Source organism: Bernardetia sp. MNP-M8, assembly GCF_037126285.1.
Lineage (GTDB): Bacteria > Bacteroidota > Bacteroidia > Cytophagales > Bernardetiaceae > Bernardetia.
Map to the genome: position 1 here is coordinate 5,183,015 of NZ_CP147012.1, position 115,343 is coordinate 5,298,357.

Here is a 115,343-nt window from a genome sequence, read left to right on the forward strand (position 1 = left end):
GCATACGAACTACAACATCAGCATTTTGCCCCCAACGATAATGCGATTTAGCTAAATTATTAATGATTTGATTGAATCCACAGGTAACAAAATCGGCAAACTGCATTTCCATGACGGCTTTCCAACCACGAATAGAAAGTCCCAAACTTGCTCCTACAATAGCAGACTCACAAAGAGGTGTATTTCTGACACGTTGCTTTCCAAACTGCTCAACAAAACCATCTGTAATTTTGAAAACTCCTCCATAATCAGCTACATCTTGCCCCATAATTGTCATTTTTGGATAGCGTTCCATACTCTGACGCAATGAATCCGAAATAGCATCGATTAAGCGTTTTTGAGTTTGGCTACTACTGATTGGTGCAATAAGTTCCTGTTCGTGAGGTGCATACATATCTGCTACTTCATCTTCAGTATTTGGAACAACTTTAGGCAATTCTAAGGCTGTATCTAATGCATTTTTTATATTTTCAAAAAATTCTTCTCTTATTTCTTTTGTATTTTCTTCTGTCAGAATATTATTTTCTACTAAGAATTTTTCATAATTGGTAACTGGGTCTTTTTTCTCCCAAACTTCAAAAAGTTCTTTAGGAACATATTTTGTTCCTGATGCTTCTTCGTGTCCACGCATACGGAAAGTTATCATTTCTAATAAAACTGGATGTGGATTTTCACGCATCTCTTTAGCTAATGCCCTTACTGTTGAATAAACTTCTAAAATATTATTTCCATCTACCTGAACAGCTTTCATTCCATACCCAATTCCTTTATCGATAAATTGCTTACAACGAAACTGCTCATGACTTGGTGTAGAGAGTCCATACCCATTATTCTCTACAACAAAAATGGTAGGCAAATCCCAAACGGCTGCTACATTTAGAGCTTCATGAAAATCTCCTTGCGAAGTACCACCATCACCTGTAAAAGTAACTGTAATACGCTTTTTGTTTTCCAAAACATCAGCTAAAGCAATTCCATTGGCAACTGTCAATTGAGGACCTAAATGCGAAATCATTCCGACAATATGATGTTCATTTGTTCCAAAATGGAAAGACCTATCTCTCCCTTTGGTAAAACCTTCTTTTTTTCCTTGAAACTGAGCAAAAAGTTTTTCTAGTTCTATTTTACGAGACGTAAAAAGACCTAAATTTCTGTGAAGTGGTAACAAATATTCATCTGTTTGTATGGCTTCTGCAATCCCTACAGAAATGGCTTCTTGTCCATACCCTGAAAACCATTTTGAAATTTTGCCTTGGCGAAGCGCAATTAGCATTCTATCCTCAATCAAACGAGGTTTTAAGAGGGCTTTATAAATATGAATAAGCTGCTCATCAGAAATATCTGTTCTATCAAAAATCATTTCTTCTTCTGAATATGATTTTCTGATTTCTGTTTTTTCGTCTTGAGAAACAGTAGATTTTTCTTCTTCAATTTCTTGTTCGAAAATGGCTTCTGTTTTGATTTGTTCTTTGGTATCATTTACTGAATCTGTCAGTAACTCTACCTCAATTTCTTTTTTGTTTGTTGTGTGTTGTGGCGTTTGCATGTCTTCCTTTTCTATTGAATCTTGGTTTGAATCCTTTAAATAAGTATTTTCCAACAACTCAGTTTCCATTTCTAATTCTTGTTGAATAGAACTGATTTTGTCTTCTAAGGACAAAGATATATCATTTAATTCTGTTTCGCTTGTAGTTTTTGGACTTCGTTCTTTTTCTTTATTTTCTTCCAAATTATTTTTTTCTTTTTTAGCGAATCCATTCAAGTGAGTTTTTGGCTTTGGCAAATCTTCTGAAAACTCTATATTTTTGAAAAAGTCTGTTTCTGTATCTTCTAATTCAATTTCTAGTTCTATTTCTTCTTTTATTTGTTTTATTTTTTCTTCTTTTGGCTCATTTTGTTTGTGCAGATTTTCCAACTCTTCTCTAAGAGCATTCATTTCATCTTCTGAAAAAGCATCATTTCTATCTAAAGGACTAGCAAAATCATTTGAATTTTTCTTGTTTTTTATTTCCTCTTGTTTTTCTTCTTTTGGCTCTTCTTCTTCAAGAATCATATCCAAAGGATTATTTGCCTTTTTGGTAGGAGTAGTGTTGTGAGTTTCTATGATTTTGTTTTCTTTGTTTTCTTCCACCTTTTTTTCTGCTTTATTTTCTTCTACTTTATTTTCGTCAAAAAGCATATCTAAAGGACTAGATGTTTTTTTCTGAACAGTAGTTTTTTCTGTCTTAATTTCTTCTTCTTTTGGCTCTTCTTCTTCCAAAACCATATCCAAAGGGCTAAATGCTTTTTTCACAACAACTTTTTGATTCTCTTCTTGCTTTGCATCATTATCTTTATCTTTTTTTTCTTGCTCTTTTTTAGCTTTTGCTTCCTGTTCGGCTTTTAGTGCTAGTTCTAGTGGATTCATAGTCAGTTTTATTGAAAAGTGAGTTATTTGCTTGTGTTTCTTAGGACGGAAAAATAATTGACAATTTTATAAATTGACAATACATATTTTTTTTGGATACAATATTCATAGACAAAATTAAGTATAAAGTCACTCTAAATTTCAATGAATTTGTAGTCTATATTCTAAAATACGGATTTTTTTTGAAAAAAGTGTTTTGAAGGAGATAGATTTTCGATAAATATGCTTTAATACTATCTTTGATGGAATATTACAACGATAAAATTACAATCAAAATTTATTATTCTGATGTAAACTCGGAATTGAAAGCAACCTTTTTATTTGTTTATAGTCACTTTAAAAATGAACATTACTTAAATTAACCGTGATAACCTTTAATATTCCTTATTATTTACAAAAATGCCGTTGAGAGTATCGAAGGCAATCAAATAATAATCAAAGACAAGAAAATAGCAATCAGTAGAAAAAGACACAAGAAATTATTAATGAAGTAACTCAAAATAGTTTTTTGAAAAAGTAAAAATAAGGAAACTATTGGCTTTCAAGTACACTAAAAGCGAATCAAGATAGATTAAAATTTATTGAATTATTTTTCCGATACTTAATTCTTGGTCATTAGGTATTTTGTATTCTTTACATTTTTGCTTTATATTTTCGTATTCTTGAATAGAAATATCTATCCAATTTTGTGTTCCCAATAAATCATTAAAATAACGTTTATCTATATTTTTCAAGAAAAATGCTTTTACTTCAAAATAAGAGCCATAGAGTGTATCTTGAGTAATTGTATCTATAGTTTGGGTTTGTATAAACTGTTTTTCAAAATAGTGCATATAAATTGTATCCTTGCAAAAGATAATATGTTTAGGCTCTTGGTCTTTTTTACCCTTCCATATTATTTCATCCTCTTTTAGATTGATTTTATATTTAAAGCTTTGAGTTGTGCCATAATTATGTTTTGTAAGCAAACCTATATGAGTAGTTTCTTTATCTGTCTTCTCTACTTCTAAGTATTTCCCGTTGTCTAAGGTTGTGCTTTCTACTTTTATGCTTTCTTCAGAACGCTGCTCACAACTTACCAAAAATATAGCAACCATTATAAAAACTATACTACTTTTCATTTTCAGAAATTTATTTTTGCCATTAAACTCAAAATACAAATTTAATCAAAAATAGCCTTAGAATTACTTTTTGTAATACTAAAGGCTATTTTGATAGAATGAATGTAGTTTTTGAAATACAAAACCACAGCTAAAAGCCAACTACATATTTTAATTTAGATTGGTAAGCTAAAGCAAGGATTAAATTTAAGACGTAATTATTTATACCATTTGATGGTAATACTTATTCTTTTTTTGTTCTATAATACAAATTCCAAGTTCCAGAATTTGATTCTACAATATCTGGAAGTCCATCATTATTTACATCTCCTATTTCAATATTGTAAGTGTCTTCTTTTAAATCTTCTCTCAAACCAATTTCTATAAATGTTCCATCTTTCTGTCCTAAATAAACATAGTTTCGTTCTTCTGAATTTCCCTCCACAATATCCAAATATCCATCTTGGTTCAAATCAGCTACTTTAATTGATGAAGTCAAATGTTCAGGTGTAAAATCAAAAACTCTATTAAAACTTAACTCTTTATTACCAAAATAAATACTATTTTTCAAACCTAAATTTCCTGTTACAATATCCAAAAAGCCATCTTTATCAAAATCACCAATATCAATAGAACGAGTTTCCTCTTCAGTAGTGCCAAACTCTATTATTTTTGCAAAATTCTGTTTCCCATCATTTAGGAAAATTTTGTTTTTTGACCCTCTCTCAGCAGTAATAATATCCCAAAATCCGTCTTTGTTTATATCAACTATTTTTGTTTGGATGGTTTGGTCAGATGAATCACCAAACGTTATTATTTTTGCAAAATTCCCTTTTCCATCATTAAGGCAAATTTCATTTTCAGATTTTCTATTTGATAGAATTAGATCAAAATCTCCATCCTTGTCAATATCCACTACTTCAAGGTTTCTTGAGGGAGATATTGAACCAAATGTGGCTTCTTTATCAAAGTTTTGATTTGCTGAACCAAAATATATTTTATTGGCAACATTATCATTGGCAACAGCAATATCCATAAATCCATCATTGTTGAAATCAGCACTTTTTACAGAATAAGAAGCATCAAGAAACCTTCCAATAGGTTGAGCTACTTTAAACCCACCACGTCCGTCATTATAGTAAATATAATTTTGTTCTGCCCAGTGTCTTCCATTGGCTACAAGTGCATCTAAATCTCCATCCTTGTCAATATCAAACAAAGTTATTGAAGCTGTTCGCTGTGATTGTGTACCGATTGAAAAAAATCCGTCACCATTAAAAAATGAGACATCTTGAGCAAGTCCGTTGAATGAGATTGCCAAAAAAGCAAGCACTAGTATATGGATTGATTTATTTTTCATAATTGTAGATAACAGTTTTAGAGATGTAAGTAACTGAACAAATAAAAAATATGTAAAAAAGAATTAAAAAGTGGAATTTTAAATTGTCAAGAAACTTTTGAAGTATCAGACAAATTGCATTTGCATATAAAGAATTCTGATTAGTTCCTTATCTAAATTAAAACTCATAAAGTTTACAGTAAAATAGAAGATTAATAAATTTTTAAAGGGTTTTCTTATAAAAACTGGTTGTTATTGTTGGTGTCGCTGTGGTCGTTGGTGGGACACCAACAACGGCAAGTATCACAAATGTAATTATTTTTAGAATTGTTCTTTAGTAATCCTAAGATTATTTTGGTACAATGAATTTAAAAATACAAAATCACACTAGAAGCCTAATATATTTCTAAATCGGTTTGAACTGAGCTAGAACTGGAGAGAAAATAAGTGTATTTATAAATTTTCATTCTTTGATAGAACTTCAATAATTTCTTTTACAGTATGACGAGCTGTTTTGCCAACACCATAAATTGTTGCAGAAGCAAACCCTGTCCAATTTCCATAGCCAATAAGCCATAAATTAGGTTCTTTTACCGAGCGAGTATTTTTTGTTTCTATTCTTTTGTCTTCAAAAATATTTAAAGATTCTAAGTGTTTTAAATTAGACCTAAAACCTGTACACCAAATCACAACATCAAACTCTTCTTTTGTTCCATCTTCCCAAATAACTCCATTTTCATAAAATTCTTTGAAAGGTCGGACGGCATTTAACACATTTCTATCTCGTGCTTCTCTTACGCTTTCAATCATCACAATATTGGACAAAGAAATACTAAAACCTCCAGTAGATTTTTCATCTGAATTGCCTAAAAATTTTTGGGTTGCTTCATTAAAAAGATAACGACCATCAATATCATCAGGAAGAAATTGAGGTTCTTTTAAAGTAACCCATTTTGTATGTGCCACTTTAGAAACTTCAGCTAAAACCTGCGCTCCAGAGTTTCCACCTCCAACAATAAGCACATTTTTATTTTTTAAATCACCTGAATTTTTATAATTCACAGAGTGAATTTGCTCTCCCAAAAAACTATTTTGATTTGGATATTCTGGAATAAATGGATTACCAGCCGTTCCTGTTGCACTTACTAAAGTCTTGGAATAAAAAGTATCTTTGTTTGTTTCTATCTTGAAAAGTTCGTTTTCTTTTACCACTTTCAAAACTTCAGTTTGTCTTTCTATTGCAAAATCATAACGTTTTTCATAAGCAGATAAGTAACTTATAAACTCGGTTTTGGTAGGATATTCCTCTTCCGTTTTGGGCATTCCCCAACCTGACAAAGAACTGAACTCGGAAGGCGAGAATAATTTTAAACTATCCCAAGTCTGTAACCAAGAACCTCCTGTTTGTTCTTGATTATCTAAAATTAAATAGTCTAATTTACTTCTTCTTAAAAAATAGGCTATAGACAACCCTGCTTGTCCACCTCCAATTATTAGTACATCATATATTTTCATAGTGTTTTTTTTAGTTTCACTAAGGTACAAAAAAAATAGCCAGAAGTTCCCAGAGGCAAAAAACACAAAGTATGAAGTTAAAGTACATCAATAAATTTTTAGTGGGACACTAATTAAAAGAAGTTTATATACACTCAAACTTGATAAAGCCATATTTTTTATAAAAAACCCTTCTATAATTTTCATTATAAATTCTTTTTTGTACATTTAAAACTTACAAATAGATTATTGAATTTGTGAGAGTGTTTTTTTTCACATATTAAATAAAAAACATTCTTATATTATATTTTTTCACATAAAAAATCACCACCATGAAAAAAAAGTTTTTATTTGCTATCTTCTTTATTCTAGGAGCTAGTACTTTCGTCAAAGCACAGAGTGTTACAGTTAAAGCCCATGATAGATTTAGCCTTTCCTATAATCTAAATGAAAAAGCTGGTAATAAAAATTATAGTGATGTGCAAGGTAGTCCTTATACAACTATAGAATTTCAAGAAGCTACTTGCTCAGAAATAGATGAAGTAATATTTGTGCGTTATGATGCCTATAAACAGATTCTTCTGTTTAAAGATCAAAATGGGAATTTGAAAGCTATGAGTCCACTAAGCAAATATCGTATTGATTTGACGGGTAAAGATTATTCTTATGTTGTAGCAAACTTTCCTGAAGATGGATTAGGTTATGGATTATTACTATGGGAAAATAGTAATGGTATGCGTTTAATAAAAAAACAAGTTATTAAGTACAATGAAGGTCAAGAGACTGATGGAGGTTACACAGCAGCCATTCCAGCTTCATTTGGAAATGTAGTTGAAACATTCTTTATTCAATTGAAGGAAAATGGTCCTATAGTAGAAGTACCTTCTCAAAAAAAGAAGGCTTTTAAGCTTTTAGGTAATGATTTCGAAAATAATGCAAAGAAAAATAAGCTAAATATAAAAGACGAAGAAGAATTTATAAAATTACTTAAACTAACATTTAGCGATTCAAAATAAGTTGAATCAACCTCGTTTTAAAGTTGAAGATAGTTGTATTTCAGTTTACTATAAAAGAAAAAATAGCCTTTAGTATTACAAAGATTAATCGTAAGGCTATTTTGATAAAAGAAAATAATATGAATTTTCAATTTTAGTAAATCGTTTGAGACTGATTCATTGGACGGTTATTTAGACTTATAAACACTATCTGTTACTGACTCCATCCAATCTACAATACCCTTTTCTGTATTGGGAACAATGTAAAGTTGTTGTAAACCTTCGTCAGGACTTGCCCCGTGCCAGTGCCTGACATTTGGGGGACACTTTATAACATCTCCTTTTTTTATGGTTTTGATAGGTTGCCCTTCAATTTGGTGGTAACCAACTCCATCTGTAATAATCAGTATTTGACCAGATGGGTGTGAGTGCCAATTGCTTCTTGCACTAGGTTCAAAATAAACGTTTCCAACTGCTGTATTGTAAATAGAATTCGCATTTACCAAACCTATATTAAAAGCATTTCCTGTAAAGTATTCCTCTGAGCCTTTTTCACCTTTTGGAAAAATGGCATTCAATTCAGTTTTATCTGTCTTCATATTTTTTTGTTTTTCAATTTTTGTATTGCAGCTTGCAACAAGTATTGTTGCAATTAAAAAAGTAGTTATTTGTTTTATAATAATCATTTAAGCTTTTACATTTTGTAAATTATATTATTTTTTTTAATTAAATTGTGGTAGCGTCAATTACATAACGGTAGCGTGCTTCTTTATTAACTACTTTATCCCAAGCAGTATTGATTTCTTTTGCTTTAATGATTTCAATTTGAGGATAAATTTTATTTTTAGCACAATAGTCCATTACTTCTTGGGTTTTGGGTATTCCACCAATTAAAGACCCATTAAAGTTAACACGGTTAAATATCATATTAAAATTATTAATCTCTAGTTGACCATTAATTGGTTGTCCTACTTGGGTAAAAGAACCATAAGGCTTAACACAATCAATGTAAGGTGACATGTCGTAAGCATAAGGAACAGTAGAAATCATATAATCTAGCTTACCTTTCATAGGCTTTAAATCTTCTGAAGATTTCACAACTATTACTTCTTTTGCACCAAAACCTTTAATATCTTGAATTTTGGAAGCAGAAGTTGTGAAGGCATATACTTCAGCTCCTTTAGAAACAGCTATCTTTACTGCCATGTGTCCCAATCCACCAATGCCAACTACTCCAATTTTATCACCTTTTTTGAAGTTTACCCTCATCATTGGTGAATAGGTTGTGATACCAGCACAAAGCAATGGAGCTGCAAATTTCAAATCGATACTTTCTGGAATTTTAATCGCAAAATGTTCAGTAACCACAATGTTGTTTGAATAACCACCTTGAGTTATTCCTGTAGGTGATGTTTTTTCAGGTGATCCATATGTTCCCGTCATTCCTGTAGTTTCACAATGATGTTCTTCGCCATTTTTACAGCTATCACATTTCATGCAACTATTTACCATACATCCAACGCCAGCTTTATCACCCACTTTAAATTTGGTTACATTTTTTCCGACTGCTGCGACAATCCCTGCAATTTCGTGTCCTGGGACTTGTGGGTATTTTTGTGTTCCCCAATGCCCCTTGATGGTATGAATATCAGAATGGCATATTCCTGAAAATTTAATATCAATTAAAATATCGTTTTCTCCTACGGCTCTACGCTCAAAGTTCCAAGAAACTAAAGTTCTTTTTTCATCTTTTCCTGCATATCCTTTTGATGCTATATTCTTACTCATAATAGACTGTTTTTGATTTGTTTGTGAAAAAATTTGAATTGGGTTTGTTAGTACAATTCCTGTAGCTGCTAGGGAAACTTTCTGAATGAACTCCCTTCTTGATTTATTTGTATTTGACTTTTTCATAGTTTCTTTATTTTAAGTTGAGTATGGATTGATTAATAACACTCTTTATTCTAATTCAAATTTTACAGTTACAGTAGCTAAACCCAACGCATCAGTTAACCCTTGTGTGTCATTTATTTTTCCGATTTTGGTGTAGTTATATGAAGTTGAAAATGTTTTATAAAATAGTACCAAAGTATTTGAGCCATACAGCATCAAATCGCCGTTTTGTATAGTTGTAGGGTTAGAAGCATTAGTGGGCAAATTTTCTGCTAAATCAGTATATTTTTCGTTATTGTTCAACTCCGTCATAGTGAGAGTCAAAGGCAACCGTTCGATAAAAGCTCTTGCTGTGGCATTGTCTTGGAGTGTAGCTAAAAAAGAAGATGTTCCAATAATAATTTTTAGTTTCATCGTATCTATATTTTCGGTTTCACTTTGATTTTTAATAGGTTGAATAGTATTCTCCTGTATACAAGCAAATAATTGTAAGCAAAAAAGGCTCGTTAAAAGAAATATTATAGTTTTTATTATGTTGTTCATTCTTATATTGTTTTAATGACTTTTGCAGGAATTCCACCAACAACTGTGTTATTAGGCACATCTTTAGAAACTATTGCACCTGCTGCCACTACAGAGTTTTCACCAATTGTTACGCCTTGTAAAATGGTAGCATTTGCGCCTATCCAAACATTACTTTTAATATGAATTTTGCCTGTTGTTAGTGTTTGCCTGTCTTTAGCTGAAATGGGATGTCCTTCAGAAAGTAAACTGACTTTTGGAGCAAACATTACATTATCTTCAATGCTTATTCCACCTAAATCCAAAAAGGTGCAATCAAAATTGATGAATACGTTTTTACCTATTTTGGTGTTCTTTCCATAATTGATTTGAAAGGGTGGAAAAATGGTTGTAGTTTCACTTATTTGGGCACTTGTTATTTCGCTTAGAAATGCTCTCACATTATTTAAATCGCTTTCGTTGTTCAGTTTTACGAGCAATTGACGTGTATGACCACAAGCCTCTATAATTTTGAAATATTCTGGGTCATTGAATGGAATAGGCTCTCCATTTAATAGTCTCTGAAATATCGTTGTTTCTTTCATCTTGTTTGTTGTTTTTGTTTGAGATTACAAACTTATGGAAATAATTAATTACATTTGTTACACTATCTACGGGTATAATGTCAAATATTACTTATATTATAAAAATAGGTTTCAATGAATGGAAAAGAAGAAAAGTATCCACGTATTATTATATTGGAATTGTCAAACAAACAGGATTTTCCGAACAACTTTCAATTAAACTATCATACACATCTATTTTGCCATTGTGGTAGTCTCTCTTTTTTGTTCAACGACACAAAACTAAAATGTAAGAGCAATGAATTTGTATTTTGGTTTGCTAATAGTAAAGTAGAAGATTTAGAATTTTCAAAAGGCTTTAGAGCAACAGTTCTGCTCGTAGAAAATCAATTTTTGAATGATAATATACCTGACCAAAATTGGGGAATTGACGCTACATTGCATTCTCGCCAATATCCCTTAAAAAAGATAAATGATAAAAATGACAAGCAAAGAATACTATCAAACTTTCAACTGTTATATGACAAATTTCAGGACAAGGAACATCGTTTCTATAAAGAAGCTTTAAAATTGCAAATGCGACTTTTTATTCTTGAAATGTGGCATATATTTGCGAATGAGTATGAACGTAGAAAACGCACCTTGCAAATCGGAACGTTATACGAAAGGTTTATACATCTAGTTCAAGAATATTGTATGAAAGAACGTGAAGTACAGTTTTATGGCAATAAACTTAATATTACTGCTAAATATTTGAATTCCATTTGCAAACAAAATTCAGGTATTACTGCTTCGGAATGGATTCAGCGAAATACAAAAGAACGTATTGTACTACTTTTAGAAAACCCAAATTTGAATATAGCAGAAATTGCCGATGAAATGGAATTTTCAAGTCGGTCATTTTTTACTCGTTACACAAAAAAAGTTTTAGGTGTTACACCAAGTGAATATCGCAATCGGATGAAGTAGAAAAGGCAAAATTTATCTCTAAAACTTCCTTTTATTGGTCATCGTAACGGCTGTCAAAAGTAAAGACTCAACAACAGCAGTTTGAATGTTCAAAAATTAGAAGACAATACTTAAAACAAAAAAAATAAATGTGCTGATTTGTAAAACAAAAAACTACTTACCTCACATCACTTTAGAAACGGACAAGAGCCTATAAAAATAACCAATAAAAAAAGGAAAAACATAAATTGAGCAGTTACGATTTAAAATGTTTTTCTAAAAACTGGAGTGCATTCGAACTCATTACTCTTGAAATAACTTCACTAGGTAGTATCTTATTTTCTTTATCTAACGAACAGTTAGGATTTTTAAAATAGTTTTCAGCATGTCTTTCAAGATAACTAGCCAGCAAATCCATTTCTGAGGCTGTCCAAAAACCATTTAGAGGATCTATAATGCCATCATAATCACTACCTATAGCTATACTATTCCAAGCAGGAAGATTATGTTTGTCAAGAACTTCTGCTATATGTTGTATTTGATTCCACACAATTTCTGAACGATAATGTAATAGCATGTGTCTTCGGATAGACCGTTTTACATTTTTAAGTGCTTCTCTACTTATTAATCTTCTTTCATCCATCTGTAAACCCATAATTCCACCACTCTGTGCTACCTCTACCATTTCACTATCATAAAAGTTAATATCTTCCTTATAAAAAAGTCTTCCTGTTTTGATAGAGGATAAGCTAGGATTAGTAGGTGAAGTCAGTCCATTCATTGCTCCATGACTAATAATAATAGGAATATTTTCTGAAGCATATTCTTCCTTTAAGATTTGATAATATTCTTCTCTAGCCTTAACACTCATGTGTTTTATATCTATCAGAATACGTTTTCCATTCTTATTTTCCAATAATTGATGCAGGATTATTTTTCCTTTTTCTGTAAATCCTTCTCCTATTCCGTATTCTTGATTCGTGACACAATCAGCTATTCCGACTAGGCTTTTAGCGTGTCCACACAACTCATTCCAAAAATGATGTGCAAGGGTTACAAAGAAAGGAGAATGCTGCCAATTTTTGATTTTGTCTGTATTCTCTTTCAACAAATTAATATCTGAGTTGCTATTAGCTCCATACAATCCACAATCTAATACATGCATACCTTCAATACTTAGGAGAAGACATATAGTAATTACATCACTATCTGGGTTTGTATCTACATACGATAAAATTTCATCGTAACTTCTTACTATTTTATAACGAACTTTATGCTGATTATCTACCTTTACTACAACTCCATCTAATTGTTGATAAAATTGATACTCTTCTTCTAAATCTTTAAAATAACTATCCAAATTTTGAAGATAATCAATTCTTTTATCTCCAATACCTGTTAGAAGATTCAGAGGTATATCTGAAATCATATTCTGACCTAACTTATTTTTAACAAAACCTTTCTCAAGAGGATATAAAGAGGCACAAACCACATGTACTCCACCTTTAAAAAGAGTAGTACAATCCGATTGTGTAAACTTTGTCAAAGAGCCTAATGTATTAATAATTTTCTTGAAAATATTGGGAGTTTGCTGATGCCAAATACTGCTTTTATCACTAAGTTTTGTGCTATTTTCCCTATTTGTTTTATTAAAGCTTTTTCCAAAAGGCTTCATAGCTGGATGACAATGCAAATCGACATAAAAATCATATTGACTCATACTTAAAAATATTTAGCTAATTCTTTATTTGATGGATTATGACCTAAGATACAAAAAAAATAGCCTTAGAATTACTTTTTGTAATGATAAGGCTATTTTCGATAGAAAGGAAAGCAAACTATTACTTTGTCCAATTTAGAATTTCTAAGCCATCAATATTTTCATAATCTTTTTCATTATTGGTACAAATAGCTAAATTGTTTGCCATTGCAATCGCTGCATTGAGGACATCAAAATTTCCACTATGTCGTCCTTTTTTGTACAGCTCTGCAAAAATAGAACTTGCTAGTTGAGCAACCTCTTTTGAAGTATCTAAAATTTGAAAAGATGAAATAAAATTTTCAAAAAACTCTAATTGCTTAGAAGCTGATTTTACTTTCAATCCTCCCATAATTTCTATCACTGTAATACGACTAATAAAAACTTGATGATGTTCTGCTAAATAGTTTTCAAAATTTGCAACTACAACAGGATTTTTCTTTAAATAATACGATAAAATATCTGTATCTAACAGCACTTTTTTAGTTCCCATAAATAATTATTCGTTTATAAAATTATCCATTCGCTTAAAAAACTGTTGATTGTCTTCTTTTCTACGTTTCATAATTTCATCAGATAACTCTTCCCAATCAAAAGTTTCTGCATCTTCTTTTACCTCACTTGCATCAGAAGGTAAGTTTTGACGAAAAGCTTGAACAACACCAAAAACAACTTTCAAATATTCTTTTGGAATTTGCTCTAATTCTTGTAAAATACTCAAAAACAACTGTTTTTCTTGTTGATTTATATTCTCATTTTCCATAGTTCAATTATTTATTTTTCTAGCTTTTTAAAATCATACTACTAAGATACAAAAATCATGGCTGGAAGCCGAATGCATAGTCCTAACATTACGTATAGCTATTGTTAGTGGTTCTTTGTTTATTTCATTTCTTTTTTGTCAACCACCCCATATAAATTGACGATTGAAAAAAGCGAAGTGGTGGTTCAAATCCTGCTTCTTGCAATAATTCTGACAACCTTTCTTCCGAAACTGCAAAAAGTTTGTTTTCTATTCTGTTCAGCCGATTATTTATTTCTTCTTTATCTATACTGTTTGGTAAAAGAAGTTTGAGAACTTGTAGGTTTTGTCTGATTTGGTTTTTGTCTCCTGTTATGTCCAACATTACAAATGTTGCACCCGAAACCAATCTGTCGGCAATGTCTTTCAGTAAGTTTAGTTTGTCGCCATTGTCGTTCAAAAAGTGCAAAACCAACAAAAGTGTTGCAGAACTATATTTTTTCTCAATGTCAAGGTCAGCTACTAAACCGTCAATTAAAGTTACGTTATCATAATTTTGAAGTTTTTCACTTGCCTGTTTAATCATTTCAGACGAAGGGTCAATGCCTGTTATTGTCCAATGTTCAGGTGCTTGGACAAATCTTTCTATTTCGTTTCCTGTTCCACAACCAACTACCAACAATTCTTTTGAGTTTGTTTCACTTAATAGTTTTGGCAAACGGTCTAAAAAATAGTGATAGTTTGGTATCCAAGTTTCTACAAACTGATTGTAGCCTGTCGCTCTTTCATTTTCAAATATTTCTACGTTGTTCATTTCGTTTTTCATTTGTGCGATGTTTCTTTTCAATAATCACCAACTTGTTTATAAACACAACTACGTTCAATTATTTTAAATAGTTTCGTTTATATTCGTTCTATCTGAATTAGGTTTTCCCAACATAATAAAGTTATCAGCTCTAATTTCAGTAACATATTTTTTGTTTCCATCTTTATCCTCGTACCTATGTGTTTTGATTTTACCCTTCAAATAAATTGAGCCGAATACACAGTCCTAACTCGGTTTGAACCGAGCCTTTAGGTTTGTAGTAGATAAAATAGATGTAATTTCTTATCTTGTATTTAAGAATTCATCTAGTAGGAAGAGAACCTATAGCCGAGCCTTTAGGTTTGTAGTAGATAAAATAGATGTAATTTCTTATCTTGTATTTAAGAATTCATCTAGTAGGAAGAGAACCTATAGCCGAGCCAGACTATAAAAATCTATCTCTCGAAACAGCCTCTTCCTACCTTTATTCAATCTCAAACTCAAATAGTTTTCGGAGTATTTTTATTGACCTAAAAATAAACTCATTAGATAAGGTTTTAAGTCTGATTGAATACGATGAATCACTTTTTAAATTAGGTAACTCTAAATTAACTTATTTATGCAAACTTACCAAAATTTTATAGGCATTGATGTGAGCAAAGAACATTTAGATATTGCTATTCTTCAAGAAGGAGAAGTAGTAAATCATAAACGCATTGAGAACAATTTGAACGCAATACAGACCTATCTTTTTTCTTTTCAAGACCTTTATGAGCTAGAGAAAAGTTTGTTTTGTATGGAACATACAGGAATGTATATCAACTGGCTTGTCATTGCTTTGATGGAATTTAATTGTGCCATTTGGGTAGAAAATGCCATTCAAATTAAACGTTCTATGGGTGTCAAAAAGCTTAAAAATGACAAAGCTGATGCTGAAAATATCGGAGCTTATGCCTTTCGTTTTCAAGACAAAGCGAACTTATATATTCCTCCTACTCAAGAACTAGAAACCCTAAAAACCTTGCAGACACTACGAAAAAAGCTAGTTACTCACAGACAGGAGCTAGAAACTTACGTTGGTGAGCAGAGCCAATTTAGCAAAGCGTCTATTCAGCAGCTTCTAGAGGAAAGCTCTAAAACAACGTTGGAACACTTTAGCCTTCGCATAGAAGAAATAGAAAAGCAGATGCATCAAATTATTCAAGAGGATGCTGAATTGAAAGAACTCTATCGGCTCACCACTTCTGTAGTAGGTGTTGGAAAAGTAACAGCGATTCAGTTACTGGTAGCTACTGATGGTTTTACCAAATTTGATACTGCCAAACAACTCGCTTCTTATTGTGGTGTTGTGCCTTTTGAAAACTCTTCTGGGAAATTTAAAGGCAGGGCAAGAGTATCAAAAATGGCTAATAAAACCCTCAAAACAGCCTTGCACATGTGCGCTTTATCTGCTATGAAAGTAGAGGGGGAGATGAGAGAGTATTACCTAAGAAAAGTAGCAGAAGGCAAGAATAAAATGAGTGTTATTAATGCCTTACGAAATAAAATTATACAACGCATTTTTGCCTGTGTAAAAAACAAAACGCTATACGATAGAAACGGAATAAATTTTAACAATTTTTCTAAAGGATAGGCTTGGTTTTACCATAGTTTTCTAGAGCTGTGTATTACATATTAGCTACACTTATAAAAGAAGAAATATTTGGGTAAGTACTTTCTTTAGTCTTCAACAACTGGAATATTTCTAATACAACTTCGTCAGTTGCATTAATAGCTTCTTCTGTCTGAATATAATCAGGAACTAATCCACCATGTATAATACTATTTCGTATTTTATAACACTTACTATACCATCTACCTATTTTACAATCTTCATCTTTAATTTTCCATTGTCCACCTAATCGTTCATGAAATTGACTTTTTAATACTCCTATAAATCCTTTTGCATCATAAATCTCATCAGCCTCTTCTGAAGTTTTATTCTCTGCTTTATATAATTCTGTAAGAAGTGTTCTCAAAAATACTTCAAAAGAAGTTTGAATATTTATAATAGCTTCCTTATAAAATCCTTCTACATAATTTCTTTGTGCATCTAATATTAATTCTTGAGAAAGTATAAACGGATTTAAGTTATTACCTATAACATTTGCATAATGGAAGACTTTATCACTATCTAAATTAGTTAAAGGTTTCTTTTCATATTGTACGTTTGTATGAGTAATACAAGCTCCCATTTGTTCTATCCAAGTTTCTGTATCTACTATCCTAAACAGTGGAATAGCTTCAAGCATTTTTAGATTTACTTGATGTGTAAGTTTATCTTTTGTCATTATTCTATAACTCCTAATAAACAAATTCAATCTTTCTAAGCAAATGTCAAATAAATTCGATATCAAGTCTTCACCATCTTCCATACATTTTTTATCATAGGCATCCTGCTCAAAAACTAAACTTAACTCTACTATTGTTTTGTAATTTTCAAATACTAATTCTTCTGTACTTACTACCCCAGCTCTATAACCATTTTTACTTGAAAGAGTATTAAAAGTAGCTGTAAATGCTATTTTATCTTCTACAAACATTGTTACACTTGTTCCTCCATTAAAAGGCAAGTGAAAAGGTAATGTAAAAGAAGTTTGAAAAACTTTATTAGGATTTATACCAAATTGCTTGTAAATAGGAAGAAAATCATTTTTAAATGATTTTTTATTTAGAGAGAATAATTCTTTGTTTTCCACTTGTTATATAGTTTTGTTTATTAAAAGAGTAATAACTATTTCTAATTCAAAAAGATTCATCAATAAGAAAATTTTATCCTAATAAATCATAGCTGAACTGAGGAATAATATTTAATAGTCAATAAACTTATCTGAGATACTTACATGTTTGAATTCACATATTCCTAACCATTCAAAAACATTTTTTGCTATTTCAAATGCTTCATTTGCTCCTTTTTTATCGATATTTATTTGTTTATTTAGATTATCAGGTCTTCCTAAATGAGCAATTTTATTTCTTGTAGTGTATAAACGCATAGCAGCTTCGTATAATATCTGCTTGTCTGTAGCAATAGACTTATTCCAAACATATAAGCTTCTTTCTCGTAATAATATTTTAAAACTATTCATATTAGTTAGATGCTCATACAGGTAATCTTTCTCTACTCTACCATCCTTTGTTATTACAGAGTTAATTATGTAGTTTTTCTCATTGACTTTACTTTTATAGTCTTCATCTAATTTAGTAGCTAATGCAATTTCCATAGCCATAGCCGAATATAATATTGCTTTTCTATATTTTTCGTTTAACAAATCCTCCAGACCATCAACTAGTATTTCTGTATAAATAGGTGTTTTTATTCCTTTGGCTACTTTATTATCTGCTTCAAAAAACATTTCCATAGTAATTAAAGTGGAGTATATATATTCTCTCATATAGGCAATACCATTTATCTTATTACAGTTTGATATTTCTAAATTTAGATTTTTAAGTCCATGAATAGAAGAGCATTTTGGTTTGAATGTAGTTTGTTTACTCACTTCTCTAACAGATAAAATTATTTTATCAAAATAATCTGATAAGTCTTGTGGTTTTAAATTAATTCCTTTTTCTACTTTGAATACAATCACATTGGTTGTAACAAAATAAAAATCATTCTTTTCACTACTATCACTAAAAAAATGCCTATCATTTAATTCTTCATAATTTACATATAAAGGATTTATAAATGATAAGTATTTATGACTTTTTAGTTTGTATAGTTTAGGGGAGTTTTTAGCAATTTTCCATTGTAATGCTTCACAACCAAATAAGAGATATTCTGCTTCTTCTAGCATTTTTTACTATGATTAAGTCAATAATATTATTTTCTATTTCATTTCTAGAAACACTTGTAGATTAAAAAAAATTCCCTCAAAAGTAAAAAGCTTTTAAGTTGTAGAGTTTAAAATTGCCGTATTTTGCTGAATATCAACTCTGTACGGCAATTATATTTTGCAAAAGTCCTATATTTGTTTTTACCACAAAATAAATAATTAGATTTTGTAAAATACACTACAATGATAAAAAAAAATAGCCACAAAAATAGTTTCTTTGACAAAAAAATATTTTGAACAGGAATTTTCAGCTACTTCTACTCTTTTTCAGAACTCTTTTTCAGAATTAGATATTTCTAATGTAGATGAATCTGATACATTACTTTTTGAAAAAATGCAAACTGTATTTTTTCTAGGTCAGTTACTAGGTTTGCCTACCTTGAAAAGTATTTTAGTCAAATTTGGTATCACAAGTAGTCAAGTATCCATCAATTACAAAAAGTTGTATAAAAAACTGACAATCAACAAAATACGTGTACTTTATGAATATGTATTTAAAACTCAAGTGGTTCATTTATTGAAAGAAATGGCTTCAAAAGATAGTAGTATTTGGTCAAAAAAAAGAGTTACGGCAGTTTTAGATGACAGTATTTTTCGTCAATGGCTCTCTGAGTTAGGTAGAGAAAATGATTATTTTGGAAGTTTCTTTAGTGGACAGTATCGTGCTACTACTCTAGGCTTTAAAGTGGTTTGTTTCGGATTATATATTGAAGATGTTTTTTATCCTTTATTTTTTGATTTTGTTAGAAAAAAAGGAAAAGCTGATAAAAAAGAACCTATTCAAATAGCTAAAAAATTAGTGAATCGTTGGGGAAAGTTACAAGAAAAATTAGCTAAAGAAAATAGTGTATTACCTTCTATTCATTTTAGTTGTGATAGTGGCTATAGTGATGTTTCATTGAGTGAAGAATGTACCAACCAATCAACAAGTTTGATTTATATTAGTGTACCTAAAAAAAATCATATTATTATAGTAAATAATAAAAAAACAAACTCAAAAGAATATATAGATCGTGTTTTTTTAGAAAAAGAAAAAAAACATCAAGAAGCGCAAAGACATCTCAAGGAAGAAGAAAAAACACCTTTTACTTTACGTCTAAAAGCGTTCTATCAATGCCAAAAAAGAGAAGTTGTTTTATTATTTTTTAGGTTAAATGGCTCAAAAAAAGTAAGTGTTATATATACCCCAAATTTGACCGTTTTTGCAAAAACATTACGAAGACATTGGTTCAATAGAACCTATATAGAACAGTTTTTCAAAACACTCAAACATGTATTAAAAATTAGTGAACCTAGAACAAAAAATAAAGAAGAATTTGAAAATAAACTTTTAAAATTTGCATTTTTGGCGATTGAAGTTCAAAAAATAGTCCGATTTATTAGAAGAAAATGTAAACAATTTAAACAAAAAGGATTTATTTCTTTACAAAGGATACTCTGCTCTAACAAAGAAATACTAGACCTTTTGCAAAAGCAAATCAATATAAAAACTTGATAATCAAAATAGTAAACTAAAATCAAACTCTACAATTTAAGGGAATTTTCAGTATCAAAATATAAGATTTGTAATTTCAATCTTTTAAAGTCATTTTTGCGTTAGAGAGTTTATAAAAACCAAAAAACTAAATTTCACGTTTAGTAAAAAAGTTTTCAATCTAAAAAATAATAGTATGATAGCAATAGAAAATCAAATCCGTAATTTAATTTATGAACTTTCATATTACCAAAAAGCAGATTTATTGCGTTTTTTGGAAAGTATGCTTTATGTTCCTGCAAAAACAAATGATTTACTTCAATTTGCTGGTGCGATTGACTTAGAAGATGCCGAACAAATGGAAAGAGTTATTGAAGAAGGAAACAAAATAGATGAAGATAGATAAACTTTGTCAGTAGTTTGCCTAAGCAAACTCTGAAAATAGTTTAAGCACATTCTACAACTATTGTCAAAGTCTGATTACAGACTATTGACAAAGTTTTAACCAATAAAAACGCCCTCAAAAGCAAAAAGCCTTTAAGGGAATTTTCAGCATAAAAAAGCTACGTAATTAATTTATCACTAATCACTTACAACTTATCACTATTTCGTTACTTCCAACATTTCTTTTACAGCTCCTTCAAGCTGCTCATCTTTTCCTTCACTTTGTGGCGTAGGATTATTTTTGATTTCAATATCTGGAATAAGCTCTGTATTTTCCATATATTTTCCGTCAGTACGAATAATTCCTACTTGTGGAATACCAAAAACAATCGTTGGGTCAATCAAACGCTCCCACCAAACAGCCGTTCCTGTTCCTGCAACTGGCATACCGATAAGTTTACCAATTTGAAGGTGTTGATAGACATAAGGAAAAATATTAGCATCCGAATAATTGCCTTCATTCATCAAAACAGTAGAAGGTTTGTTCCATTTATACATCGGTTCTGTACCTATTTTTTCTCCTCTTGGCACGATTTCAAAATACTGTTTTCCACTAAGGAAAGTAGCCAAGTCGTCGTGTAACCAACCACCACCATTAAAACGAGTATCTACAATCAAGGCTTTTTTGTTGCCATGACGGCCCAAAGCCTCCGAAAATAGCTCTCTGAAACTATCGCTATTCATTCCTCTAACGTGAACATAACCGACTTTTCCATCAGATATTTTTTCGGTTTCTTCTCTACGAGTGTTTACCCAACGCTCATACAAAAGCTGACGTTCTTCCCAAGTTTGGATAGGCAAAACAATGACTTCTTTTGTAGCATTTGTTTTTGCATCCAAAATAGTAAGAAGTGTTCTTTCATCTGCTTTACGGTTCAGAAGAGAATGATAATTCATTGTAGGCGTGATTTCTACACCGTCAATTTTTTGAATAATATCACCTGCTGCAATATCTTTATTTGCTTTTTGCAATGGACTTTTATTCAAAACTTCAGCTATTTTCAATCCATTTCCTTTGTACGAATCATCATAAAAAGCACCTAAAACGGCTGTCATATCTCCATTTGGGTCAGAATGACGGTAACGAGTTCCTGTGTGTGAAGCATTGAGTTCTCCCAAAAGTTCGCTTCCCATTTCTGCAAAATCATAATTATTGTTGATATGAGGTAAGAAACGAGCGTATTCTTTTTTATAAAAATCCCAATCTACACCATGAATATCTGTAACATAGAATTTTTCACGTACTTGTCTCCACATGTGTTCAAACATATATTCACGCTCTGCTGCTGCATTGAGTTGCATTTTGGCATCAATAGAAACTGGTTTTGGTGTGTTGGTAGCCAAATCTATTTTCTGAATGCTTCCATTGGCTAATAAAAACAAGTTTTTACCTTCTTTATCCATTGTTAGACTTCCACCTCTTACGCCTAGTTTTAAGACAAGTTTTGTTTCTTTTTCTCTCAAATCTTCTACCCAAAGGTCTGCGCCTTTTTCGAAAGAAGTCAGATAATACAATTTGTCACCTTTTGGACTTAAAGCAGCATCACTCATTTGTGAAGCGTGGCTAGTTAGGCGTTCTTTTCGGTCTTCAAAACCTGCCCAATCAAAAGTCAAAGGTTCTACTTTTTCGTCTTTCTTGTCTTTTTCGTCTTTATCATCTTCTTTCTTGTCTTCGTCCTTTTTGTCTTTGTCTTTTCCGTTTAATTCTTCCCAAAGCGTATATTCTTCTTTTGACATCGTGAATTTTTTCCACTCATCTTCTTCAAAAAACTGAATATAGGCATCGTATTCAGAACCCCAACTTCCATGAGAGCGCAAACCTTCTTTATCAGATAACCAATAAAAAGCCTTACCATTCATTGCAAAACGAGGAGCAGCATCATTATAACCACTTTGAGTAAGATTTTTGATAGCCTCTTTTCCTGTTGCAGCAATTAAACCCACTTGAGGAATCCACGCTTTATTTGGTTCATACGTAATCAAAAACCACTTTGAATCTGGAGACCACGCATAATATTGGTCGCCATCAGCATACGAATACGAAAGTTTGTCAGTAACAGTACGCACTTCTTTTGAAGCCAAATTAATTACTTTCAATGCTTTACGGTCTTCTATATAAGCAACTTCTTTTCCGTCAGGAGAAAATAAAGGCTGAAAAGATTCATTTTTATTGTTGGTAAGTTGTGTTTCATTCAAAACTGTACTTGCATAAAAATATTTCTCTTCTTCTCTTCCTAATTTAGCTTGATAAACATTCCAGCTTCCATTTCTTTCTGCCGAATAAATCAACGATTTTCCATCAGGAGAAAAATCTACATTGCGTTCTTGTTCTGCTGTATTTGTGATTTGTTTGGTATAACCATTTTCTACTGCTGTTACGAAAACTTCGCCACGCACAATAAAAGCGATTTCTTTTCCAGTGCTAGAAACTGCCATATCTGTAATTCCACCTTTCAAGTTTTTATATTCGATAGCATTGTAACGATTATCTTGAGCAATTTGAATAGCAATTTTTTTAGGCTCTGAACCATCTTTCATCGTATAAATCTCGCCATTATAGCCAAAACACAACGTTTTATCATTTGATGAAGAAAGAAAACGAACAGGATGATTTTCTAAGTTTGTAACCTTTGTTTGTACACTTGGATTAGCAGCAGACATTTTAAAGATATTCATAGAAACTTTATCATTATCAACGCCTCCTTTTTCACTCAAAAAATAAACATCATCACCTACCCAAACAGGATTACGGTCTTCTTCTAAATTTCTTGTAAGTTGAGTATGTTTTTTAGTAGCCATATCATAGACCCAAATATCTCTTGCAACGCTTGAAACGTGGTGTTTTCTCCATTCATTTTCATAGCCTTTACGGTCTTCATAAACGAGTTTGTTACCTGCTGCATTCAGATTTCCTTTTTGAGTAACTTCATTGATAACCATTTCTGGACGTGTTTTTCCATCAATAGCTACTTTATAAAGCTGTTCGAAACCCCCAAACGGAAAAGCGACATCACTTTTTGTAGGCATACGGTACGCATTGAAATAAACAAATTTTCCATCAGGTGAAAAAGCCACAGGCGTATCATCAGAAGAATGAATTGTAAGTCGTTTTGGCTCTCCTCCGTCTGCACTCATCAAGAAAATATCTTTATTTCCGAAACGGTCAGAAGCAAATGCCATCATTTTGCCATCTGGCGACCAAACAGGATTTACATCATAGGCTTCATGCAAAGTAAGCAAAGAAGCACGTCCTCCATTTGCATCTACTTTATAAATATCACCTTTGTAGCAAAAAGCAATATTTTGTCCGTTGGGAGAAATAGCTGAATAACGCATCCAAAGTGGATTCTCATTATCTGTTGTTGTTTGCGTATTCTGTGTGTCAGTCTGTGCCAAAACAGGAAAAGTCAGCAGCAAAGCAAAAGCTGCCAAAATCCATTTTGACGACTTGGTAAGTGTGTTCATAAAAAAATAAATTGTGTGTATGAAATATTAGATCCTAATAGTTTTTAAAATCCTTAGGGTCTAAAGTATAAAAACAGTAAGTAACAAATATACTTTCAGACTTACAAATTGTGCTTTATTAAGATAGAAATTAACTTTTTTTGTGTAACAATTTTAAATCCGTTTGAATGTTCTTTTCCCCCATTCGTTTTTTATACAAATAATAAACCTTATTACGGTTTATATTAAGGTAGTTAAGACTTCCAGTCTGAACATCAAAAACAGTATTTTATCAAATTCAACAGTCTTCCAAAACTTTGAGTTACTAAACAAAATACACAATGAGCTATTTTAGATAGTACAATTTGTTAGCTAACATAGAGGTTGCGACTTTTTTTAATGCAATTTATTTTTAAAACTAAAAAAGATAAAAATTAGATATAATTAAAAATAGGACTTTAGTAATTAACATTTTATCAATAATGTAGTGCAATTTTTACCTACAGTTTTTGTTTTTGATATTTTTCTACTTAAAAAAGTAGTGAAAATATTATTCATTTATCATAAACAACTGTTAATCAGTAAATAAATAATTTTATTTTCTTTTGAAATTATTTTTTCAAAAATTCAAACAAAGTACACCCAAATTTCATTTTACTTCAATATTTGAGTATATTTAATACAAACTCTCTCCTTTGCTGTTTTTTATAAATAGTTGTTTTTCATTTTTTTTACAATTAACTTTTTTCTAACTATGTTACGACATTTAACAAAAATCAAATCAATATCTTCAAAAAGTCCTTTTAAATACTTAAAATGGAAAGTTCTAAGTGTAATAATCCTCTTATTTTTTAGTTCAACAGCCATTTTTGCCCAAAACCGTTATGTAGCCACTACAGGTAGTAATGCAGGTGCTAATGATTGTACAACACTTGGTTCTCCCTGTCAGACAATTGCTTATGCAATAACTCAAGCAAATACTGGTGATCAAATAAATGTCGCAGCAGGAACATATACAGCAAATAATACCATTATTACTAAAGAAGTTTCTATAGTAGGCACAGGAAATGGAACAAATCCTGCCATAGATGTAATCATTGATCCTGCTAATAATTCAAGTACTGGTTTTAATGTACAAGCCTCTAATGTAACCATTCGCAATATGCGTATTCAAGGTGCAGGCTATGGAATACAAATAAGTGATGTAACTGTAAGCGATATTCTTTTAGAAGATTTAGCTGTTACTAATCATAATAACATCGGGATTTTTGTTCAATCCCAAGCTACTGGTGGAATAGGTATTGATAATGTAACAATAAATAACTCTACTTTTTCAGCAAATGGAACAGGAGATCCAGGAAATGGAGATATTTCTTTCTTTAAATTTAATAGAAATGCTAGTCTTTCTAATATCACAGTAACTGATGGAACAGGACATATAGGACTTCAAATAAGAGGTTGGGACAATGGAAGTGCAAACCCTATTTTGCGTTACGCAAGTTTTTTACCTGCTGGAGTTGTTGCACTAAATAATGTCAGTATAGAAGGAAGTTATAAACGACTTTCTTCTCCTACAACAATTGCTGGAGCTCCTATGTATATTTCAGGTTATTCTTCTGATTTGGACAATATCTCCTTCACAGATGTAGAACTTACTTCAGTAGCTTCAGATAATACCTATTTAAGAGCCTGTCTGTATGTTTCAGAGATGATTGCAACACAAAATCTTAATTTAGGAAATACTAAATTTACTTTAAAAGGGATTACACCATTTGCTCCTACTACCAATAATGGATATATATTTAATAACACTCAAGTAATTTATATTAATGCCACAGCTTCTCCTTTTTATTTTGAACTTCTTTTATTAAATAAAAATGATTTTGCTCAAGCTTTTTTTATAGAAGATTATATTCTTCATGGAACAGATGCAAATTATATAACTGATGCAAACCCATTTTCTTCTTTGGGTGGTTTTGTAGAGTTTAATACAGGACATGCATATACTACTCTTAATTCTTTTGCTATAGGACTAAATACTGAACCAAATATTGGTCGTGCTGTTGAGTGTGTTCAAGATGGTTTTACTATTGTAATTCAAAAAAATGGACTCAATGCTCTAGGAAATCCATACGATGAATATGCACTTCCTTTTACTGTAAACAAAACACTTACTTTTCAAACAGATGCAGCCAATTATAAAGAAACAACTATCAAAGATATTACAATGGATGGAACAGGGAAAACGCTTACTTTTGAAGGTAATTTTGGTATTTCTGAAAAATTATCTATGCAAGATGGAGATGTAGTTGTGCCAGTAGGAGCTAATTTTGCGCTTCGCTCAACTGCTACTAATACAGCATTGATATTTAATGCTTCACCTATCAATACTGTTCAAGGTAATGTAATTGCAGAAAGATACATTCCTCAATCTTCGACTATTCCTAGCTTTGGAGGTGGTGGATATGACGCTCAAGCATATCATTTGTTTTCTTCACCTTTTTCTGATGCAACTATTTCACAGTTTGGAGATGATATGAGTTTGGTTTTAAATACGGCTTATAATACAGCTCCAGAACCTGCTTTTGTACGTCCTTTTCCTAACTTTTTTCAGTTTGAAGAAACAAACAACAACGTAATAACTAGTGCGTATTACAATGCTTTTATTTCTAATTATAAAGTTCCTACCACTCCGAACTTGTTACCTGCAAAAGGTTATCAAGCTAATATTGCTACTCAACAAATTATTGATTTGAATGGAACATTGAATAATGGAACTCAATCTATTGGGGTTACAAATAGTGGTGGACAAGGTTATAATTTGATTGGAAATCCTTATCCTTCTCCTATTTCTTGGACTGCTTTATACAATTTGAATAATACGCTCTTGAGTTCTGAGGTACAGTTTGATATTCCTGTTAGTCAGTACAACGGAAATTTTGCAAGTTATACAGCTAGTGGAGTAAGCAATAATGGAGGTACAAATGAAATTGCTTCTATGCAAGGATTTTTTGTAAGAGCAAACACATCAGGAACAGTAAACATAGATAATTCGATTCGTTTAACAACAGATGCTCGTTTCTATAAAACTACAGGTATAGAAAACACTAAACAAGGTTTGATTCGTTTAGCGATTGAAAAAGGAGGAATGGCAGATGAAACAACTATTTACTTTCAAGAAGGAGCTACACCAAATTACGATAATGGATTTGATGCAGGTAAACTGCATAAAATGAACAGTAAATTTTCTACTCTTTATTCGTATAATGAAAATGAAGAACAAACAGAGTATTTTTCTATTAACGGTTTAGGTAATTTTGATAAAGAACAAAAACTTCCTTTAGCCATGAATATTGTAGTAGAAGGGGAATATCAAATTTCTCTGCGTACCTTAAAATATTTTCATTCTAGCCATGAAGTTTATTTATATGATTCACTTACCAATACTTTACACAATTTGCGTCAAGATGGAAATTATAAATTTAGTGTAAAAGCAGGAACAGAAATAAAACGTTTTGTTCTTTTATTTAAAGCAGATGCAAGTAAAGACTTCTTCAAAAATGAAAAAGTAGTAGTTTATCCAAATCCAACTTCAAATGAGTTTTCGTATAGCCTAAAAACAGAACGAGAAGGAAACTGTACTGTTCGTTTGTTTGATGCAACAGGAAAACTAATTATTGAAGAAAACAAAACCAAAGAAGGAGCATTTTTAGAAGGAACAATAAACTTACAAAATCAACCTCTAGGATTGTATTTACTTCAGGTTTCTGATTCTGAAAAGACAAGTACTGTACGTATTGTTAAAGAATAAGCAAAGCAATCTTGTAATAAAATAAGACTCTTACCTAGTATTGGACTGATAATATAATACCTTTGTATTTATCTTCTATGAGGTTGTAAAAGGAGGTAAAAAGTTTTGTGTAGAGCTTTTTGCCTCTTTTTTGATTATGTATCCATTCAAAACAAATTACATAAAAGGGGAATTTTTCTTTTAACTAACTTCTCCATAAAGACCAAATTCTTGTGTATTACTTTGTGTATTGCTAACTTCACAAAATTCATCTGTATAAATCAAAAATCCCAATTGAATAGAAGAATTCTGTTTATATTTTTAATATTGTTGGTGTATTAGTACAGCGTTTCAAAGGTTTTACAATATTTTTTGTGCAACTCCTCAGAGTTGAACGAAACACTTCCTCAGAAGCATGATTCAAGCAAATAAATCAGTCCAAAATCTGATAAATCGTATTTTATGTTTACACTTTTCAATGATTTAGACTGTTTTGCATTTCTTCAACTAATTTATCTAAACACTCTTCAGCTTCTTCCAATGAAGAGAGTTTAATAACTGGAAGTTGCGAACGTTCTGTAATTCTATTTGCTTGTAGATTTGCAATGTCATTGATAGGCATAATTTCAGCTACTTTAAAAAGTCCATTATCAATTAAATATTTTTGAGTTTCTTCATGGAGTTTTTCCACACTAACTGCATGAGGTAACATAGTAAGAGTATCTGAAATAATTGTAAAATTAGGCTGTAAATAAGAAATAGCTTCTTTCCAATCTAACAGATAATTTGTTAGAAGAGTATTTTTGTCCCAATGCCCACGGATACAAAAATAAACTCTATTTTTTGCAATATCAATTTCCAAAGAATAAGCATCTGTATTAACTATCTGTTTGCGTTCTTGTTTCATTTTATGTGTTGTAATAATTCCTCTTTATAATATAGAAACACTAAATCTATTGGCTTGTCTTAAACAAAAATACATAAGAATAAGCTATCCATCATCATATTGTTTAATAATTTTAACAAAAAAATACACAAATTAAGCACTAAAACTAAACATCTATCTTTTTATAAAAAAAGAAACCTGATTGTTCAAGTTTCTTTTTTTTAAGTAAGAAATATTAAATCTTAAAATTCCATTTTATCAGCAGCTTTCATAATTAAAAGAGGACTTTCTGCATGGTGTGCCATTTTTTTGGTAACACTATGACCAAAAATACGCTGTACAAAATCACGCTCACGACGAAGCATTACCAATAGAGTAAGAGGATTTTCTTCTATATAGTCTAATAACGTATTTTCTACTCTATCTTTATCGCTTTTAGAAACAACTTTAAATTCTACTTGCTGATTTTCTGTACTTTCATTTTTATATTCTTGTGCAAAACTTTCGAACTTTGAGTTTGTTTCACCATCTTTTTCTATATGGATACATTGTAGTTTTGCTTTGAAATCTGTAGCTAATCCTTTCAAATAATTTAAAACTCCTCTATCATCTGCAATAAGAGAAGTGGCATAAACTATTCTTTCGTATGTTCCTTTTTGACTTTCTTCTGGAACAATAACTACAGGACAAGACGCATCATTAATAATTTTACCAGCAACACTACCCAAAAACACTTCATTTAATCCACTAGCACCTTTTGTTCCCATAACAATCAAATCAGATTCATATTTTTCTGAATAGAAAAGAATACGCTGCATAGGGTCACCATCAACCACCAAATGTTCGAAATCTAAATTAGGTTCATTTTCTTTTATGCGCATCACTACTTTATACATATTATCTTCAGCTTCTTGTTTTCCAAGAGTAACCAATTTTTTTCTACCTGTAAAACTTCCACCACCCATTTGAGGAGGTTGATAAGAGTGAAAAACAATAATTTGTGATTCTGATGTTTTGGCTAGTTCGATAGCATGACGAAGAGCCTGTAATGAGTTTTCTGAAAAGTCTAAGGGAACAAATATAGTTTGCATGAAATAAAATTAGAGTTTGAAAGGTAGATGATAGAACTTATCAAAAATCTACACTTTTGCTGATAAGGTTATAAAAAATATAACACAAAGTTACTAATAATATCACTTTTTTAACTGTAAAAATTTATATTCAGAAGCATTTTCTATAAGAAGATTTTTTTCTCCATTTTCAAGGTTTATCTTTGCTCTTCATTTTTGAAATTTATATTATATCAAAAAACAAAATTTGCTTTGGAACAACTCCTAGAATCTTTTCTGACCTATTTTTTTTCTCACAAACTAGAGCTTTTTGCTTCTCTTACAGGGCTTGTCTGTGTTTGGCTCAATACTAGAAATAATCATTGGGGTTGGTTTTTTGGTATTCTGAGTGTTGTTCCGTATATCTATATTTTTCTTGAGGCTGGTTTGTATGGAGATTCTATTTTAAGTGCCTTTTATTTTGTAGTTAGCATTTGGGGTTGGTATCATTGGCTTTTTGGTGGAAAAGAGAAAGTAAAAAAGTCTACTAATTTATCCTCAGAATCTTCAATTTTAGATAAAGATGTTGTAACAGAAGAACTAAATGCTAAAAACTTCTATGATACACAAAGAAAAGAAGAAAGTAGAGAGCTTCCCATTACTTATATGCCTATCAAATTTTGGATAATTAGTATGATAGTTGGTATTGCAGGAGTTTTTGGTTTTGGAGCTTGGTTTTCAACTTTACCCAATGCTTCTGTGCCTTACCTAGATGCTTTTACTACTTCTTTTAGTGTAGTAGCACAATTTCATCTTGCCAAACGTTGGATAGAAAACTGGATTTTTTGGTTTGTTATTGATGCCTTTTGTGTAGGGATTTATTATTACAAAGGACTTTATTTTACAACAGGATTATATGCTGTATTTTTAATTTTGGCTACTTTAGGATATTTTGAATGGAAAAAACAAATGACTAAATAATTTGCAAAGTATTCTTAGGAATATAAAATGAATAAATTTACACTTTGAAAAATTCACGCATTAATAAACAGGGTTAAAAATGTAAATATTTTTTTTTAGTCTTCTTTAAAAGAAAAATCTATAACTATAAAAATGATTCTTATTTTAAGAATTTGGTTTTGATTATCTAGTATCAAATTTACTTTTTTATTACAAAATGAAATAAATATAGTAATTTAGTTTTTAAGTAATTTTGAAATTAGATTAACATTCATCTTAAATCTATCCCAAAACAATGAATACAGTTTTTAGTCTTACAAACAATTCTTCCATTGCTCATTATTTTATGAGTAATTTGAGAGATACAAACCTGCAAGCTCACAAAGGAAACTTTCGTCAAAACCTAAAAAAAATAGGTTATTTACTTGCTTACGAAATTTCAAAAAAACTTTCTTATCAAGAGATAAATTTAAAAACAGGATTAGGCGAAAAACAAACTAAAAAACTAACAGAGTTTCCTGTCTTGATTCCAATTTTACGTGCTGGTTTGCCTCTTTATGAAGGTTTTGCAGAATTTTTTGAGCAATCTGATAGTGGTTTTGTAGGAGCTTATAGAGGAGAGTATAAACAAGATTTGCAAAACAAACTCAATCAATACGATTTTGATATAGACTTGCTCTATACAGCTTGTCCTAATTTGGAAAACAAAACAGTTATTCTGATTGATCCAATGCTTGCCACAGGAAAATCTCTAATCAAAACCTATCAAGAGCTTTCTAAGCAAAAAGGAATGCCAAAGCAATTGCATATTGCTTCTGTTATTGCAAGCGAAGAAGGTATAAAAAATGTAAAAACAGAATTACCAAAAGCTAACTTATGGATAGGAGATATTGATGAAAAACTAGACAAAAAATCCTACATCATACCAGGTTTGGGAGATGCAGGAGATTTATCTTTTGGAGAGAAGGTATAACTATTTTTACTTAATCTATTATTCCTTCATAACGAACAGCAACCAAAACATTTTGCTCAAAAGTGAAAAAATAATAATTTGTTTCGTCTTCATCCATCACCACAACAACAACATCTTGTTTCATTCCTTCTTCTGTTTCTGAAAAACAACGCATAAAATCGCCTTTGTTCATTCCCATAGAAAGACCTTTTCCGATGGACAAAGGTTCAAAACTTACTTTTGCCTCTAGCAAAAGGTCTTTTTGGTCTGCACGATAAAAACGTAAATGTGTTTTTTCTGTCTTAACTTCAATTACTGTATCTGTTTTTGAAGTATTATGAACGTTTTCAATAGGTGTGCGCTCAATTTTGGCATCTGGATAGTAAGTCAGCCATTCGTCAGCAGTACGTTGATGAAAGACCCAACTTGGAGAAATTAGCTCATCTATAAGTGCAACAGTATCAATAGAAACAGGAGGAGGTGTATTTTCTTGTGTACTTTGTTTGTTGGTAGAAGTAAACTCAGTAGAGTTTTGATTATTTTCATCAAAATTCATCTGTAAAACACGAGCCTGCACAGAAGTAACTGTTGCGTAGGCAAACAGCACAAAAAAAAGTCTGACAGTCAGTAGATTAGACATAATAAAATTATAAGAGTAGAATAGGTTTGTTTTAAAATTAATACGTTAAAAACTTACAAAACGTTGCCTATTTCTACATTAGTTCGAAAATATTATTTTCATTCTGACTGTGATTCCGTTTTAGTTTTTACTAGAAATTGCTTTTTTTAAATCTTCTGGTGTATCAATTCCTATACTTTCAAAAGGCGTAATAGCTACTTGAATAGAAAAATTATTTTCTATCCATCTCAATTGTTCTAAAGACTCTGCTAGTTCTAACTTTGAGGGTTGTAGCTTTGTAATTTGTTGTAAAACTTCTTTTTGATAAGCATACATTCCTATATGACGATAAAATGTGTGTGCTGAAAGCCAAGCATCTTTTTGTTTTTTGTCTTCATTTCTTACAAAAGGAATAGGATTTCTACTAAAATAGATAGCTTTATGATTTACATCAAAAATTGCCTTCACTACATTTGTATCAAAAAGCGTTTCAGAGTCTTTTATTTGACTTACTAAAGTTGCCAATTGTACAGCATTATTTTCTATCAAAATTTCAGCTAAACTATCTATTTGTTTTGGTTGAATGAAAGGCTCATCACCTTGAATATTAATGATAAAATCAAACTCTACTTTGTTTTTTTCTAAAAGAAGTGCAGCTTCTGCAATTCTGTCTGTTCCTGAAATATGACTTGAATCTGTCATCAAAACATTTTGAGTAAACTCTTTCACTTTATCAAAAACAAGTTGATTATCAGTAGCAATAAAAACATCATTGAGTTTTGTAGCCTTTTTAGCTTGATTAAAAACACGTTCAATCATTGTTTTTCCATTGATATCAGCCAAAACTTTAGCAGGAAAACGACTAGAAGCATAACGAGCAGGAATAATAGCAATAATTTTCATAGCAATAATTTATTTTTGAAGTTTATAAAATTATTGTAAAATTATTAATTTTGTTTCAAACTGTTGCCTACTTTTTAAAATAGATGATTGTCTACAAGTGATTAGCTTTAGTTTTTTTTAAATATTCAATTATTGATAAACAGATTCCAATTATTAAAGGTTATCAAGATTATTTTTGTATAACAGTCTTCCAGACTGTTGAATTTAATAAGGTTTATTTAGCTATTCTCTCAATAATAATTTAAATCTCTAATAAGAAAACTAAAATTTTAAAGCTATTTTTGCAAATAATTAAAAGACTACACTAGGAAAAGGCAAGCCATTTTAGCTTCGCTGACTTAAAAATTCCCTACAAACATATTTAACTTCTTACTAGTAATTTGCTGGTAACTGGTCACTGATAACTGATAACTGCAATGCTTTCGACTCCCGACGCTCCCAAAAAATTATTTCTCTTAGATGCAATGGCTCTCATTTATAGAGCGCATTTTGCCTTTAGTAAAAATCCTAGAATGACTTCTACAGGAATTGATACAGGCGCAATTTTAGGATTTACAAATTCTATTTGGGATATTCTTCAAAATGAAAAACCTACTCATATTGGCATTGCTTTCGATACTTCGAAGCCTACTTTTCGCCACGAACAGTTTGAAGCCTACAAAGCACACCGAGAAAAACAACCAGAAGCCATTACACTTTCTAAGCCTTTTATTAATCGTTTGTTGGAAGGTTTGAATATTCCTATTTTAAAAATGGATGGGTTTGAAGCTGATGATATTGTCGGAACGCTTGCAAAAAAAGCAGCTAGAGAAGGCTTTGAAGTATATATGGTTACGATTGATAAAGATTATGCACAGCTTGTTGAGGAAAAAATATTCTTCTATAAAGTAGCTTATGCTGGTCGTAATCCTGCCGAAATTTGGGGAATAAAAGAAGTTTGTGACCGTTGGGAATTAGAAAACCCAATGCAACTGACAGATATTTTGGGATTACAAGGAGATGCTTCTGATAATATTCCAGGGATTCCAGGGATTGGAGAAAAAACGGCTATCAAACTTTTGAAATTATACAATAGTGTAGAAGGAATTATCGAAAATGTAGATAAGCTAAAAGGAAAACAAAAAGAAAATGTTATTAATTTTGCTCAGCAAGGTATTTTATCAAAAGAATTAGCGACAATAAAAATTGATGTTCCGATAGAGTTTGATGCAAAGGCATTGGAATATGACGACGTAAAAGATATTACAGAAAAAAACAAAGGACTTTTATCAGCTCTTTTTGATGAATTAGAATTCAGAACATTGAAACGAAAAATTCTGAATGAAGAATCTGCAAAATCATTTTCTCCAAAAACAGGTGCAAAAGTAGGTTCATCTTCACTCAGCAAGACAATAAGCGAAAACAAAAAAGCAGCAACTGACCAAATGGATTTGTTTGGAAGTCCAAAAAATAATGAGCAACCAGTTCAAAAAGTTGCAAAAAAATCAAATCTAACTCCAGAAGAAGCAAAAGCTGCTTTAGAACAATTGCCTTTTATTTTTACAGAAAAAGAATTAGATAAAGCAGAAAATACAACTGCAAAACCGTCTCAAATTGCTCAAGAATTAGAAATTCAAGAAGCTACTTCTATAAAATTAGATACACTCTTTACAGTCAAACACGATTATCACTTAATTGATACTAAAGAAAAACGAGAACATTTAATCGAATTTCTTTTACTTCAAGATGAAATTTCTGTCGATACAGAAACTGATAATTTGGATGTCATTGAAGCAAATATTGTTGGTTTTTCAGTGGCTTATAAAGCATTTGAAGCCTTTTATATTCCTGTTTTGGGAAGTGATGAAGAACGAAAAGAAATTTTGAATGAATTTAGAAGCATTTTAGAAAATCCTAAAATCATAAAAATAGGACAAAATATAAAGTATGATTATCAGATTTTTTATAAATATGGAATTAAGCTAAAAGGGCAATTTTTTGACACCATGTTGGCGCATTATTTATTAGAGCCTGAACTTCGTCATAATATGGATTATTTGGCGCAAACTATCCTTAATTACAAAACTATTTCTTATGATGAAATTGTAGGAACTGGCAAAAAAGCCAAAACAATGGCAGAATTTGAGCCAAAAGAAATTCTGAATTATGCAGCCGAGGATGCAGATATTACACTCAGACTTAAAGAAAAACTACATTTCGAACTAGAAAAAGAAGAAAATAAAGGTCTAAAATCTGTTTTTTACGATATAGAAACTCCATTAATTTCTGTTTTGGCAAAAATTGAAATGAACGGAATGAACATTGATACAGAAGCATTAAGTGAGTTTTCAACAGAGCTAGGAAAAGAAGTTGAGGTTTTAGAAAAAGAAATCTATGCAATAGCAGGGGAAGAGTTTAATATTGCATCTCCAAAACAGTTAGGAGAAATTTTATTTGATGAAGAAAAATTAAATCTTACTCCAAAACCAAAACTAACAGCAAAAAGCAAACAGTACAAAACAGACGAAAGTATTTTGGTAAAACTTGCCGAAAAGTATCCTATTGCTGCCAAAATTGTAGATTATCGCCAACTTCAAAAACTCAAATCTACTTACGTTGATGCTTTGCCTTTGCTGCTTTCTCCAAAAGATAATAAAGTTCATACTTCATTTAATCAAGCTGTTACAGTTACAGGAAGACTTAGTTCGACAAATCCAAACCTTCAAAATATTCCTATTCGTACAGAAAGAGGACGAGAAGTAAGGAAAGCATTTGTTGCTTCTGATGAAAACCATGTTCTTTTAGCTATTGATTATTCTCAAATCGAACTTAGATTAATGGCTTCTTTTGCAGAAGACCCAACAATGATTGAGGCTTTTAGAAATCAAAGAGATATTCATACAGCCACAGCAGCCAAAATTTTTAAAGTGGGAATAGATGAAGTAACTTCCGAAATGCGTCGTTCTGCCAAAACTGCCAATTTTGGAATTATTTATGGAGTTTCAGCAATGGGATTAGGTCAGCGTTTGAATATCAAAACCACAGAAGCAAAGAAACTAATTGATTCTTATTTTGCAGAATTTTCTTCTATCAAAAACTATATGGATAAAATTATCAATGAAGCTAGAGATAATGAATCTGTACAGACACTTTTAGGTAGAAAACGTCCACTTCGTGATATAAATTCAAGAAATATGACACAGCGAGGTTTTGCAGAACGAAATGCTGTAAATATGCCAATACAAGGAACAGCAGCCGATATTATCAAATTAGCTATGGTAAAAGTACAGGAATATTTGGAAGAAAATAACCTTCAAACAAAGATGATTTTGCAAGTGCATGACGAACTTGTTTTTGATGTTCCAAAGTCAGAATTAGAAACTGTCAAGCCAAAAATTATGGAAATAATGAGCAAAACCTATCAAATTGATGTTCCTTTGGATGTAGAAGCTGGAATTGGTCAGAATTGGCTGGAAGCGCATTAAAGTAAGAATCTTTACTTTTATTTTTGTTGATAGTCAATGAAGAGTTCCTTCAATTCTTCATTGATTTTGGTTGTCAGTTTTATAAAAAAACTAGTATAAGTAACTGAACAAAATATATCTAAGAAAAGAGTTAGAAAGTGGAAGTTTAAACTGTCAAGACATCTTTGAGGTGTCAGACAGATTCCATTTGCATATAAATAATTTTGATTAGTTACTTAAAAATAGGTATTTTGTTTTAGCAATCTCAAGACTTGTTTTTGCCAAAATTCAAAACTCTTTAGTAGTTTTGTGTAAAATAGTGTATGCGCTTTAGCGTGTAAAAACGTATTGCCTTTTTAGGTGCGAAAAAAATAGAAATGCTAAAAAAAATAGTTGTACAACCCACAGGAGGACTTTGTAATCGCCTTCGTGCCATAGAATCAGTTCTAGATTTATTAAAAACAACAGATAAAACAGATTATATTACAGTTGTTTGGGAAAATAATCACGAGTTAGGGACAAGATATAAAAGCCTGTTTCAATCAAATGATAAAATAAAAGTTATCGAAACCTTGCCTTTTACTGGAAAAAGTGTATTTAATCCTGTTAAAATGGCAAAAGTGTGGAATGTAATTGCACCTACAGAAAAAAACTATCAAAAATCACATAAACTTCGTCAGCTTTTGGGAAAAGAAAAAAGCTTCGATAAAATTATCTATCAAGATGAAATGTTTGACTTAGTAAAAAATAAGTTTGATTTTAATACATTAAAAGAACATAACTCTTTATATATCGCTTCTTGTTTTGATTTTAAAATTGATTTCAATGATAAAAATAAAGAACCTGATTTACCTTTTTCTGATTTTGTAGTTCATACTTCTGTTAAAGATAAAATTAATCAGATTACAAAAGATTATTCAACTTCTTCAATTGGTTTGCATATTCGTAGAACTGACCATGCAGGAGCAATAGAAAACAGTCCGTTGTCACTTTTTATAGAAAAAATGAATGAAGAAATAGCTTTAAATGATAAAACTGATTTTTTCTTGGCAACTGACGACAAAGAAACTGAAAAAGAACTAATCAAACTATTCTCAAAAAGAATAATAATAAATCAAAATAAAGCATTTGACAGAGATTCAGAAAAAGGCGTTCAAGATGCTTATATCGATGTAGCTTGTCTAGCTAAAACTTCAAAAATATATGGTTCTCATGCGAGTTCTTTTTCAGAAACGGCTGCAAAAATGGGAGGAATTGAACTTATCATTTGTGAAAGATAGAGGTTATTCTGTCTTGTTGTAAACACAAAACATGTATACTCAAACTTATTGAGATTTAGAATTGATAAATCAGCAAATCCAAAATTAAACTTATCAGTGCTCAGATAACTAGGATAAGTTACTTGAAATCAAATAAAAAAACCTATTCTCTTTTTATAGAGAATAGGTTTTTTGGGTTTCAATCCAAAAGTCTTTATCAATATGGCTTTTTATTAAATTGTAGAGTTTAAAATTGCCGTATTTTGCTGAATATCAACTCTGTACGGCAATTATATTTTGCAAAAGTCCTATATTTGTTTTTACCACAAAATAAATAATTAGATTTTGTAAAATACACTACAATGATAAAAAAAAATAGCCACAAAAATAGTTTCTTTGACAAAAAAATATTTTGAACAGGAATTTTCAGCTACTTCTACTCTTTTTCAGAACTCTTTTTCAGAATTAGATATTTCTAATGTAGATGAATCTGATACATTACTTTTTGAAAAAATGCAAACTGTATTTTTTCTAGGTCAGTTACTAGGTTTGCCTACCTTGAAAAGTATTTTAGTCAAATTTGGTATCACAAGTAGTCAAGTATCCATCAATTACAAAAAGTTGTATAAAAAACTGACAATCAACAAAATACGTGTACTTTATGAATATGTATTTAAAACTCAAGTGGTTCATTTATTGAAAGAAATGGCTTCAAAAGATAGTAGTATTTGGTCAAAAAAAAGAGTTACGGCAGTTTTAGATGACAGTATTTTTCGTCAATGGCTCTCTGAGTTAGGTAGAGAAAATGATTATTTTGGAAGTTTCTTTAGTGGACAGTATCGTGCTACTACTCTAGGCTTTAAAGTGGTTTGTTTCGGATTATATATTGAAGATGTTTTTTATCCTTTATTTTTTGATTTTGTTAGAAAAAAAGGAAAAGCTGATAAAAAAGAACCTATTCAAATAGCTAAAAAATTAGTGAATCGTTGGGGAAAGTTACAAGAAAAATTAGCTAAAGAAAATAGTGTATTACCTTCTATTCATTTTAGTTGTGATAGTGGCTATAGTGATGTTTCATTGAGTGAAGAATGTACCAACCAATCAACAAGTTTGATTTATATTAGTGTACCTAAAAAAAATCATATTATTATAGTAAATAATAAAAAAACAAACTCAAAAGAATATATAGATCGTGTTTTTTTAGAAAAAGAAAAAAAACATCAAGAAGCGCAAAGACATCTCAAGGAAGAAGAAAAAACACCTTTTACTTTACGTCTAAAAGCGTTCTATCAATGCCAAAAAAGAGAAGTTGTTTTATTATTTTTTAGGTTAAATGGCTCAAAAAAAGTAAGTGTTATATATACCCCAAATTTGACCGTTTTTGCAAAAACATTACGAAGACATTGGTTCAATAGAACCTATATAGAACAGTTTTTCAAAACACTCAAACATGTATTAAAAATTAGTGAACCTAGAACAAAAAATAAAGAAGAATTTGAAAATAAACTTTTAAAATTTGCATTTTTGGCGATTGAAGTTCAAAAAATAGTCCGATTTATTAGAAGAAAATGTAAACAATTTAAACAAAAAGGATTTATTTCTTTACAAAGGATACTCTGCTCTAACAAAGAAATACTAGACCTTTTGCAAAAGCAAATCAATATAAAAACTTGATAATCAAAATAGTAAACTAAAATCAAACTCTACAATTTAAAAAACAATATTTTTTAATCAATTGCAATAATTTTATTTATACTATAGTTAAGTTATAAATTTGTAATTTATAACACAAATTTCTATGTTAAATCAAATAAATGCACATCCTAACACTTATTTTTGATAAAAATGAACACATTTAGTAAAAACATAACAATTTATATTCTTGTAATTACAACAGGAGTAGTTTTTATCTCTTCTTTGATAGATACTATTGAAGAAAGTATATTCAAGATGGAGTACTTTACTAACATGGAGGAAGGAATATACGGGAAACTAGATTCTTTAAATCTTAAACAAGAAAAATTAGTAAAAATAGGTCAAGAACTTTTTGAAGAAAACTGTCTTCGATGTCACTCTGTCAATGAAAAGGTTATAGGGTCTGCACTTGTTGGAGTAGAAAATCGTTGGGAAAGTAAGAAACAATTAATACAGTTCATTAAAAATTCTAAAGACATGATTAAGAAAAATTCACACACTCCACACGTATACAAAGAGTATGGACAAGTAATGCCAAATTATGATTTTTTGGATGATGAGCAAGTTAAAGCAATTTTGTTCTATATAAAATATCAGTCTGGAGAAAAAGTATATATCAAATTATAGATATACTTAAATCAAATTAGAGTATTGGACATTGGATATTTTTTTCCATCTGCTCGGTCGGACTCCTCAAAGGTGTCAAGACAGTTAAATATACGAATTGTCTGACACTTTAAAAGTGTACTGACAGATTCATGTCCAGTACTCTAAAATCAAATACTTTATGTGAGTAAATATTGATGCTCTTTACGTAAATAGTAGAATATCCCGTTTAATCAACATTAAGATTTGTCGAGCCACTATTAATGACTCTGTCAGGTTCTTCCATTAGGTCAATTCTTTTAGTTTCATCAGGTTCTAATATATAAGAAGCACCTGTAACACTAAACGATCCATTTTTTGTGTTAGATAAATTAGTTACAGTAATGGTAGCTGTAGAAACTTCGTAAGATTCTCCTGGTTTTAATATCATAGTTCAGTATATTTAGAAAATTAATTCCTACTCTATTAAGGCTTTTCAGAATACGCCTATCAAAAGGTTGATAATTCAAAGTTAAGGACTTGTTCACCCAATAACATCCGTAAAAATGCTCTTTTTAAAAAAACAGTAAAAACACTTAGTGGAAGCTATATTAAATAGAAGTTTTTTTTCAAAAGATTAGGTACTAAGGTAGTAGCTAACCTTTTTAACCAAAGTTTTATATTTCAAGTGTGTAAGAATAACAATTGAATTTCAAATTTATCATCCATTCAATAACCTCAATAAACTATAAAAAAATGTACTCATTTCCTTTTTAGTAAGTCACATTATACCAAAAACCTCATTTAAAGCCAAAAAAAGGCATATACTGTTGTATATGCCTTTAGTCTTGTGGAGCTGGTGGGAGTCGAACCCACGTCCAGATACGGCGTTCGTCGTGGTTTCTACATGTTTAGTTATCCTATTAATTGTCGGGAAAGAACTAGGCGATAACGTCCAAGGTTTTTCCTTATCAACTAAGTTTTCGTCGCAGATGCCGTTGCACTCATCATTGCTTAACTCTTACGGGGGTTGATGTCTATGTGTTTACGTGGTAAACGGATGTTAGTGTCGGAAGAGTAAAGACACTAAGCAAAGACAATGGTTACTTAACTCCTAGAGTTAGGCAGCCATGGCGTAATTAGATTCGCCGATTGTTGTTTTGAGAAATCGATATAAGGCTAGTTTTCTCATTAGCCTACATGCTTATACACGCAAAGACTCGTCCTGTCGAAACCAGTCAGCCCCATATAGTTTGTTTTAACTAATTCATCGTCACTTTTGAAAATGAATTGGGATGCAAATATACAACTACAACTGAGAAGAACAAAGAAAAGTTCAAAATAAAAAAAGTTTGATGTTGTTGGTGTAGTTATATAAAAACACCAACAACGATTTATAACTTTACAATTATTTAGTCATTCTTATCTATCATGCTTTTATAGAGCTTATCTTCAATATCTTTGAGTTCATTTCTAACTTTTCCAATGACTGTAAGAAGTTGTTTTCTTTCTTTTACTTTTTCATCCCATTCTGGCATATCTAAAAAGTCTTTTAATTTATCTTCATTGAAAAACATGGCACAAAGATGTAAAAATGACATTTTATTCTGAATTTTTGGATGTGAAATGGTTTCGTGAGTAGCATTTCTCATCAAATCATTTACTCGCATTCCCAAAAAATCAAATTCATAATCTAACTTTTTGTCTATTTTTTTAGCCAATTTTTCACGTTTTTTCTCTAGTTTTTTTTGCTTATTTTTTTTCATCGTATTTTTGGGGTAAAAAGTGGATTCAATAATGACAAATTAATTCCAAGCAATTAGGTCTTGCTTAAACTCTATTTTTGCTAAATAAGTTCGTTTTATATGTTATCATAAAATAAATAACCAATCTTTATGGTGTATTTTTTATAAATTTGACTGCAAAATTACTCAAAAATTAGTCATAAACTATGCTTTCTCTCAATCAATCTCCTTCCAAACTCAAATGGATTGTTATTCTTTTTGCCTCTCTTATTGGTTTGGCTTCTCTTTATTATACTAATGAACTTGTAGATAGTTTGGCTCAGCGTGAACAAGAACAGATTGATTTGGTAGCAAAAGCACAGGAGCTAGTAGTGCAAGTGGAAGACAGTCTAATGCTTAACTTTCTAGTAACCAGTATTTTACAAGGCAATCAATCTATTCCTATGATTATTGCAGATGGGGAAGGCAATCCAAGTGAATCAAGAAATATTGATTTTAAGAAAAATGCTACAGAAGAAGAAAAAAATAAAATTTTAAGACTACATTTGACTTCCATGAAAGAATCTCATCCCCCTATCGAAGTAAAAGTTTCGGAAGAGTGGAAATATTATATCTTCTATGAAAATTCAACCCTTCTGACTCAGCTCAAATATTTTCCATACGCTCAACTTTCCCTTATTACAGCTTTTTTGATTTTTGCCTATTTTTTATTTAGCTCTTCTAGACGAGCTGAGCAAAATCGGGTTTGGGTAGGTCTTGCCAAAGAAACTGCACACCAGCTTGGCACTCCACTTTCTGCACTCATGGCGTGGGTAGAATATTTTAGAGCAGACCAAAGTGTAGAAGAAGATATTTTACAGGAAATAGAAAAAGATATTGCAAGACTTACTATGATAACAGGGCGTTTTTCAAGTATTGGTTCTATACCAGATTTAAGCTCTGAAAATGTATTAGAAGTAGTTGAAGGAGTGACTGAATATCTCAAAAAAAGAATATCTAACAAAGTAAAGCTAACAATCAGAGCCAACAAAGATGCAAAACTATACGCTCAAATCAATAAACCTCTTTTTGAATGGGTCATTGAAAATATTTGTAAAAATGCTGTGGATGCTATGACTGAAAAAGGAGGAAAAGGAAGCATCACTTTATTTTTCTCTTCAAACAGAAGCCAAAAGCAACTTATTTTAGATATAACAGATACAGGAAAAGGAATTCCACAAAGTCAAATCAAAACAGTTTTTAGACCTGGATTTACTACCAAAAAAAGAGGTTGGGGTTTAGGACTTACATTAGCACGAAGAATTGTAGAACAATATCATAACGGAAAAATAAGCGTCTTAAAGTCAGAAGTGGGGAAAGGAACAACTTTCAGGATTATTTTAAGAACAAGTGATTAAATATACCTTCAAAAATTTGCAATTTGCTAATAAAATGGTAAATTACAGACGTTTGTCAAAAATAGACAAAAAAAATAAGTCAGCAATAAATTTGCTGACTTATTTCAATCAATCCTATCCTAAAAACTAAGCATCTTTTTAAGAAATTTTGAACTAAAAAACTGATTTCTGAAAAGGTGCTTTTGTGATTTACATCTTAAAAGTCTTTTCTTATCAATTTAGTTTCAATGTCTTTCTTAGAATTTCCTCAAAGTTTTTATAATTAAGTCAAATCTTTCAAATCAAATTTGGTTTCTTTGTCTTAATCGTTACGCTAATATACGGTAAGAATTGATACAAGATTTGTTTCTTCGATATAAACAAATAAGAGGTCGGTTAAAAGCTAAATTTGTTCGGTAAAAAATAAAGTCTGATTTTAAGCTATTTCAATTTAGGCGTGAATCTCTCTCAAAGCATCTTCATTTGCTTCAATAATTCTATTTACATCTTCATCAGAAAGAGCATTTGATAAAAACCAACTCTCAAACTGAGCAGGCGCAATATAAACCCCACGATTGAGCATAGCATGAAAGTATTTTCCAAAAAGAGCAGTATCACAAGTAAGCGCATCTTCAAAATTCTCTACTTTTTTATCTGTAAAGAAAATATTTGTCATTGAGCCAATTTGATTTACTGTATAATTCAAACCTTGCTCTTTGATAGATTTACGCATTGCCTGAGCTATTTTTGCTGTCTTTTGCTCCAAATTCTGATAAATTTGAGGATTATTGTTTAAGATATTTAGAAGTGCCAAACCTGCTGCCATTGCCACAGGATTTCCAGAAAGCGTTCCTGCTTGATAGACTTTACCAAGAGGTGAAACACAATCCATAATTTCTTTTTTTCCTCCATATGCTCCCACAGGCATTCCACCACCAATAATTTTTCCTAAAGTAGTCATATCAGGTGTAACTCCATATACTTCTTGCGCTCCACCTTTTGCAAGCCTAAAACCTGTCATTACTTCGTCAAAAATGAGTACAATTCCATTTTTATCACAGATTTTTCGTAGCCCTTGCAAGTAACCTTCTTTTGGCAACACACAACCCATATTTCCAGCTACAGGTTCAATAATAATAGCTGCAATTTCATTTGGATTTGCATCTACTAAATATTGAATAGCATCTAAGTCATTGTGAGGAGCTAATAATGTATCTTTTGCAGTTCCCTTTGTTACCCCAGGGCTGTTTGGCGTTCCCATTGTTGCTGCTCCACTTCCTGCTGCAATCAAAAATGAATCGCCATGACCGTGATAACAACCAATTGTTTTTATGAATTTTTCTCTCCCTGTATAACCACGAGCCACACGAACAGCAGACATAGTGGCTTCTGTTCCAGAGTTTACCATTCTTACTTTTTCTATCGATGGAACCATCTGACAAATTAGTTCTGCAATTGTTACTTCTCTGCGTGTTGGTGCACCAAAAGAAGATGAGCCATGAACAGCCTCAATAATTGCTTGTGTAACTTCTTCATGTCCATGTCCTAAAATCATTGGTCCCCAAGAGCCAATTAAATCAATATATTTATTGCTATCTTCATCAAAAAGATAAGCTCCTTTTGCCGATTTCATAAAAACAGGAGTTCCCCCAACAGCTTGAAAGGCACGAACAGGAGAATTTACACCTCCTGGTATATGATGTTGAGCCTCTGAAAAAAGAGATTGACTATTTGTTAGTGTTACTGGATGCATCATTTTTTAGTATTGAATGAATTAAGGTAATTTTTGATAATTACAAAAATAGGAATTTAATTGTTTTCATGTTAATTATGTATCGTTGGTGAGACACTGACAACAGCAAAAAAGAATCTTTCAATACTGAGTTTACAATTAAAATGCTCTCTTTTAATCAAATAGAATTTGAACCCATTGATAGATTCTTAAACAACTTCATAACAAACTTTAGGTAGTAAGAATAATAAAACAATTTTTGTTAAATTACACTTATGATTTTGATAATCTCTATAAATTGTTCTGAGTCAGAATATAAATCTAGAATAACTTTACTTAAAACTTAATATAATAATGAAAAAAATACTTTATTTCTTTGAAAAAAATGCTTTTGGCGTTTGTGCCAAAATAGGTGAACGTTTAGGAATTTCTTCTGAAAGTATTCGTCTCTCTTTTATATATGTTTCATTTATTACTTTTGGCTCTCCCATTTTTCTTTATTTAGTGCTTGCTTTTTGGATGAAAATGAAAGCCCATTTAAGAAGATACAGACAAATTATTAGAGGATTATAAAATATAACAATTATTTTTTTGCCTTTAATTTTAAATCAAAAATGTTGTGAATCCAGTGTTTTTGATGTTAATTATGAAAAGCACAAAAATGCAAGTTGTTTTAACAAGTTGGACAGTATTAACATTTTTTACTGAAAATAGGATTTTTTAAAGGGTTAAAAAGAGCATATTGCATGAAAAAATATTTTATTTTTTTTGATTAAAAACAAAAAACAGTGTTTAAATCTTTTTTAAGCACTATTTTTTTGATCAAAAACAAAAGTAGTTAACTAGATTAACAAAAAAAGTGTTTCATTTTTCTAATCTCAAATCTATTAGAAAATTTTTTTTATTTTTTTTTAGGATTATTTATCAAATCTTGAAATTCCGATATTTTTCATTTTTTTTATTTAAAATTCTGCAATCACAAATCAATTCAGAATAAAAAACTATAAATGCACAATAATTCAAAATTTTATATTATAAAGACATAACTTCTAATTGTATTTTTTATTGTTAGAATAATGCAATAGTTAGAAAAACATTATGTAATATTTGGAATTGTCCAACAGAATTATCTACTTGCAAATGTTTTAGACGCAAAACATAACACAAGTCTAATCCCCTTTACAACTAATATTATTATGTCAAAATTTAATTTGTCAAGCAAATTTATCCTCGGCTTAGGCCTTGCAGGTTCATTAACGTTTTTTGGATGTGAAACAGCCGAAAAACAAGCGATTGTAGAATTAGAACAAACAACAGATAAAGTAAGCTCAGAAGAGTTTATTAAACATCAGTTTATTGTAGTTCTTAAAGACGGTACTTTCGGACAAAAGTTAGGAAAAGTAGCTGTTGCTCCAGTATCAAGTAGAGAAACAAATCTCAAAAACTTTGAAGCAAAACAAGAAGCTCTTACAGCATCTGTAAACGAAATGGTAGCTCAATTTGGTGTAGAGCCAGAAGCTATTGAGTTTGTATATGGTGACGCTCTTTTAGGCTTCGCAGGTACATTTACAGATGATCAAATTAAAGCTATTGGAAATGATTCTCGTGTAGAATATGTAGAGCAAGATCAAGTAATGCGTATTTCAGACGGATTTGCAGATGATGGCAAAAGTGGAACAAATACAGTTTCAAGAACAGAAGCACAATCTACTCCTTGGGGAATCTCTCGTGTAGGATACGGAAACTATGCAGGTGGTGCTCGTTGGGCGTGGGTTATCGATTCTGGAATTGATGGTTCTCACCCTGATTTGACAGTTGATACACAGTTCAGTCGTTCTTTTGTAAGTGGATACTCTGGTACTCAAGATGGAAATGGACACGGAACACACGTAGGTGGTACAATTGCAGCTAAAAATAATTCTATCGGAGTTGTTGGTGTAGCAGCAGGTGCAACACTTGTTTCTTGTCGTGTATTTGCTGGAAATAGTGGATCTAACTCAGCAGTTATTTCAGCAGTAAATTATGTAAAAGCAAATGCTTATGCTGATGATGTTGCAAATATGAGTCTTGGTGGTGGTCGTTCTACTACATTAGATAACGCTATATCAAGTGCAGCTAATGCAGGTGTTTATTTTGCTTTAGCAGCAGGTAACGAAGCTCAAAATGCTAATAACGTTTCTCCTGCTCGTGTTAATGGTAATCGTATCTTAACTGTTTCTGCAATGGACATTAATAGTCGTTATGCTAGTTTCTCTAACTATGCTAATCCTCCAATTGATGTTTGTGCTCCAGGTGTAAGTATCAACTCTACTTGGACTGGTGGAGGATACCGTTCAATCAGTGGTACTTCAATGGCAACTCCTCACGTAGCTGGTATCTTACTTATCAATGGTGGTACAGTTAATACACAAGGAAATGTTCAGAATGACCCAGACGGAAATGCTGATCCAATTGCTAAAAAGTAATTAAAAAGCAAAAGAAGTCAAGTAAAATATCTTGATTGAATAGATAGAAGATTAAAAAACCTATTTCTTAATTGAAATAGGTTTTTTTTGTACTACTAATTTTTTCTATAAAAATAAAAAACCTCTTCCACGAATACCAACTAGCCAAACTGATGAGGAAATAGGTCTTGGACTAGATAAGTCATCAAAGAAATATTCTCTTGCTACAAAAAACTCAGCCTTTCCTTTAAGTCCTCTAAAATCAAATCCTGATTCTATTCTATAATTAAATTTGAAGTTTTCTCCTCCTTTTTCTTTTACTTTGTTAGAGAAAATGGCTGTATTGACCCAAGAACGATTATAAAAACCCCAAGCATTTTTTTCTTTTTTACTGAGCTTAATATCAATTCTGCCACCCAATAGAACCATTCCACTCATATAATCCCAACTTTGTTGTTCTGTAAAACGAGGAAACCGAGAATCTTCTGAAACAGTGTAATATTCTGCTCGTCCCCAAATATTTGTTGTGATTTTAGGAGAAAGGTTTATTTTATCGCTTGTAGCTTCTACGTGTAAGCCATTCAAAATAGCTACCCTTGAGGTAGGTTGATAACCAATTCTTGAAGTAGTATCATTGGGAGGCGAGTCACTATCTATTTCGTGTCTTGATTTGTGAGTAAAGCCAATATTCCAAGTAAAATTTTTCTTTTTATTGAAATAAGCAAAACTTTCTTGTAAAATAATTCCACGAGGGTTAAAAGCAATATTATTGTAAATATTTGCATTTACTTCAATGGAGGATAAAAAAACAATTGAATGCAAACCAACATCATTCTTTTTAGATTTCCAACGCACAATATCCAACAGTCCACAAACCTGAGCATTCCAACCTTGAGAGTTTTCAGTAGAACTAAAACCCCGAGAATTATGTCCTGCAAAATTAGTAACTGCAAAATATGTTTTTTCAGTAGAATGAGTTGCTGTTGTATCTAGAAAGGGTAAAGCCTGAAAGTTTCGCATTACATGAGCTTGTGAAAATGCAAAAAATGGCAACAGAATAAAATAGAAAAGGAAAAGATATTTTTTCATAGTTGTTGAAATAGAAAACCCTAAGAATCTTAAAGACTCTTAGGATTTAGACTAAAGTTTGAATAAAAATCAAATTATTAATACGCTCTAGCAAACAAAACACGTTCTTTTGAAGGTTTTCCAGTCAAAATACATGTTCCATCTTCTTGTGGATTGTTTAAAGGAATGCAACGAATGGTTGCCTTTGTTTTGTCTTTAATTTGTTCTTCTGTTTCAGCAGTTCCGTCCCAGTGTGCAGAAACAAAACCACCAGCATCAAGAGCTTTTTCAAATTCTTCCCAAGTATTTACATAGGTTGTATTTGAAGTTCTGAACATTAAAGCTTTGTCATGAATATTTTGCTGAATGTCTTTCAAAAGTTGTTCTATTTTTTCGCCTACATTCTCTAGCTCCCAAGACATTTTTTCTTTTGTATCTCTACGAGCAACTTCTATTGTACCATTTTCTACATCACGCATTCCAATCGCCAAACGAACAGGCACACCTTTCAATTCCCATTCTGCAAACTTAAATCCTGGACGGAAAGAATCTCTATCATCCAACTTTAAAGAAATATTTGCAGCTTTTAGGTCGTGCATAAGAGGAATTAAAGCTCTTTTTATTTCCTTTAAATCATCTTCATTTTTATAAATAGGAACAATAACAACCTGAATAGGAGCTAATTTTGGAGGTAGAACCAAACCTTCATCATCGGAGTGAGCCATAATAAGCGCACCCATAAGACGAGTAGAAACTCCCCAAGAAGTTCCCCAAACATAATCTAATTTATTGTCTTTTGCAGCAAATTTCACATCAAATGCTTTTGCAAAATTTTGTCCCAAAAAGTGAGACGTTCCTGCTTGAAGTGCCTTTCCATCTTGCATCAAGGCTTCAATACAATAAGTTTCTTCTGCACCTGCAAAACGTTCTGATTCTGTTTTTAAACCTTTAACAACAGGCATTGCCATATAATTCTCTGCAAAGTCAGCATATACATTTACCATTTGCTCTGTTTCTTCGATAGCTTCTTGACGGGTAGCATGTGCCGTGTGTCCTTCTTGCCACAAAAATTCGGCAGTACGCAAAAACAAGCGAGTACGCATTTCCCAACGTACAACGTTTGCCCATTGATTAATCAAAAGAGGTAAATCTCTATAAGACTGAATCCATCCTTTATAAGTATTCCAAATAACAGCTTCACTTGTCGGACGAACGATGAGTTCTTCTTCTAACTTTGCATCTGGGTCTACCATTAATTTTCCTGCTTTGTCAGGGTCATTTTTTAGACGATAATGCGTAACGATAGCACATTCTTTGGCAAAACCTTCAGCATTTTTTTCTTCGGCTTCAAACAAACTTTTGGGAACAAAAAGAGGAAAGTATGCATTGCTATGTCCTGTTTCTTTAAATTTATCATCTAAAATACGTTGCATTTTTTCCCAAATAGCAAAACCATAGGGTTTGATAACCATACAACCACGAACGGCTGAATGTTCTGCTAAATCTGCTTGTTTTACGAGTTCGTTGTACCACGCTGAATAATCTTCTTTACGTGTAGGAAGTCCTTTTGCCATAAGAAAAAGTAATAAATAGTTATCTTAATTGGTTTAATTTCTGTTTAATTCACAAAGGTAAAATTTTTGAGCATAAAATAATACTTGAATAGCTATTCATAAGAATATAAATCTTATTATTTTTTTTGAGACAAAATTGACACTCTATTAATGTGATTCTAGAAAATTAAAATTATTAATATAATAAACCTTATCACAATTTGTATTAAAGTAGTTTATACTTCTAGTTTGAACATCAAAAACAGTATTTTATTAAATTCAACAGTCTGGAAGACTGTTATACAAAAATAAACGTGATAATCTTTAATATAGACTCAGATATATCTTCAGTAAAATATCGACAACGATAAAAACGATAAAAGAAATAGAGAATAATAGTAAAAATAGGGTCAGATAAAAACAACTTCATTTTTGATAAAAATTATACCCTTTCAATTTCCAATTTTTCAAGATGAAAATTCCTGTTTCCTTCAACGATAAGTCTTTGAATATGTGATGTCATACTTCTAGATTTACTTTTGACATGGATAGGAAGCTGAGTCGAACCAGTTGCTAATTTTAATGAATCAACAAGTGAAGTCAGATTTTGAAAAATTTCTTGTGGAAAACTAAAGTGTAGTTTTCTTTCTTTTTCTTCTACTTTATAATAAATTGAGCAGGATATAAATTCCATATTCCCCCATTCATTTAAGTCAATTCTATTTATATTTTCTAGTGGTAATGTATAATAATTTGTTCCATAGCTTTCCGAAAAGCCAACTGACTTATTAGTAATATAAAATGTATTACTTTTAAAATATTTATAAACAGATTTTGAACGTTTTCCAAAATACCAATTATGCAGCATTTCAAAAATTTGTAAAACGAAAGTAAATAAAAACGCAAAAATTACTAGAGGAGATTGATACATAAAAAAGAAAATTATTCCGATTGTCCAAGCCATTACTTTAAGAGAAGTAACCAAAGGATGATGAAAGAAATTTTGAATCTTTGATATTTCATTTTGCTTATGAACCCAAGGCTTTTCCTTTACATATTTAGGAATTCTGGACTGACTTTCAGGAGAATGTGGAAGAGCCTGATAAAACAAAATATGCTCTTCTGCTTTCAAATTCATAACAGATGAAGAAGGAAATTTTTCTAATGTTTCAGACTGTTCACAATGTTTACCCTCTAAATAAAGCCATGTATCAACTAAGAAAACAGATTTACAACTTACACAAAAAACAACCTCATCATTTTCTCTAATCAAATCTCCTGTAATTGGGTCTTTTCTATTTTGAGATAAAAACTCTTTGTGTTTATCTTCTATTTTATGAATGTGCATACCGTGCTTTTAGGATATAAGTATAAAATTTGCTTTTCGTTTCTCTATCATTTCTTTTGCTTGATTTATATGTTTTTGTTTGTATAATTTTAATTCTATTGGTTTGGAAAGATGAAAAGCTAAATATTGAAAGGCATCAAGGAAATTTAACCTGTTATGAAAAACAGAAGATAAAGCTACAGATATTTCTCGTTTTTGATTTTCTTTTGAATAAAAAATAGAGATAGAATCTTTTGCTAAGAAGTGAGGAGCTTCTCTAAAAATAATTTTATCTATATTTTTGTAAGGAAAAGTATATTCTACTGTACCATATTTTTCACTAAAACCGATTGTTTGATGAGTAATAAAAAAAGTCTCTCTTTTGAAAAATTTATGAGCTGTTTTTAATCTTTTTCCATAATAATTGTCACGTAAATAAGGCATCGAAACACTCAAAAAAACACTCAAAAGACTTATAAGTGCAATAATGATATAACCATTAAAAGCAGAAGCTACCATCAAACCGAAAAAAAACAGTTGTAAAATTAATATGACTAAACTAAACTTTTCTGAATGAAAAGAAGATAATTTTCTTGATTTATACTTCCATTGTAAAGTTACTTGTAGAGGGATTTTTGGAGTAGGATTTGATTTTATTAATGAATCAGAATTTTCTAAGAAATTATAAAACAAAATCTCATCTCTTAAAATTAGAGTAGATGAAGAAGGAAATTTTTCTAATGTTTCAAACTGCTCACAATGTTTACCCTCTAAATAAAGCCATGTATCAACTAAGAAAACAGATTTACAACTTACACAAAAAACAACCTCATCGTTTTCTCTAATCAAATCTCCTGTAATTGGGTCTTTTCTTTCTTCTGATAAAAACTCTTTGTGTTTATTGCTTTCTATTTTATGAATGTGCATAGGATATTTTTATTGATTTTTCATAATTAGAACGAAAAATAGTAACAAAGAGTTAAAAAAAATTCCTTATCCAAAATGAATTGAATAAGGAACTTTTGAAATACTATATTTTACAAATACAACGAAGGCTAAAGCCTGCACTACATTTAGTTTACACGCTCAAAAATACCTGCAATACCTTGTCCACCACCAATACAAGCAGTAACCATTCCGTATTTTTTGTCTTGTGCTTCCATCTCGTTCATAAGTTGGATAGTAAGTTTTGCTCCAGTACAACCGAGTGGGTGTCCTAATGCAATTGCTCCACCATTTGGATTTACTTTAGACTCATCTAGCTTCAAATCACGAATTACAGCTAAAGATTGTGCTGCAAATGCTTCATTAAGTTCGATTACATCAATATCTTCCAATTTCAAACCTGCTTGTTTTAATGCTTTTGGCACAGCAGCTACAGGACCAATTCCCATAATACGTGGATCAACACCAGCAGAAGTATAAGCCAACATTTTCAAACGAGGTTTCAAACCTAATTCTTCAATCATTTTCTCAGACATAACGATTACAAAAGCTGCACCGTCTGAAGTTTGAGAAGAATTACCAGCCGTAACCGTTCCATCGCTTGCAAAAGCAGGACGAAGACCACCCAAACCTTCCATAGAAGTGTCTGCACGAGGTCCTTCATCTGTATCAACTGTAAATTTACGAGTTTTTTTCTGTCCGTCTTCGTAATAATTTTCTTCTACTTCAACAGGAACAATTTGACTTTTGAATTTTCCTTCTGCAATTGCTTTCAATGCTTTTTTGTGAGAATTTACAGAAAAAGCATCTTGGTCTTCACGAGTGATTTTGTAATCACGAACAATTTCCTCTGCTGTAAGTCCCATAGAAAGCATGTATTCTGGGTGTTCACTTACGATATTCCAGTTTAGAGCTGGTTTGTAACCCATCATTGGAAGAGCAGACATAGATTCTGTTCCACCTGCAATGATACAATCTGCTGTTCCTGCCTGAATACGTGCAGAAGCGAGTCCAATTGCTTCCAAACCTGAACCACAATAACGGTTCAGTACCATTCCTGGCACATTAATCGGTAAAGAAAGAAGAGAAATAAGTCTTCCCATTTGCATTCCTTGCTCTCCCTCTGGTATTGCATTACCAACAATAACATCATCGATGCGTGTTGGGTCAAGATTAGGAATAGATTTTACAAGATGTTTAATTACATCAGCTGCCAAATCATCTGAACGATAGTTTTTAAAACCACCTTTTTTAGCTTTGCCTACTGCGCTGCGAAAGCCTGTTACTATATATGCTGTATTCATGTCAGTTATCAGTAAATAGTTACCAGTAATCAGTTAAAACCAAATAGCTAACAGTTTTCAACTGTTAAAATAAATTACTGGTAACTTATGTTATTTTATATTTTATTAAAAAAAATGTCAATGATTGAAATATAAAATTAGAGTTATAAAAAAAATAGTATTTCATAATTCGTAATTTTTAATTCGTAATTCGTAATTGAATTATTAGTTTCTAAGTGGTTTGCCTTTGAATAAAATGCTATTGATTCTATCCAATGTTTTTTGCTCACCACAAAGAGATAAAAATGCTTCTCTTTCTAAGTCTAAAAGATACTGTTCAGAAACTTGTGCTGCACCTGAAAGATCACCACCAGCAATCACATACGCTAATTTTTTAGCAATTTTGATGTCGTGAGGAGTTGCATAATGTCCGTAAAGCATACCAACTGCACCAGCTGTAAAGGTTGCTAAAGCAGTTTTTCCTTCTACATCAATATTTTGTTGTTGAACAGGTTGAGTATATCCAGAAGCTACCATTTCCATTGCTTTGCGTTTTGCATCAGCTAATAAACGAGAACGATTTAATGTATAATCATCATGCCCACGTAAGAATCCCATTTCTAATGCTTCTTGTGCTGAAGTAGCCACTTTTGCAGTCGCAATATTTAAGAATACATCTTGTAAACGGTTTACTCTAGGGTCGCCAGTTGTGAATGTATTTGCAGTACGACGAATCATTTCTTTCGTTCCTCCCCCAGCAGGGATAAGACCAACACCTACTTCTACAAGTCCCATATAGGTTTCTGTATGTGCCTGAACGTGGTCAGCGTGTAAACAAAGTTCGCAACCACCACCTAAAGCTAATCCAGAAGTTGCAGCAACAACAGGAATAGCCGAATATTTAACACGCATCATTGTGTTTTGGAACTGACGAATCATCATTTCTACTTCGTCAAATTCTTGCTCTAATGAATACATATAAAGCATTGCTAAGTTTGCACCTGCAGAGAAGTTTGGCGCATCATTACCAATTACTAAACTTGTATATTCTTTTTCTGCCAAAGAAATAGCTGTATTGATTCCTTCAATGATTTCGCTACCAATAGCATTCATTTTAGTATGGAATTCTAAACCTAAAACGCCATTTCCTAAATCAAAAATTGTTGTTCCATCGTTACCCCAAACTTTGTTTGTTCCACGAATAGCATCTAAAACAATAAATTCTTCCGTTCCTGGAATTACTTTATAAGATTTTGATTCGATATCAAAATACAATTTTTGACCGTTTTCAGTTTTGAAGAATGAATCTACATTTTTAACCCAGTCAGCTACTTTGTAGCCAGCTTCTTCCATTTTAGCAATAGTTTCTTTTACACCAAGGGCATCCCAAGTAGCAAAAGGACCCATTTCCCAACCAAAACCAGCAGAAACAGCATTATCGACTTGGTAAGTGTGGTCTGCAATTTCAGGAATACGGTTAGAAACATAAGCGAATACATCATAGAATGTAGTACGGAAAAATTCGCCATATTTAGAATCATCATTTAAGAAGATAGCAAAACGTTTGCTCAAATCATCTTCGTCTTTTGCTTTGCCATATACTTTAATGTCTGGCTTTTCAGTAGGCTTATATTCGTAATCATTTAGGTCTAATTCAAGAATAACAGTTTTGCCTTTTTCGTCTTTAGTTTTCTTGAAATATCCTTGTTTGGTTTTGTCTCCGTACCATTTGCGTTTATCCAATTCTTTTACAATGTTTGGCAATTCAAACATTTCTTTACGCTCATCATTTGGTACGTTTTGAGCTACACCATTTGCTACTTTGATAGTTGTATCTAATCCAACTACATCAAGAGTACGGAAAGTTGCTGATTTTGCACGTCCGATGATTGGACCTGTAAGTCTATCTACTTCACCAACAGTAAGACCATATTTTTCTACTGCGTGAAGTCCTGACATAATTGCAAAAACACCAACACGGTTAGCAATAAATGCAGGAGTATCTTTACAAAGAACTGTTTCTTTACCTAAATAAAGGTCGCCATATTGTAAAAGAAAATCTACAATTTCTTGTTTTGTGTCTTTACAAGGAATGATTTCCAAAAGACGCATATAACGTGGAGGATTGAAAAAGTGCATTCCACAGAAATTTTCTTTAAAACCTTGGCTTCTTCCTTCAATAAGCATGTGCATTGGAATACCTGATGTATTTGATGCAATAATTGCATCTTCTCTACGGTATTTTTCTACTCTTTCAAAAAGTTGTTGCTTAATATCAAGTCTTTCAATAACAGCTTCTAAAATCAAGTCACAATCAGCAATCCAATCAAGGTTATCAGTAAGGTTTCCTGTTTTGATACGGCTTGCAAAACTATTGCTATAAAAAGGAGCTGGTTTTGATTTAGTAGCTTCTACTAAAAATTTGTTTACCAAACTATTTCTCCAAAGAAGACTCTTTTCTTGTTTTTCGTCTTTTGGAGCTTCTAAAGGAACGATGTCTAATAAGACAACTTCACAACCGATATTAGCAAAATGGGCAGCAATACGAGAACCCATTACACCAGAACCTAAAATTGCCACTTTGCGAATGTGGCGTTCTGCTGTTTTTTTTGCGCTTTTGCTTTGTTGAGCAGGAGCTTGAGCAACTTGAGTCATAAAATATATAGTTTTGGAGTTAATATAAAATCAATTTCTCTGTTTAAGCAAGTTATACAATTATTTATTGACTAAAAATTTATTATCAAAAAAATAATCTTTTGCATAGCTTACCAAAAACCAAAGATAATAAAAAAAGGTATGCGTGCATAATTTTTTTAAAAAAATTAACTAGCTATTTTATTCTTGTCCTGTCCTCTTTAAACTCTCTATAACTTTGAGAAACAAAACTCTAAAGAGTATTTTTATTTTCTAAGGAATGATAATAAAAGAAAACTGTTAAAAGTAGGCTAAAAGACAATTGAAAAAGGGATTCGTAAATTGAAAGACCTTGAGTTTTATGCTCAAATCCCTATTTTCTGATTATAAACTTGTAAAAGAACTTATAAAAAAAACATCTACCGATTCTGGACTAGAAGTAATGGTCAGATTAAATCTATAAAGAATATCAAACAGGAATTTGTAGTGATAAAAACAAATTGACCAAAAAGGTATTCTAAAACCTCGTAGCATTCCTGAATTATCTTATAGAATGAGAGCATAAAAAATAGTAGCTTATTTTAAAAATTTATCATTCAAAAGGAATCAAATCTACTTCGATATTGACACCCTTAAATTTTTTTTGACCAAGTAAATTATACGAATACTCTGGAACAGCTTTATAAATAATTTCACTTTTGGCTACTACAGTAAGAAAATGGTCGTAGGCTTGAATATCAAAAGAATCTCCTAAAATATTATTAAAAACATTCGAACTACTCAAAACACCAGCTTCAATATGATTTTCTTGTGAATAATCATACAAATCCATTGAAGTAAGAATAGATTCTTTTTCATTGGCGTAATATTTTGCGTGTAATTTGGATTCAATCCGAAGTTCAATGTTAGTAAACTGCTTAAAAAACTCTACATCTTTTACAGCAATATTTTTTATAGGATTTGCTCCACTTTTGGCAAAAAGAACAATTATTTCAAGATTTGGATTAATTAGTTTTACTTGCAAAAGTTTTTTGTAATAAGAATGCAAACGAATATAAGGCGAAATTAGAATTAATCTCTTTTCAGCTTTTTCGATAATTTCTCCTACCTTATGATTGAGGGCATTCCCTGTTAAGAATTTTGGCATACTTCAAAAGTACAAATTTTTATAAACTATGAACCGTTTTTTTAGTTGAATAAGTATAGAAATTTTGCCTAAACATAAACTTTAAATTTCTTTATTTTTTAACCTTCTTTTTTCTTCATTATATGACTGATTTCTTACTCTCATTATTAAAATGGTTTCTGATTACTCCTGTACTTTTTTGTATAGTTGGAACGGTTTGTAGTTTTATTAAATATGAGGCTTGGTGGGTACGTGGTTTTGACTTTCCTCGTATTCAAATGCTTGTTCTCATCCTCTTTTCAGCTTGCTTAGTATATTTTTTTAATGAATATCCAATTGTTCGTTACGTTTTGTGGGCAAGTCTTTTTATTGCTCTTTGTTTTCATTGCTGGGTAATATTTCCTTATTCTCCAATAGCTTCAAAAAACGTAAAAAATGCAGAAAATGTAACAGAAAAAACACTCAAAGTAAGTATTTTGGTTTCCAATGTATTGATGTATAATAGAGAAACAAACAAACTAAAAGTTCTTATAGAAAGAGAAAATCCAGATATTGTTTTTATGGTAGAAACTGACCATTGGTGGGCAGACCAAATGGAATATTTGAAAAAAAAATATCCTTATCATCTCTTAAAACCTATTGATAATACCTATGGACTTTTATTTTATTCTAAAAAAGAACCTACCAAATTAAATTTTAATTATTATGTTCAAGATGATGTCCCTTCTATTGTGGCGACTTTTAAATTAGATAAAAACAGCGAAGAAACTTTTGATTTTTATGGAATTCATCCACGTCCTCCAGCACCAAAAGAAGCAAAGACATCTATTCCTCGTGATGCAGAACTAGTTATGGTAGGAAAAGAAATTGAGAAAAAAGACAACCCTACCATTGTAGCAGGAGATTTTAATGATGTAGCTTGGTCGCATACCTCACGTCTTTTTAGAAGATTAGGAAATTTACTTGACCCACGAATTGGAAGAGGAATGTATAGCACTTTTCATGCTGATTACGCTATCTTGCGTTGGCCTCTTGACCATGTTTTTCATTCTGATGAGTTTCAAATTATTGAAATAAAAAAACTAGAACATGTTGGTTCTGATCATTTTCCTATTTTTATAAATCTAGCCTACATTCCACAAGAAAAACATACCCAAGAAGAACCAGAAGTAGAAAAAGACGATGAAGAAGAAGCAAAAAAAAAGCTCGAAAAGGCGCATTTAGATGATACAAGTTCTTTATAAACTTAATTATTTAATTCTCAATTTCTTTTACTTCACAAATACATCTAAAACCTAACCAAGAAGTAGGATAACGATAACGAATGCGCTCATTAATTGTACTTTGAAGAGGCACATGAATCCAAGAACCACCTTTTGCAATACCTTCTTCTTCTATCATTTCAGCTACATTTCCAATCGTGTGATGAAGCCCTAGAAGTGTCGTAGGTTCTGCATAAGCATAAGCAGTTGGAGGAATTTGAGTAGAATCTCCTCTTTTTTTATTGAGAACTTGACTCAAATTGAAGATAGAAGGAGAAATAATGGAAGTATCAAATCCATATTTCAAATTTTCTTGATTCAATGTATCAATAAAAGATAAAGCAGATTTTTCCCATTCTTTTTCAGTAGGCAAACGGTATTCAAAACGATATTTTTTTTCTCTTGTACTCACAAAATTCTGTGTTGCTATTTCACTTCTCCACTTACAATAATTTTTAGCTTGCTGATGCGAAACTCCCACAACAGGCAAAAAACGATACCCTTCATATTCAAGATAACCCAGTGAAAGCGAAAGTTTGACAGAGTCTAAAAAAGGAACTTCTTTATCCATCCAAACGCCATTAGTAGGAATCTGGTTTTGATAATATTGATAGGAAGAATCCTCTCCCATATAATGCAAGTATTCCAAATAAGACAGATTTACAACTTCCGTTTTGTCCATAAACAAATTATCAATTATCCAAACTGTGTTGGGAGGAGTGGGAAGACTTGGCTTTTCAGCAAGATGACTTTTGACTTTTTGATTCACTTGCTTTTGCCAAGCTCTATAAGGAGAAGAACAAGCAAAAACAGAAAACAGAAAAATGAATAAAGCTAGTTTTTTGATAGACATGAGTCGTTTTTTATAATTTTTATAGGCTAATAAGAAATAAGAACGAAATAAAGCGTTTATAATTATCTTATTCTTGCTGTAACCAATTAAATTTTTCGTCTTTCCAAAAAATCAATTCTGTCAAATTATCACAGTAGGTGTTTCTGCATTAATTATTTCTCCATTACTCAATTCTAGCTCTATGCGAAACTTGACTCCTCTGTACCACTTTTGTAAAGTAAATTTTATGTTAAACTCTAACTCCAAAGGAAAATTATTATCGATAAACCTTTCTCTAGTAACTTCTGATTGCACAAACTCTGTTTTATCCTCATCTTGAGTACGAAAAGGTAAGTCAAAATATGAATTAACTAAACTACCTGCTTCAGTATCTCTATGTAGATCATATACAGTATATATTTTAATTGATTTTGGATAAACCTCTCTTAAATATAAAGTAGACTCACTACAATCTAAAGCGTATCCATATGAGAAAAGTGAAAATGATTTATTTCTGTTTTGATAATAAGCTATTTTACGAGTTTGAAATTTTATAGTAAAACCTTTGTACTTTGTAGTTTCAATTCTAATACTATCCATAAGTTCTTTATCAAATGGAGCTTCGCTATTTCTTGCTATATGTTTTACCTCTAAAACATCAACAATAGCTACTGGACTATTTGTAGTTGGCTCACAAGTACCATAACTTATAGAACAGCTATATAAACTGAATAAAATTCCGATAAAAAAAAGCAAAAGCACTTTTGTAAAGATTCTCATTTTTTAGGTCTAATAAATTCAAAGAAAAATATAATTTTTCATAATACGGAGAAAGATTAACAAATGCGACATGTTTTTTATGATTTTTTCAAAAAAAGTAATTTTAATCTAAAAAATAATTCTTTAAACAATCTTAAAATAAAGCTCTTACTCAATCGTCTTTCTTCAAAACTCGCTTTATTTGTATAATTGTCTAAAAATAAAATTCAACTTTTTTTAAACGTATGTCAAAAATTACTTTTTATACAGCTTTTATAGCTCTGTTTTTTATATTCCACTTTTCCAATTCTATTTTTGCTCAAATAAATCCTCTTTCAGCAGGCGAAGCACTTCAAAAAATAGAACACCTTCAAACAACTGGTAGCATTCTCTACATTGCAGCCCATCCAGATGATGAAAATACACGACTTATAACTCATTTTGCACAGGAAAAAGGCTATCGAACAGCTTATCTTTCTCTCACTCGTGGTGATGGTGGACAAAATTTGATTGGCGAACAAGTAAGAGAAGGACTTGGAATTATTCGTACAAACGAGCTTTTAGCAGCCCGAAATACAGATGGAGGAACACAATTTTTTTCTCGTGCAAATGATTTTGGTTATTCCAAAACACCTGAAGAAACGTTCAATATTTGGGATAAAAAACAAGTGTTAGCAGATGCTGTTTGGGCAATTCGAAAATTTAGACCTGATATTCTCATTACTCGTTTTTCGCCTACTTTAGGGGGAACACACGGACATCATACAGCTTCGGCACAGATTGCAATGGAGGCTTATGATGCAGCAGCAGACCCAAAACAATTTCCAGAACAGTTGAAATATGTAGAGGTTTGGCAAGCAAAACGCATTTTTTGGAATACTTCTTCTTGGTTTTTTAGTAGAAATGGAATGGAAATGAGCAAAGATAGCACAATGACTATCGAAATTGGTGGCTATGATGCTGTTTTAGGAAAATCATATAATGAAATTGCAGCGCAGAGTCGTTCACAACACAAAAGTCAAGGTTTTGGAAGTGCTGGTTTTAGAGGTCAGCAAACTGAATATTTACAGATTTTGAAGGGTGATTTACCAGAAAAAAATGCTTTTAAAGGAGTTACAACAGATTGGAGTAGAATCAAAGGAAGTGAGAAATTTGTGACTTTAATTCAAAAGTTAAAAAAAGAATACAATCCAGCAAAACCACAAAATTCATTCAATTTGGTTATCGAAGCCTATAAAGAAGTAAATAAATTAGAAAAAAATCCGATTACAGAAAATGCAAAGAAAATTCTTACAGAGCTTATTTTCACAACAGGGGGACTTTTTGCAGAAGCTATTACAGATAATTCGCAAGTAGCAAATGGAGATTCTTTGAAAATGGAATTGAATTTTATTAAACGTTTTGATGTCCCTATTGAAGTTACGACAGTAATGTTACTTACTGAAAATCTACAAGGAAAAACTGATTTACAGCCATTTCATTTTAATGCCTATAATACGTCTATCAAAACGAATGAACTCAATACTTTTTCTAAAACAATTCAAGTAGAAAATATAAAAAATTCGAATCCATATTGGCTCAATGAAAATCAAACAACAGGAATGTATTCAGTTGATAATCAAGAGTTAAGAGGTTTACCAAGCAACCCTGCAAATCTTAAATTAAGTGTTACTTTAAAAGTAGAAAATCAAGAATTGAGTTTTGATTTGCCTATTCAACATAAATATACTGACCCAGTAAAAGGAGAAAAATATGCACCTTTGTTAGTTGTACCAAAAGTTACAGCTCGTTTTTTAGATGATGTGATAATTTTTGCAGACAATAAACCTAAAAAAGTGAAGCTAGAATTACTTTCAAATACTGATAACTCTGTTTTTGGAAAAATAAATATCGTTTCAGAAAAACAAAGTCCACAAGCAGTAGAAGCAAAGCAAATTTATTTTACGCCTTCCCCTTCAAATGCAGATTTTTCTTTTACCAAAAAAGGAGAAACTAAAATCATAGAAATTGAAATTACTCCTCCTACAACAAATCAAAATAATGCGTTTTTAGTAGAATTAAATTATAATGAGGAAGAAGGAAAAATAAGTAAAACCGAATTTGCTAAATCAATGGAAAAAATTGATTATGACCATATTCCCTATCAAGCGATGTTTCCGAATGCAAAAGTTCGTTTGATGCGTGCCGAATTAGAGAAAAAAGGAGAACGAATAGGTTATATTTTAGGTGCTGGTGATTATGTACCAAAGGCATTAGAACAAATTGGTTATCAAGTAGATATTATTGAAGCCAAAAATTTGGGAACAACCGATTTATCCGTCTATGATGCTGTCTTGACAGGAATTCGTGCTTTTAATATTCAAGAAGAATTAGCTATTTATCTTCCAAAACTACACAAATATGTAGAAGACGGAGGAAACTTGATTGTTCAATACAATACATCTCACAGATTGGTAAGCAACGAAATTGGAGTTTATCCGTTTCATATTTCTAGAGAGCGAGTAACTCAAGAAGATGCTCCAGTAGTTTTCGAACTTCCTAACCATCCCGTTTTGAATACTCCAAACAAGATTACTCCTTTAGACTTTGAAGGCTGGACACAAGAACGAGGACTTTATTTTGCTGATACGTGGGACGAACATTTTGAAGCTCCAATTAGTAGTTTTGATACAGGAGAAGAAGCTCAAAAAGGAAGTATTTTGATTGCTAAATACGGAAAAGGAAATTTTGCTTATACAGGAATTTCTTGGTTTAGACAACTTCCAGAAGGTGTAACAGGTGCTTATCGTTTACTTGTTAATCTAATTTCTTTAGAAGAAAATAAGTAATTATTGATAGTTTCTGTTGCTTCCTGCTAAGAAAAATAGTATTTTTATCAAGCATTTATCAAAAAAAATTATTTTATTGGTGGTGTCGCTATGCTAAAACAGCAACAATGGCAGTCATCACCCATAATTTTTAATTCGTAATTCGTAATTCTTCCTATGCGTTTATTTCTCAAAATATTTATTGCTGTTATTATTGTTCATCTTGTATGGAATTTTCGTTCTTGTTCGTATAGCGCACTCAAGCCTATTTTTTCAGAACGTGCCAAAATGAATGCAGTTATGAAAGTAGAACGGAATTATGGAGCAGAAATAGAACGTATTTGTGAAGAATTGGAAGCTCCTTCTGAATATTTTAAGGCATTGGTTTTACTAGAATGCTCAGCCCAAAATCCTCCTCAAAGTCGTTATGAACCCAATGTTTTTGAAAAATTGAAAGCTGTAAAGGAAGGAAGAAGAAAAAAGTACGGAAATTTGACTCAACAAGATTTAGAACGTTATTCTACTCAAGAACTAACTATGTTGGCTACTTCTTGGGGAGCTTTGCAAATTATGGGATACCATGTGGTAAAAGAAGGTTTGACTATTGATGATTTGAATGGAGAAAAAGGACTTCAAATTGCTATTCAATGGTGTATCGCCAATTATGGAAAATATCTTGAAAAAGGAGATTACAAAAATGCCTTTCATATTCATAACACAGGAAAAGAACATCCTATTTTTTGGCAAGCTACCACGTATGACCCACTTTATGTAGATAAAGGACTAATTTATATCGCTTCATTGGAATAAAGATATAAAAAACTAGCTCAAGCGTCGACACTTGAGCTAGTTTTTTATAATCTTATTTCTTCTCATACAAAACGAAACTATAATCATAATCGTTTTTTTCTCCTGCTGTAAAATCATCTTTTCTGATGATATTCCATTCTGATTCATCAAACTCTGGAAAAAAAGTATCTCCTTCTATAACTGCATCAATTTCAGTTATGTACATGTGGGTAACAAGATTTTTATCTAATGCTTGTTTATAGATTTCCCCTCCTCCGATAATAAAAAGCTCTGTTTCATTTTTCTCTTTAGCTTTCTTGATTCCTTCTTCCAATGTATTTATAGTTTGGTCTTCTTCGTATTTTGGCTCATAGTCAGACTTTCTTGTCAAGATAAGAGAGGGACGATCTACAAGCTGAATAGTAAAACTTTCATACGTTTTTCTTCCTACCAAGACATGATGAAAAATCGTACTTTGTTTAAAAAACCGCATATCAGAAGGCATTTTCCAAGGAAGTGAACTATTTGAACCGATGACACCATTTTTTGAGCGTGCTGTGATAATACTAATTTTCATGTGACTATTTTTACTTCTATTTTATAGATTTATTTTATCCAAAATTACTATAAAATTGAGAATTTGTTTGTCTTTTAAATCATTTCCACAAAAAAACCTTATTTGAAATCAATCAAATAAGGTTTTTTAGAGTTTTATAAAAATGAATTCAATTATTAGAATCCAGAATTTTCATTGCGAAGAACGCTGCTAGAGCCTTCTACTACTGTTCCTGTAAGTTTGATAGTAGTTGTTCCTTGTGCACGGCTGTTTGTATAGATTACGATATCGTCTTCAAAAGCTCCCGTTTGTGTTGGAGTAATCACGATTTCTAATTCTTGTGTTTCACCTGCATTTGCAGTAGCTCTTCCTGCTAATTTTACACAGTTACATTTGCTAGTTAGGTTATGAACTTGAAGTTGTTTTTTTCCATCATTTTTGAAAGAAATTTTATAAGTAACAGCTTCTCCTTTTTTGATTTTACCCAAAGCTACTGTAGTACGTTCTACTGTCATTTTTGGATCATTTGCTGGGTCACTTACTACATTTCCACGAATAGTCAAAACTTTTGTAGCTTCAGTTGCATTCGAAGTAATTGTAATTGTTTTATTGAAAGCACCTGGGCGACCTGCACTATTGTAGCTTACATCAATTTTACCAGTCTGACCTGGCATAACTGGCTCACGAGTCCAGTTAGGAGTAGTACAACCACAAGAAGCACGTACATTGCTCAAAATAATTGGTTGATTTCCTGTATTTTTGAAAGTAAATGTTTTTTCAGCTTTGTCTCCTTCTTCTACTGTTGAGAAATCAAAAGATTCTACATCAAATTGAAAAACGCCTTGCGCCATTGCGCCTGCTGATAAAAATAAGAATAAACAAAAGCTAAAAGCTAAAGATGCAAAAGAGTATTTTGTGATTTTCATTGCTAATACGGTTTTTTTAATGATGAAAATTATGTTAATATAATTCTGATGAAAATTCTGATAATGGCAAATTTACAAAATTAGTAAATCAAAACAGATATTTTCTTCAAATTTAAGTGTTAATGAGATGTTAAACTACAATTTAATTATTGTAGCACTTTATAAAGAATGAAAATTTCGTGCCTATTTTTAAATTTAGCTTTAGAATCTATATTGATATGTAATTGTATTTACCCACTCTCTTGAAAGTCCATCAGGATTTGTATAACGTTTTTGCAATTGTTTTCCTAAAAGAAGTTTCAGACTTGAGCGAACTGAAAAATTATATGTTCCTCCAATAAGTCCACTCACAGCAACTCCTTTGCTATCCTCTACTTCTACTCTCTCTCCTGTTGCTGGTGATGTAATTATGTCAGGTGTAAAACGATAAATTGGCAGAATACCAACATTCATACTCCACTTTGAGAAACGAAGATTATATTCTGCTCTAAGCATAGCATCTGTTCCTCTATCTAAAAACTGTGCAACAGGATAATGATTGGCTTTTTCAGACAGTGGATGTTCTTGCCAAATGCCCCATTTAAAGCCATTATCTATTTGATTAAAAGGATGTTGAATACCTGCTGCAAATAAAAAATTTTTATTTATAAATGCAATTCCTGCAATTACATCATAAGTACCTAAGCTAGTCTGATAATACATAGGTAAAGATAAACCTGTATCATTTTTGAAATTTGCATCGTTTGTAGGTATTTTTGCACCCAAAGTAGCGTTTAATTGCCATTCTTTTTTCTGAATAAGTGTTCTTGTCAAACTCAAAGAAATATCTCCAACTCCTTGTGTGTTTGCCAAAGGACCTTGTACAAAAGTATAAGGAAGTTTAATTTGTGCTTGCCATCTGTCAGAAATTCCTACATTTGCCTCTGCAACATAAGAAAGAATTTTGTCATCAAATTTAGTAAGTCCGATATATTGTGTCAAACTAACAGAACGAAGACGAATATTGATTTTTTTGCTAAAAGGCTGGTCAGGGCGCATAGCTCCCATCGTACAAAAACCTGCATCACTACAACCTTGAGCAAAAACAGAAGTTGTTTGTAGAGAAAGCAGAAAACTTAAAACAAGAAGGCTAAATAATAAATTAGACGTACATATTTTTTTCATAATTCTTTTTAGATAACTAAGAGGTACTTTTCAAAAATTCAGATACAACTAAAATGAAACAAGAGATTCAAAAAAGGCGATTTACAACATTTTTTTTACTAATAATTGGTAGTATTTTTTTAATACATATTCCTACAAATAGCTTTGCTAATAATGTAAAAGTAGAAAATTTATACATAACAGAAAATAACTTTTTAGAGTGTACGATAAAATGGGAAAACAGTTGGTTTTTTAACAAAGAACTTACCACAGCTTCAGAAAATTCTTCTTCTACGCAAAAAAATGACTTCATTTTTAAAGATGGAGTTTGGTGTTTTTTAAAGATACGTACAAATGATTATATTTGGAAGCATATATATCTATCAGAAAATGATATTTTTATCAATCAGAATACAACTCAAGTTTCAGATACAGAATTAGAAACAGTAGAGGATAAAGGAGGCTTTTTTCTGAGTTCGATTATACAAGAAGAAAAAAACGGAGTTTCTCAAACTTCTATTTCCATAAAATTACCTGATGAAATAAAAAATCAATTTGGGGTTTATGATATTGCACTTTATGCCGTTGAAATGGTTTGGGTAGATGAGGGAAGTTTTTTTGTAGGAGATGGTGTGAGTTCTCAAAATGCCCTTCGAAAAGCCACACAGACAAATGATAGCACAGATATAAAACCATTTTTGATACACTCTGAAAATGAAATTTTGGTAGGAACAGATCAGGGCAATTTATATGGAAATAATGGAAAAGAAGAATTTGCTAACTCCACAATTCCCACTACTTTTCCAAAGGGTTATGATGGTTTTTGGATTATGAAATATGAAATTAATCAAAATCAATATACAGACTTTCTCAATACTTTGACTTTCAAACAGCAATTAAACAGAACTGCAAACTCTCCAGAAAGTGATGTTGCTACTTCTGCTTTAATAACTTCTTCAAATGCTCTTCGTAATTCTATTTTTATAAAAGAAAAAGGCAACGAAAACTTAAATATTCCTGCAATTTATGAAGTCAGAGAGGGAAAATATAGAGCTTGTAACTGGCTCAATGCAGAAGATGTAGCTGCTTTTTTAGATTGGGCAGCCTTACGACCAATTACAGAATTAGAATTTGAGAAAGCTGCACGAGGAGTAACAAATCCGATAAAAGGAGAGTTTTCTTGGGGAACACCTTATATTGTAGATGCAAATACAATTCAAAATGACGGAACAGAAAGCGAAACCGTTTCGGAACTAGCAAACGTTACAGATTCGGCAGGACTAGCAACTTACAATTCTGGAATAGAAGTCAATCAATTGAATGGAGTTTTGAGAAATGGTTTTAGTGCAAAAGGTTCTGATTTTTCTACTTCTAATTTTGAGTTACGTTTACAAGCAGGTGCAAGTTTTTGGGGAGTAATGGAACTTAGTGGAAATGTTTGGGAATACTGCGTAAAAATAAATCATGCAAACTCATTAAACTTTCAAAGAAACCAAGTAGGAAATGGTTTTTTAGATGAAAATGGAAATGCTGACTTTCTTTCTTTCAATGTAATAGACGGTTTTATTGTGCGTGGTGGTGCTTGGGATAGTGTAACCTATGCAGTGGGAGATTTTAGAGATTTATCGGTTTCGGCTCGTTATTATGCTACACTCAAAAATCAAAACAGACGTGGAACTACTGGAGGAAGAGGAGGAAGATAATAAGTTATCAGTTATCAAAAAAATGATTTTTGAGTTGAGGGTTTAAAAACATTTTATTTCTCTTGTCAGTGTTTCACCCATGAGATGATTGAAGTTTTTGTGGTTTAGCTTGATAAACTTATTTCATACTAAATATTTTACGTACTTTTGAATTCATTTTAATTTCCTAATTATACTAAAAATTAAAAATTATGAACGGTTCTATTCGCTATCTTCAAACTCGTAAAGACAAAAGTGCTATTTTCTTTAAATGTTTGCCTGAAAAAGTAGCTACAATTATAATTAATATAAAAGCAGAAGCAAACTTTGATTTTTCTGAATCATTGCTTTCAGAAGGACTTTCAACAGAACAAACTCCTTTTATTTTGGCAAAAAAACAAGATTTACCTTATACAGGAGAGCGAAACAAAATTATAGAAACGCTTATTCAAGATGGATTTTCCGAATCATCTGCTCAAGATTTCGAACGTGCAGAAGCAATTTATCAACAAGCTAATACAAAGTAACCAGTTATCAGTTATCAGTTATCAGTTATCAGTTATCAGTTAGAGGAAGTTTCTTTCTGTTTTAATTGTTTCAAATTTCTTTTCTTAGTGTTTCTTGCCAACTTAGTGTTAAAATTACTTGTATTCGCCTTTAATTCTACATTCTGATTTCTAAATTCTATCTTTATTAAATGCGCATTTCTATCATTACTCCCTCTTACAATCAAGCTGCTTATCTTGAAAAAACTATTCAATCTATTATTTCGCAAGGATATGATAATTTAGAATATATTTTGATTGATGGAGGAAGTAATGATGGTTCTTTGGAGATTATCAAAAAATATGACGCTCATTTTTCTTTTTGGATAAGTGAAAAAGACGAAGGGCAAAGCCACGCCATTAATAAAGGCTTTGAAAAAGCAACGGGCGACATAATTACGTGGATTAATTCGGACGACCAACTTATGCCCAATGCACTACATACTATTGCAGCCGAATTTGAGAAAGATATAAATAAAGAGATTTTTGTGGTGCATGGAAAGACAATTCTTTTCGGCGAAAATATGCTTGATAAAGAATTTGGAGCTTCTTCAACTGATTTTTTAGAACGTTCTTTGGCTGGTCTTCCTTTTCCTCAACCTTCTTCATTTTTTAGAAAAGAATTAATTGAAAAGTATGGAAACCTAAAAAAAGAATTTCATTTTGGAATGGATTATGAATTTTTTGTACCTGTCTTTCTAAATGAAAAAAGTGTTTATATAGATAGTATTTTTTCAAAATATCTCTATCATACAGAAAGTAAGAGTTTGACGCAACAAAGTGGTTTTGCTAGGGATTATGCAAAAGTTTTTAGTAAAATTTTATCCTCTTTTCAAAATAGCCAAAATACTAAAAATCAAGAAATTGTAAAAAATATACTTTCAAAATTTAAAGAATTAGGTTTTTATACAGAAAATCAAAGTTCTGATGATATTTTTGAGATAACTAATTCTTTTACAGAAACTCAACTTCATTTGGCTTTTTGTTATAATCTTCTGAATCAACTTATTTTTTATTATGAAGCCATCGAAACAAAAGACAAAAAAGAACAGGCTCAAAGTTGGAAACAAGTAAAGAAAATAACTTCTTATTTAGTCAAAAATGAACCTGATTTTGTCGCTAAAAACCCAGAAATAAAACAAGTTTATCAGCGAAGTAAATTTTTAAATCCTACACTTATGGGATTATTAAGGAAAATGAAGAAGGTAATTTGATTATTTTAATCAAATTCGTTCAAGATAATTTCACTTATATCAAAACGAGGAAAATCACCTGTGTTATTGAGTAAAATAATTGTAATATCAGATTCAGGTTGCTTCAAAAACATAGTATAAAATCCAAAATCAGTTCCAGGATGATAAATTATTTTTCGGTCTTTGGAAGTCAGGAAATAATACTTATCAATCATAAAACCATATCCATAATAGGCTTCCCAATCTATATATTCAGCCTGTGGAACAAATAACTTTTCAATCTGAGATAAAGACATAAAGTTTTCGTTTTTACCATCCAATGCTTTACTCCATTTCAATAAATCTTCTGTTGTCGAAGTAATTCCACCTGCTCCAATACTATTTTGAATAAAATAAAATGGCTCTACTTTTCCGTATAAAAAGGCTTTTGATAGATTAGAATTTTCAGTTTTGTCTTCTCCAAAAAAAGTATCATTCATTTCTAAAGGTTCAAAAATTCGCTCTTTTAAAACAATTCCGAAATCTTGATTTGTTATTTTTTCAATGATTCTAGCCAAAATAACATAATTAGAATTTGAATAAGCAAACTTTTTACTCGGCTCAAACTCCAAACTATCACTACAAAAACGATAGACTAATTCTTTTGGTGAAAATGCCTTTGTCATTATTTGAGTAACATATTCATTCTTTTTCAGATAATCTGGAATTCCACTTTGATGGCTCAAAAGCTCTGAAATTTTGATTTGTTTGTGTCTATAACTTGGTAAAAACTTACCTACTGAATCTTCAAAACTAATCTTTCCTTTATTTTCTAATTGCAAGATCAACATAGCTGTAAAAGTCTTACTCAAAGAACCAATCCGAAACTGTGAGTTTTGAGTATTTTGAGTTAATTCATTATTATAGCTTTTCTGTAAAATTGTTTTCCCATCATCAACAATAAGTGCATTTCCATTAAACAAACCTTCATTATTATAGAAAGTAAGTAGGGAGTCCATTCGAACCTTTTTATCTTTTGAAAACTTGTGTAGCTTTTCCTCTATCTGAGTTTTTAGGTCGTTTGCTTTGTTGTTGGCTTCCAAAACTTTCGCAATTTCTACAAAATCATTTGAAGGCAAAACAATTGTATACTCTTTCCAAAAATCTTTATCATAAATAGAATTTTGATGTTCGATGAGCTTTCCTTTTCCTAAAATCTCCTCTTCTTCAAAAGGTGTTTTATTAGTCGTGTCAATTTCCGTAGTGAGATAATCAACTTGTGTGTCCAAATCAAAATTGAAATTCTGACGAGTAGAACTAAAATTAAGTAGCGTATTATCTGAAACATTATTCAAATAGTATGTATCTCCAACTTTTTTATATTGAATTTGATAGTGATTATCTACGACTTCGATATGAACATCAAGCAAATTCATCAATACTCTTGTTGCTGCATCGCCAAATTTGTTATATTTGATTCCTTTTTCACTCAATTTAAAATCAAAATAAAGAAAAGCAAATGTTTCTTTATCGATAAGAATATAGCCCTTGTAGCCCGATTTTTTCTCCTCTTTTTGGTCAAAAGTAATTTTGAAAGCTGCTTTTCCATCGACCATTTTATACTCTTCTAGCTCAAAAGTATGTAGTTTTAACCCTTTTTTGGTAAGTAAATCAATTCCGTTTTTATAATTTACAATATCCATTTCAAAAATTGCTTTTGGTTTTAGTCCCAAATCAATTCCTTTTGAAGCCTTTTCATCTTTTATAGCTCTCATTTTTTCTAGCTTAAACTGCTGATTTGGATTATCTGTTTTGGAAAGATGAAGGTCAAAAACGGCTTCTGACAAATGCACATAGTTTTTTCCTTGTTGAGCATCTTTTTGGGAAACAACTCTATAAAAACTTTTTGTTTTATGAGATTCGTTATAATAGTTTTTAGGAATATTCTCTATTGCTTTTTGGATAATAAAATCGGCTGTATAATCTTGAACAACGATTTCATTGAGCTTGGTTTGGTCAGTTTCTAAGAAAATGACAGTTTTCTTTTGAAAAATTAAATCAGAAACAGCTATTTTTTTGGTTTTATAACCGATATAAGAAATAAAAAGTGTGTCGTTTTTCTGCTTTTTAGGAATGAGAAGTCTAAATTTTCCTTCTGAATTACTGACAGTTCCTAGTTGTGTCTTTTTGAGATAGACATTACAAAAAGGTAAAATTTCTTTGGTTTCTTTGTCTTGTAAAATACCTTCTACTACGCTATTTTGAGCAAATAAAGAAGAATTTGACAGAAAAAATAAAGACAATAAAAAAAAGGAAAAACAAGATTTTTTTGAGATAAAAGACATTTTGAAGTGAGTTAGGTGGCTTTTAGTAAAATACTATTTTTAAGATTCTAACTCACTACGGTAGAAATTGGGGTTTTGTTGAAAGATTTATAAACTTTGACAGTTTTTTCATAAGACTGTCAATAGTTAGTTCGCAACTATTGTCAGAGTTATTTTGGATTACCAAAAAAACTACTGACAAAGTTTTAATAAACAGAAAAATCACTAAACCTTTGTCAAACCCAACTTCTTGCCTTCTTTCAGCATAAAATTAAATGCTTCTTCGTATTCGTTTCTAATTTCTCCTTCCAAAATGGCTTCTCGGATAGCAATTTTTATTTTTCCTACTTCTGCTGAAGGTTTGAGTCCAAACGTTTTCATAATTATTTCGCCATCAATAACAGGTTGAAAAGTACGCAATTGGTCTTTTTCTTCTACTTCTGACATTCGTTTTTCTACCTTATCAAAATTTTGTAGATAACGCTGCACTCGGCTATGGTCTTTTGAGGTAATATCAGCACGACAAAGCATCATAAGTGCATCTACATCTTCACCAGCTTCAAAAAGCACACGACGAATAGCCGAATCGGTAATTGTCTTTTTAACAAGAGCAATAGGACGCAAATGAAGCCTAACTAATTTTTGCACAAAACGCATATTAGAGTCTAAAGGAAGACGTAGTTTTTTGAAAATATATGGAGTCATTCGTGCGCCTTTGTCTTCATGTCCGTGGAAAGTCCATCCTACACGCTTATCAAAACGTTTTGTTGCTGGCTTTGCAATATCGTGCATAATAGCTGCCCAACGCAACCACAAATCATCAGAAACTTTGGCTACATTGTCCAAAACCTGTAATGTATGATAAAAATTATCTTTGTGTCCTTTTCCATCAATATATTCTACGCCATGCAAATCTGTCATTTCAGAGAAAATAAGCTCCAAAAGTCCACATTGAAACAACAACTTAAAACCATACGAAGGAGGATTCGAAAGTATAATTTTATTGAGTTCTGTTGTGATGCGTTCTTGCGAAATAATCTTTATTCTTTCTTTTTGAGTAGAAAGAGCCTCAAAGGTATTTACTTCAATATCAAAGCCGAGTTGAGAAGCAAAACGCACAGCACGAAGCATACGCAAAGGATCGTCAGAAAATGTCTTTTCAGGAGCTAAAGGAGTACGAATTATTTTTTTACGCAAGTCTTTCAATCCATCAAAAGGATCTAAAAACTTTCCATACGTTTCTGCATTCAGACTAACAGCAAGCGCATTGATTGTAAAATCTCTACGTTTTTGGTCATCTTCTAGTGTTCCTTCTTCTACAGTTGGTTTTCTTGAATCAAAATCATACGATTCTTTTCTTGCGCCTACAAACTCCACTTCTATTTTTTGCTTAGTTTGCTCATCTTCTAGCGTAATCATTGCCGTTCCGAAACGCTTAAAAATAGAAACGTTTACAAAAACATTATTTGCTTGTCCATACGATTTAGCCACATGTTTGGCAAGTGTAATTCCACTTCCAATACAGACAATATCAATATCTTTGGTTTCTTTTTTTCTCTTTAATAAGAAATCTCGTACAAATCCACCTATTACAAAAGTTTGTAAATTTAGCGCATCAGCACTATTTTTTATCCACTCAAAAATAGATGTTTCGTTTAATAATTCTGTAAGTTCTGCTGGTTGTTTTGTTTCAGTTGTCTTCATGACACAAAAGTAAGGTATTTTTATCAATCATCAATGAAAATAGAAGAGTTGTGTTGCTTCTTTCCGAAAGCTAAAGCATTCGATACTTTTTTCTCACGCTAAAGCGTAAGCTACTTTAAAAATTCTTTCAAAATTTTGAATTCTTCGTCGGTATGTTGTGGAAAGTTAGCAATTCTGAATGTATTTTGTTTCCATTTTCCATATCCATTTCCTAAAATAATATTCGATTGATTGGCTTTTTGTTTTAAAAAACTAAGTTTTGGTTCATTTAGTTCTATTGCTAAGACAGTTTGAGAACGAACAGATTTATTTTCTATCAATATTTTATATCTATTTTCTTCTAAAAAATCATATAAATCAGTTGCTCTTTTTTCTAGTTTTTGAGAAGTAACAGAAATAGTGGGAATAAAACTAGTCACTTTGGAAAGCAAATATATTCCAAAAACATTGGGTGTATAAGTCGTTTGAAAGTCTTTTGCTTTTTCTAGTAAAAATGAAAGTTGATTGTATTTTTTTGGTTTGTGTTTGTCGTTGGTCGGGACACCAACAACAGCAGAAGGTTTATCATTGGTAAGAGCAATAGCAGAGTTATTTTTTGAATTTTGAATTTCATTTTGATAAAAATCAATTAAGTTAGGCGAAAGAGCCATAATTCCAAGACCAGCAGGAAGCCCAAAACATTTTTGAACAGACACAAACCACGCATCAGCATCAGAGAAGTTTAGATTTTGTCCTCCCCAAGAAGAAGTAGCATCTACAAAAATGAAATCGTTTTGTCTATTCTGTCTAATTTCTGAGAGTATTTGTTGAGAAATTTGAGTTGCATTTGATGTCTCATTCTGACACAGACAAATTATATTAGGTAAATAATCATTTTGTGGGATTTGTTGAAAAAACACATCTTCTAGTTGCTCATTAAGACCAAACTCAATTCCAAAACTCGTCTTTGGATAATTTACTTTTCTGTACTCAAACCATTTTTTACCAAAAGCACCATTGTAAAAATGATAGGTATTCAATTCTGAAAAAGAATCATTGCCAAATGTATCGTTTAAAATATGCCAACATTCTGTAGCCGAAGAAGTAAAAACGATTGTATAGTCTTTGGGGATATTGTGTTTGTCTTGTAGATTTTTGACAATATTTTCATATATCTGCATAAATTTTTGGCTACGATGTTGAATGCTTAAAATGCCATCATCATAAGCCTCTTTGAGCCAATCTTTTATTTGTGGATATACTTTTGAAGGTCCTGGGTAGAAATTCATTTATTTTTTTTATTAATTATGACTTTAATCAAATTTTATAAGAAAAAACGATAAAAGAAAGTTTTGAATGACTTATATTTTTGTAATTTGGCTTTAGCTTTGTATTTTTGCTTGCTTAAAATCAATAGTAGTTATGAATTACTTTTAGCTTTATCGATATAAAATCTATTGTAAAGATGAATATTTTGATAAAACTGTTTACTGATTATAAAGAAAAAATTTTTACTTCATTTTCCTAAATTTATACGAATGGCTTATTTGTTCACTTCTGAATCTGTATCTGAAGGACATCCAGATAAAATCTCTGACCAAATCTCTGACGCTGTATTAGATGCAATGCTTTCTCAAGATCCAAAATCAAGAGTAGCTTGTGAAACACTTGTAACAACAGGACTTGTAGTAGTAGCTGGAGAAGTTACTACACAGGCGTATGTTGATATTGCAGAGGTAGCTCGCAAGACAATTAAACATATTGGTTATAACAGTGATGAATATCGTTTTGATGCAGAATCTTGTGGTGTTATTGTTACTCTTCATAGTCAATCTCCTGATATTGCTCAAGGCGTAGATAGAGAAAATGAAGAACAAGGTGCAGGTGACCAAGGAATGATGTTTGGTTATGCAACTAAAGAAACTCCTGAATATATGCCAATGGCTCTTGCTTTTTCTCACCGAATTGTGAAAGAACTTGCCAAAATCCGTAAAGAAGAATCGCATTTAATGCCTTATTTACGTCCTGATGCAAAAGCACAAGTTACTATTCAGTATGATGATAATAACCAGCCTATTCATGTTCATACAGTTGTAGTTTCTACTCAACATGATGATTTTGATTCGGAAGCTGCTATGCTTGCAAAAATCAACGAAGATGTTAAGAAAATTGTCATTCCTCGTGTTATTACTGATAAATTAATTACAAAAGATACTGTTTTCCATATCAATCCTACTGGAAAATTTGTAATTGGAGGTCCTCATGGTGATGCTGGTCTTACAGGTCGTAAGATTATTGTTGATACATACGGTGGAAAAGGCGCACACGGTGGTGGAGCATTTTCTGGAAAAGATTCTTCCAAAGTAGATAGAAGTGCAGCGTATGCAACTCGTCATATTGCCAAAAATTTGGTAGCTGCTGGAATTGCTGATGAAGCTCTTGTTCAGGTTGCTTATGCAATTGGTGTAGCAAAGCCTGTTTCTCTTTCTGTAGATACTTATGGTACTTCTAAAGTAGATTTGACAGACGGACAGATTGCAGAAAAATTAAATGAAATCTTCGATATGCGTCCTTCAGCTATTATTAGTCGTTTAGGACTTACAAATCCTATTTTCTCTCCAACGGCTGCTTACGGACATATGGGACGTGAAACATATACAGACAAAGTAAGTTTTTCTACTATCAAATCTGAACAAAAAGGGAATGTTACTAGCCAAACTACGACAGTAGAAGAGCGTGAAGTAGAATTCTTTACTTGGGAAAAATTGGATTATGTAGATAAAATTAAAGCTGCATTTAAACATGCTTCAAAGACAGTAGAAGCATAATTAACTTAAAACAATTAGCTAAAATAAAAAGCCTTTCAAATCTATTATTTATAGAATTGAAAGGCTTTTTTATTTATTCATCAAGAAGAATAATTATTCTGTATCAGCTATATTTTTAACTGTAAGCACTTTGAGCATGCGCTCTAGTTCTGCTAGACGTTTTTCGGTATCTGATTGTTGATTATTCTGTGTAGCTTCATTCTTAGCATTTAATTTTTCAGAATCTATCAATTTGTTTTCAAGTTCTTCCAAACGAGTTTCTAATTCTTGAAGTTTTGTTTCTTTCTGTTCAATTATTTCTTGTTGTTCTTTAGTAGCTTGTAACAAAACGGGAACAAGACCTATATAATTTACAGATTTAAAACCATTTTCATCTGTAACTACCAAATTAGGAAATACTTCTTCTACTTCTTGAGCAATTACTCCAAATTGAAATCTATTATTCATGGCAACTGTATCCTTCCAGTAATAAGTAGTTCCACGTAAAGACAAAATATCATTGAGTGAATTATTCATTGTTTGAATATTTCTCTTATAACGAATATCACTAGGATTTGTAAAATTTCCATCCACTCTCAAATCTCCTTCTATTCTTACATCATCTTTAAAGTTTGAGTTTTCTTTTACATTGATACCCTTATCAAATTTGGCTTCTGTATCATTTACGTGAAAATGGTCTCCATAATGATCAAATTCACCATACATGTCAAATCTATCATCCAGATTACTTGCATCACCAAAAATAACATCATTACCTCCACCTACTAAGAAATCTCCATTTACAGTTAAATCTCCTGACGTAGCAGGTAAAGAACTAGCAAAAGAAGATTGATCTTCCCAATATACTGTACCACTAGCACTAGTCAAAAGCACTTTGTCATTTCCTCCACTTTGAATTTTGTTAGCACTCACTGCATTATTTGTAATTTTACTATTAGTTATAGCATTATTTGCAATTTTGTTACTTGTAACAGCATTATTTTGAATTTTTAGCTCTGAAACTGCTCCATTCAATAATTTTGTATCCGTTATAGAACCATTTTGAATTTTTTGGGAAGTTATAGTTCCATCTTGAATTTTTTGAGAATTAACAGAGTTATCAGCAAGTTCATTTGTAGTGACAACATTAGCATTTAATTGTAAATTAGGATACGTACCGTTTAAATCGCCACTAGCAGCTCCTAAAGAACCCGAAGTAAAGGTACTTCTATCTTCCCAAGTTACACTTCCTGAACCGTCCGTTATCATAACTGTATTAGCTGTCCCACCTTGAATTTTTTGAGAAGTTACAGCATAATCAGCAAGTTCAATTGAAGTAACAGCATTAGGATTAATTTCTAAATTGGGATACGTACCATTTAAATCGCCACTAGCTGCTCCTAAAGAACCTGAAGTAAAGGTACTTCTATCTTCCCAAGTTACATTGCCACTGCCATCAGTGACCATCACTGTATTGGCTGAACCTTTTTTGATTTTTGATTCTGTGATAGCTTCATTAGTAATATTAATCGTCTCAACAGCATTATCAGATAATTCAAAACTTGAAACTACGTTTTCTTTTAGTTGAAGAGCATCATAAGTGCCTTCAATGTCACCATCTGCTGAACCTAAACTAGTTGGAGTGACATCAAAATTACTGCGATTTTCCCAACTTACATTGCCACTGCCATCAGTGACCATCACTGTATTAGCTGAACCTTTTTTGATTTTATCCTCTGTGATAGCTTCATTAGTAATATTAATCGTTTCTACTGCATTATCAGATAATTCAAAACTTGAAACTACGTTTTCTTTTAGTTGAAGAGCATCATAAGTGCCTTCAATATCGCCATCTGCCGAACCTAAACTAGTTGGAGTGACATCAAAATTACTGCGATTTTCCCAACTTACATTGCCACTGCCATCAGTGACCATCACTGTATTGGCTGAACCTTTTTTGATTTTTGATTCTGTTACAGCTTCATTTTCTATATTATTCGTTTCTACTGCATTATCAGATAACTCAAAACTTGAAACTACATTTTCTTTTAGTTGAAGGGCATCATAAGTGCCTTCAATATCACCATCGGCTGAACCTAAACTAGTTGGAGTAACATCAAAATTACTTCTGTCTTCCCAAGTTACGTTTCCTGAACCATCCGTTACCATAACTGTATTGGCTGAACCTTTTTTGATTTTTGATTCTGTGATAGCTTCATTAGTAATATTGATCGTCTCAACTGCATTATCAGATAATTCAAAACTTGAAACTACGTTTTCTTTCAGTTGAAGAGCATCATAAGTGCCTTCAATATCACCATCGGCTGAACCTAAACTAGTTGGAGTGACATCAAAATTACTGCGATTTTCCCAACTTACGTTTCCACTGCCATCAGTGACCATCACTGTATTGGCTGAACCTTTTTTGATTTTTGATTCTGTGATAGCTTCATTAGTAATATTAATCGTCTCAACTGCATTATCAGATAACTCAAAACTTGAAACTACGTTTTCTTTTAGCTCTAAAGCTGAGTAATCACCACTTAAATCACCTCCTGCATTTCCAAGTGAACCTGAAGTAAAGGTACTTCTGTCTACCCAAATAACTTCTCCTGTTCCTGTTGTTGTAAGAACTTTATTATTTCCTCCTCCTTGAATTTTAGTTTCTGTAATTGCACCTTCTTGAATTTTATCTGTAGTTATAGCATTAGTATTAATATCTTCTGTCTCAATAGTGTTATCTGCAATTTTATTAGTGGTTATTACTCCATCATTGATTTGAAGGTTTGTATAATTGCCACTTATATCTCCACCTGCATTACCCAAAGAATTTGGATTGCTTTGTAAATCTGTTTTGTTAAGCCAAACAACTTCTCCTATCGAATTAGTAGTAAGAATTTTATTATTTCCTCCTCCCTCAATACTAGAGGGCTTGACAGAGCCAGTAGCTACACTTTTAGCCATATAGGCATAAGGTACAGAATTTAGTGAAGTAGCTATCATAGGAGCAGTATCGCCTATTTTTATTCTCAATCTCAAGTTAGGATTTTCGCTAAAAAGTGTATTTTCAATAGGATTGTTACTGCCCAAAACAACTGAATAAAGCCCTCTTTGAATAACAACTTGTTGTGTTTCAGACCATTTTACTTGGTCATTTTCAGAAATAAATTCAAATAAAATAGTCTCATTTCCTTCATAAAGTTGTCCATTTTGCATTAGCTTTCCTTGATAAGAAATACCTGATGAATAAGAGAAAATATTAGTTTGAGCGTATAGATAAAAAGGCATACAGATAAAGCATACCAATAAAAGTAAAAATGATTTCATAGCTGGGAAAAGTAAAAATGCAGATAAAAAAGAATGTTATCAACTAAAACTTTAACTAAAAATTAGATAGAGAAAATAAAAATGCTCTAACTCAATAAAGAAGTTGAATACAAAAATTTTGGAATTAAAAAATAATAACATCATCAAACCAATAAAATAAAATATTGGTGTTATATAATGTGATTGGTTTTATAACGCAAATTCTTAAATTATGTTTGTTTTTTTTTACTTTTGTTTAGGATTTATCAGTAATACTCTAAGTATAAAAGAGTTAAAGTAAACAAGTCAGGTCGTTTTTAATTAAACATTATAGTCATTTTAAAATATTTTGATGCTATTTTTTGTTGTAGTATTTAATTTAAAGTTATTATTTATTCTTAATCCGTTTACTTGATTTTCTCCAATAATTCCTACCCAAACTATATTAGTTTTGGATAACAAAACATAAACAAAATTTCTTTGATAAATCGAAATTTTGAGGTCAGTTAGAAAATCTCCTACATTCTTTTTATTTTTCATTCCTAATGGAATAAATTTATCTCCATCTTTCCATTTTCTCAATTTCAAAGGAAATTCTAATTTATCTAAATCTAAATACATAGCTTTTCCTTTGAAATTAGCATCTTTTGGGTTACATTTTTCTAAAGTTAAATTAATTTCATCTGTATTACTTTTAATAATAAAATTATCTGACTCATTAGAATTGAATAGAATTAAAAATTCTTTATCTTCCTCATCAATTTGATTTTGGTTTTGATTGACTAAAATCCATTCCTTTTTATTTGTATAGAGAATATGTGATTTTGAGATAAAAGTTTTAGTTTCTTGTTCAGAGTTCTCTAGCTGTTCTACAATTTGTTTGGCTTGTTTGTATGAAAATCCTTGTTTTTTGAGAAATTCAGAAATAATAAGTAAAGGTTCTATTAATTTCTTCAGCTCAGAAACGTATATTAAGCTACTTTTATCCTTATCTATTGAAATTGTCTTTTCAAATTCTTTTACGTGAAATTGAAGTAAGTTTTCCATACTTCGTAACCTCTCAGAAGTATTTAGAAATGTTTTTTCTATATCTGAATTTATTTCTGTGAGACGAGGAATAATTTGATGTCGTATAAAATTACGTTTGTATTTTTCAGTCTGATTGCTGGCATCTTCTCGCCACTTTAAATTATTTTCTTTGGCATAATTCAAAATTTCCTCTTTGGTAAGACAAAGCAAAGGACGAATAATTTGAGTTTGTTCTTTGGTAATTTTTCGTTTTGGCAAAATTCCTCTCAAACCTGAAATACCTGTTCCTTTACTCAAATGATAAATAGAGGTTTCTAAAGAGTCCGATAAATGATGTGCTGTCGCAACAAAATCATAATTTTCTGTTTGACTAATTTTTTCAAAAAAATTATATCTCAATTCTCTAGCTATAAGTTGAATAGATTTTTGCTGCTCTTTCGCAACCTTTTTTGTATCAAATCTTATAGCATGAAAAGGAAGGTTGTTTTTTATAGCATATTCTTTTATCAGCATTTCATCTTGATCGGACTCTTTACCTCTCAAACTAAAATTACAATGAGCAATTCCGATTTTACTTATTTTTTTATCACAATTAGAGTTTATTTTCAACAAAATATCAATTAAAACCATTGAATCTACGCCACCACTAGCAGCCACAAGAATGGATTTATTTTCTAAGTCAAAATTATTTTTAGTACAAAAAAAATCAATTGTTTTTAAAATTGTCATTAGTTTCTTCTTTAAAATGAAGTGGTTTATAGGGTATTTTCATTTTTGGGGATCAGAAAAACGTTGTGTTCTTTAAAATTTGAGGTTATTTATTGGATGTGCATAGTTAAGTTTTATAAATTGTAATATTATAATGTCTTTCTTTTACTATACGTTCTAGATGATAGAAAAAATTAGAATAATTATCATCTTTCAAGTACAATGAAACTATACAATTTTCACTTAGTGTATTCAGTACTTTGAGGGTATTTTCCTTATCATTTATCAAAAGATAACTAGTTGGGAATTGTAAAGTCTTGCCTTCTATATCTTCAATAATAAATATGTCATTTGGGTAGAAATGAATATTTAAAGAACGAATATTAGTAGAAGGCAGAAAAAATTCTTGTATTCCAAATTTTTTACTAAAACCCACACCTCCTTTATACATGTAGAAAGCATCTTCTAAGAATTTTTTATGAATAGTTTTCAAGTTTGTTCCCTTTAAATGATGTTCTATTTCACTAACAAAAAAAATAAGAAGCGAAAAAAGCAATGCTCCTACAAAAGGAAAAGGATTTTCTATAAAAAAAGAGCAACTCAAACCAATTAAAAGCATTAAAATAAGTAAAATATAAAGTAGAGATTTTTTGTATAAAATATAATTTTGTTGAGCCATTTCTCCCTGCTTTTCTTGCCACGTATTTCTATTTATTTTACTTGAAAAATAATTTATAATATCTTTTCCTTGTGGTAAAAAACATAGAAAATAGTCTTTCCTTTAAATGTAAAATTTGTTTTAGACAATTTTTCAGGAAATTCCACCAATGTTTCAGACTGCTCACAATGCTGTTTTCCCAAATATTCCCACGTATCACTCAAAAAAACCGATTTGCAAACAGCACAAAAAACGACTCTATCGCCTTGCAAAATAGTATCTCCTGTTATAGGGTCTTTTCGGTTTTGTGCTAGGAAATTTTGGTGTTCTTTAAAATTTGAGGTTATTTTGTGGATGTGCATTTATAATGTGTTGGTTTAGATAACGTTCTTATTCTCTTGATCAATTTCTTTTGAGCATAGTTAAACTGTATTTTTAATTTGTAAGTGAGAAGTTGATTTTAGATTGTTCCATCTTTATGAAAGTCTCTATATTTTGCTTATTTTTTCTACTATTAGTTCTGATATTTATTTCAATGCCATATTTTTTATTTAGAAAGTTTAGTGTTTTCAACAAGCTATCATTTTCTAATATTTCAAAATAATTGAGACGAAATTTTACTTGTCCTCTATTTCTATCTTCAATAATACAATCGCCAAAAGCAGAAGAAAAACTAATAAACTGTGAAAAATCTAATGATATTGACTGAATGTCAGTAAAATCTGAAGCATAATCTTCAGTTCCAACAGAGGTGCTAAAGCCTATTTTTTTGTCTGAAATATAAAAAACAGTATCATTAAATTCTTTATGAAATGTGGTTATGTTATTAGCTTTGTTACTTGGTAAATTTTCTTTTAGAATGAAAAAAAATACAAAAATTAAAAGTAGAAGCAAAATAAATAAAGCATTTTTAGTGATTAAAATGGCAGCAAAAATCCCCAATATTCCTATAAACCCTGCTATATTCAATATATCTTTAAACTCTCCATGAGTCTGAGTAAACTGTCCTCTAAATTTCCAAATGCTTCTGTCAATTCTAGGAATAGTATCGGTAAATCCATTGCTTGAAGCAAGATAACTATAAAATAAAAGCTGTTCAGATGCCTTAAGAAGAATTGGAGCATAATTTAAAGGAAATTCAACCAATGTTTCAGACTGCTCACAATGCTGTTTTCCCAAATATTCCCACGTATCACTCAAAAAAACCGATTTGCAAATGGCACAAAAAACGACTCTATCACCTTGCAAAATAGTATCTCCTGTTATAGGATCCTTTCGGTTTTGAGCTAGGAGATTTTGATGTTCTTTAAAATTTGAGCTTATTTTGTGGATTTGCATTCAATAACAAACATTAAATGTATAATGAATTATAAATTGAACAGGGTTTTGACCCTGTTTTATCAGCTTTCAAATTCAAATAACAGGGTTAAAACCCTGTCTAATTGAAGAATGAATGAAATCAAATTTTATCTGTATTGATACAATAGTACTATTTACATTTTATTCAAACAACGCTTTAAAGCATCTCTCCAATGAGGAATTTCGATATCAAAATTCTGTTTGATTTTAGACTTATCTAATACACTATACGAAGGACGCTCTGCTGGCGTTGGAAATTGCACTGAACGAACAGGTTGTAAATTTATTTTTTTATCTTTTGTTTGTTTTGACAATTCAAAAATCGCTTGAGCAAAATCATACCAACTCGCTACACCTTCATTTGAATAATGATATGTTCCCCACAAATGAGGCTCAACAAATTTCTTATCTTCTAAATTGAGAATAATTTGAAGAATTGTATCTGCCAAATCTCGTGCATAAGTCGGACTTCCTAGTTGGTCATATACTACATTCAAAGGATTTTTATCAGCAAGTGAAAGCATTGTTTTGACAAAATTTTTACCAAAAGAAGAATACAGCCAAGCTGTTCTCAAAATAATAGTGTGTGGATTATACAATAACACATTTTTTTCGCCTTGCCATTTTGAAGTTCCATATACGCCCTTTGGATTAGGCGTATCATTTTCTGTATAAGGCGTATTTTTTTTACCATCAAAAACAAAATCTGTCGAAATATGAATCAAACGCACACCGTGTTTTTCACATGCTTTTGCAAGATTTGTTGTTCCCACTACATTGACTTCATAAGCTGCCAATTTATCATTTTCAGAGTTATCAACGGCTGTATAAGCTGCTGCATTGATACAATAATCAAAATGTTGAAGTTCAAATAATTCATTTACACGCTTTGGATGTGTAATGTCTAGCTTTTCAAAATCAGTAAAATGAAAATCAAAAGGATAGGCTTTTTTTAAGGCTTGAAGCTCTTGTCCTAGTTGTCCGTCTGCTCCTGTTACTAAAATCATAGGTTTATATTTATTAAGTAATAGCAAACAGTATTTGTATTTTTATCAATTGGACAGGGTTTTAGCCCTGTCCTTTAATTGTTTGCTATTGTTTTTTTAATGTTTAAAATGTCTAGTTCCTGTCAAGACCATTGCCATTCCATTTGCATCACATACATCAATCGAATCTTGGTCTTTTATCGAACCACCAGGTTGAATAACTGCGCTAATTCCTTCTTGTGCAGCAATTTCTACACAATCTGGAAAAGGAAAAAAGGCATCAGAAGCCATAACAGCTCCTTTTAAATCAAGACCAAAAACTTTAGCTTTTGCAATCGCTTGTTTGAGTGCATCGACACGAGAAGTTTGTCCAACACCACTTGCCAAAAGTTGTCCTTCTACAGCCAAAATAATTGTATTTGATTTGGTATGTTTGACAAGTTTATTTGCAAAAAGTAACGCTTCAACCTGCTCATTTGTTGGCTCTTTTTTGGTTACTGTTTTGAGGTCTTTTTTAGTTTCTCTTTTCTTATCAGCATCTTGCGAAATTACACCGTTTAATAATGTTTTGTAATGAACGTGTGGAAAATCGACCTCTTTGCGTTTTAATAGAATACGGTTTTTCTTTTGAGAAAGAATATCATACGCATCATCTGAAAAACTAGGTGCAATCAAAACTTCAAAAAACAAATCATTCATGGCTTCAGCAGCCTCTTTATCTACTTCACTATTTGTAATCAAAACACCTCCAAAAGCAGAAAGAGTATCGGCTGCAAAGGCTTTTTTATAGGCTTCGGCTACTGTTTTGGCAGTTGCCATTCCACAAGCGTTGGTATGTTTTAGGATAGCAAAGGCAGGAGTTTCATTTTTAGACTCTTCAAAGTCATCAATCAAAGCAACAGCAGCATCAACATCTACAAGATTATTGTAAGACAATTCTTTGCCATTTAACTGCTCAAAAAGTGCTTCCAAGTCTCCATAAAAATAGCCTCTCTGATGTGGATTTTCTCCATATCTCAAGGCTCTTCCTTCTTTAATACTTTGTTTGAAAACTAAATTCAAATCATCTCCTTGCGTATTGACTTGATTGAGGTGATTAAAAATAGCTGTGTCGTAATGCGAACTAGTATTGAATGCTTTTGTTGCAAAATTACGTCTAGTTTCTAAATTGGTACTTCCATTTTGGTCTCTCAAAATCTGATTTAGAAGTGGATAATCTTTTTTGTCAGAAATAATAACTACATCGTTGTAATTTTTGGCTGCTGCACGAATAAGAGCAATTCCACCAATATCAATTTTTTCTATAATTTCGTCTTCACTTGCTCCTGATTTTACAGTTTCCTCAAAGGGATATAAATCTACAATTACTAAGTCAATTTCAGGAATTTCATAATTTTCAGCTTCTTCTCTATCACTTTCAAGATTGCGACGATGCAAAATTCCTCCAAAAACTTTTGGGTGAAGTGTCTTTACTCGTCCTCCAAAAATGGAAGGATAAGAAGTAAGGTCTTCAACACGAGCCACAGAAATGCCTTGTTCTTCAATGAATTTTTGAGTTCCTCCTGTGGAATAAATCGTAACTCCCTGACTAGCTAGAGTTTGTAAAAGAGGTTCTAAACCATCTTTATAAAATACTGAAATAAGCGCAGATTTGATTTTCTTTTGCATAAAAAGTATGAAGTTTTGCTGTATGTTTGAATATTCTGGTTCTTGATTTATCAGAATATATTTTCGTACAATGTTTCTACAAAACTACATATAAATCTTAAAATTGAAAGAGAGAAATGTAAATCTATCCAAACTAAAATTTACATTGAGTATACCATCAATTATAAATCTTAGATGTATAACCATAAATAAACACCCAAAAATATAAAATTGCTCCTAAACTTGCCTTTTGTTTACTTTGACAAAAAATACAAGACTCTAAAATCTTAACAAAGACTGCCTGTGTGAAGTTAGTCAATACATAATTTACCTAGATAATTAAAGAATACCACTAAATTTACGATAGAAAATAAAACTGAATCAATAAAAAACCTTATCACGGTTTGTATTAAGGTAGTTCAGACATCTTGTCTGAACATAAAAAGCAGTATTTTATCCTATCCAACAGTCTGGAAGACTGTTATACAAAAATAATCGTGATAACCTTTAAAGAATAAAAGCAATGATACTAACAATAAAAAATCTAGGTGCACTCAAAGAAGCAGAAATAGACCTTAACAAAGATCTTATTTTACTCTGTGGACATAATAATACTGGCAAAACATATGTAGCTTATCTAATTTATGATATTTTACACCTAAGCTTAGGTCTTAAACTTTATATGAGTATACAAAATTTGTTGGGTACTTCACATGAAAGAAATAGTATCTCTTTGCCTTTAGTCAAAAGTGCAGAAGGCAAAGAAATTATTTTTTTTGCAAAACAACTTATAGAAAATAAAAAAATAGAAATTGATATTTCAAAATTTACAAAAAATTTAGTTTTCAATTTAAAAAATGAAATAGCTAAAAATATAATGAAGGAAATAAGCTCAGAGAATTCTTTAAATAATTTTTTTAGTAAAGAAATACTCGAAAAACTAAGCTTTGAACTTAATTATACAGAAGAATTTATTAAAAATAATTTAAGAAGTTCACCAGTCGATGAAATGATTTATTGGGATGGAGAAACAAGAAGAATAAAAGCAAAAAAAGAAAAAAACAGTTGCAAAGTGATATTTGAGCTTTTAGAAGACTTATCGTTAGACGAAGATTTATCGTTGGAATTTGTTACAATGCAAATTTATTTCTCTATACTACGTATTTGTTTAAATTTTTCTTTCAGAAGTTTTATTTTTACTTCTGAACGGGAAGCCATAGATATTTTTAGCGAAGAATTAGCACTAAACAATAATAATTTTTTTTATAAAATACTAGAAACTAATGGCGAAACCAAAACAAAATTATTAGAATTTGTAAGTAGCACTATAATAAACCGTTATCCAAAACCAATAGTAGATGGATTATTTACAGCACAAGATTTAATAAATCTGCAAAAGGAAAAAAGTGAATTTGAATTTCTAGCAATTGAGTTAGAAAAAACCATTTTAGAAGGAAAAATAAGTGTTGGGCAGAATGAAACGTTGCAATATCAACCTAATTTTTATACTGAAAATGGAGAAAATGTAGTTTTAGAAATCTATCAGACTTCTTCTCTTGTAAAATCTCTTGCTTCTCTTGTTTTTTATTTACGTCATTCAGCAAAGAAAAATGATTGTATCATTATTGAAGAACCAGAACTAAATTTATACCCAGATAATCAAATTTTGGTAGCTCGCTTTTTGGCTCGTTTGGTCAATGAAGGTTTTAAAGTAGTGGCGACTACACATAGTGATTATATTATTAAAGAATTGAGTACTTTATTATTACTTGCTGATTCTTTCAAAGATAAAGACAGGATAATGGAAAAATATGGATATACTCAAAATCAAATTCTGAATAAAGAAAATATTGGTATTTATTATTTTGAAAAAGGTAAAGAAACGGCAGTTAATGTTCCCATTACAGAACGTGGAATTGAAATAGAATCTATCGACCAAACCATTTCAGATTTGAATGAGCGTTTTAATACTATTTATTATACATTTTTAGAGTCAGACGAAAAAAAAGAGGAGAAAAGAACAGAGAAAAATCTAAAATCTAACTAATGAAAGATATTAAAAAAGCACCTTTAAGCTATTATAATTAGGGATTGTGTTATCTTGTTTCACAATCTTAGTATTTTATAATACACTCAAAACCCTGTTTAGATTATCTAAGCAGGGTTTTTTGTTATAAATTTGATTTTATGTTTATTTTATCTTTATATTATTTCCTCTTTTCCATATTCCCAATTTGAATATTGAGAGCTTTTACAGAAATTTGTATTTCAATCACTGACAGAGAAAGTGAAAGCATAAGTAAAACTAAACTTATTCCAAAAAGCCATTGTCCAACTTCCATTTGTTTCCAAAAAAGAGCAAACATAGAAATTACACACAAAAGCAGACTAGAAACTCCCAAAAATTGCATGTTGCGAATTAAATAAACTCTTCTTTTGAGATTCTTAATTTGTTGTATCAAAATTTTATTTGGTTCGTTTTCATATTTTTCATGTAAATTTCGAATAAGTGTAGCAATTGCCAAAAAACGATTGGTATAAGCTAACAAAAGCAACGAAATAGCAGGAAAAAGTAAGGCAGGGGTAGTGAGACTGATTTCCATAAAATAATTAATTGTGGTTGATTAGCTAAATTGATTTTTCAGTTACAAATAATTGCTAAAAAGTAACACAAAGAAAAGGGAATATTATTTGCTATTCTAAATTATATCTTATAAAAAATCAAAAAAATTATACTATTACATTTTGATTTTCATTTAAAAAAATATCTAATGCATATTACTGTAACAAAAAGTATTTTCAAAAACACCTTATTTATATTTTCTTTTTTAATAGGGTTATGTTGTATAAATCCCTCTCTTAATCTTGCACAAACTACAAATGAAGATGGATGGGAAACAGCCACAGAAGAAGATACTGCACCGAAAATAGATACCATTATTGTGGAAAGAAAAGCTCTTTTAGCCTATGGAGGAGACTCTATCAAAATTGCAAGTATTGAAGGAAAATTAGGTGTTCTCAATGATACAAATGCTACTATTGTTCCTTTCCAATATGAAAAAATAACTTTTTTTGAAGGTGAAGATTCTACTTGTACACGTTGGGAAGGAACATTATTAGTGCAAAGTAGAGGAAAATATGGAGTTTTAGATGCAACAGGAAAACCACTTACAGCACTTTACGAAAAAATAGAATTTATGCCTGAAACGTGTCAGAGTGCACGTGGAAAAACAAAGGTGATGTTATTTCATGATAAAGGAAAGGTAGGTTTAGCTGATGCTTATGGAAATGTAGTTATTCGTCCTTCGTATGATGAAATTGAATTCATAAAATATTATATCACACGTTATGGAGACACAGCCAGAATTGAAAGAGTATTAAAACCCGAACTCATTACAGCAAAAAAAGCAGGGAAATACGGACTTTTTGATCTTCATAATAATGTTCCTCTATTGCGTTCAGAGTATAATTCTATTGATTATCTACAAGATATAAAAGTAGAAGAAAAGAAAAAGACACATTCAACTCATATCTTAAAGATAAAACAAGGAACAAATTATGGTTTTATTTTACTACATAATCAAGCTATTTTAGCACCTCAATATCAATATTTAGGGGAGTTTTCTACTGAAAAAGGTAAAACAACAGGAGCAGCAGAAAACCTAATCGCTTTAGTACAAAAAGAAGGAAAATGGGGTTGGATAAATTTGGAAGGTAAAGAAGTCATAAAAGTAAATTATGATGCTGCCGAACCTTTCCGAAAAGATATTGCTTTTGTCAGAAAAGGTAGAAACTGGACAGCTATTGATAGAAATGGAAAAAAAGCTCTTGAAGATTCGTATGAAGAAATAAAATATCTTGCTTTAGAAAGCGAACAAAATGCCTTTTTCAAAACACTTATTATTGCAAAACAAAAAGGTAAATATGGGATTCTAGATATAGAAGGAAAAACACTACTCAATTTTGAATATGATAAACTTACCTTTGTTCCTGAAAAATTTGGCTTTAATGTGGAAATAAATGGAGAAGAAAAATTTGTCAATCTAAAAAGAAAATAGTGATTAGTCAGAAATTACTTTCTGAAATAATTGTTTCAGAGTTCTTATTATCAAAAAAATAAATTCGTAATTCGTAATTCGTAATTCGTAATTCTACAAATAAATTTTATGAAAAAAAAGGTTCTTAATCTTACTTATTATTTTTGGTTTTTCTTAGTTTTGTTTGCCATTCCTATTAGTTGCGCCTTATTTGCAGAAGGAATTTTAAAGCTATTTTTTCTAAAAAATCAATATCTACTTTCACTTTTTCAAAATGGAAAGTTAGATTATAGTGTGCCTTATTATATTTCTTTAGCTTTGAGTTTAGGAGCTACTATGTTAGTTGTTATTTTTTTAAAAAGGCGTTTTATGCTTTATGATTTAGAAAAAAACAATGTTGGAACACTCTTTTGGATAGTTAATATCTGCTACTTACTTACCCAACATATTCAGATGTATTTTTTTGAAAAATGGTGGAAATATGACAATTATACTCGTCTTAGAAGTCTTGATATTGATTTATTAGAAAATGCTCTTGCTGATTATAGCAATTTATATGTTTATATTTTACCTCATTTATTAAATGCTTTTTTTCTGTTTTTTGCTATTCAAACATTGATTTGGATATCAGATATTGAAGAAAATTTTAAAACTGTTCGTCTTATTTTGAGAAAAGTTTTTTTTACTAAAGAAGAACTAGAAAAAATAATTGATTACAAAACAGATGTGCCAGTAGATAAAGAAATTGAATTCAAACACGAAAAAGAAGTTTTTTTGAGTCAAAAAAAATATTTTACATATTCCGACTACAAGCATTTTATTAAAAAAGTGCAATTAGAAAATTAAATAAGACAAAACACCCCTATTTAACCTATAAATACCTAAAAAACAATCCTTTAAAGTCCTATTTTAGTATAAAAAAAATGCTTATATTGGCTATGTATTTGTGTTTTCCCTATCTATACAGATGCAAAACTCTACTTATTCCCTTTGATCTTATTTCATATTGACTTTTCAAATAAATAAGATAGTTATTCCATACGAAAATATATGCGTTATTTTAATACAATCAAATATGCCATTGGTGGACTAGTATTTGGTTTATTCTTTCCCTTATTTGCTTGGATTCTTGATGGCTTCTTTTTCAAACAACTTGCTTTCAATTGGGCAATGATTGTAAAGCTACACCAAGTTAATCCTATTCATTTTGTTATCGATGTTGCTCCTTTAATTTTAGGAGGTGCTTTTGCTTATATGGGTTCTTTGAGAGATAAATTGATTGCTAGTTATGAAAAGAAGGGGCTGAGTTCAAAACAGTATGCAAAAGAAAACAATGCAATTCTAAAAAAACTACGAATTGGAAATATAGCTGCTCCACTTGTTATTACAATTCTATTATTAGGAAGTTATCTAGTTGTTCAAAGTTTTATATCTGACCAGCAAAATGATGCACCTATAATCAATATATCAGGAAGGCAGCGCATGTTGAGCCAAAAAATAGCTAAAAGTTCTTTATACATAGCTACCACACCTTCGCAAAGCGAACAGCAAGTTCCTTATATAAATGCATTAGATTTAGATATTAAAGAATTCAAAACAGCACATTTAAATTTAATAGGCAAAGAAAATACATTAAATTTTAGTAACAATCATATTAACTCTGAAGAAGTAAAATCTTTATATGATTCAATTACTCCATATTACAACGGAATTTTGGCAGGTTTAGAGGAGCTTTTAGATGCTAATCAAATAACAGATTCAGAAAGCAGCAAAAGAAGCATGCGAGATGCAATTCAGAAAATAGAGCGCAATGAAAACTCTTTCCTTCCTATAATGAACAAAATTGTTGTTATGTATGAAGCAGAGGCAGAAGAAAAACTTGCTTACTTACAAATAGTACAACTTGGAGTAATTGGCTTTTTGCTTGTTTTTATTTGGACTATTGCATTCATTGTTTTAAAACCAATGGTTCACCAAGTAAAAATGGCTTTTACAGATGTAGAAATAGCTACGAAAACTTTAGAAGAAAACAATCAAGAATTACAAGCATCAGAAGAAGAGTTAAAGCAAAGTGCTGAACAAATGAAAATAGTAAATGATAACTTAATTAATTCACAAAGAGAACTAAAAACTTATGTTAATAGAGTTTCACAAGCCAAGAAAATGGCAAAATTAGCAGCCTATGACTTGAATATCAAAACAAATGAAGTTACACATACCGAACACTTAAATTATATATTAGGTCTTGATAAAGACGTAAAAATTGACACTACATTTTTAGAAAGTATTATTCACTCTGAAGATTATCAAATACTACTGTCAAATCAAAAAAAGGCTATAGAAAACGATGAAGACACTTTTTATCGTTTGCGTATCAAAACTGATTATTTCAAAGATTGGCATTGGTTTCAAGGAGCTACCCATTGCGTTTTTAATAAGAGAGGGAAACTAATTTATATCGTCAATAGCTTACAAGATATTACGGAAAGTGTAAAAAAAGAACAAGAAATAGAAAAACTTCTTCAACAAGGAAACTTGCAGAACCAAGAGTTACAAGCCTCAGAAGAAGAACTGCGTCAAAATACAGAGCAACTGCAAGTCATTAATGACAATCTCTTTGTAGCTCAACGAGAAGTAGAGGAAAGACAAAGGTTACTTTCTCGTGCCGAAAAAATTTCTCAAATTGGTAGTTTTGATATGGTTTTAGATAACCTATCTTTTTCCTATTCTGAAAATCTAGCTGAAATATATGGATTGGAAGCATCTGAAATGAAAGATATGAACACCCACGCAAAATATTATGACAAAGCAAGTAGAGAAAAAATTACAAATTACTTATCTGAATTATCAAAAGGAAAAATTGATACTTTTTCTATGATAGGAAATTTCAAAAATAACACTCAAAAAGAATGGAAAACATTAAAAATTGAAGCAAATTTATTAAAAGATAGCACAGGAAAACCAGAACGTGTATTGGGTGTAATTCAAGATATTACTCAAATCACTCTACAACAAGAAGCCCTAGAACATTCTCAAAGACAACTAGAGTCACTCAGTAATAATCTGCAAGGAATTATGTATCGTGCCTTGATAGATGAAGATTGGACAATGAAATTTATTTCTAAAGGAGTCGAAAGAATTACTGGTTATCCAATTTCTGATTTTATAAATAATAAAATGCGTTCTTTTGCTAGTATTATTCATGAAGATGACAATTTTATTGATGCAGAAATTAATCAAGCTATCGAAACAAAACTACCTTATAAAATAGAGTATCGTCTTATTCATAAAAATGGTTCTATCATTTGGGTAGAAGAATCTGGACAAGTAGTAGAAGACAAGATAAGCAAAGTAAATTATCTTGATGGTGTTTTGATGGACATTACACAAAGAAAACAAGCCGAACAAATCATCGAAACCCAAACAGAAAAACTTCTGATTTCTCAAAAAGAACTAGAACAACAACAACAAATGCTTACTGACGCCGAAAAAATGGCAAAAATGGGTAGTTATGTTTGGAATTTGCATACAAGACAAATCAAACACTCTGAAAATTTACCTAATATTTATGGATTAGAAAAAGATACACTCATCAATCAAATTATTTTTGATGCTATTATACATCCAGAAGAAAGAGAAGAACATCAACGAGCGATTGCAGAGGCTATGATGAGTGAAAAAAAAGAAGTATTTACTACCTATAGAGCAAAACCACCCCATTTATCAGAAGAGCATTGGAAATATTATCGTACTTATTCTATCATAAAATATAATGATGATGGAGAACCTATTACACTGATAGGCACAGCACAAGATATTAGTGAAGAAGTTGCACAACAAAAAATGCAGGAAGAACTACTAAACTATGTAAAAGAAAATAAAGAGAACCTTGAAGAATCGCAACGTCTTGCCCAAATTGTGAGTTATGATATGGATATTATTACAAAAAAAGTGAAATGGTCAGATAGTTTTGATAAAGTATTTAAAGTAGAAAATTATCAAATACCACAAGATACACAGATTTTTCAATCTTGGATAGAAGAAGAAGATTTACCTCAACTCAATGAAGCTTGGGCTATTGCTGTGACCCAAAATGAGGATTTTAATGCTATATATCGCATTACTACTCCAAGCAAAGAAACAATTTATGTAAGAGAAAAAGGCTATCCTGTTTTTAATGAAAAAGGGATTCTGATAAAAATGAAAGGAACACTTCAAGATGTTACAAAAGCCGAATTAGCTAAAAAGAAACTTCAAGAGACCTCTTCTGAAATAGAAAAACAAAACAAAAACCTTGTTTCTAGTATCAATTATGCTCAGCGCATTCAATCAGCTATGCTAGGAGGTACACAAGATTTAAAGCAAATTTTTAAAGATGCTTTTGTTTTTTTTGAACCTAAAGATGTAGTTTCAGGAGATTTTTATTGGTATAATGAAATAGGAACACGACAAATTGCTGTTGTAGGAGATTGTACAGGACATGGAGTACCAGGAGCATTTATGTCATTACTTGGAACAACTCTTCTTAATGATGTTATTCTTCAACAACAAATTACGACACCCAGTAAAATTCTTGATTTTATGCAATCTGAAATAAGAAGAATTTTGAAACAAGACACCACAGGAAATCGTGATGGAATGGATATGGCTGTTGTGGTTGTTGATAAATCTGTTGGAATGATGGAATTTGCAGGAGCAAAAAATCCTTTAGTTTATTTACATAAAAAACGCAAAAAAGGTGGTGCAGAAGTAAATCTAACTTTTATTAAAGGAGATGTTCATCCTATTGGAGGACGAACTGAAAAGTTTATGAATGAAGAATATACAAATCATATAATCGAATTAGAAGATGTAGAAGCGTTTTATATTTATTCTGATGGCTATCAAGACCAATTTGGAGGAGAAGAAGGACGAAAATTCATGTCCAATAAATTTAGACAACTTTTATATGATACTCATAGTACATCTATGCGTCATCAGCGTGTTTCTCTAAAAAGAAATCTAATGAACTGGATGGGAACAGATTATGAACAAGTTGATGATATTTGTGTAATGGGAATTAGTATATAAATTTATCAGTTATCAGTTATCAGTTATCAGTTATCAGTTATCAGTTATCAGTTATCACGAAATTACTTTTTGAATTTACTGTTTTGAAAAAAGCCATTATTCTTCTTTTTAGAAAAATAATGGCTTTTGTATTTTCAATTATTAACTCAACGACGACAAAGCCTCGTTAACGGTTAAAAGAATATTGCATTTATAAACAAACGATTTGTTCCATACCAAAATGCTCTAAAATTTGGATTATCAGCAAAAGCAACAAATTTCCCTCTTCCTATATTCTTTGAAATGATAGAAACACTGTTTTGCAACTTTTCTTTATTCAAATCTGATAAATAACCACTTACAATATTTGTTTTAGGATTTTGAGTATAAATAAGAGGCATTGTATATGGATTATCAGGATATTCTAAAAAAATACTATTGTCTTTAAAAATACGTATTGTTTCAGATTCGTAACCAAAAGCAATTGGATTGGAAAGGTCTAATTGGCCTTCTAAAATCAATCCCCCTACATAATTTGAACCTCTATTATTATCTCTAGTTGAGTACATTAAACGCTCTTTTTGTCCTGAATTATTCTGACTAGAAGATTGTTTTTGATTCAAATTGAAATAAGAACTTCCTTTCAAAAAATTAATCGAAGAACCAATAGCAATCAAAGTCCCTCCATTTTCTGTCCAACTAGAAAGTGCATTTGGATTCAAATTTTTAGGATATCCACTTGGCAAAACAATCGTTGTATAGTCGTGTAAGTCAATCAATGATAAATCACTGGCTTCAATCAAAGAAACTTTCATTCCATAACGAGCATCTAATAAATGCCAAATTTCGCCAGCCTCATACGAATCAACACCTTCTCCCACAACCACCAAAACTTTAGGTAATTTCAAGGTTTGAAAACTTGGGCTTCCCAAATCAACTCCATTATCAGTCAGTCCAGTTTCTAAAGAAGTAATTTGTATAGAATGTTCTTTGCTCATCTCTGAAAGTAATTGCACTACATTTTCAGCTTCATTTTTATTCTCAGGAGCTTTTACAAAAATAGTTCCTCTATCAAAATCGGTTTTCTTTTCATCCATTATATACGAAAACACTTCTTCACTAACTTTGACATTCAAATTAATTTCCAATAATTGATTTACTAATCTTGGTGCATAATAATTCTTCCAATCAATCAAATAGCCAATTTCACTTTTTTGCAAAGCTAAATTTTTCTTAGCAAATGAATCAGAAAAGTAAGAAGCATTTATTTTTTCTCCTTTCAGATTTGAAACTTCACTTTGAGAAAGTATTTTTTGTTCTAAGCCAAAAGAATAAGTAAAAGTCCAAGCCGAAACATCATAAAAAATACTGTCTTTAAAAGTTTTTGGCGTATCAAAGATAGCTTTTACTAATCTGCCTTGGGTCTGATTTACAGGAATGACAACCGAATTTTTATCAGAAAAAATAACTGAATTCTTTCCTTGATTTTCTTTCACTTCATTTTTAGAAGTATAAAATTCAATTTGATGGATTTCTAAAATTTTTAAAAGAGCCTCAAAACGTGGAATATCATTTTTTCCTCCAATCAAATATCCTTTTTCAGTAGAATTTTTGGCAAAATCGGCAGCCGTTTTATAGAAACTTTGTTGATAATCTAACAGTTCTTTTCTAAGATTTACAGCAGCTTCCAAGGTAGATAGCGAAGTAGTAAGTTGATTGCGAATAGCAAACTCAAAGGTAATAATTCCATTTTCGCTCTCTTGTGCATGTCCTCTTGCACTGGCTTGTTCAAAAAGAATTCCTACAGAACCATTTACATCTGGATACGTCGAACCTTTGCCATAATAAAAATCATCAAAACTTTGTTCGGTATAATACAATGAGCCAATATTATCTAAAAACTTTGCGTGAAATTTACCAATTTTAGCAGTCAGTTCTTGATTTTTTTGTGGCGTAATCGGATTTGTACGCTGTGGCACACCTGGTTGAAAAAAGAAACTACTATTTGTTCCCATTTCGTGATGGTCTGTCAGGATATTTGGTTTCCAGTCGTGAAAACGCTTTAAACGTGCCTTACTTTCAGGCTGTTGAACAGGCAACCAATCTCTGTTTAAGTCAAACCAATAATGATTGGTTCTTCCCATAGGAAAAGGTTCGTTGGTTTCTCTTCGATTTGGGTCACTTACTTGTGATTTGCTTTTGTGCATATTTACCCAACTTGCAAAACGATTCAGACCGTCAGGATTGAAACTTGGGTCAAGAATAATAACTGCATTTTTGAGTTTATTTTCAATTTCCCCTCCTTGAGCAGCAGCCAAATAATAAGCATATAAAAGAGCTGCATTACTTCCACTGGCTTCATTTCCATGAATACTATACCCTTGCCAAACCACAATAGGACTTTCAGGAGAAACAGTTGCCGAACTAGAATTTGTCAGTTCAATATGTTTTTTACGTATTTCCTCTAAATTTGATTGATTTGCAGGATTTGTTATAATAAGTTGAATAAGTGGACGCTGTTCGTGCGTAAATCCGATAGTGTCAATACTGATTCTATTAGATTGCTTTGCTAGAGTGTGTAAATAAAAGAGAAGTTTGTCGTGTGAAACGTGCCAGTCACCAATTTCAAAACCTAAAACTTGTTCAGGAGTCGAAATAGCTGGGTCAAAGGTTAATTTGTCACCTTTCTTTTCATACTGTTTTTGTAGAGTTTGAAAATAATAATCTTGAATTTTTGAAGATGTAGAATTTATTTTTTGTGCAAAAATGGGATTTATGAAAAACAGAAAAACAAAAAATACAATAGGCAATACTCTTAATTTCATTCGTTTGAGGGCTTTTTTTAATAATTGTAATAGTCTAAAAAGGAAAATTACTAAAAAAACAGTAACCAAACTTGAATTTATTAGATTGTTAAAAAAAACGCAAGTAAGTTTCTATCTAATAAATCTTATCACGATTTGTGCTAATGTAGTTTAGACTTCCAGTCTGAGCATCCAAAACAGTATTTTATCAAATTCAACAGTTTGGAAGACTGTTATACAACAATAACCATGATAACCTTTAATTTAAGTAATTTGACATAATTAAATATATCTAAAAAGAGCATTCAGAAAAGTTTATTTTTAGCTCTTTTCCTATAGCTTCACATATTCTATTTACAGCATAAAATAAATCAGCAGCAGTTGTATAATCAGATGGTTTTATCCAGCCTTCTTTTATTTCTTTCCAAAGTCTTTCAATAATATTTAAGTGTGGAGAGTAAGGTGGTAGATAAAAAGTATGCAATCCCTTTGTTGCCAAATTTTCAGTAATTTTTTAGAAGTGTGAATCCTTGCATTATCTAATACAACAACTGTAAATTTAGAAATTAAAAATGATAATTTATCTAAAAATTCAATCACAAAATCAAGGGTTTTCTTATAAAAAATAGATCTATCTAAGAAAGTTTAGTAAAGATTTAAAATCATCTTGAAATTTCTCAAGTTGTGCTACCATATTTTTGGGCTTTAACTTATTTAAAAGTGCTAAATTGAGTGTTCTGAGTCCTGCTAAGACTTTTGAAACAGTTTTTTCTTTCGTTTTGAGTTGATCTTCTTGAAAGGTAGTATCTCTGATATTATTATTGAGTTCTATTTGCCAATGTTTTCGTATATCTTCGAAAAGCTCTTCTCCAACTTTTGAATCTTCATTGGAGATATAAAATGAGGTTTCTTTAGTTTCTTCTTTGGTTTTAGTATTTATGCGTGTTCTTTCGACTTTAATTAAAGAACGAAAAGTTACATTTTTCCAACGTTGTTCAAAATATTCTTTGCTAATATCATATAATTCATAATGCCGATCTTCGATTCTTCCGTGTCCTTTTTCCCATTGGTCGCTTTGAGTTATCATTTTTGAAACTTGGCTACAAAATTTCATATCTTCTATCTAATAGTAGTGCTTGATTATTCTTTAAACCAATCAAAAAAACACCTCCTGCTTCTTGAATTAACTTGCAGGTAGCTGGACACAAATGAAGTGCGTCCAAACTAATTTTTTGTGTACTAACGTAGCTGCTTTCTAATAAATTCCGAATACAAGGTTTTTCACTTTCTTTGTTCCATTGTAATATGATTGCCCCAGAACGTGTCTATTTTCTTGATTTACTAATTGAACGAGAGCCTCACCACGTTTTTTACCTTTTTCTATACTACCTCGCAATTCCTTCCCATCGCCAGCAAACCATTTTTTTTGCTCTTCATTCAAATTTACACCATACATTTCAAATAAGAGTTTTTCAAAATGATAAAGAGATACTTTTTTTAAGCAAACTGGAAGATAGGAGCGTGATGTAACTTCAACATCAGTAGATAACCCTAAAAAAGCACAAAGTTCATCATGTTTATTTTGCATACTACGATGAAGACTTGACAAGTTACCATCACATTTTCGTAAAAGAGCTAAACTTAACTCAAGTAAAACCAATGCTAAATCATGAAATTTGCCACGAGAATCTCGTAAATCTAATGCTGATAAATTTTGCATTTTAGCATAAAAACTGGTTTCTTTGAGCATAAAAGAGTAAAATAGTATTAATGAAGTACTTGGAAATACAAAATTAATACGTTTTTACTCTTTTTATTTTTTTATAAAAAACCCTGTATTTCCCATTATAGTGTAACCACCCCAAGGAGAATATATAAAATCTCCTCCAAAAGAATCATCCTACTTCCTATGATAGGATTTCTTTCAGCAGCAGCCCACCACTCAGGAGAAACATAAGGGTCTGGTAGTGCTGGCCCTGGTGGACTAACACTACCTTCTCCTTCTACACCTTCTAAGCCACTAGGATCATTATAATAGATAGGATTGTTATACCCAAACTGATAGACATTTATTCCTACAAACAAATCAGCTAACGGCTCTACCTGCCAAAAACGCCCTATTTGTGGGTCATATCCTCGGTTTGCTGTTTCGTAAAGTTCCAAACCAAAGGCTTTTTCTCGCTCTATCATTCCGTTGAACTGATATGCCAAATCATTTTCCTTCTCCAAGCCCTTCATACCCATCCCAAAAGGATAGTAATGGTGTTCTTGGACTATAAGAGGACGAATGCGCTCGGTAATGTTTATTTCTAGCGCATCAAAATAAACAGCTTCTGTATCTTGGTTGTCAATGAAAACGGTTAGGTTTCCATCTTCTTTAGCTATGAAATTGGCTGTTAGTTTTTCCCAAGAAACAGTAGCAGAAATAGTTATTTTTTGCCTTTTTTCTACAATCAAACTATCTGTCGAATCTCTAAGCTGCAAGACTAATTCTCCTCTAGGAACATTATAACTATCAGGTTGTAAGCCTTTTGCTTGTTTTGCCCTGTGTAGCTTTCGCAAATTACGAACTACAGGGATAAAATAAAAAACAAAAAACACTCATGTTTTGAATAAGTACCAAAATTTCGATGTTTAATTTTCTTATCAGCTAGAATTTTTTGTTGATTTCGTCTTATGTTTTGCCAAAATTGACTTATATCACCTTGTGTAAGTGTTTGTCCTAGAGTAGAAATTTTAAAAAATGTAACTGGGTCTTTTAATTGTAGGAAATCAAAACTTTTTTTGAATGTCTTATGAGCATATTATCTTAATTCTATTTTTTGTTCAAGATTCAGATTTTCATTTTCTACAATAGAACGATAAAGACCTAAAGAATTGAAATCTGTATATTTTTTGTAATTATCAATATAAAATACGTATTCTTCGACAATCATTGTATTAAACTATCTATCTATTTTCATAATAAAATTTTAGTTTATAGTTAAATATTTAGAATACTTTGGCAAAAAACAATAAAAAAAGGTTAGAAAGTAAAAAATCCTTTCTAACCTCTGAAAAAATACTCATGAATGGGTTAGTTCATGGCAGCTTTAACAATGTCTATTACAATCGGTTTTAGACCACTTCTAAAAAACTCAATTGCTACTACCATTACTATAAGTCCCATCAATCGCATCAAAATCTTATTACCTGTTTCTCCTAGCATTTTAGAGATTTTTGAAGAAGCCCAAAGTGTGAAAAAGGTAATTAAGCAAATAATAAACATAACACCTATCAAAACGGCTTTTTTATCAAAAGTACTCGCATCTTGCATCATGACAATAGAATTTGTGATTGCACCAGGCCCACAAATCATCGGAATAGCTAATGGAGTAATAGAAATATCAGTTACATAACTTTTGACAGACTCTTCTTCCATTTTGGTACGAATAAGACGTGCTTGCAGCATATCATATCCCATCATAAAAAAAATGATTCCTCCTACTACCCGAAATGCATCAGCCGAAATACCAAAAAATTCAAAAAGTAATTGTCCTGAAAAAGCAAAAGCAATCATGGTAAAGAAAGCTGTAATGAGAGCTTTTCTAGCTGTTGCAGTACGGTCTTCATCACTAAGATCTGCTGTCATGGTCATAAATACAGGCATTACTCCCAATGGATTGATAATAGTAAAATAAGTAGTAAAACAAACCAGCCCAAACTTGATTAATTCGTCCATTTTTGGTTTTTCTTTTGAGTAAAAATAGTTTTTTGTTTGTGTCTTTTAAGGATGCAAAAGTACGAATAACAAACGAGAATTAGAATGGTTTGATAAAAACTTATCTTTAAATAAAAATTGAAGAGTTATTCTAAAAAATAGGATGTTTTTTGCTGTTATTAAAGATACCAACAACGGCTATTTTTTGTCATTGTTGATGTTTCCACTAGTAATGATTTAATTCAACAGAAAGAGTATAATGAAATATCCTACTTTGTAGAACACCATCAGAATTTAAACTTCTTATTTATATCTTCTTTAGATTGAATATTTTTAAGAAAAAACAGAAAGAGTATTTGTTTTCTGAATTATATATATTAAATTGTGGATAGCTTATAATAAAATATCACTTCAAGTTGTGTTAAATATACCATTGATTATTGCTGTAATTAGAGCAATTTTATTTTTACAACTTTATATAATTATACAAACAGTGTATATTTATTAGGCAAAAATAAGCCAAGCGAATACTCTTTTTATTCGTTGAAATTATTATTTAATTAATTCTCCTATATTTCGGCAGAATATGCACGACGATTTTCAGATTACTAAATATTACAACGAGTTTAATAAAAATGGTATTACTGCTATTTTTCAAGGTGCTTTGTCGCAATCTGTTTTATCAGAGATAGCAGAGAATCTGAAAGAAAAAATTTCGGATAGAGAAACTATAAAAAGTAAAATATTTGCTATTTTTATAGAGCTTGCCCAAAATATTTATCATCATTCAGCAGAGAAAAAACACTTCTACACGACTAATGCTCATATTGGAGTAGGAATAGTAGCTATTCGTGACTTGCCTGATTGTTACTCTTTAAGTGCTGGAAATATGGTCAGAAAACATCAACGAGAAGCCTTAGAAGAGCGTTGTGATTATATCAACGGGTTAGATAAAAAACATCTAACAGAGTATTATAGACAAGAGCGAAAAAATGCAAAAGGAAAAACAAGTACAGGCGCACATGTTGGTTTGATAGATATGGTTAGACGTTCTGGAAACCCTTTAGAGATAAATTTTGAAACTATTTCAGAAAAACTTAGCTTTTTTTCTATTACAGTAACTGTAGATAAAGATTGGCAGCCTATGAGTACAGAAGAAGAGAAAAAAGCCAAATTATAAAATTAAAGAAAATAGTAGTAAAACTATTTCCTTATTACTATTATTTCTAATAACTACTTAGAAAAGCATTAGCTATCAAAATTATAGCAAATAATTATGGAAAATTTTTTTTTAAAAGGTCAAAAATTTACCCCTACCATTGATTTTAATGGACATACAGGAGTTTTGAGCATAGAAGGACAGTCATATCCCGAACACGCAGAAGAAATATTTGCACCTGTTTTTGAGTGGTTGGATCGTTATTTAGAAACTCCAAACAGAACTATTTTACTTAACTTTCAACTTTCTTATTTTAATACAGCTACTTCAAGGCGTTTTCAAGATCTTTTAGAAACGTTGGAAATATATGAAAAAGAAAAAGGAGGAAATGTAACTATAAATTGGCATTATAGAGAAGATGATTACGATATGTTAGAAAATGGAGAAGATTATATTGAATCGATTGACCTGAACATTAATTTAGTTTCAGTAAAACATTCAGAAGAATAATTTGGATAAGATAATAAGACAAATAGTTGTTGCTAAAACAACAAAAAACTAAGTAAATTTCACTTTACTTAGTTTTTTTTATCATTTTTATTTCACATCTTGAATATCGATTACCGTATCTTCTTCGTGAAGAATAGAATCTAGCATCTTTTGCATTTGTAAAGATTCTTGAGCCAAAACATTGGAGTGAGGCATAGGTGGGTTTTGAGGAACAAGTAATATATACTCTTTTTTGTTTTTTAGGTCTTTTTTATCAAAGGTAAGTTTGTTCATTAAGAGCCAAGGATTATGGTACTTTAGTGTTTTATAACTCATTCCATATTTCACAGCTAGTGCTGAAATATCATTTATAGTAGTATCAAGAGGTATTTTTCGATATTTTACAGGTGGATAACGTAATTCTTTAGGAATAACAAAACCATATTTTTCAGGATGTTGCATAATTTCTTTAAATGCTAAAGCACGGTAGATATAACGAGCTGTCTCATTGTTTAGGGCAACATCATAATAAGAAATAGCATTTTGATTGCGTAATGCTGCATTCATTCCTCCCATTCCACGATTGTAGGAAGCTGCTACGAGTGTCCAATTTCCAAATTTTTTGTAAGAGCGTTTGAGGTATTTACAGGCTGCACGAGTAGATTTTTCGATATGAAAACGCTCATCTACCTCTTTAGAAATCTCTAAGTCAAACTCTTTTGCTGTTTCTTCCATAAATTGCCAATAACCATCTGCCCCAGCAAAAGAACGTACATTTTCAAGTCCACTTTCAATAACAGCAATGTACTTCATATCTTCAGGAACTTCTTCTTCTCTCAAAATTTGCTCAATTATTGGAAAAAATTTTTCAGAACGTTTAATAATCAAACTAGTAGAAGAATGGCGAAAAACATTGATATACAATTCTTTATCAAAACTCTCTTTTACTTCTTCATCGTAGAGAGGAACTTGTTCTCCACAAAACTCAAAAGTAGTTGGTACACGAATAAGTACATTATGATAACCATCTGGCAGAGTTGTGATTTCACTTTTTAAAGTTTGTGTAAACATTTGCACCAAAATACAACCTAATAAAAAAGCAATGGTGAGTAAAATTAAACCAGTTTTTAGACGGTTACTCATAAAGAAAAAGGGAGAAGAATAAGAAGAAAATAAAATTAGGCTGCGAAAATATATTTTAATTATACTAATTTAGCAGTCTTTATGTATCCAAAAGTAACAAACTAAAGGCAATACTAAAAGTAATCTGAGTAAAGTTTTTGTAATAAAATTAGCAAATAGCTCAAAAAAAAGGTTTAAAAGTGTATAGCAAAAAAATAACCTTTGAATTATTGTCACATAATTCAAAGGTTATTTAATTGAAAAAGATCGGGTGCATAACAAATTATCATACTACACAAATAAAAACAGGGTTAAAACCCTGTCCAATTTATAATTCAGATGATTTTTTTAATTGAACAGGGGTTATGCGACAATTTGTTATGCACCCAAGGAGTCTCACAAACTATCCATTTCTATATTTCTCTCTAGAAATTTTATTTTTGGCTTTTCTTTCTTTTGCTTCACGTTTTTTTCTAGCTTTTACTTTCCAAGGTGCATCAATTTGCCAATCGCCAGCCATAATACAACCATAGGGTAAAATTTTGTCTTCTACTTCACCAAGTCCAAATTCTTTCATTTGGTCTTTTACATTTTGAGCATTTTTGTAAGCCGATGGCAATTCTGAAATATCAATATGTCCAGAGAAAAAACGAACATCTAAACCTTCTGTTTCTTCTGCAAAGATTTGTTCTTTAGTCTTATCACCTTTGCTTTTCTTATGTTGAGTACGACTAACATCTCTACCTGCGCCATGTGGTGCAAAACCAAGGTTAGAATCAGTAGTTTCACCTTTTACAATCAAAATTGGTTCGCTCATATTTAGAGGAATCAAACGTAAACCATCTTTCGAATCTGGAACAAATTTATCATCTAAAGGAGTTGCTCCTTTTGCATGATAAAATAAATCATCTTCTTTGAAAACAAAATTATGTTCGTTCCAAAACTGGTCTAATGTTTCTACTTTAAGTCTTCTTTGTGTGGTATCATGAATCAATTTATGATTTAGTTTTGTCCACTCTCTAATAATTTGAAGAGCTTCCCAATATTGGTTTCCTTCTTCTGTGTCGTAAGGAATCCAAGCATTTTTGGCTAGTGTTTTAGGTGAAATTTCTTTTCTGAAAAATTCGGCTAATTTCATCCCTGTACTATATAAATTTGCTCCAAAACCACGACTTCCATGGTGTGTAACAAGCATTGTTTCACCTGTTTTTTCAGAACGTCCTACATATAAAAAGTGATTTCCATCTCCTTGCGTTCCTAAATGTGTACGAGCAAAACTCAAACTTCTCTCAGAGTTAAGAAAACGATTCGATTTAATTTTGTCTTCTAAATCTCTAGGTAAATCAAATATATCTTTTCTTCCTCCTCCTCCAAAATGAGTAAGTGAATGAGCTTTATCCAAAACTTTTTTAGGGTCAATTTGCCCCAAATTAGTCATCATAACTGAGCAGCAAATATCTGCGCTGTGCATAGCTGGATGAATAGCATTTTTGGCAACGGCAATTCCACCCACAGGGATTTGACCCGTTCCACCTGTTGGACAAGCATCTGGCATAACTGCACCATCTACTAAAGTAGGTGTTTTCATTAGCTCTGCCATTGTTTTATGGATTTGCTCTACATTAGAAATTTCTAAATCGGATTCTGCACGAATATTTTTATGATAATCAAGCGCAACAGAAAAAGGTTCGATAATAGTTGGGCGTATTGACTCCAAATAATTTAATAATTTATCGCCTTCCAAATTATATTTATTGGCATATTCAATAGCTTCTTTAAACCATTTGTTTGGCTTAAATCCTAAATCAATAAGTGTTTTTCCTGTAATCATTGTTTTTGTTGTTTTGTCTTGATTTTTACTTTCTAAAACTACAAACCACTAGAAAGGCTAAATTAGTTCATTAGCAAAATTTTATTTGTAATAAGCCAAAAAAAAATAGAGATTCTTTTTTGAAACTCTATTTTTATCTTTTATGAATAATTTACTTAAATTATATTACTTAAACTTTTTTGCCATTTCTCCAGCCATATCATCAGCATAAACACCATACGCATTTACTAAAACACCTTTCAAATTGTGTTTATCTGATTTGATAGCATATAAAATAGATGCATCAGAAGGGTTGGTTTCTCCTTCAAAACGAAATGTATCTTCAATTTCGAATTCACTTGGATAGACATGAATTTCTTTTCCGTCTTTCTCACACACTAAACAATCTTTTTTGAGATTAAAATCAGTTGAATAGCCTTTGTTTTTTAGTGCATTCATTGTTTCACTAAGTGTATCTAATGTATGCAGAGGAGAGTTAGGTGAAGGTGTTGTATTAGTATGTTGTAATTCTTCTAATACAATTCTGTCCTCTTTCTGTTGTTTTTGAGTTTCTTTTTTATTGTCCATAATAATGAGAGTTTTTTAAAAAATTAGAGTTGAAAAAATGATAATTCTTTACTTATTAAAATAGATTTTGAGGGTTTTTGTTTAATATAAAATTGATTCAGCTCTGCTTACTAAAAAAAATAAAATTTGATATTTAGAATAGAGAGATAATCAAATAACTCATTTTGAGAGAATTTCAAGATAAAAACAAGATTTTTGTAACTTTGCAGGAAAATAAAATCAAACTTGTATTAATCATTATTTATGAAACAACTTTCCCTAGACAATCTTAATAGAATTGGAATCGACGAATTTAAAGAACAAAAAAAGCAACCCATAGTTATTGTACTGGATAATGTTAGAAGCGCACATAATGTAGGTGCAGCTTTCAGAACATCTGATGCCTTTTCTATTGAAAAAATTGCTTTATGTGGAATTACTGCCAAACCTCCACACCGAGAAATTCAAAAAACAGCTTTAGGAGCAACCGAATCTGTAGACTGGGAATATTTTGATACGACAAATGAAGCTATTGATACTTTACGCAGCCAAGGATATTCTATTTTTGCTATAGAACAGACAACCGAAAGTCAGAAATTAAATACATTTTTCCCTAAAGAAGAAATAAAATATGCTTTTGTTTTTGGTAACGAAGCCTTTGGAGTAGATGAAGAAGTGTTGCAAAATTGTGATGCTGCGTTAGAAATTCCACAATTTGGAACAAAACATTCTCTCAATGTTTCGGTAAGTTTAGGGATAATTCTTTGGCATTGTACAGAAAAAATGAATATATTTAGTTAAAGTTTAATATATTATAATTATAAAATAATTTAAATACACCAAGTTACAGGAAACTTTTATAAAATGTCTGATACCTTTACTAATTCAAATCTGATTTCTGATACAGAAGCAATTGCAAAAACAAAGAAAATATCTTCTATTCTTTATGTAGATGATGAGGAGAGTAATTTGCGTATTTTTAAAAGCTCGTTTAGAAGACATTATACTATTTTTACGGCTATTTCTGGAAAAGAAGGATTGGAAGTTTTATCAACTAATGATATTCAACTTGTTATCTCTGACCAAAAAATGCCAGAAATGACAGGGGTAGAGTTTTTGGAACGAGTTGCTGAAAGTTTTCCAAATACAGTTCGTATTATCTTGACAGCGTATAGTGATACAGAAGACATTATGCGAGCTATCAATAAATGTGGAATTTTTAGGTATTTGGTAAAGCCTTGGAATAAAGATGAAATGCTTTTGACAATTGATAAAGCATTGGAAACTTATTCTTTGCGTACCGAAAATAGACAATTAGTAAATGCTCTTAAAAGTGCTAATGAAGATTTAGAAAGCAAAGTAAAGGAGCGTACTGCTGAGTTAATGGCAACCAATGAAGACCTAAAAAAGGCAAAAGAGCAAGCTGAAGCAGCTACAAAAACAAAAGAGCAGTTTCTCTCCACCATGAGTCATGAAATTAGAACTCCTCTAAATGCTATTATCGGAATGACACATCTTTTAAAAAATGATAGATTAGAAGGTGAAATGGCTGAAAATATAGAGATTTTGGAGTTTTCGGCTCAAAACTTACTTTCTCTTATTAATAGTGTTTTAGATATCTCAAAGATGGAAGCTGGTAAAATGGCTTTCGAACAAGCTGAATTTGATTTGCCTGCCTTGATTCAGAATACGGTGGAAATCTTTAAGGCTCGTGCTGATGAAAATAATATTCTTCTTCGTAGTAATGTAGATAAAAATATTCCCAAATCATTACTTGGAGATTCGACACGTCTGTCCCAAATATTGAACAATCTTATCGGAAATGCTATCAAATTTACTGATGAAGGAACAGTTACTATTACAGTTCGCCTTTTGCATCACAAAACCGAAAAAGTAGAATTATTATTTGCTGTTTCAGATACAGGAATTGGTATTTCACCTGAAAAAATAAATTCAATTTTTGATGACTTTTCACAAGCTGAAGAAGATACTTCTCGCAAATATGGAGGAACAGGTTTAGGACTTGCTATTACAAAACAACTTGTCGAACTTCAAGGAGGAACTATCAATGTGATGAGTACAATGATGGTAGGTTCTACTTTTAGTTTTCAACTTGGTTTTAAGATTGGAAAAATACAACCAATTACAGCAAACCTTCCTGATGCTACAAATATTAAAAATTTGAAAGGAGTAAATATTTTAATTGTAGAGGACAATAAAGTCAATCAAATTTTGGTAAGGAAATTTTTGAATAACTGGGGGGCAAATTACCAAATAGCTGAAAATGGACAAATTGCAGTAGATTTATTTAAGAAAAATAACTTTGATGTTATTTTAATGGATTTGCAAATGCCTGTTATGGATGGCTATGAATCGGCTCGTCAGATACGACTTTTAGAGGAAAATACAGATAAGTTTACTCCTATTATTGCTCTTACTGCATCTACTCTCTTAAATGAAAGAGAGCGAATTGTACAAGTAGGAATGAATGATTTTTTGAGTAAACCATTCAATCCAAACGAGTTATATCAAAAAATTGCACAACATAGTTATACACAACTTCAAAAACAAGTTCCTCAAGAAAATGAAATTAAAGGAGGATTGAATTACTCTTATTTCAAAAATCTTGCTGGGGCAGATAAAGAATTTTATACCGAACTTCTAGAACTTAGTGAAGCAGATTTGATAGAATTTAATCGAATATTAGCCTCTACTCATTTACCTGATTATGAAACTCAACTTGCTTTAGTTCACCATAAAATACGTGCTACACTGCGTCTTTTGGAAGTAAAAGAATTAGAAGTGCAGATAAATCAACTGCGAAGAATACTTTCACAAACCAACCAAATAAGTGAAGTAACAGACAGAATACAAGCTATCCAGAAAAGTATAGAAATGGCTATTTTACAGATTCACGAAGAAAGGAAATAATTTGGTTCTTCCGACTTTTTAGCGAAACATCGTGTGTTCAGTTTAGTTTTGCTGAGGACTACGTCGTTCTCAGAACTGAAAAAGAATGCTTCCTCAGATTGGTATTCCAATTTATTCCCTTTCAAGTCGCTCATTAAATACAAATATTTCTCTTTCTTATTATCCTCAAGGAAACAAAAAAGATAAAGCAAAGTCTTGGGCTGGATATGACTGGTCATTGCAGGCTGGTGGAAGGATTACTCGTTTTGTAAACGGATTACCTGATGAGACACCAAATGTAGGTTATTTTGCTTCTCTAAACAGAGGACTCATAACTCCTACTCAGACTGATTTGAGCCTTCTTCCTGCTATTGCTAAAGGAGAACTAGACACTGAAGCTGATGCTTACTATTATAATTTTCTCCTAAGGTACAACTTGAATATTCAGAAAAATGGTCAGATGGAGAGGCAAATAGTTTAGTTGGAGGTATTCGACTTAAAAAAACGACTGTACATGATGGCAATAATTCAGAAAAAGACATTATTACAAACTTTGAATACGAATTGGAAGATGGTATTTCAAGTGGAAAATTACTTACTTATCCTATTTATCATTATACTATATATGAACATATAGATTGTGCTACTTCGCCACAAGTAGTGAGCTATCTAACAGCTAGTAATGTAGATAGAACTCAAAAATTTGTTTCTAATGCTCTTTATTATACCAAGATTACAAAAAAGTTTGGTGAAGTAGCAGAAAATGGATATAGTGAAAATACGTATACATTTACACCTCAAGAAGGAGGAGTGCTATTTCCATTTGTACCTAGCAAAAGTTACGAGTTACAAAACGGACTTCCTTTAGAAAGTAAATTATATGATAAAGATGGAAATATTATTACCCATACCAAGAAGGAATACGAAGTGTCTTCATTTTCTCTCTACCCTAATCATTATCAATCTTTTCCTCGCCTGATTGCTTATTTAAAAGAATTTTCAAATTGTAGTTTGCCAGAGATTCAAACTCAAATAGCTCGTACCGTAGCTTATCAGTATTCTCCTATAGAATCTAAAGCTTTATTTTTGAAGAAAACAGAAGGTTATCAATACGACCAAAGCCATAGTGGAGAATCTATCTATACTACCTCTACTTATGGGTATAGCCCAAACCATTTGTATCCAGTAGAAGTACGAAGCAGTGGAAATAATGGAATAGAATATATCAGTAAATCCAAATACTTGTTAGACTATGATAATATACATAACGATAATCTATTCAGTTCGCCAGACATGCATGTACAGGCTATGAAACAGCTCAAAGACAAACATATTATTGCAAATGTAATTGAAGCTGCTAGTTTTAAGAAAGAACCAAATAAATTACCTTATTTACTTGGAGCTACTATAAATACGTTCCAAGAATATGAATATCAAGTTTTTTTAAATACTCAAGGTGGAGGTGGAATAGAAAGTCATACATTTTTAGCACCTCTTGCTAACTATGCTATCGAAAGCAATCAATTTATTACTGACTTTCAGTTCTCTTCTATACAACTACTTGCTCCAACTCAACTAGTATTTGATAACCGATATAAGAAACAAATTGATTTCTTGTCGTATGATAAATATGGAAATTTGACATCAGCAAATAAAGAAGATAATGTTCCTAGTGCTACCATTTATGGATACAATGGTGCTTATCCTGTTGCTAGTGTTCATGGAGCTTCTCATCGCCAAGTAGCTTATGATGGTTTTGAAAGATATGGTAACGAATATGTAGCTACAGGAATTACTACTCGTAAATCTTTCAGAGGAAATGCAAGTTATTATCCTGCACAAGCTGCCAATTACGAACCTGATGGAGTGCTTACCTTTCGTACTCTTATTCCTCATCGTGTAGACGAGCCTATTCCAGCAGGAACATATACTATTTCTTTTTGGTCTAAAGGAGAAGGTGGAGTAAATTTGAAATCAGGGTACTCTGATACATATACTTTTACTTTTTCAGGTTCTGATCAAGAGTGGACTTACCAAGAGTTTGATTTTGATATTAATTACAATCCTGCTCTCCATAGCAATAATTTTCATCACCTACTCTACCAAGTAGGGGCAATTACAAGTACACAAGATAATAATGTTATTTATATAGATGAACTACGTGTACATCCAAAGTCAGCACTAATGAATAATACGTTCTATCGCCCACTTATTGGAGCTACCCAGTCAGTCGATGCGAATCAACGCACCATGACTACGTATTATGATCCTTACAGAAGAGTTGAAGAAATAAGAGATCACAAGAATAATATTGTTACTTATCAAGAAAATGGATTTTTGCGTGATGGACAGATGCACTATACTTCTTCATTTGCAGGGCTTATGCGTGCTGATAAAACGGTTGCACGAAGAAACGAAACAATTATTTTTTCACTTCTAAGTCTGCAAGGACGCTGTTTTTCAGATGGTGGTTCTTATAATCATAGGTGGAGTTTTGGAGATGGTAGTGTTTCTCCAACTAGAAATGGAACGATTACTCCTGTTTCTCACTCTTACTCACAACTAGGCACATACATAACTACATTGCATATAGAAATAGTACAAGGCTATTGGGTAGAACTTCGTACAGCTGTACAAGTAAGAGGTCTAGTTGTTGATCCTACTCTCAATCTAAGAGTATCTTTAACAGGAGTAAACAACAACAATAATTGTTTTACATTTACCCCTACTGTAACAGGTGGAATGCCTCCTTATACCTACCAATGGTATTCTGGTGATGGTACATTTGACCCTAGCGAAACAAGTTCCACCTTTACTTATTGTTATACATCAATAGATAATTATACAGCACGAGTTATTGTAAAAGATGCTACTAATACAACAGCAGAAGCCACATATGATATTCTTACTGGTGGAGAGCTAAAAGCATCAATTTTGGGAAGTAATTTTCATTGTATTGGAACATGTAATGAATATACCCCTCACCTACGAGGTGGAGTAGCACCATTTACGTATGAATGGACTGTTGAGTATGAAGGAAGAGTAATACGCCAATCTACAGAAGAAAATTTTAGCTTTTCTATTCCACGTGAGCTACGTAGAGTTGGCAATATCAGAGGCAATTATATTGTAAGACTTACTGTAACAGATGCACAAGGAACAAGAGTAGATGCAGACCCACGAAAAATTGATGTTTCACAAAATTGTGGCACTAGTACACCTTATGACCCTGCTTATCTTTTTCTACTTGGTTCAGGAGCCATAGGTATACCTACACAAATACACAAACACGAAATATTAATAGATGATCAAGTTATGATCACTTTCAATAATTTCGTTCCTCTACAGCCTATGGGAAATGGAGAAAAGTTTGTATTTACCATTCTTTTAGATGGAATAGAAATAAATGAGTTTTCTAATAACTCACAACCTACATTTACTTATACTTTTAGTAATGCAGGCAGATACACAATTGTATTGCAAAAGCAATTACCACCTGAAATAGGTAATCCTGAGCCAGTTATTCTATTACTAAACACGCTAGACATAGACATTTGTCCTTCTATTCGTTAGTAGAAATAATATTGATTTTTAAAAAAATACATCTTGTATATCTTCATTTAGCTTAACTATGAGAACTTTAATTTTTGTGCTTTTATCTATCTGTACTACTTTTTTTGCAAAAGCACAGGTATCTAACTCCTCTTTTGACTCTTTATTACTTAATTCAGAAGTAGATAGTCTAACAGAAGAACAAATCAATCAAGAAGATGATCTGCCAAGTTCATATAATCTTCCTGATTATATGTTTCTACGTGTCTATACAGCTCGTAGTCCTATTCAGACGCAAAACGATATGCGTAATCAACCTGTCGAAAAGGTGGCAGTCGCTACAGCTTATTTCGATGGACTAGGACGAAATATACAAACCAATGTCAGAGAAGCATCTCCAACAAGAAAAGACCAAATCTCTTTTGCAGACTATGATAAGTTTGGAAGACAGACCAAACAATATCTCTCTTATACAAGTCAAAATCAGGGTAATTTTGATCAAAATCCTATAGCGAATCAGAAAGAGTTTTATCAGCAGCAAACTGGCATTGCAAATACCAATTATGCTTTGATAGAAGTAGATATAGAAGATGCACCCACAGCAAGAATAAAAGAAGTGGGAAACATTGGACAAAGCTGGCAACTTGGTAGTGCCACACGAAAAGGAACTACAAGAACAAATACGCTTCAAGATGATGTTAGAATGTGGGTAAGCGAATATGTTGATGCATGTCCTTTTGATTACAGTCAAAGCTATCCAGCAGGAGAACTCTATGTTTCGGAAGTAGAGGATGAGCATGGCGTTCGTATGAAAATATTTACAGATAAAACAGGAAAAACAATCCTCAAACGTATAGATGCAGGAAATAATGAGTGGGCGCAAACCTATTATGTATATAATGCTTTAGAACAGCTTAAACTTGTTATTCCCCCAAAACTTACAAAAAAATTACTCAATCAGACTACTCAAACTTTTAGTGGTTGTAATGGTAATGGTGCTTATAGTTATAACTATGATAAAAGAGGTAGATTGGTTAGAAAACATACTCCAGGACACTTAAAACATACAACAAGTGTTTATTATGATAAGTTAGATAGACCAATTTTAGTACAAACTCCAGAGCAATATACAAGAGGAGAGTTTACTTTTACTAAATATGACAATCTAGGAAGACCTATTCAAACGGGGTTATATGTCCATACAAGGAGTTACCTTCCTAGTAATGCAATTGAATTAGAAACGAACCTATTCGAAACAAGAAATGACGACCCAACAACGCATTATTATACCAACACTTCCTTTTCTTCATTAGGAGGACAGTTTATTGTACATACTGTAAATTATTATGATGACTATGGTTTTTTGGAAATAGATGAACTGTCTTTCAAAACTTCTCCTTTTGCCAACTCTCCTGAACAAGATACTCGTGTAAAAGGGATGCCAACAGGCTCAAAAGTAGCCATTTTGGACAGTCAAAACCCACATCAGCAACCGACTACTTTTCTAAAGTCAGTTGTTTATTACGATGATTATGGACGTGCTATTCAGGCACAAACTCAAAATCATAAAGAAGGAATAGATATTAGTTATACAGAATACGATTTTGAAGGAAAGGTGCTGCAAACACAAACCGAACACACTACCATAGTAACACAACAGCCTACAAATACAGGTCATCAAGTAAAGGTTAAGTATTCGTATGCCTATGACCATGTAGGCAGAACAAAAGAGGTGCGACAAAAAATAGATAATCAAGAAGAAGTGCTTCTTAGTCGTTATCAGTACAATGAGCTAGGGCAGACGAGCAAAAAACAAATTCATTCGGAAGACGGAATAGAATTTTTGCAAGATGTAGATTACCGTTACAATGAAAGAGGATGGCTTACGCATATCAATGATGCAGAACTAAGCAATGGCGATGATCTTTTTGGAATGGAAATTATGTACCAAAATGGCTATGGAGGTAGAGAATATTTGGATGGAAA

At 31.3% G+C, this 115,343-nt stretch carries 89 protein-coding genes and 1 other RNA gene (2 of these 90 running past the window's edge); 33 read left to right on the plus strand and 57 right to left on the minus strand.

Features of this window, described 5'->3' with window-relative positions; genetic code table 11:
* The 4 genes from V9L04_RS20955 to V9L04_RS20970 all read right to left on the minus strand — a co-directional run.
* Window positions 1–1,360, minus strand: partial view of a dehydrogenase E1 component subunit alpha/beta gene (locus tag V9L04_RS20955; RefSeq protein WP_338794221.1) — the 5' portion only. The gene continues 623 nt to the left of window position 1, outside the view; only the first 1,360 of its 1,983 coding nucleotides appear in the window; the start codon lies at window positions 1,358–1,360; its stop codon lies beyond the left edge, outside the window.
* Between the two features lie 1,625 nt (window positions 1,361–2,985).
* Complete coding sequence (locus V9L04_RS20960) at window positions 2,986–3,528, minus strand: hypothetical protein (protein WP_338791886.1); 543 nt, start codon at window positions 3,526–3,528, stop codon at window positions 2,986–2,988.
* Window positions 3,529–3,751: 223 nt separating this feature from the next.
* On the minus strand, window positions 3,752–4,867 hold the full coding sequence (locus V9L04_RS20965; RefSeq protein WP_338791887.1) for a VCBS repeat-containing protein: 1,116 nt from the start codon (window positions 4,865–4,867) through the stop codon (window positions 3,752–3,754).
* Between the two features lie 432 nt (window positions 4,868–5,299).
* Window positions 5,300–6,361, minus strand: a complete 1,062-nt coding sequence (locus tag V9L04_RS20970; RefSeq protein ID WP_338791888.1) for an ArsO family NAD(P)H-dependent flavin-containing monooxygenase — start codon at window positions 6,359–6,361, stop codon at window positions 5,300–5,302.
* Between the two features lie 311 nt (window positions 6,362–6,672).
* On the opposite strand from V9L04_RS20970, the gene V9L04_RS20975 reads away from it, so the two are divergent.
* Window positions 6,673–7,356 (plus strand): hypothetical protein, encoded by a 684-nt coding sequence (locus V9L04_RS20975; RefSeq protein ID WP_338791889.1) that lies wholly within the window; start codon window positions 6,673–6,675, stop codon window positions 7,354–7,356.
* A 167-nt stretch (window positions 7,357–7,523) separates the two neighbouring features.
* Here the strand turns inward: V9L04_RS20975 and V9L04_RS20980 are convergent, their stop codons facing one another.
* The 4 genes from V9L04_RS20980 to V9L04_RS20995 form a co-directional block, all read right to left on the minus strand.
* A complete protein-coding gene (locus V9L04_RS20980) occupies window positions 7,524–7,934 on the minus strand; it encodes a cupin domain-containing protein (protein ID WP_338791890.1) in 411 nt (136 codons plus the stop codon).
* Between the two features lie 127 nt (window positions 7,935–8,061).
* Window positions 8,062–9,249, minus strand: coding sequence for an NAD(P)-dependent alcohol dehydrogenase (locus V9L04_RS20985; protein WP_338791891.1), 1,188 nt, complete (start codon window positions 9,247–9,249; stop codon window positions 8,062–8,064).
* A gap of 45 nt (window positions 9,250–9,294) precedes the next feature.
* Window positions 9,295–9,642 carry a cyclophilin-like fold protein gene (locus V9L04_RS20990; protein WP_338791892.1) on the minus strand — a complete coding sequence of 116 codons (348 nt, stop codon included), beginning with the start codon at window positions 9,640–9,642 and terminating at the stop codon, window positions 9,295–9,297.
* Window positions 9,643–9,773: 131 nt separating this feature from the next.
* A complete protein-coding gene (locus tag V9L04_RS20995; RefSeq protein ID WP_338791893.1) occupies window positions 9,774–10,334 on the minus strand; it encodes a sugar O-acetyltransferase in 561 nt (186 codons plus the stop codon).
* 114 nt (window positions 10,335–10,448) lie between these two features.
* Here V9L04_RS20995 and V9L04_RS21000 point away from each other — a divergent pair, with 114 nt between their 5' ends.
* The gene (locus V9L04_RS21000) at window positions 10,449–11,282 is read left to right on the plus strand and encodes a helix-turn-helix domain-containing protein (protein ID WP_338791894.1); all 834 of its coding nucleotides are present in this window, start codon (window positions 10,449–10,451) and stop codon (window positions 11,280–11,282) included.
* A gap of 235 nt (window positions 11,283–11,517) precedes the next feature.
* Here V9L04_RS21000 and V9L04_RS21005 read toward each other — a convergent pair whose 3' ends face one another.
* The 5 genes from V9L04_RS21005 to V9L04_RS21025 form a co-directional block, all read right to left on the minus strand.
* Window positions 11,518–12,981, minus strand: coding sequence for a membrane dipeptidase (locus V9L04_RS21005; RefSeq protein WP_338791895.1), 1,464 nt, complete (start codon window positions 12,979–12,981; stop codon window positions 11,518–11,520).
* A gap of 121 nt (window positions 12,982–13,102) precedes the next feature.
* Window positions 13,103–13,513 (minus strand): type II toxin-antitoxin system VapC family toxin, encoded by a 411-nt coding sequence (locus tag V9L04_RS21010; RefSeq protein WP_338791896.1) that lies wholly within the window; start codon window positions 13,511–13,513, stop codon window positions 13,103–13,105.
* Window positions 13,514–13,519: 6 nt separating this feature from the next.
* On the minus strand, window positions 13,520–13,783 hold the full coding sequence (locus V9L04_RS21015; protein ID WP_338791897.1) for a hypothetical protein: 264 nt from the start codon (window positions 13,781–13,783) through the stop codon (window positions 13,520–13,522).
* A 124-nt stretch (window positions 13,784–13,907) separates the two neighbouring features.
* Window positions 13,908–14,576, minus strand: a complete 669-nt coding sequence (locus tag V9L04_RS21020; RefSeq protein ID WP_338791898.1) for a class I SAM-dependent methyltransferase — start codon at window positions 14,574–14,576, stop codon at window positions 13,908–13,910.
* Window positions 14,577–14,651: 75 nt separating this feature from the next.
* Window positions 14,652–14,789 carry a hypothetical protein gene (locus V9L04_RS21025; protein WP_338791899.1) on the minus strand — a complete coding sequence of 46 codons (138 nt, stop codon included), beginning with the start codon at window positions 14,787–14,789 and terminating at the stop codon, window positions 14,652–14,654.
* 397 nt (window positions 14,790–15,186) lie between these two features.
* Between V9L04_RS21025 and V9L04_RS21030 the strand changes: the two genes are divergently transcribed.
* Entirely contained in the window at window positions 15,187–16,200 is a 1,014-nt protein-coding gene (locus V9L04_RS21030; RefSeq protein WP_338790811.1) for an IS110 family transposase, read from the plus strand.
* A 34-nt stretch (window positions 16,201–16,234) separates the two neighbouring features.
* On the opposite strand, the gene V9L04_RS21035 is transcribed toward V9L04_RS21030, so the two are convergent.
* Both V9L04_RS21035 and V9L04_RS21040 read right to left on the minus strand, forming a co-directional pair.
* A complete protein-coding gene (locus V9L04_RS21035) occupies window positions 16,235–17,305 on the minus strand; it encodes a hypothetical protein (protein WP_338791900.1) in 1,071 nt (356 codons plus the stop codon).
* Window positions 17,306–17,416: 111 nt separating this feature from the next.
* Window positions 17,417–18,403, minus strand: a complete 987-nt coding sequence (locus V9L04_RS21040) for a hypothetical protein (protein WP_338791901.1) — start codon at window positions 18,401–18,403, stop codon at window positions 17,417–17,419.
* Window positions 18,404–18,659: 256 nt separating this feature from the next.
* Here V9L04_RS21040 and V9L04_RS21045 point away from each other — a divergent pair, with 256 nt between their 5' ends.
* Complete coding sequence (locus tag V9L04_RS21045) at window positions 18,660–19,937, plus strand: hypothetical protein (protein ID WP_338791902.1); 1,278 nt, start codon at window positions 18,660–18,662, stop codon at window positions 19,935–19,937.
* A gap of 175 nt (window positions 19,938–20,112) precedes the next feature.
* On the plus strand, window positions 20,113–20,322 hold the full coding sequence (locus V9L04_RS21050; protein WP_338791903.1) for a hypothetical protein: 210 nt from the start codon (window positions 20,113–20,115) through the stop codon (window positions 20,320–20,322).
* Between the two features lie 197 nt (window positions 20,323–20,519).
* On the opposite strand, the gene V9L04_RS21055 is transcribed toward V9L04_RS21050, so the two are convergent.
* Window positions 20,520–23,825: a S41 family peptidase gene (locus tag V9L04_RS21055; protein ID WP_338791904.1), complete on the minus strand. Its 3,306-nt coding sequence runs from the start codon at window positions 23,823–23,825 to the stop codon at window positions 20,520–20,522.
* Window positions 23,826–24,558: 733 nt separating this feature from the next.
* Here V9L04_RS21055 and V9L04_RS21060 point away from each other — a divergent pair.
* Window positions 24,559–27,615, plus strand: coding sequence for a T9SS type A sorting domain-containing protein (locus V9L04_RS21060; RefSeq protein WP_338791905.1), 3,057 nt, complete (start codon window positions 24,559–24,561; stop codon window positions 27,613–27,615).
* 454 nt (window positions 27,616–28,069) lie between these two features.
* Here the strand turns inward: V9L04_RS21060 and V9L04_RS21065 are convergent, their stop codons facing one another.
* Window positions 28,070–28,501, minus strand: a complete 432-nt coding sequence (locus V9L04_RS21065) for a hypothetical protein (RefSeq protein WP_338791906.1) — start codon at window positions 28,499–28,501, stop codon at window positions 28,070–28,072.
* Window positions 28,502–28,722: 221 nt separating this feature from the next.
* Complete coding sequence (locus V9L04_RS21070) at window positions 28,723–29,571, minus strand: universal stress protein (RefSeq protein WP_338791907.1); 849 nt, start codon at window positions 29,569–29,571, stop codon at window positions 28,723–28,725.
* A 231-nt stretch (window positions 29,572–29,802) separates the two neighbouring features.
* Between V9L04_RS21070 and pnuC the strand changes: the two genes are divergently transcribed.
* Together pnuC and upp are read left to right on the plus strand one after the other, a co-directional pair.
* On the plus strand, window positions 29,803–30,510 hold the full coding sequence (gene pnuC, locus V9L04_RS21075) for a nicotinamide riboside transporter PnuC (protein ID WP_338791908.1): 708 nt from the start codon (window positions 29,803–29,805) through the stop codon (window positions 30,508–30,510).
* 274 nt (window positions 30,511–30,784) lie between these two features.
* On the plus strand, window positions 30,785–31,462 hold the full coding sequence (gene upp, locus V9L04_RS21080; RefSeq protein WP_338791909.1) for a uracil phosphoribosyltransferase: 678 nt from the start codon (window positions 30,785–30,787) through the stop codon (window positions 31,460–31,462).
* 10 nt (window positions 31,463–31,472) lie between these two features.
* Here the strand turns inward: upp and V9L04_RS21085 are convergent, their stop codons facing one another.
* A complete protein-coding gene (locus V9L04_RS21085; protein WP_338791910.1) occupies window positions 31,473–32,081 on the minus strand; it encodes a hypothetical protein in 609 nt (202 codons plus the stop codon).
* 120 nt (window positions 32,082–32,201) lie between these two features.
* Entirely contained in the window at window positions 32,202–32,963 is a 762-nt protein-coding gene (gene kdsB, locus V9L04_RS21090; RefSeq protein ID WP_338791911.1) for a 3-deoxy-manno-octulosonate cytidylyltransferase, read from the minus strand.
* 416 nt (window positions 32,964–33,379) lie between these two features.
* Between kdsB and polA the strand changes: the two genes are divergently transcribed.
* From polA to V9L04_RS21110, 4 genes are all read left to right on the plus strand, one after another.
* Window positions 33,380–36,427 (plus strand): DNA polymerase I, encoded by a 3,048-nt coding sequence (gene polA / locus V9L04_RS21095; protein ID WP_338791912.1) that lies wholly within the window; start codon window positions 33,380–33,382, stop codon window positions 36,425–36,427.
* A gap of 356 nt (window positions 36,428–36,783) precedes the next feature.
* Window positions 36,784–37,686, plus strand: coding sequence for a hypothetical protein (locus tag V9L04_RS21100; protein WP_338791913.1), 903 nt, complete (start codon window positions 36,784–36,786; stop codon window positions 37,684–37,686).
* A 375-nt stretch (window positions 37,687–38,061) separates the two neighbouring features.
* On the plus strand, window positions 38,062–39,339 hold the full coding sequence (locus V9L04_RS21105) for a hypothetical protein (protein ID WP_338791902.1): 1,278 nt from the start codon (window positions 38,062–38,064) through the stop codon (window positions 39,337–39,339).
* Window positions 39,340–39,510: 171 nt separating this feature from the next.
* Window positions 39,511–39,987: a cytochrome c gene (locus V9L04_RS21110; RefSeq protein ID WP_338791914.1), complete on the plus strand. Its 477-nt coding sequence runs from the start codon at window positions 39,511–39,513 to the stop codon at window positions 39,985–39,987.
* 208 nt (window positions 39,988–40,195) lie between these two features.
* Here V9L04_RS21110 and V9L04_RS21115 read toward each other — a convergent pair whose 3' ends face one another.
* The 3 genes from V9L04_RS21115 to V9L04_RS21125 all read right to left on the minus strand — a co-directional run bounded on the left by V9L04_RS21115 (window position 40,196) and on the right by V9L04_RS21125 (window position 41,711).
* The gene (locus V9L04_RS21115; RefSeq protein WP_338791915.1) at window positions 40,196–40,396 is read right to left on the minus strand and encodes a hypothetical protein; all 201 of its coding nucleotides are present in this window, start codon (window positions 40,394–40,396) and stop codon (window positions 40,196–40,198) included.
* Between the two features lie 397 nt (window positions 40,397–40,793).
* Window positions 40,794–41,191: a transfer-messenger RNA gene (gene ssrA / locus V9L04_RS21120) on the minus strand.
* Window positions 41,192–41,357: 166 nt separating this feature from the next.
* Window positions 41,358–41,711: a hypothetical protein gene (locus V9L04_RS21125; RefSeq protein ID WP_338791916.1), complete on the minus strand. Its 354-nt coding sequence runs from the start codon at window positions 41,709–41,711 to the stop codon at window positions 41,358–41,360.
* A 185-nt stretch (window positions 41,712–41,896) separates the two neighbouring features.
* Here V9L04_RS21125 and V9L04_RS21130 point away from each other — a divergent pair, with 185 nt between their 5' ends.
* On the plus strand, window positions 41,897–43,087 hold the full coding sequence (locus V9L04_RS21130; protein WP_338791917.1) for a HAMP domain-containing sensor histidine kinase: 1,191 nt from the start codon (window positions 41,897–41,899) through the stop codon (window positions 43,085–43,087).
* 430 nt (window positions 43,088–43,517) lie between these two features.
* On the opposite strand, the gene hemL is transcribed toward V9L04_RS21130, so the two are convergent.
* Complete coding sequence (hemL, locus tag V9L04_RS21135) at window positions 43,518–44,819, minus strand: glutamate-1-semialdehyde 2,1-aminomutase (RefSeq protein ID WP_338794222.1); 1,302 nt, start codon at window positions 44,817–44,819, stop codon at window positions 43,518–43,520.
* A gap of 333 nt (window positions 44,820–45,152) precedes the next feature.
* On the opposite strand from hemL, the gene V9L04_RS21140 reads away from it, so the two are divergent.
* Together V9L04_RS21140 and V9L04_RS21145 are read left to right on the plus strand one after the other, a co-directional pair.
* Entirely contained in the window at window positions 45,153–45,371 is a 219-nt protein-coding gene (locus V9L04_RS21140; RefSeq protein ID WP_338791918.1) for a PspC domain-containing protein, read from the plus strand.
* A 623-nt stretch (window positions 45,372–45,994) separates the two neighbouring features.
* Window positions 45,995–47,263, plus strand: a complete 1,269-nt coding sequence (locus V9L04_RS21145) for a S8 family serine peptidase (protein ID WP_338791919.1) — start codon at window positions 45,995–45,997, stop codon at window positions 47,261–47,263.
* A gap of 105 nt (window positions 47,264–47,368) precedes the next feature.
* Here the strand turns inward: V9L04_RS21145 and V9L04_RS21150 are convergent, their stop codons facing one another.
* From V9L04_RS21150 to V9L04_RS21180, 7 genes are all read right to left on the minus strand, one after another.
* The gene (locus V9L04_RS21150; RefSeq protein WP_338791920.1) at window positions 47,369–48,331 is read right to left on the minus strand and encodes a hypothetical protein; all 963 of its coding nucleotides are present in this window, start codon (window positions 48,329–48,331) and stop codon (window positions 47,369–47,371) included.
* Between the two features lie 77 nt (window positions 48,332–48,408).
* Window positions 48,409–49,884: a proline--tRNA ligase gene (gene proS, locus V9L04_RS21155; protein ID WP_338791921.1), complete on the minus strand. Its 1,476-nt coding sequence runs from the start codon at window positions 49,882–49,884 to the stop codon at window positions 48,409–48,411.
* Between the two features lie 421 nt (window positions 49,885–50,305).
* Entirely contained in the window at window positions 50,306–51,211 is a 906-nt protein-coding gene (locus V9L04_RS21160; RefSeq protein WP_338791922.1) for a hypothetical protein, read from the minus strand.
* A gap of 9 nt (window positions 51,212–51,220) precedes the next feature.
* Window positions 51,221–52,117: a hypothetical protein gene (locus tag V9L04_RS21165; protein WP_338791923.1), complete on the minus strand. Its 897-nt coding sequence runs from the start codon at window positions 52,115–52,117 to the stop codon at window positions 51,221–51,223.
* Window positions 52,118–52,263: 146 nt separating this feature from the next.
* On the minus strand, window positions 52,264–53,439 hold the full coding sequence (locus V9L04_RS21170; RefSeq protein ID WP_338791924.1) for an acetyl-CoA C-acyltransferase: 1,176 nt from the start codon (window positions 53,437–53,439) through the stop codon (window positions 52,264–52,266).
* Between the two features lie 204 nt (window positions 53,440–53,643).
* Complete coding sequence (locus V9L04_RS21175) at window positions 53,644–56,073, minus strand: 3-hydroxyacyl-CoA dehydrogenase/enoyl-CoA hydratase family protein (RefSeq protein ID WP_338791925.1); 2,430 nt, start codon at window positions 56,071–56,073, stop codon at window positions 53,644–53,646.
* 571 nt (window positions 56,074–56,644) lie between these two features.
* Window positions 56,645–57,199: a hypothetical protein gene (locus V9L04_RS21180; RefSeq protein WP_338791926.1), complete on the minus strand. Its 555-nt coding sequence runs from the start codon at window positions 57,197–57,199 to the stop codon at window positions 56,645–56,647.
* A gap of 122 nt (window positions 57,200–57,321) precedes the next feature.
* Here V9L04_RS21180 and V9L04_RS21185 point away from each other — a divergent pair, with 122 nt between their 5' ends.
* Complete coding sequence (locus V9L04_RS21185) at window positions 57,322–58,422, plus strand: endonuclease/exonuclease/phosphatase family protein (RefSeq protein ID WP_338791927.1); 1,101 nt, start codon at window positions 57,322–57,324, stop codon at window positions 58,420–58,422.
* Between the two features lie 10 nt (window positions 58,423–58,432).
* Here the strand turns inward: V9L04_RS21185 and V9L04_RS21190 are convergent, their stop codons facing one another.
* Complete coding sequence (locus tag V9L04_RS21190; RefSeq protein ID WP_338791928.1) at window positions 58,433–59,293, minus strand: SUMF1/EgtB/PvdO family nonheme iron enzyme; 861 nt, start codon at window positions 59,291–59,293, stop codon at window positions 58,433–58,435.
* 120 nt (window positions 59,294–59,413) lie between these two features.
* Window positions 59,414–60,052: a hypothetical protein gene (locus tag V9L04_RS21195; RefSeq protein WP_338791929.1), complete on the minus strand. Its 639-nt coding sequence runs from the start codon at window positions 60,050–60,052 to the stop codon at window positions 59,414–59,416.
* Between the two features lie 224 nt (window positions 60,053–60,276).
* Between V9L04_RS21195 and V9L04_RS21200 the strand changes: the two genes are divergently transcribed.
* Both V9L04_RS21200 and V9L04_RS21205 read left to right on the plus strand, forming a co-directional pair.
* The gene (locus tag V9L04_RS21200) at window positions 60,277–62,859 is read left to right on the plus strand and encodes a PIG-L family deacetylase (protein ID WP_338791930.1); all 2,583 of its coding nucleotides are present in this window, start codon (window positions 60,277–60,279) and stop codon (window positions 62,857–62,859) included.
* Window positions 62,860–63,015: 156 nt separating this feature from the next.
* Complete coding sequence (locus tag V9L04_RS21205) at window positions 63,016–63,648, plus strand: hypothetical protein (RefSeq protein ID WP_338791931.1); 633 nt, start codon at window positions 63,016–63,018, stop codon at window positions 63,646–63,648.
* A gap of 52 nt (window positions 63,649–63,700) precedes the next feature.
* Here V9L04_RS21205 and V9L04_RS21210 read toward each other — a convergent pair whose 3' ends face one another.
* From V9L04_RS21210 to V9L04_RS21220, 3 genes are all read right to left on the minus strand, one after another.
* Window positions 63,701–64,204 (minus strand): dihydrofolate reductase, encoded by a 504-nt coding sequence (locus tag V9L04_RS21210; protein WP_338791932.1) that lies wholly within the window; start codon window positions 64,202–64,204, stop codon window positions 63,701–63,703.
* 155 nt (window positions 64,205–64,359) lie between these two features.
* Window positions 64,360–65,109 carry a DUF1573 domain-containing protein gene (locus V9L04_RS21215; RefSeq protein ID WP_338791933.1) on the minus strand — a complete coding sequence of 250 codons (750 nt, stop codon included), beginning with the start codon at window positions 65,107–65,109 and terminating at the stop codon, window positions 64,360–64,362.
* 201 nt (window positions 65,110–65,310) lie between these two features.
* Entirely contained in the window at window positions 65,311–66,273 is a 963-nt protein-coding gene (locus V9L04_RS21220) for a hypothetical protein (protein ID WP_338791934.1), read from the minus strand.
* A gap of 53 nt (window positions 66,274–66,326) precedes the next feature.
* On the opposite strand from V9L04_RS21220, the gene V9L04_RS21225 reads away from it, so the two are divergent.
* The 3 genes from V9L04_RS21225 (at window position 66,327) to V9L04_RS21235 (ending at window position 69,693) form a co-directional block, all read left to right on the plus strand.
* On the plus strand, window positions 66,327–67,955 hold the full coding sequence (locus V9L04_RS21225) for an SUMF1/EgtB/PvdO family nonheme iron enzyme (RefSeq protein WP_338791935.1): 1,629 nt from the start codon (window positions 66,327–66,329) through the stop codon (window positions 67,953–67,955).
* A gap of 191 nt (window positions 67,956–68,146) precedes the next feature.
* Window positions 68,147–68,461: a DUF6495 family protein gene (locus V9L04_RS21230; RefSeq protein ID WP_338791936.1), complete on the plus strand. Its 315-nt coding sequence runs from the start codon at window positions 68,147–68,149 to the stop codon at window positions 68,459–68,461.
* 170 nt (window positions 68,462–68,631) lie between these two features.
* Entirely contained in the window at window positions 68,632–69,693 is a 1,062-nt protein-coding gene (locus V9L04_RS21235) for a glycosyltransferase family 2 protein (RefSeq protein WP_338791937.1), read from the plus strand.
* Window positions 69,694–69,698: 5 nt separating this feature from the next.
* Here V9L04_RS21235 and V9L04_RS21240 read toward each other — a convergent pair whose 3' ends face one another.
* The 3 genes from V9L04_RS21240 to V9L04_RS21250 all read right to left on the minus strand — a co-directional run bounded on the left by V9L04_RS21240 (window position 69,699) and on the right by V9L04_RS21250 (window position 74,947).
* Window positions 69,699–71,996 (minus strand): serine hydrolase, encoded by a 2,298-nt coding sequence (locus tag V9L04_RS21240; protein ID WP_338791938.1) that lies wholly within the window; start codon window positions 71,994–71,996, stop codon window positions 69,699–69,701.
* 204 nt (window positions 71,997–72,200) lie between these two features.
* Window positions 72,201–73,679, minus strand: a complete 1,479-nt coding sequence (locus V9L04_RS21245; protein WP_338791939.1) for an HD domain-containing protein — start codon at window positions 73,677–73,679, stop codon at window positions 72,201–72,203.
* Window positions 73,680–73,789: 110 nt separating this feature from the next.
* On the minus strand, window positions 73,790–74,947 hold the full coding sequence (locus tag V9L04_RS21250) for an aminotransferase class V-fold PLP-dependent enzyme (protein ID WP_338791940.1): 1,158 nt from the start codon (window positions 74,945–74,947) through the stop codon (window positions 73,790–73,792).
* A gap of 249 nt (window positions 74,948–75,196) precedes the next feature.
* Between V9L04_RS21250 and metK the strand changes: the two genes are divergently transcribed.
* Window positions 75,197–76,486 carry a methionine adenosyltransferase gene (metK, locus tag V9L04_RS21255; RefSeq protein ID WP_338791941.1) on the plus strand — a complete coding sequence of 430 codons (1,290 nt, stop codon included), beginning with the start codon at window positions 75,197–75,199 and terminating at the stop codon, window positions 76,484–76,486.
* A gap of 93 nt (window positions 76,487–76,579) precedes the next feature.
* On the opposite strand, the gene V9L04_RS21260 is transcribed toward metK, so the two are convergent.
* The 7 genes from V9L04_RS21260 to purH form a co-directional block, all read right to left on the minus strand.
* Window positions 76,580–79,792: a tail fiber domain-containing protein gene (locus V9L04_RS21260; RefSeq protein WP_338791942.1), complete on the minus strand. Its 3,213-nt coding sequence runs from the start codon at window positions 79,790–79,792 to the stop codon at window positions 76,580–76,582.
* Window positions 79,793–80,110: 318 nt separating this feature from the next.
* Entirely contained in the window at window positions 80,111–81,529 is a 1,419-nt protein-coding gene (gene tilS, locus V9L04_RS21265; RefSeq protein WP_338791943.1) for a tRNA lysidine(34) synthetase TilS, read from the minus strand.
* A 106-nt stretch (window positions 81,530–81,635) separates the two neighbouring features.
* On the minus strand, window positions 81,636–82,187 hold the full coding sequence (locus tag V9L04_RS21270) for a hypothetical protein (protein ID WP_338791944.1): 552 nt from the start codon (window positions 82,185–82,187) through the stop codon (window positions 81,636–81,638).
* Window positions 82,188–82,240: 53 nt separating this feature from the next.
* Window positions 82,241–82,528, minus strand: a complete 288-nt coding sequence (locus V9L04_RS21275) for a hypothetical protein (protein WP_338791945.1) — start codon at window positions 82,526–82,528, stop codon at window positions 82,241–82,243.
* A gap of 73 nt (window positions 82,529–82,601) precedes the next feature.
* Window positions 82,602–83,504, minus strand: coding sequence for a hypothetical protein (locus V9L04_RS21280; protein ID WP_338791946.1), 903 nt, complete (start codon window positions 83,502–83,504; stop codon window positions 82,602–82,604).
* 155 nt (window positions 83,505–83,659) lie between these two features.
* Window positions 83,660–84,532 (minus strand): dTDP-4-dehydrorhamnose reductase, encoded by an 873-nt coding sequence (gene rfbD / locus V9L04_RS21285; protein WP_338791947.1) that lies wholly within the window; start codon window positions 84,530–84,532, stop codon window positions 83,660–83,662.
* A 96-nt stretch (window positions 84,533–84,628) separates the two neighbouring features.
* The gene (gene purH, locus V9L04_RS21290; RefSeq protein ID WP_338791948.1) at window positions 84,629–86,179 is read right to left on the minus strand and encodes a bifunctional phosphoribosylaminoimidazolecarboxamide formyltransferase/IMP cyclohydrolase; all 1,551 of its coding nucleotides are present in this window, start codon (window positions 86,177–86,179) and stop codon (window positions 84,629–84,631) included.
* Between the two features lie 502 nt (window positions 86,180–86,681).
* On the opposite strand from purH, the gene V9L04_RS21295 reads away from it, so the two are divergent.
* Window positions 86,682–88,205 carry an AAA family ATPase gene (locus V9L04_RS21295; RefSeq protein WP_338791949.1) on the plus strand — a complete coding sequence of 508 codons (1,524 nt, stop codon included), beginning with the start codon at window positions 86,682–86,684 and terminating at the stop codon, window positions 88,203–88,205.
* A 160-nt stretch (window positions 88,206–88,365) separates the two neighbouring features.
* On the opposite strand, the gene V9L04_RS21300 is transcribed toward V9L04_RS21295, so the two are convergent.
* Window positions 88,366–88,761, minus strand: coding sequence for a DUF2721 domain-containing protein (locus V9L04_RS21300; protein WP_338791950.1), 396 nt, complete (start codon window positions 88,759–88,761; stop codon window positions 88,366–88,368).
* Window positions 88,762–88,929: 168 nt separating this feature from the next.
* Here V9L04_RS21300 and V9L04_RS21305 point away from each other — a divergent pair, with 168 nt between their 5' ends.
* From V9L04_RS21305 to V9L04_RS21315, 3 genes are all read left to right on the plus strand, one after another.
* Window positions 88,930–90,216, plus strand: coding sequence for a WG repeat-containing protein (locus tag V9L04_RS21305; protein ID WP_338791951.1), 1,287 nt, complete (start codon window positions 88,930–88,932; stop codon window positions 90,214–90,216).
* Window positions 90,217–90,324: 108 nt separating this feature from the next.
* Window positions 90,325–91,041: a hypothetical protein gene (locus V9L04_RS21310; protein ID WP_338791953.1), complete on the plus strand. Its 717-nt coding sequence runs from the start codon at window positions 90,325–90,327 to the stop codon at window positions 91,039–91,041.
* Window positions 91,042–91,245: 204 nt separating this feature from the next.
* Entirely contained in the window at window positions 91,246–95,265 is a 4,020-nt protein-coding gene (locus tag V9L04_RS21315) for a PAS domain-containing protein (RefSeq protein ID WP_338791954.1), read from the plus strand.
* Between the two features lie 173 nt (window positions 95,266–95,438).
* Here the strand turns inward: V9L04_RS21315 and V9L04_RS21320 are convergent, their stop codons facing one another.
* The 7 genes from V9L04_RS21320 to V9L04_RS21350 all read right to left on the minus strand — a co-directional run bounded on the left by V9L04_RS21320 (window position 95,439) and on the right by V9L04_RS21350 (window position 101,769).
* Window positions 95,439–98,069: a M14 family zinc carboxypeptidase gene (locus V9L04_RS21320; protein ID WP_338791955.1), complete on the minus strand. Its 2,631-nt coding sequence runs from the start codon at window positions 98,067–98,069 to the stop codon at window positions 95,439–95,441.
* A gap of 271 nt (window positions 98,070–98,340) precedes the next feature.
* Complete coding sequence (locus tag V9L04_RS21325; protein ID WP_338791956.1) at window positions 98,341–98,547, minus strand: transposase; 207 nt, start codon at window positions 98,545–98,547, stop codon at window positions 98,341–98,343.
* A 132-nt stretch (window positions 98,548–98,679) separates the two neighbouring features.
* Complete coding sequence (locus tag V9L04_RS21330; RefSeq protein ID WP_338791957.1) at window positions 98,680–99,135, minus strand: hypothetical protein; 456 nt, start codon at window positions 99,133–99,135, stop codon at window positions 98,680–98,682.
* Window positions 99,136–99,303: 168 nt separating this feature from the next.
* Window positions 99,304–99,798, minus strand: a complete 495-nt coding sequence (locus tag V9L04_RS21335) for a hypothetical protein (protein ID WP_338791958.1) — start codon at window positions 99,796–99,798, stop codon at window positions 99,304–99,306.
* A gap of 95 nt (window positions 99,799–99,893) precedes the next feature.
* The gene (locus tag V9L04_RS21340) at window positions 99,894–100,610 is read right to left on the minus strand and encodes an RHS repeat-associated core domain-containing protein (protein ID WP_338791959.1); all 717 of its coding nucleotides are present in this window, start codon (window positions 100,608–100,610) and stop codon (window positions 99,894–99,896) included.
* A 242-nt stretch (window positions 100,611–100,852) separates the two neighbouring features.
* On the minus strand, window positions 100,853–100,984 hold the full coding sequence (locus tag V9L04_RS21345) for a hypothetical protein (protein WP_338791960.1): 132 nt from the start codon (window positions 100,982–100,984) through the stop codon (window positions 100,853–100,855).
* Between the two features lie 140 nt (window positions 100,985–101,124).
* Window positions 101,125–101,769 (minus strand): MarC family protein, encoded by a 645-nt coding sequence (locus V9L04_RS21350; RefSeq protein WP_338791961.1) that lies wholly within the window; start codon window positions 101,767–101,769, stop codon window positions 101,125–101,127.
* A 565-nt stretch (window positions 101,770–102,334) separates the two neighbouring features.
* Between V9L04_RS21350 and V9L04_RS21355 the strand changes: the two genes are divergently transcribed.
* Window positions 102,335–102,928, plus strand: a complete 594-nt coding sequence (locus V9L04_RS21355; protein WP_338791962.1) for a SiaB family protein kinase — start codon at window positions 102,335–102,337, stop codon at window positions 102,926–102,928.
* A 96-nt stretch (window positions 102,929–103,024) separates the two neighbouring features.
* On the plus strand, window positions 103,025–103,417 hold the full coding sequence (locus V9L04_RS21360; protein WP_338791963.1) for a DUF1987 domain-containing protein: 393 nt from the start codon (window positions 103,025–103,027) through the stop codon (window positions 103,415–103,417).
* A gap of 87 nt (window positions 103,418–103,504) precedes the next feature.
* Here V9L04_RS21360 and V9L04_RS21365 read toward each other — a convergent pair whose 3' ends face one another.
* The 3 genes from V9L04_RS21365 to V9L04_RS21375 all read right to left on the minus strand — a co-directional run bounded on the left by V9L04_RS21365 (window position 103,505) and on the right by V9L04_RS21375 (window position 106,916).
* Window positions 103,505–104,539, minus strand: a complete 1,035-nt coding sequence (locus V9L04_RS21365) for a lytic transglycosylase domain-containing protein (RefSeq protein ID WP_338791964.1) — start codon at window positions 104,537–104,539, stop codon at window positions 103,505–103,507.
* 382 nt (window positions 104,540–104,921) lie between these two features.
* On the minus strand, window positions 104,922–106,349 hold the full coding sequence (locus tag V9L04_RS21370; protein ID WP_338791965.1) for an RtcB family protein: 1,428 nt from the start codon (window positions 106,347–106,349) through the stop codon (window positions 104,922–104,924).
* 165 nt (window positions 106,350–106,514) lie between these two features.
* A complete protein-coding gene (locus tag V9L04_RS21375) occupies window positions 106,515–106,916 on the minus strand; it encodes a phosphoribosylpyrophosphate synthetase (protein WP_338791966.1) in 402 nt (133 codons plus the stop codon).
* Between the two features lie 243 nt (window positions 106,917–107,159).
* On the opposite strand from V9L04_RS21375, the gene V9L04_RS21380 reads away from it, so the two are divergent.
* From V9L04_RS21380 to V9L04_RS21400, 5 genes are all read left to right on the plus strand, one after another.
* The gene (locus V9L04_RS21380; RefSeq protein ID WP_338791967.1) at window positions 107,160–107,696 is read left to right on the plus strand and encodes an RNA methyltransferase; all 537 of its coding nucleotides are present in this window, start codon (window positions 107,160–107,162) and stop codon (window positions 107,694–107,696) included.
* 63 nt (window positions 107,697–107,759) lie between these two features.
* A complete protein-coding gene (locus tag V9L04_RS21385) occupies window positions 107,760–109,826 on the plus strand; it encodes a response regulator (RefSeq protein WP_338791968.1) in 2,067 nt (688 codons plus the stop codon).
* A gap of 85 nt (window positions 109,827–109,911) precedes the next feature.
* Window positions 109,912–110,286: a hypothetical protein gene (locus tag V9L04_RS21390; RefSeq protein ID WP_338791969.1), complete on the plus strand. Its 375-nt coding sequence runs from the start codon at window positions 109,912–109,914 to the stop codon at window positions 110,284–110,286.
* Between the two features lie 83 nt (window positions 110,287–110,369).
* Window positions 110,370–113,378, plus strand: a complete 3,009-nt coding sequence (locus tag V9L04_RS21395) for a hypothetical protein (RefSeq protein WP_338791970.1) — start codon at window positions 110,370–110,372, stop codon at window positions 113,376–113,378.
* A 58-nt stretch (window positions 113,379–113,436) separates the two neighbouring features.
* Window positions 113,437–115,343: the beginning of a DUF6443 domain-containing protein gene (locus V9L04_RS21400; RefSeq protein ID WP_338791971.1), read on the plus strand. 2,692 nt of this gene lie beyond the right edge of the window; 1,907 of the gene's 4,599 nt are visible here — the first part of the coding sequence; it begins with the start codon at window positions 113,437–113,439; its stop codon lies off the right edge, out of view.

Bases quoted from the DNA above. Each gene is read 5' to 3' on its own strand.
- V9L04_RS20960 (WP_338791886.1), bottom strand. From the start codon at position 3,528: ATGAAAAGTAGTATAGTTTTTATAATGGTTGCTATATTTTTGGTAAGT.
- V9L04_RS20965 (WP_338791887.1), bottom strand. From the start codon at position 4,867: ATGAAAAATAAATCAATCCATATACTAGTGCTTGCTTTTTTGGCAATC.
- V9L04_RS20970 (WP_338791888.1), bottom strand. From the start codon at position 6,361: ATGAAAATATATGATGTACTAATAATTGGAGGTGGACAAGCAGGGTTG.
- V9L04_RS20975 (WP_338791889.1), top strand. From the start codon at position 6,673: ATGAAAAAAAAGTTTTTATTTGCTATCTTCTTTATTCTAGGAGCTAGT.
- V9L04_RS20980 (WP_338791890.1), bottom strand. From the start codon at position 7,934: ATGAAGACAGATAAAACTGAATTGAATGCCATTTTTCCAAAAGGTGAA.
- V9L04_RS20985 (WP_338791891.1), bottom strand. From the start codon at position 9,249: ATGAAAAAGTCAAATACAAATAAATCAAGAAGGGAGTTCATTCAGAAA.
- V9L04_RS20990 (WP_338791892.1), bottom strand. From the start codon at position 9,642: ATGAAACTAAAAATTATTATTGGAACATCTTCTTTTTTAGCTACACTC.
- V9L04_RS20995 (WP_338791893.1), bottom strand. From the start codon at position 10,334: ATGAAAGAAACAACGATATTTCAGAGACTATTAAATGGAGAGCCTATT.
- V9L04_RS21000 (WP_338791894.1), top strand. From the start codon at position 10,449: ATGAATGGAAAAGAAGAAAAGTATCCACGTATTATTATATTGGAATTG.
- V9L04_RS21005 (WP_338791895.1), bottom strand. From the start codon at position 12,981: ATGAGTCAATATGATTTTTATGTCGATTTGCATTGTCATCCAGCTATG.
- V9L04_RS21010 (WP_338791896.1), bottom strand. From the start codon at position 13,513: ATGGGAACTAAAAAAGTGCTGTTAGATACAGATATTTTATCGTATTAT.
- V9L04_RS21015 (WP_338791897.1), bottom strand. From the start codon at position 13,783: ATGGAAAATGAGAATATAAATCAACAAGAAAAACAGTTGTTTTTGAGT.
- V9L04_RS21020 (WP_338791898.1), bottom strand. From the start codon at position 14,576: ATGAACAACGTAGAAATATTTGAAAATGAAAGAGCGACAGGCTACAAT.
- V9L04_RS21030 (WP_338790811.1), top strand. From the start codon at position 15,187: ATGCAAACTTACCAAAATTTTATAGGCATTGATGTGAGCAAAGAACAT.
- V9L04_RS21040 (WP_338791901.1), bottom strand. From the start codon at position 18,403: ATGCTAGAAGAAGCAGAATATCTCTTATTTGGTTGTGAAGCATTACAA.
- V9L04_RS21050 (WP_338791903.1), top strand. From the start codon at position 20,113: ATGATAGCAATAGAAAATCAAATCCGTAATTTAATTTATGAACTTTCA.
- V9L04_RS21055 (WP_338791904.1), bottom strand. From the start codon at position 23,825: ATGAACACACTTACCAAGTCGTCAAAATGGATTTTGGCAGCTTTTGCT.
- V9L04_RS21060 (WP_338791905.1), top strand. From the start codon at position 24,559: ATGTTACGACATTTAACAAAAATCAAATCAATATCTTCAAAAAGTCCT.
- V9L04_RS21065 (WP_338791906.1), bottom strand. From the start codon at position 28,501: ATGAAACAAGAACGCAAACAGATAGTTAATACAGATGCTTATTCTTTG.
- V9L04_RS21070 (WP_338791907.1), bottom strand. From the start codon at position 29,571: ATGCAAACTATATTTGTTCCCTTAGACTTTTCAGAAAACTCATTACAG.
- upp (WP_338791909.1), top strand. From the start codon at position 30,785: ATGAATACAGTTTTTAGTCTTACAAACAATTCTTCCATTGCTCATTAT.
- V9L04_RS21085 (WP_338791910.1), bottom strand. From the start codon at position 32,081: ATGTCTAATCTACTGACTGTCAGACTTTTTTTTGTGCTGTTTGCCTAC.
- kdsB (WP_338791911.1), bottom strand. From the start codon at position 32,963: ATGAAAATTATTGCTATTATTCCTGCTCGTTATGCTTCTAGTCGTTTT.
- polA (WP_338791912.1), top strand. From the start codon at position 33,380: ATGCTTTCGACTCCCGACGCTCCCAAAAAATTATTTCTCTTAGATGCA.
- V9L04_RS21100 (WP_338791913.1), top strand. From the start codon at position 36,784: ATGCTAAAAAAAATAGTTGTACAACCCACAGGAGGACTTTGTAATCGC.
- V9L04_RS21110 (WP_338791914.1), top strand. From the start codon at position 39,511: ATGAACACATTTAGTAAAAACATAACAATTTATATTCTTGTAATTACA.
- V9L04_RS21115 (WP_338791915.1), bottom strand. From the start codon at position 40,396: ATGATATTAAAACCAGGAGAATCTTACGAAGTTTCTACAGCTACCATT.
- V9L04_RS21125 (WP_338791916.1), bottom strand. From the start codon at position 41,711: ATGAAAAAAAATAAGCAAAAAAAACTAGAGAAAAAACGTGAAAAATTG.
- V9L04_RS21130 (WP_338791917.1), top strand. From the start codon at position 41,897: ATGCTTTCTCTCAATCAATCTCCTTCCAAACTCAAATGGATTGTTATT.
- hemL (WP_338794222.1), bottom strand. From the start codon at position 44,819: ATGCATCCAGTAACACTAACAAATAGTCAATCTCTTTTTTCAGAGGCT.
- V9L04_RS21140 (WP_338791918.1), top strand. From the start codon at position 45,153: ATGAAAAAAATACTTTATTTCTTTGAAAAAAATGCTTTTGGCGTTTGT.
- V9L04_RS21145 (WP_338791919.1), top strand. From the start codon at position 45,995: ATGTCAAAATTTAATTTGTCAAGCAAATTTATCCTCGGCTTAGGCCTT.
- V9L04_RS21150 (WP_338791920.1), bottom strand. From the start codon at position 48,331: ATGAAAAAATATCTTTTCCTTTTCTATTTTATTCTGTTGCCATTTTTT.
- proS (WP_338791921.1), bottom strand. From the start codon at position 49,884: ATGGCAAAAGGACTTCCTACACGTAAAGAAGATTATTCAGCGTGGTAC.
- V9L04_RS21160 (WP_338791922.1), bottom strand. From the start codon at position 51,211: ATGCACATTCATAAAATAGAAGATAAACACAAAGAGTTTTTATCTCAA.
- V9L04_RS21165 (WP_338791923.1), bottom strand. From the start codon at position 52,117: ATGCACATTCATAAAATAGAAAGCAATAAACACAAAGAGTTTTTATCA.
- V9L04_RS21170 (WP_338791924.1), bottom strand. From the start codon at position 53,439: ATGAATACAGCATATATAGTAACAGGCTTTCGCAGCGCAGTAGGCAAA.
- V9L04_RS21175 (WP_338791925.1), bottom strand. From the start codon at position 56,073: ATGACTCAAGTTGCTCAAGCTCCTGCTCAACAAAGCAAAAGCGCAAAA.
- V9L04_RS21180 (WP_338791926.1), bottom strand. From the start codon at position 57,199: ATGCCAAAATTCTTAACAGGGAATGCCCTCAATCATAAGGTAGGAGAA.
- V9L04_RS21185 (WP_338791927.1), top strand. From the start codon at position 57,322: ATGACTGATTTCTTACTCTCATTATTAAAATGGTTTCTGATTACTCCT.
- V9L04_RS21190 (WP_338791928.1), bottom strand. From the start codon at position 59,293: ATGTCTATCAAAAAACTAGCTTTATTCATTTTTCTGTTTTCTGTTTTT.
- V9L04_RS21195 (WP_338791929.1), bottom strand. From the start codon at position 60,052: ATGAGAATCTTTACAAAAGTGCTTTTGCTTTTTTTTATCGGAATTTTA.
- V9L04_RS21200 (WP_338791930.1), top strand. From the start codon at position 60,277: ATGTCAAAAATTACTTTTTATACAGCTTTTATAGCTCTGTTTTTTATA.
- V9L04_RS21205 (WP_338791931.1), top strand. From the start codon at position 63,016: ATGCGTTTATTTCTCAAAATATTTATTGCTGTTATTATTGTTCATCTT.
- V9L04_RS21210 (WP_338791932.1), bottom strand. From the start codon at position 64,204: ATGAAAATTAGTATTATCACAGCACGCTCAAAAAATGGTGTCATCGGT.
- V9L04_RS21215 (WP_338791933.1), bottom strand. From the start codon at position 65,109: ATGAAAATCACAAAATACTCTTTTGCATCTTTAGCTTTTAGCTTTTGT.
- V9L04_RS21220 (WP_338791934.1), bottom strand. From the start codon at position 66,273: ATGAAAAAAATATGTACGTCTAATTTATTATTTAGCCTTCTTGTTTTA.
- V9L04_RS21225 (WP_338791935.1), top strand. From the start codon at position 66,327: ATGAAACAAGAGATTCAAAAAAGGCGATTTACAACATTTTTTTTACTA.
- V9L04_RS21230 (WP_338791936.1), top strand. From the start codon at position 68,147: ATGAACGGTTCTATTCGCTATCTTCAAACTCGTAAAGACAAAAGTGCT.
- V9L04_RS21235 (WP_338791937.1), top strand. From the start codon at position 68,632: ATGCGCATTTCTATCATTACTCCCTCTTACAATCAAGCTGCTTATCTT.
- V9L04_RS21240 (WP_338791938.1), bottom strand. From the start codon at position 71,996: ATGTCTTTTATCTCAAAAAAATCTTGTTTTTCCTTTTTTTTATTGTCT.
- V9L04_RS21245 (WP_338791939.1), bottom strand. From the start codon at position 73,679: ATGAAGACAACTGAAACAAAACAACCAGCAGAACTTACAGAATTATTA.
- V9L04_RS21250 (WP_338791940.1), bottom strand. From the start codon at position 74,947: ATGAATTTCTACCCAGGACCTTCAAAAGTATATCCACAAATAAAAGAT.
- metK (WP_338791941.1), top strand. From the start codon at position 75,197: ATGGCTTATTTGTTCACTTCTGAATCTGTATCTGAAGGACATCCAGAT.
- V9L04_RS21260 (WP_338791942.1), bottom strand. From the start codon at position 79,792: ATGAAATCATTTTTACTTTTATTGGTATGCTTTATCTGTATGCCTTTT.
- tilS (WP_338791943.1), bottom strand. From the start codon at position 81,529: ATGACAATTTTAAAAACAATTGATTTTTTTTGTACTAAAAATAATTTT.
- V9L04_RS21270 (WP_338791944.1), bottom strand. From the start codon at position 82,187: ATGGCTCAACAAAATTATATTTTATACAAAAAATCTCTACTTTATATT.
- V9L04_RS21275 (WP_338791945.1), bottom strand. From the start codon at position 82,528: ATGCACATCCACAAAATAACCTCAAATTTTAAAGAACACCAAAATTTC.
- V9L04_RS21280 (WP_338791946.1), bottom strand. From the start codon at position 83,504: ATGCAAATCCACAAAATAAGCTCAAATTTTAAAGAACATCAAAATCTC.
- rfbD (WP_338791947.1), bottom strand. From the start codon at position 84,532: ATGATTTTAGTAACAGGAGCAGACGGACAACTAGGACAAGAGCTTCAA.
- purH (WP_338791948.1), bottom strand. From the start codon at position 86,179: ATGCAAAAGAAAATCAAATCTGCGCTTATTTCAGTATTTTATAAAGAT.
- V9L04_RS21295 (WP_338791949.1), top strand. From the start codon at position 86,682: ATGATACTAACAATAAAAAATCTAGGTGCACTCAAAGAAGCAGAAATA.
- V9L04_RS21300 (WP_338791950.1), bottom strand. From the start codon at position 88,761: ATGGAAATCAGTCTCACTACCCCTGCCTTACTTTTTCCTGCTATTTCG.
- V9L04_RS21305 (WP_338791951.1), top strand. From the start codon at position 88,930: ATGCATATTACTGTAACAAAAAGTATTTTCAAAAACACCTTATTTATA.
- V9L04_RS21310 (WP_338791953.1), top strand. From the start codon at position 90,325: ATGAAAAAAAAGGTTCTTAATCTTACTTATTATTTTTGGTTTTTCTTA.
- V9L04_RS21315 (WP_338791954.1), top strand. From the start codon at position 91,246: ATGCGTTATTTTAATACAATCAAATATGCCATTGGTGGACTAGTATTT.
- V9L04_RS21320 (WP_338791955.1), bottom strand. From the start codon at position 98,069: ATGAAATTAAGAGTATTGCCTATTGTATTTTTTGTTTTTCTGTTTTTC.
- V9L04_RS21330 (WP_338791957.1), bottom strand. From the start codon at position 99,135: ATGATAACTCAAAGCGACCAATGGGAAAAAGGACACGGAAGAATCGAA.
- V9L04_RS21335 (WP_338791958.1), bottom strand. From the start codon at position 99,798: ATGCTCAAAGAAACCAGTTTTTATGCTAAAATGCAAAATTTATCAGCA.
- V9L04_RS21345 (WP_338791960.1), bottom strand. From the start codon at position 100,984: ATGATTGTCGAAGAATACGTATTTTATATTGATAATTACAAAAAATAT.
- V9L04_RS21350 (WP_338791961.1), bottom strand. From the start codon at position 101,769: ATGGACGAATTAATCAAGTTTGGGCTGGTTTGTTTTACTACTTATTTT.
- V9L04_RS21355 (WP_338791962.1), top strand. From the start codon at position 102,335: ATGCACGACGATTTTCAGATTACTAAATATTACAACGAGTTTAATAAA.
- V9L04_RS21360 (WP_338791963.1), top strand. From the start codon at position 103,025: ATGGAAAATTTTTTTTTAAAAGGTCAAAAATTTACCCCTACCATTGAT.
- V9L04_RS21365 (WP_338791964.1), bottom strand. From the start codon at position 104,539: ATGAGTAACCGTCTAAAAACTGGTTTAATTTTACTCACCATTGCTTTT.
- V9L04_RS21370 (WP_338791965.1), bottom strand. From the start codon at position 106,349: ATGATTACAGGAAAAACACTTATTGATTTAGGATTTAAGCCAAACAAA.
- V9L04_RS21375 (WP_338791966.1), bottom strand. From the start codon at position 106,916: ATGGACAATAAAAAAGAAACTCAAAAACAACAGAAAGAGGACAGAATT.
- V9L04_RS21380 (WP_338791967.1), top strand. From the start codon at position 107,160: ATGAAACAACTTTCCCTAGACAATCTTAATAGAATTGGAATCGACGAA.
- V9L04_RS21385 (WP_338791968.1), top strand. From the start codon at position 107,760: ATGTCTGATACCTTTACTAATTCAAATCTGATTTCTGATACAGAAGCA.
- V9L04_RS21390 (WP_338791969.1), top strand. From the start codon at position 109,912: ATGCTTCCTCAGATTGGTATTCCAATTTATTCCCTTTCAAGTCGCTCA.